The organism is Thioclava dalianensis (genome assembly GCF_000715505.1).
Classification (GTDB): Bacteria; Pseudomonadota; Alphaproteobacteria; order Rhodobacterales; family Rhodobacteraceae; genus Thioclava; species Thioclava dalianensis.
Genome location: NZ_JHEH01000009.1, coordinates 1 through 111,392 on the forward strand (window position 1 = coordinate 1; position 111,392 = coordinate 111,392).

Here is a 111,392-nt window from a genome sequence, read left to right on the forward strand (position 1 = left end):
CCCGACACAAGCCCAACATAGCCGGTTCCAATCACTACAATCCGCATCTCGTTTCCTTATCCGTCAAAGGGGCCGTGTGGTGTCACATAAGTCTTGATGGATTGGTTCTTTAAAGTTTTGGCGAGCATTAGTCCACAATTGTCGGAGCGTGGCTCGCTGACAATTTCGATTTTGCAAGGAGATCTGAGTGGTCCTCAAGGCATCATGATGTCGCTCAAAAAATCTTTTGATGCGTGAATTTACGAATCTCGGTTTTAGGAAAACTTGCCTCTGTAAGCGCTCCTGCACCCATCAGGTGGCGAAATCTCTCTTGAAGAGGGTCTTTATTTTTGAAGTTATGGGTTCGACGTTTGTTCTGCCCCAAGGTGGCAGTATCGACTTATAATTCTGACTTATAATCGCGTTTAATCTATCTTGGCGTGATGAACTAATTTGAAGAGTTTTTCGTGCACGCTCTTGTCTTTCTATTGCGTTAAATTTTTTTGAAAGAAATTTCGCGCCACCTCATCCCTAAGAATTGGGAGATGTTTGCCAAGCTGTGGGAGGATGACCTCTGTTGCTTCGCTATAGTGAATTGGTTGACATTCCCTGACTTTTTCAAAGTCCGAAAAAAACGGTCCGGATCGAATGGTTGTGCCAAGAAAGTCGTGGATAGGAGCGAATCGATCATACATTTCTAAGCGTGCCTTTTCACCAATGAGCTCAATTTGTGAGCTTTTCGGTAATTCTAGAGCGGGTGTGATCAATTCCAAGAAGTTTCGCGCCTTCACAGCGCTCTCAGGTGGTAGATCTTTATTCGCTCTTCGCGCTAGCTCAAATGTCGCTCGATGGTAGCTCGGGTTGGCAATGCTCGGTGGTTTCATGTTGTCCGGATAAATTAATCCAGATTGGACTTTGAAATCTTCGATTGAACCTCCATTCATCATGACGTCAGCATGATTTCGAATTACAAAATTCGCTTCGGGAAATGCATCTATCCAAGGCTTTATCATCCTTTGGTAATTAAAGTGAATTCCGTCGAAATAGGTTTCAAGTCCACCTTGGTCGAGAGGAGCTAATTTATGGCCGAAGCGTAACCTTTGCGAGTGCCAAGACATGAGATACTCGTCGACCCTTCGGATCGTTGCGATGAATTGAAACTCTGCACGAGGGAATTCCTTTTTTAGCCTTTGAAAAAATGAAGAAGTGATGGTGCCGAAGTTTGCCATAACTTCTGAAATAAGTACCACATGATCAGGATTTATCGCATTGATCTGACAACGTATTGCATGAAACATCTGAGAGGTATGAGGAAGGTGCGTATGAAACGGCGGGACGGGGCTATTCCGATGCTCTTCTATCATTTTGAAGGCGAGGGCGTTATGGGCCTCGCGCGCGTTTATGGGCAGGCGCACATCGTCGCTTTCAGGCCTCAATGTTGCACATTTGGCCAACATTAAGGAGAGTCCTTGAAAATCTACCATCGGATAGAGGATTTTTTTATCAAGTAGTGATTGGAAGTTTTTAGAAAAGAAATCCTGAAGTGCCGTTGAGCCTACTTTGTGATGGCCAAAAAAAACTATTATCTTCATGTTGAAACTATCTCCATATTCCGCTGGCCGCTGGCGTGCGCCCAAGGGGTCGTCCCTTTTGATTGCTAGTGCATCGTCCGTCTCTGATCCATAGGAATGATTTTTCTGGCGCGGTCGGACGGTACTTTAGGATGCTGCGCGGCCTGATCGTGTTGTAGTTCATGCGCCAGATCTTGATCAGGATTTTTGGTTCTCTCAGGCGTAGAAGATTTCTCCATTCATCGGCTCGTCGCGGGACCGGGCGTTGAAGCTTTCACGGTATCCGTTCTCCCAGGAGGATCTCGGCTCAATGTAAACAGTCCTGGCAGCCACTGAAGCGTTTCAGTCTTGCACCTTCTGCGCAATAAATAAGGGCCATTGTCGGATCTAATGTATCCGGGTATGCCGCGTGAGGCATTGGCAGGGCCGTCAATGCATCCATCACGTCAGTTGAACTTAGCTTGCGATCCACGCGAATCTTGAGCGCCTCCCTAGTACGCTCGTCGATGATCTTCAGAGTCCGATAGAATAGCCCGATAGCGGTTTGATTTTGGGTGAAATCACAGGACCAGACATGGCTGCGTCGGTCGGGTCGCAGTCGAGCGCACGACCAGCATTTAAGCCAGAGCCGTCCTTTTTCTTTTGCTTCTGGAGCGGGTCGCCTCGTCTACATTTCTCCGAAAACAATACGCTCAAAGCAAGCATCAAGCGCTCGCATCTTGTCAGAGGCAAGCTCTTCGACAAAGCGCGCGGTTTTACTCTCCTTACGCAACTTCTCGGACTGCTCGAGACTAACCTCGCGCGACCATCCACCACCGGGCCCCAAGTTCTTCAGGATCGTACGGTTCGCGGCTTCTTCGTTGTGCAGAAGATAAGTTCGCAATTCTTCACGTTCATAGTTGGGCATCGACACCTTCTGAGCAGCCTCGATGAACTCAAAGCTATTCTCATGCAATGTGGGTGATATTACTCCAAGGTACTCTGGATTGACGATCGCCGAAAAGGTCATCATTGGAAACGCTGAACTGCCATATGAAATCGATGCTATGGATTTGTAAGGTCTTTCGGCGACAAGCGCGGCCGCCTTGGAAATCTCCTCTAAGCCTGACCAAGGAGAGTTTTGAACGTAGATAAAATAGACGTCGCACCTTGCCGTGCTTAAGAGCTTTCTGCGGCGATACCAATGAGGATCCTCCTCAAAAAATACTACGCATTCTTCACTCATGGGGGTGGTAGGGTACGAAAGATTGACAGTTTGAGAAAATTTTTCGATCTTAATAGTCTCGGTTTCAGACATTGCCGTCTTCCTCTCTCAATCTGGCCAACTCCGAAACAAGATAGCCCGGAGACGCTGAATATATTGGGTATTCAATAAGTCTCAATTTTCTTTCCCTAGCTTCTCTCTTTACGTTGTGCCAATGGTCGTCCCATTGCTGGCGCCAAAAATTCTTGACCTCTTCGTCGGACGACATTTGGTGAAAATCCCTAGCCTCTGCAAGGTACTTTCCGCGGCGAAACTTAGACCTGCTATTAATCCAGTCCTCTACAGGTCGATAGTTCAGTAGAAAGATGGATTCTGGAAAGTGCTCAATAATATAGCTGAAATCTAAAAATCCGTCATATACAATCTTTGGGCCCGACACACTGATGTCGCTAATTACCTCATAGTGCGAATACTCATCAAAGGGTTTTGCGCCGGACGCCTTCGCATCATACAGCGCCTTCGCCAAGTGCCCTTCATCCCAATGGCAAAAACTGTATCCAGCGCGAGAAAGCTCTGCACAAATTTCTTTCGATCCCGCACGATTCATTCCGATTTGAAAAACCTTGTCTCTCTCTCGAACAATCGCGCCAGAGGGTTGCGACAAGTGTAAGAAAGCTACTTTCTTTTCGTAGGGCTTTACATGCTCTCTGATCTTCTTTGAGAACTTTAGATCGATATCGATTATTAAATCCATATGCCGAAGCTCGGTCAGCGCGGTATCGCTCAAAACGCTTGTACTGAGAAAGAATGACTGCGCACCTTCTTCTCCGCTCTCTTTCCGGGCTCTGTCGTAGGCAAGGAAAGGCGCTTGTGCCTGTTCCTTTAGACTATCCATGTACTCCTTTGAACTAAGACGTCGCTCGAATTTCTTCCTGAAATCTTCAAAGGAACTAGGAAAGCTGTGCAGGAGAACTGCTTGCTCTTGTGGTACGACGAATGTCGGCACCATCGTGCCGTTGGAGCGGACGAAGTGAACGTTAAAAACTGCCGCTCCGACACTGGAGGCTCTTTGAAAAGATTTTCCGACTTCGTGACCCAAGAATCCTGAGGGGAAGAGCTCTGACATCTCGCGGAAGAGCACCCGCGAAAATTCGGATCGGTTCTTGGCCTTTAGCTTGAAAATTCCATCGCATTGCAAACTGCCCCTCACAGGAGCTGCTTTAAAGATATGCTCGGCTGGGAGCACACGGACCGCATTGAACTCATCGGGCGTGTCGGCGAGCATCTCAGAAATGCTCTGAGCGTTTCGTGGGAACAGGTACTCATCGGTGTCGATATTGGCGAGCCAATCGCTAGTCAGCAAGTTGCGCGCCGCGTAGTTGGCGTTGTAAATTTGTCTTTGGCGATGATCAGATGGTCTGCCGCCCTTTCGAGCCCGCCAATAGGCCTCGTCGCAGGGCACTACCGTCAACCTTGGTACCCGCGATAGGCGCTCTATCGCTAAGTCCGTCGGGTTGTCGAAGAAAAGAAAAATCTCCTTAACCTCGAGAGACAGGTGATGGGCGACGAAACGCTCGATAACAGATTTCGGCTCGGAACAGGTGGTGACTATTGACCAAGTTGGACATTTATCGTTCACGGTTGCCCTCCAACTCGCAATGCATGGCTACTTCCACGTCTCTTCGCGCGGTACGTAAGCATGTCATATCACGTCGCTGAAGTAGTTCCAGTAGCGGTTCGTACGCGAGACAATCCTACACATCCGTTCACGCTCTTCGGCGCAGACTTGAAGATGGGATGGGCTCGCTCGATAGCGCCTGGTTCGCAGGCAAATCCTAAGACCCTTCGATGATCATGTAGCGAGGAAGCGCTTGTCTGATCTATGGCTAGCAACTTGGATCGCGAGCGCGCAGTGAACCTTTACCATTTGTTAACTTACCTTCCCTATTCTGAGCTGAATGGGCGGAGGCTATTCAGATGTGTCGAGCGAACGAAACCAAAAGTCTGGAGGCGATCGTGCTCGACTACATCGAGCGGTTCGGGCTCACCGAGAAAGCCCGCAGACACTTCATTGAGGGCGAGCGAGCTGACTGCGACTATCCGAGCCCCCCACTACAATGCTGCACAGTAAGGCCGCCGCTTTGTTCAAAGGGATCCGAGGCGTTTCGCCTTAGGCCGCAGATCTCAAGAAATTTTCACCCTATTGGGTGGGTGAGAAGTTGTTTCAGTTGGCGCTCGGGTCGCCGATGAAAATTAATTTTTAGACCAGCGTCGCAAAGGGGCGTTTTTCATGAAACTTACAGAATTCGAACTGGATAGCATACGTATAATTCTTGAAAGAGAAAAACCAAACCTCTTAAAATACCTGTCACAGCTATCCGTATCTTCGCGGAAAGACTACGGCGGAAGCAGAGTGATAACATTTTGCGAGATTTGGCCAAACATTGGTCAAGAAACGAATCTTGTCTTGGGAGAAATGTTGTACTGCGAGGTGCAAGGCATGGGATATGGTCTGGGCTTTCTACTCTTTGTTGATGGGGGCGCGCCCGCAGCTTTGGAAATATTTAGTCACTGCAATGAAGCAATTCCTGAACACATCAGCTTTTATGAACATATCTGGAGCTGCTTCCCCAACTGCGCTTCGGTCACTCACGTGATGGGCACGGCGTAGAACTTCGTCGCGAGAAGCATCAGGCATAAGTTAGGGGTGTCGTCGTTTTTCGACGTTGCTACACGTTCGCGCCTGCGGCCCAGCATGAGCCTACGTGACGAATCAAAACCGCCGCGATCGACAAACACTGCAATTTTCAACGATCTCGCAAAAATCCCGCAGAATTAAAATTCTCCTATGAATTTCAAGTTTCTAGCATTCCTTTACTGGGACTCCGAGTTGAAAGCATAGGCGGATCCGAGCGCGCTATCTTTACCCCGGCGCTCCGCCGGGGCTTGGCTTGGCGCGTGCCGCTTATCTCGGCAGGCGGATTGGGGTGTCCTTGGCCAGCCGGTCGAACTCCATAAGGGTCTGCACGAGCTTGGGCATCTGATCGAGCGGGATCATGTTGGGGCCGTCGGAGGGCGCAGTGTCGGGGGCTTCATGCGTCTCGATGAAGACGCCCGCAATCCCGAGGCTGACCGCACAGCGCGCCATCACGGGCGCAAATTCGCGTTGGCCACCCGAGGAGCCGCCCTGACCGCCGGGTTGCTGCACCGAGTGGGTGGCATCCATGATCACCGGATAGCCGGTGCGCGCCATCTCGGGCAGGGCGCGCATATCGGCGACCAGCGTGTTGTAGCCAAATGAGGTGCCCCGCTCCGTCAGGAGAATCTTTTCATTGCCCGTGGAGGCGACCTTGTCGGCGACATTGGGCATGTCCCAAGGTGCCAAGAACTGACCTTTCTTGATGTTCACGACACAGCCGGTCTCGCCCGCGGCCAGCAGCAGATCCGTCTGGCGGCACAGGAAAGCCGGGATCTGGATCACGTCGACGACCGCGCCTGCGATCCGCGCCTGCTCTGCATCGTGGATATCGGTAAGCACGGGACAGCCGATCTCGGCGCGCACTTCCTGCAAGATCGCCAGCCCCTCATCAATGCCAAGGCCGCGCTTGCCCTTGAGGCTCGTGCGGTTGGCCTTGTCATAGCTGGCCTTGAAGATGAACTGGGCGCCGGCCTCATCGCAGGCGCGTGCCATCTTCTCGGCGATCATCATTGCGTGGTCGCGGCTCTCAAGCTGGCAGGGGCCCGCGATCACGCTCAGCGCGCGGTCATTCGAGACGGTCAGCTCACCGATCTGCACATCTTTCATCGTCATCTCCTCAGGCTTTGGGGACGCTCAGCTCGAGACCTGCTCGCGCAGGATCGAGGCGGTGAGCGACAGCATGAGATAGATGCCCGAGAAGATCAGGAAAGCCAACAGCGTGTTCTCGAAGGAGCGCGGATAGGTCGGCTCGTCCGGGGCCACGGGGCGCACACCCATCTCCAGATAGCGCACCTGTTTGTTGGCCTCGATCCGGGCGGTCTCCATCTGCTGGGCGGCTGCCGACATCAGCATCTGGCGGGTCTGCAATTCGCCTTGCGCGATCTGCAACTGCCCCGTCACGGCGGCCAGAGACTCGTTGCCGTTCTTGGTCGTGCTCGTGAGCTGGCTGCGCGTCTTGTCCACCATGTCCTGAAGGCGTTTGATATCGCCCTGAACGCCGGTCACGCGGGCTTGGTTGGGACGCGGGTTGTCGAGCAACTGGCCCAGTTCGAGGCGTTTTTGCTGCAGCTGCGTCTCTAGCGACGAGACCTGCCCCATCACCACGGAGCTTTCGCTGACCGGATCGAGAATGCCGACCTTCTCTTGCAGTTGCTGCACGCGGGCTTGGGCTGCAAAGACCTTTCTTTCGGCGTCCTCGTAGCTCTCGCGGGCGCCTTTCATCTGATCGTCGCGCAGACGCGAGGTCAGCTGGTCCACCTGTTTCTCGGCATAGGAAATCAGCGACTCGGAGAATTTCTGCGACAGCGCTGGCGTCGGGGCAACGACCTCCATTTTCACGATGCCCTCGGAGGGATCGTAGCCGATCTGGACCATTTTTTGATAGAGCTGGTAGGCCTGCTCGTCGCTTGCGTTTTTCGGCAGGCGCTGCAGCGGGTCGATATCGGGGTTCTCGAACACTGTCTTGAAGCCCACATCCCGGTCGAGCCGGAGCATCGCGTCACGCGATTGCAGATAGGACTGAACGGTGACGGAATCCTGGTTGGTGGCAAGCTGGGTGCCCGAAAACAGGCTGCCAAGCCCAGATTGCCCCATGCCTTCAGCCTTCTGGATCACGAAGGCGGATTTCGTCGCATACATCGGCGTGGCCATCGCGTAATAGTAATAGGCCGCGATCAGCGTGGGCAGGAAGACGAAGAAGGCCAGCCGCGTTGCCAGCAGCAAAAGCTTGCGGCGGCGGCGCTTGGCGATATCGGTCTGGATCTGCAAGATCTGCGCTGCCCGATGGTCCGCTTGGGCCAGTTCGGTCGAGGGGACTTGGCCGGGCTTGACGGTCTGGGGCAGCTGGACCCGCGCATCCGCACCCGCGCCATCGGTACGGGCCAAGGCCCGCGAGGTCACTTCAGCGGGGTCTTGGGCCTTCACCATCGCCACGATATTGGAGCGCTCGAACGGGTTGACCCCACGGCGGCGCAGCAACAGCACGGCTTCGAAATCCGAAGTGGCCTCGATCCCGTGTTTCTGCGCCATCCGGCGGGCCAGCCGCAACTGGCGCCCGGTCAGCCCTTCGGCGCGGATCTCGGAAATTTCTTCGTCGAGCGTCTTCTCGCCCTTTGCCAGCACCTTCGTGCCGCCTTGCGCGGTGGCGAATTTCTCGTCGCCAAAGCCGTCATCCTGCGGCTCGAACAGCTGCTCGGGATTTTGCTCGACGCTTTTGGCCACGGTCTGCTCTTGGGCGCGGGGCTGAGCGGCGGCAGGGGCTTTGCGTGTTTGGCCCGCGCTCTGGGCAGCATTGCGCGGGGCAGGCACGATTGCCTTGCCATCGAAGAGAACCGGAGCCTCGCGGCGGATGCGATATTTCTGCGCCTTAGGACTGGTAGTCATACATCCGCTTCGCTTCTTCCAAAGTGTCAAACATGTGGAGCTGCCCATCGCGCAGCACCGCCGCCGTGCGGCAGAACTTCTCCAGCGTGGCAGGCTGGTGCGAGACCACGACGACCGTGGTGTTGCGCAGCCGGTCGCGTAGGATCGAGCCTGCCTTGCGGTTAAACTCCACATCCGTGGTCGAGGGCATCCCCTCGTCGATCAGGTAGATGTCAAATTCGAGCGCAAGCAGCAACGAAAACGTGAATCTTGCGCGCATTCCCGAGCTGTAAGTGCCCACAGGTATGTCGAAATATTCGTCGATCCCCGTGAGCCAGCGGCAAAATGCCTCGACATAGTCGGGATCGAGCCCGTAGAGCCGCGCGATGAAGCGCGCATTCTCGCGCGCCGAATGCTTGCTGACCACGCCGCCCATGAAGCCCAGAGGAAACGAGACCCGGCAGGTCTTGCGGATCTCGCCCTCATCGGGCTTCTCCAACCCGGCCATCATGTTGATAATCGTGGTTTTTCCGGTGCCGTTGGGGGCAAGAATCCCCAGAGAATTGCCCAATTCCACGCGAAAGCTTGCGCGATCAAGGATCACCTTGCGCTGCTTGCCGGTCCAAAAGGACTTTGACACATTCTCAAACTCTAGCATGGTTTCGCGATCCGCCCCTCGGTCTGCGGCCTAGATGAACATGACTCAGTGTGGTTAATAAAGTCATCTAATCGTTCATTTGGGCCTTATTATGTCCGTTTACGAGAGGGTAGGGCAATCACGAACGGTTTGTTGGCGCCAAGGAGACAATGATGCCCAGCGTGCAACAAAAGATCGCGGCCTGTCAGATCTGTGCGCAGCGATTCAGTGCCACCGCCACGCGACACGAGCCGCGTCCCGTGGTGTGGTTCGAGCGCGGTGCGCGGATCTTGATCGTGGGGCAGGCGCCGGGGCTGCGCGTTCATGAATCGGGTCGGCCTTTCACGGATCGCTCCGGGGATCGTTTGCGCGACTGGATGGGGATCGACGCGCAGACTTTCTATGACCGCAAAAGGATCGCCATTACCCCGATGGCGTTTTGCTTTCCGGGCTATGACGGGACGGGCACGGATCTGCCGCCGCCCCCCATTTGTGCGCAGACATGGCATGAGGCCGTGATGGCCGAGATCGGGACGCCCGATCTGACCTTGCTGGTGGGCGGTGCGGCGCAGCGTTGGTATCTGGGCACGCGCAATGTCACACAGACAGTTGCGGGCTGGCGCGCGCATCTCCCGGCCCTCTTGCCCTTGCCACATCCGTCCTGGCGCAATACGGGATGGCTCAAACGCAATCCCTGGTTTGCCGAGGCGCTGCTGCCCGTCCTGCGCGCCCGGGTGAAGGAGCTGACATGACCCCATATGACCGCGCCCATGCGCTGATGCAGGCCGAGCCCGAGAATGACGCGCGCCGTCTGGCTGTCTATGACCGTCTGGCCGATGCGGAACTGTTCTTGTTGCTCGAGCAGGAGCCGACGGACGAGACCATTCGCCCGCAGGTGTTTTCCGCCGAAGAGGGCGATTTCGTGCTCGTCTTCGACACGGAGGAGCGGATGGCCGAGTTTGCCGATGCCGCGCAGGCCTATGCGGCGCTGCCCGGTCGGGTGATCGCGCAGCATCTCGTGGGCGAGGGGATCGGGCTTGGGGTCAATCTGGGCGTGGCCGACTCCGCGATGCTCTTGCCGCCCAATGCGCTGGAATGGCTGACCGAGACGCTGGCTCATCAACCGTCCGAGGGGCAGGGCCGTCCGGTCGGATTCGCGGCCCCTGCGCTGCCGCCCGCGATGCTGGGACTTCTGATGCCCGCTTTCGAGGCCAAGCTCGATCAGCTTTCGGGGCAGGCTCAGGCGGCTGTGCTGGGCGGTGTGACCTATGAAGACGGGCATCGCGGCCATGTCCTGGCGGTGATCGGCGCGCATGAAGGGGTGCGCCCCGGGATTGCCAAGGCGATGGGCGAGGCGCTGACCTTTTCCGGGCTCGATGCCGGAGAGCTGGACGTGACCTTCCTCGACGCGGGAGACCCGGCGGCGGAGATCTTGCTGGAGACCGGGCTGGTTCTGCACATCCCCGAGCATGAGGAAGAAGAGGTCCAGGAGATCACCCCCGGTGCAGGCCCCGGCATGGACCCCAGCAAGCCGCCGATCCTGCGCTGAGGACCGGCGGGCGCTGAGGCGTCTCTGTCTCAGACTTCCAGAATGGTGCAGCCCGTGGTCTCGCGCGCCTCGAGCGCGCGATGCGCATCCGCGACGTCGCGCAGGCCAAAGCGCTGACCGATGGTGATCTTGACGTCGCCTGCCAGCACTTTCTGCGCAAGGTGCTTGGCCATCGCCTGACAGGTCGCGTGATCGCCGATATGGGTGAACAGGGTCGGGCGTGTGATCTTGAGCGAGCCCTTCTTGCCCAGAAGGCCGATGTCGAAGGGCGGAACAGGCCCTGAGGCGTTTCCGAAAGACATCATCATTCCCAGCGGCTTGAGGCAATCGAGCGAGCCTTCGAACGTGTCCTTGCCCACCGAGTCCATCACCGCATCGACGCCTTTGCCATGCGTCAGCTCGCGGACCTGCTTGGCCCAGTCCTGCGTGCGGTAGTTCAGGCAATGTGTGGCGCCATGGGCAAGCGCCAGCTCACATTTCTCATCTGTGCCTGCGGTTCCGATCAGGGTGATCCCTTCCGAGCGCGCCCATTGGCACGCCAGAAGGCCCACGCCGCCTGCGGCCGCGTGAAACAGCACGGTATCGCCCGCTTTCAGGGGCGTGGTGCGATGAAACAGATACTCCACCGTCATCCCCTTGAGCATCATGGCCGCACCTTCCTCAAACGAGATGCCCTCGGGCAGCGGACAGACCTGAGCGGCAGGCATGACGCGCGCCTCGGAATAGGCGCCGGGCGGGTTCGAGGCATAGGCCGCGCGATCCCCGACCTTGAGATGGGTCACGCCTTCGCCGACCGCCTCGATCACGCCTGCGGCCTCCATGCCCATCGCATGGGGCAATTGCATCGGATAGAGCCCGGTGCGCTGATAGACATCGATGAAATTCAGACCGATGGCTTTATGCGCGATGCGCACTTCGCCCTTTGCGGGCGCGCCCACGTCCAGATCCACCAGCTTGAACTGCTCGGGGCCGCCATGGGCTTCCAGAATAGCTGTCAGTGTCATGTCTCGTTCCTTTTCGTAATCGTCCATTTGTGAAACCCGCGCGCAGTCTCCTCTGAGGGGCTGCGCGGTATTGCGGGCTTAGGCAATCTCGGAGGCGCGCACCAAATCGATCATCGCCTGCGTGCCGCGCGCGTCTTCGAGCGTCCAAGGGTAGGGCGCCCCCTCGCGGATGTGGCGCACGAAGTTTTCGACCTGCAAGACATATTGGTTCACGCCCGGAAAGCGCTGCACGAGATCGGGCTGGCCCGCGCGCACAAGCGTCACTTCGGCTTGGCTGAACACATTGGCGTTGAACGGGCAGGTGAGGCGGATCAGCCCTTCCGAGCCCTGAAACACCACCTCCTGACGCGGTTGCAGCCGGGTTGAGGTGATGGCCGAGCAGGTGAAACGACCCGCGGCATTTTCCATCTCGCCGAACGCATGCGCGAACACGTCGACATCGTTTTCGCGCCGGATAATCGAGCGCAGCTGGGCGGGCTCGGCCCGCGCAGCAAAGCGCATGCAGGAATAGGCATAGACCCCGATATCGGGGATCGAGCCGCCGCCGGTTTCGGGCTTGTTGCGGATATTGCCGGGATCTGGATTGTTGAAGCTGAAGACCACATCGGCATGGCGCAATTCGCCGACCCGACCCTGATCGAGCCAATCGCGCGCAAGCTGCCATTGCGGGTGATGCACGATCATATAGCCTTCCGTCGCAAAGCGCCCGGAGGCGTCGCGCGCCGCGATCAGCGTGTCGATTTCCTCCGCCTGCATCGCAATTGGCTTTTCGCACAGGACATGCTTGCCCGCCGCCAGCGCTTTCTTGGTCCATTCGACATGGAGCGTGTTGGGCAGCGGAATATAGACCGCCTCGATCGTGGGATCGGCCAGCAATGACTCGTAGCTGTCATGCACCTCAAGATCGGGGCAAAAGGATTTGAAAGGCTTCGCTTTTTCGGGGGAGGAGGTCGCCAGCGCCGCGAGCCGCGCGCCTGCGGCGGCATGGATCGCGCGCCCCATGTGCTCGTGGGCGAATTTGGCAGCCCCCAGAATGCCCCAATTCATCGCGCTCATCTGAAATCCTCCCAAGCCCTCAGTTCGGGCGAAGGTATCGCATACGCCCGCAAGGGCAACCCCGGGAGGCGCAGATATAAAAAGCGCCGCCTCCCTCTCAGGGGACGCGGCGCGGATACTGATACTCACACAAACGTGGCGCCTGCGATCTGGCGCAGGGCTGTACTATGCCCGGCGCCTTCGACGCGCCGGACCCGCCCGGTGTCATGCGGGCACGGCCATGCCTTTTTCGCGGGCCAGATCCGTCATGCGCTTTTGCAGCTTCTCAAAGGCGCGCACTTCGATCTGGCGGATCCGCTCGCGCGAAACCTCATATTGGCCCGAAAGCTCTTCCAGCGTGACGGGATCGTCGCGCAGGCGGCGTTGCATGAGAATATCTCTCTCACGCTCATTGAGCACATCCATCGCGGCCATCAGCATCTCGCGGCGGGTCTCAAGCTCTTCGCTTTCGGCATAGGCTTCGGCCTGATCGGCATCCTCATCCTCAAGCCAGTCCTGCCACTGCGCAGTTCCCCCTTCGTCGCCTGCGCCGATTTGCGCGTTGAGCGAGGCATCCGAGCCCGACATCCGCCGGTTCATCGAGATCACCTCATCCTCGGTGACGTTGAGATCGGTCGCGATCCGCTTGACGTTCTCGGGGCGCATATCGCCGTCTTCATAGGCGCCGATCTTGGATTTTGCTTTGCGCAGATTGAAGAACAGTTTCTTCTGCGCCGAGGTCGTGCCCAGTTTCACAAGGCTCCACGAGCGCAGGATATATTCCTGAATCGCAGCCCGGATCCACCACATCGCATAGGTCGCAAGCCGGAAACCCTTTTCGGGATCGAAGCGCTTGACCGCCTGCATCAGACCGACATTGGCCTCCGAGATCACTTCGGCCTGCGGCAAACCATAGCCGCGATAGCCCATCGCGATCTTGGCGGCGAGGCGCAGGTGTGAGGTCACCATCTGATGGGCGGCGTCGGTGTCTTGATGATCGGCCCAACGCTTTGCCAGCATGTATTCCTGCTCCGGCTCGAGAAGCGGAAACTTGCGAATTTCCTGCAGATAACGGTTCAGCCCCTGTTCAGGGCTGGGGGCGGGTAGGTTGGTATAGCTGGTCATATCTGTCCCGTTCTCCCTATGGCGGCCATCAACATGGGGCTAGGGGTGCCCCGTTGCAAGTATAACGCATCTCCAAACCGAGTGGTTCACTCAAGAATTCGAGACACCGCGCTGCGACAGCGTTTTACTTGATAATCATACGCTCTAGCATGACCGTTTCCGTCGTTTTCCGGCGAAAAAATTAACAATTCGTAATGTTTCGCGGAAACGGGCGAGATCGCGCCGATCACAGGACGGGGGTCAGGATCGAGATCAGATTGTTGAGCAATCTGCGCGACAGTGACCAATTGGCGACCGCATCGGCATCGACCCGGTACGATTGCGTGATCCAATGGTCCTGCGCTTGCGCAAGATCTGCAGCCAACTGGGCGTCTTCGATCAGTACGCAGGCCTCATAATTCAGTTCAAAGCTGCGCCGGTCCAGATTGGCGGAGCCAAGGATCACCGCCAGATCGTCCACCTGCAAGGTCTTTGCGTGCAAGATGCCGGGGACGTGCTCGTAAATCTCGACGCCTGCGGCCAAGAGCGCGGAATAGTGGCTGCGCGAGGCAAAGGCGACAAAGCGGCTGTCATTCACCCGCGGCACGATCAGGCGGACCCGCACGCCGCGCAGTGCGGCGGCACGCAGCGCATAATCGAGCCCTTCGCCGGGCACGAAATAGGGCGTCGAGATCGTCAGGCTGTGCCGCGCCGCTCCAATCACCGCGCCGAACACGTCAGGCACTCCGCGCGTATCAAGCATCGGCCCGGTCGCGAAGGAAATGGCCGGGCTGCCGTCGGCTTGTTCGGGGGCCGGGTCAAGCGCAAGCATGGTGCCCGAATGCGTCATCCAATCCGAGGCGAAGACATGCGCGTGTTGCGCCACGATCGGCCCTTCGAGCCGCAGCATGATATCGGTCCAAGGGGCGTAGCGGGCTTTGGTGTGAAACTCGGGTGCCGCGATATTGCGGCTGCCGATATAAGAGATGCGGGCGTCGATCACCGCGAGCTTGCGGTGGTTGCGCAGATCGATCCGCGAGCTGGCCAGTTTGAAAAGCGGCCAGCGGAAGGGGAAGGCCACACAGATCTCGACCCCGGCGTCGCGCATCGCCTGCCGGTCCGGCCCGTTGAGAAACTCGCGCGCCCCCAGCCCGTCGACCAGCACACGCACTTGCACACCGCGCTGGGCGGCCTCGATCAGCGCGCAGGCCAGCGCATGGCCCACCGCATCGTCGAGCCAGATATAGCTGATCAGATGCACGGCGCTTTGGGCCTGCGCGATGTCTTCGATCAGCGCGTCGATCTGGGCCTCGGCGGGCACCAGTAGCCGTGTCGGCCCGGCCCGTGTGACGGCGTAGCCGTTCACCGCTGCCGCCCGCGCAAAGGCCGGGTGCAGCGTGGCTGCGGGCAGCGGCGGGGCCACGCCTTGCGCAGGCGGCGGCAGGGCCTTGGAGGTGCGGCGCTGATCGCGCGCGATGCGCTGGTTGAGCCGGGTCTCGCCCACGAGCAGATAGAGCGCCACCCCCGCCACCGGGACGGAAAAGATCAGCACCAGCCAGACCGCGCGGATCGTCGGCTGCTTGTCGGGGCGCGTGAGCACCCGGATCGTCGCGGCGATCTGCACGGCGAAGTGAAACGCGACCGCGAGATTGAAGGTTGTTTGCACCTCTTCGATCATCGCGCCCCCGCGCCGCGCAGGCTCGTGATGAGCCCTTCCATATCGGCGGGCAGGGGGGCCTCGAAGGAAAGTTCCTCTTCGGTGACCGGATGAATGAAGCCCAGCGTGGCCGCATGCAGCGCCTGACGCGGGAAGAGCCGCGCGGCCTCGGCCCCCTCGGCGCCTACGGCTTTCTCGCTCAGCTTGCGCTTGCCGCCATAGGTCTGATCGCCCAGCAGCCCGTGACCGGCATGTGCCATATGCACGCGGATCTGGTGGGTGCGCCCGGTCTCAAGCCAGCAATCAATAAGGGCTGCGGCGCCGTGAAAACCCTCAATCACATGGGTCCGTGTGACTGCGTGCCGCCCGCCGCCTGCGACCACAGCCTGTTTTTGCCGGTCGGTGCGGTGGCGGGCGAGCTGGGTTGCGATCTTGAGGATGCCGCCGTTCTCGAAGCTCACCCCGCGCGTGCCGCGCAGGCGCGGATCGGCCGGGTCGGGAATGCCGTGGCAGATCGCAAGATAGTGCCGATGCACGCTATGGGCCTCGAACTGGGCGGCGAGCCCGTGATGGGCGCGGTCCGATTTCGCCACCACCAGAAGGCCGGAGGTGTCCTTGTCGATGCGGTGGACGATGCCGGGGCGCGCCTCACCGCCGACGCCCGACAGGTTGCCGCCGAAATGATGCAGAAGCGCGTTGACCAAAGTGCCCTCGGGCGTGCCCGGCGCGGGGTGGGTGACCATGCCTGCGGGCTTGTTCACCACGATCAGGTCGGCATCTTCCCACAAGACTTCCAGCGGGATGTCCTGCGCAATCGTCTCAACCGCGCGGGGCGGGTCCAATGCGATCGCATAGATCTCGCCCGCGCTCACCTTGGCTTTCTGATCGGTCACAGCCATCCCGTCGCGGCTCACCGCGCCTTCCGCGATCAACCGCGCAAGACGTGAGCGCGAGAGCGCCGCTTGCTCTGGCACAGCCGCCGCCAGTGCCTTATCAAGGCGCGGACCCATGCCCGGTTCGATCTCGATTTCAAGGATCTGTTTTTCCATGTCCGACTTGTCCGATGATGACGCGCCCGCCGCTCTGCCCCCGGATCTGCGCTTTCTCAAGCTACTGGTCACCGTGCTGGCGGGTGTGATGATTTTGGGCCTTGTAGCGATTGTCACACTGCTTGTCATCCGCTTGAACGCGCCCGCGCCGTTGCCGCAGCTGCCCGATCAGATCACCCTGCCTGCCGGGGCGCAGGTCGAGGCTGTAACCTTTGCGCGCAGCTACACGGTCGTGGTGACCGCGCAGGGGCAGGTGCTGGTCTATGACAAGGCGGGCAAGCAGGTGGCCGATGTGCCGATCGGGGGCGCCGATGGACATTGAGATCGAGATTGAGGACGAACGCTGGGAGGCGCTGGATCTGGACACGCGGGTCGCGCAGGCAGCCGCGCTTGTGTTGGCCGATCTGGGGATCGAGCCCGAGATCTGCACGCTCTCGGTGCTGGCCTGCGATGATGTGCGCATCATGGAACTCAATGCCGATTTCCGCGACAAGCCCACGGCCACCAATGTGCTGAGCTGGCCCGCCGAGGAGCGCGGTGCCGCCCAGCCCGGTGCCACGCCCGCGCCGCCTGGGCCCGATATTTTTGGCGAGATCGCGCTGGGCGATATCGCGATTGCCTGGGAGACCTGCGCGCGGGAGGCCGCCGAACAAGGCAAAGCGATTGAGAATCATGTGACGCATCTGCTCGTTCACGCTATTCTGCATCTGCTCGGCTATGATCACATTCATGACGAAGATGCCGCGCTTATGGAACAAATTGAAATTCGCCTGCTTGAAAGCGAAGGGATTGTTAACCCATATGGGGATTAGATCGGCGCAAATGCCGCAAGTCTTGGAAAGGAACTATGGGACAGGTCACTGACGGAGCGCACTCCGCCAATGCCGAAGGGTCTGATACGTCAGAGCCGGGGCAGTCTTCGGAGCCCGCCTCGCGCGGGCTGCTCAGCCGGATTTTTGGGGGCAATTCCCCGGATGCGGCCCTCCATGAGATCGAACCGCCGCAGGCCCCCGCGCCCGCGCCGCAACCCGGTCTTGGCAATTTGCGCCGCATGCGCGTGCGCGATGTCGCGATCCCCAAGGTCGAGATCGAGGCGGTTCCCGTCACGATCAGCCGCGACGAACTGGTCGAGAAGTTCCGCGAGCACGGCTATTCGCGCATGCCTGTCTTCAAAGAGACCTTGGACACGCCGCTGGGGCTCGTTCACCTTAAGGATCTCGCGCTTGAATACGGGTTCGGATCGGGCAACGGCCGGTTCTCCCTGCGCAAGCTGATCCGTCCGCTGCTCTATGTTCCGCCATCGATGCCGATCGGCGTGTTGTTGCAAAAGATGCAAGTGCAGCGGATCCACATGGCTCTGGTGATCGACGAATATGGCGGGGTCGACGGGCTGTTGACGCTCGAAGACCTGATCGAGCAGGTGATCGGCGAGATCGAAGACGAACACGACGAGGCCGATGATGCGCTCTGGCGCGAGGAAAAGCCCGGCCAATGGGTCGTGAATGCCCGCGCGCCGCTCAGCGAATTCGAAGCCGCAGCCGGGATGCGGCTCGCCGATGAAGAGGCCGAGGACGAGATCGATTCGATGGGCGGGCTTGTGTTCATGCAGATCGGGCGCGTCCCCGCACGTGGCGAGGTGATCGTGGCGGAAAACGGGGTCGAGTTCGAGGTGGTCGATGCCGATCCACGCCGGATCAAGCGGTTGCGCGTGCGTATGCCGGGTGTGGCTGCCGCCGAATGATCAGACGGTTTCGGGCAGGACTTGGCGCGGCGTTTCGCGCGCCGGCGCGGCCGCGCTGGCAAGTGTTGCTGGGGGCGGTTGTTCTTGGCGCGCTGATCGCGGCCGGGCAGGCGCCGCTCGGTCTGTGGTGGATCGCGATGCCTGCTTTGGCGGGCGCGATCTGGCTCGGGGCCGGGCAGGGGCGTGGCGCCTCGGTGGCATGGATCGGATTTGGCACGGGGTTTGGCTATGCGCTGGCCGCGATGTTCTGGATCGTTGAGCCATTCTTGGTCGAGCCCGAAATCTACGGCTGGATGGCACCGTTCGCGCTGGTGCTGATGGCCGCGGGGATGGGCGTGTTCTGGGCGCTGGGCTTTGGGCTTGGCGCGCTCTTGGGGCCACGCCCGGGCTGGATCGCTTTGGGCATCGCGCTTGGCATGGCGGGCTCGGACGCGCTGCGATCCTATGTGTTCACAGGATTCCCGTGGGTTTTGATCGGCCATATCTGGATCGGCGCGCCGGTCGCGCAAGCTGCCGCTTGGGTCGGGCCGCTGGGTCTGAGCCTGATGACCGCGCTGATCGCGGCCGCCCCTGCCATCGCCGCAGGGCTGCGCCACCGGGTTGCGGGCGGGGTGCTGGTCGTCTGTGCGCTCGGCGCGCTGGCTGCGATCTGGAGCGGGGGGCAGATGCGCCTCGATGCGCCCGTGCCACCACGCGCCCAACCGATCGATCTGCGGCTGGTGCAGCCCAATGCGCCGCAAAACCTCAAATGGCTGCCGCAATATCGCATGAAGTTCTTCGACCGGCTGCTCACGCTGACCGAGCAGCCGCCCGCGCCGGGCAAACCCAAACCCGATCTGATCGTGTGGCCGGAAACCTCTGTGCCGTTCTTGCTGGATCGTCCGGGTCAGGGGCTTGAGCTGTCGGCACAGGCGGCGGGCGGGGTGCCACTGGCGCTTGGCATCCAGCGCAGCGAGGGCACACGCTATTACAATTCGCTGGCCGTGATCGGGCCGGATGCCCAGCTGGAGGCGCTTTACGACAAGTCGCATCTGGTGCCCTTTGGCGAATACATGCCCTTTGGTGATGCGCTGGCCAAGATCGGCATCACGGCCTTTGCCGCGCAGGTGGGCAATGGCTATTCGGCGGGGCCGGGAGAGCATCTGCTCGATCTTGGCCCCAAGCTGGGCAAGGTCGCGCCGCTGATTTGCTACGAGGCGATCTTTCCCCAAGACCTGATGCGTTTCGCACAGCGCCCCGACTGGATCTTGCAGGTTACCAATGATGCGTGGTTCGGCACGCTGTCGGGGCCGTGGCAGCATCTGGCGCAGGCGCGGCTGCGTGCGATCGAGCAGGGCCTGCCGCTCGCCCGGGACGCCAATACCGGTGTGAGCGCGCTGATCGATGCCAAGGGGCGGATCGTGGCGCATCTGGGGATGGACAAGGCAGGCGTGCTGGACGTGCAACTGCCGCCATCGCTGCCCAAGACGCTCTACGCCCGCATCGGCGATGTGCCCATCATCGCACTGATCGTGGCTCTGTTCATCATAGCTTTGCTGATCGTGCGTATTTTCGTTGACCGGCGCAGGGTTGCGACCTAGCTAGTTTTCGAACCGTTCCAACGGCTTCCTGACGGAACGGGGTTTTCAACAACGGAGCACGTCCCCATGACACGCGAAAGCTATATTTTTACCTCTGAGTCCGTCTCGGAGGGGCATCCCGATAAGGTCTGTGACCGGATCTCGGATGCGGTTCTTGATACATTTCTGGCAGAAGAGCCCAATGCCCGCGTGGCCTGCGAGACATTTGCCACCACCAATCAGGTCGTCGTCGGCGGTGAGGTTGGCCTGACCGACAAGGCGAAGCTTGCCGAATATATGGAGCGTGTCGACGGCATCGTGCGCGAATGCGTCAAGGATATCGGCTATGAGCAGGATGCCTTCCACTGGGCCACGCTGAAGGTCGCCAATTTCCTGCATCCGCAATCGGCCCATATCTCGCAGGGCGTCGATAAGGACGGGGCGGGCGATCAGGGGATCATGTTCGGTTACGCCACCGACGAGACGCCCGAGCTGATGCCCGCGCCGATCCATTATTCCCACGCCATCCTGCGCCGTCTGGCCGAGGCGCGCAAATCGGGCGCCGAGCCCACGCTGCGCCCGGATGCGAAATCGCAGCTCTCCGTGCGCTACGAGAATGGCGTGCCGGTGGGCGTGACCTCGATCGTGCTCTCGACGCAGCATTCCGATGCGGGCCAAAGCTCGGACGATATTCGTCAGATCGTGGAGCCCTATATCCGCGAAGTGTTGCCCCAAGGCTGGATCTCGCCCGAGACCGAATGGTGGGTGAACCCCACCGGGACCTTCGTGATCGGCGGACCGGATGGCGATGCGGGCCTGACCGGGCGCAAGATCATCGTGGATACCTATGGCGGCTCGGCCCCGCATGGGGGGGGGGCGTTTTCGGGCAAGGATCCGACAAAGGTGGACCGTTCGGCCGCCTATGCCGCGCGCTATCTGGCGAAGAACGTGGTGGCGGCGGGTCTGGCCAAGCGCTGCGTCATTCAGGTGAGCTATGCCATCGGCGTGGCCAAGCCGCTTTCGATCTATGCCGATACGTTCGGCACGGGGCAGGTGCCCGACGAGATGATCGAGAAGGCCGTCGGCGCTGCGATGGATCTGACGCCCAAGGGCATCCGTGACACGCTTCAGCTCAACAAGCCGATCTATTCGCGCACCGCAGCTTATGGCCATTTCGGTCGTGCGCCCGAGGCCGATGGCGGCTTTAGCTGGGAAAAGACCGATCTCGCCGAGGCGCTGAAAAAGGCGCTCTGAGCCCAAGTCGACACACGATTTGAGACGGGCAGAAGGGAAACCTCTGCCCGTTGGCATAAGCACCCTGAGCCGGGCAGTACGTTCCGGATGCACTTGCCGCCGCGATCAGAGGGATTTAATCCTGCCTTATGCGAATTATTGAAAACATCATCAGTGATCGCGGATCAAAATATGCGGTCTCAGGGGGAGCGTGCAACTCCGAGCAGGAGGCGAAAGCTTTTCTCAAGGCGCTGTATCGCAAAAAGAAATTCGCCAAAGCGACCCATAATACATGGGCCTTGCTAAGCGCCGATGCGCCCCTGAAGAACGATGACGGCGAGGCCGGTGCCGGGATGGTGATCTTGCGGATGCTGGAGCGGGAGGCGCTCTTTGACCATATCATCGTGGTGACGCGGTGGTTTGGCGGCAAGCATCTGGGCGGTGATCGGTTCCGGCATGTGCAAGAGGCCGTGCGGATCTATCTTCAGGATCTGCACGCCTCCTGACACGGGGTTACGGTGGGCAAGTACCGGCCAGATTTGCAACACCTGCGCAGGCAGCGCGCGCCTGCGACAAACACCCTGCGACAAACACATTGGGGCACTTGACCCGTCCGCCGGTCCTCCCGTAGGTCCGGGCTGTCGGCGCCGGTCACGGCATCGGCGTCATTTTCAACCGGAGAGAATACATGGTGAGCGATGCATCGGGTCTGAGCCAGCTTGGCCAAAGTGTGGACCTGCCCGCAAGCCCGGAAGCTGCGGTCCTTGAGCGGGTGCCGCAACCGCGCGCGGGCGAGCGCTATCTCGTGCGCTTCACCGCGCCGGAATTTACCTCGCTCTGCCCGCTCACGGCGCAGCCCGATTTCGCTCATATCATGATCGATTACGTGCCGCGTGACTGGCTGGTGGAAAGCAAATCGCTCAAGCTGTTCTTGGGGAGCTTTCGCAATCACGGGGCGTTTCACGAGGATTGCTCGGTGATGATCGGGCAGCGCCTGCGCGACCTGCTAGAGCCGGAATGGCTGCGCATCGGCGCCTATTGGTATCCGCGGGGCGGCATTCCGATTGACGTGTTCTGGCAAACCGGCCCGCAACCCAGCGATCTGTGGATCCCCGATCAGGGCGTGCCGCCCTATCGCGGCCGGGGCTGAGGCGCGCAGCCCAGCGGTTGGGCACGATCCGTTATGTGGGGCATGGCGGCTGACCGCTCAAACGGGCAGCCCGTCGATCTCTTTGAGCGAGGCGAGGGCCTTGTCGCAATGCGCGCGGCTTGACGTTCGCTCAATGAAAAAGCCCCGCCGTGGCGGGGCTTTGGCCTGAGGAGTTAAGCTCTCTGGCCGCTTAGCGCTTGCGGGTGTCGAGGGCGAAGGCCCCTGCGCCCATGGACACGATCATCAGCATGCCGCCTGCGATCGAGATGTTTTTCATGAAGTTGATCATCTGGCCCTGAGCCTCCATCCCGGTGGCGCTGAGCGAGGGGATGTAGTGAAACAGCAGGCCGGTGAGCAGGCTGAACCCTGCCAGCAAGAAGGCGACAAGGCGGGTTTTCCACCCCAACAGCAACAACAGGCCGCCGCCCAGTTCCGTCAGGATGACGAGCGGCAGCAGGAAGCCGGGCACGCCCATTGCTTCCATGTAGCCTTGGGTCGCCGCATATCCGGTGATCTTGTTGAAGCCCGCGATGATGAAGATTTGCGACAGCAAAAGCCGTCCGAGCGGGGCCGCGAGGTCATAAAGCTTGGTCATTGTCAGTCCTTGGGTGTGTCAGGCCCGGTCTTGGGCTTGGTCTAGGACTTACACTGAGAATTTCTGAATTGAATTGGGTGTTTCCTGACAGGTTCTGTGCGCACCCGCGCATAGTGCCAGATCTCGATTGCGCGCCGCTCGTGGCCTTCAGCGGTCGGGGCTGCGGCGGCGGGCATGCTCAGGAGGCTTGAGTTTTGTCGCGCACGCAGCTAGAGGCGCGGCCATGAGCACGCATGATGACACCTCCCGCCCCGATGATGACGCAGCCCCGGACGCCGCGTCCGATGGTGCGCCCTGGCGCAATTTCTACGGGCGTCGCCACGGCAAGACGCTGAACAAGGCGCAGAAAGACTATCTGCGCGAGGATCTGGCGGCGCTCTCGCCGGGCAAGGTCGGCTGGGACGTCAATCCCGACCGGGTGCCGCTTGATCTGGCCGCGCGATTTGGCGGCAAGCCGGTCTGGCTGGAGGTGGGCTTTGGCGGCGGCGAGCATCTCGTGCATATGGCCAAGACCTATCCCGATGTCGCGATCATCGGCTGCGAGCCCTATATCAACGGGGTGGCGATGTTGCTGGGCAAGATCCGCCGCGCGGGGGTGGATAATGTCGCGGTGCATCCGGGCGATGCGCGCGATCTGATGGATGTGCTGCCCGAGGGCAGTATCGAGAAAGCCTTCCTGCTCTATCCCGACCCGTGGCCGAAATCAAAACATCACCGCCGCCGCTTTGTCACCCAAGAGCATCTGGTGCCGCTGCACCGTGCGCTTGTGCCGGGCGCGCCGTTTCGCATCGCCACCGACATTCCCGATTATGTGCGTCAGGCGGTCGAGGAGGTTCCAAAGGCTGGCTTCGAGGCCCGTTTCGACGTGCCCGCCGCCTTCGATCCCGACGATCCGCAGCCGGTCGCGGGCGATTGGGACCGCGCGTGGGACGATTGGCTCTCGACGCGCTATGAGCAAAAGGCCCTGCGGGAGGGGCGCAAGCCGCATTACCTGAGCTATCGGAGGATCTGAGAGCGGGGATGAGGGCTCTGCCCCTGAGGCGCTGCGCGCCTCACCCCGGGATATTTGGATCAAGAGGAAGGGGCGCTGGGGGCTTCCGTCGCGCCGCGTATCGCGCTAACAGCGAGGCAGTTCTGAACAGGAGGCGAGAATGTCCGGCCACGGCACCCCGATCAAGATGACCGCGCGCAAATCCGGGCCTTTGACGGGCGAGGCCGAGGTGCCGGGCGACAAATCGATCAGCCACCGCGCGCTGATCTTTGGTGCGCTGTCCGTGGGCGAGACCAAGATCACCGGGTTGCTTGAGGGCGAGGATGTGCTCGATACCGCCCGCGCGATGCGGGCCTTTGGCGCGGAGGTGACCCAGCACGGGCCGGGCGAGTGGTCGGTGCATGGCGTGGGTGTGGGTGGATTTGCCGAGCCCGAGCAGGTCATCGATTGCGGCAATTCGGGCACCGGGGTGCGGCTGATCATGGGCTGTATGGCCACGAGCCCGATCACGGCGACATTCACAGGCGATGCCAGCCTGCGCAAACGTCCGATGGGGCGCATCACCGATCCGATCGCGCTCTTTGGCGCGCAGGCCTATGGGCGCGCGGGGGGGCGGTTGCCGATGACGGTGGTTGGTGCCGCCGATCCGGTGCCGGTGCGCTATGCGACGCCGATGGCCTCGGCGCAGGTGAAATCGGCGGTGCTGCTGGCGGGGCTCAATGCGCCGGGCCAGACTGTTGTGATCGAGAAAGTGCCGACCCGCGATCACACCGAGCGGATGCTGCGCGGCTTTGGGGCGGATGTGCGCGTCGAGGAGACCTCGGAGGGCCATGTCATCACCTTGCAGGGCCAGCCGGAATTGCGCGCTCAGGAGGTAACCGTGCCGCGCGACCCGAGCTCGGCCGCCTTTCCGGTCTGTGCAGCCCTTCTGGTGCCGGGCTCGGATATCCTTGTGCCGGGCGTCAGCCAGAACCCCACGCGCAACGGCTTGTTCACGACCCTGCGGGAGATGGGCGCCGATATCACGTTTGAGAACCCGCGCGAGGAGGGCGGCGAGCCCGTGGCCGATTTGCGGGTGCGCTATTCCGAGCTGCACGGGATCGAGGTGCCACCCGAGCGCGCCTCCAGCCAGATCGATGAATATCCGGTGCTGTCGGTCGTGGCGGCCAATGCCCGCGGGACCACGGTGATGCGCGGCGTGCATGAGCTGCGCGTCAAGGAAAGCGACCGGATCGATGCGATGGCGCGCGGGCTTGAGGCCTGTGGCGTGCGCATCGAGGAGGATGAGGACACGCTGATCGTGCATGGTATGGGGCCGGGCGGCGTTCCGGGCGGGGCCACCTGCGCCAGCCATCTCGACCACCGGATCGCGATGAGCTTTTTGATCCTCGGGATGGCGGCGCAAAATCCGGTCTCGGTGGATGACGGCACGCCGATTGCCACATCGTTCCCGATTTTCGAGGGGCTGATGCGCGGCTTGGGTGCCAGCCTTGAGCGCGCCAACAGATAAGGGTCGTCCTGCGCGCGGGACGAAACGCCAGACCAGACGAGGGTAGATATGTCATTCACCGTAGCCATCGACGGACCCGCCGCGAGCGGCAAGGGCACGATCAGCCGCGCGGTCGCCGCGCGGTTCGGCTTTGCCCATCTCGACACAGGCGTGCTGTATCGTGCGGTGGGCGTGAAGGGCGGCGATCCGATTGCCGCGGCGCGGGGGCTGAGTGCTCAGGATCTTGCGCGCGACGATCTGCGCACGGGAGAGGCGGGGCAGGCGGCCTCCAAGGTGGCCGCGATCCCGGAGGTGCGCGCAGCGCTGGTACAGTTTCAGCGGGATTTCGCGGCGCGCGCAGAGGGCGCCGTGCTGGACGGGCGCGATATCGGCACCGTGATCTGTCCCGATGCTGAGGTGAAGCTGTTCGTGACCGCCAGCCCCGAGGTGCGCGCGCATCGGCGCTGGCTGGAGCTGGGCGGTGATGCAGGACAAGTGCTGGCCGATGTCCGCGAGCGGGATGACCGCGATATGAACCGGGCCGATGCGCCGCTGCGCCCGGCCCCCGATGCGATCGTGATCGATACTTCCGAGCTGGATGCCGAGGCCGCGATCGCAGCGGCCTGTGCTGCGATTGAGGCACGGCTGGGATAGCACTGGCCCTCGCGCGTTCGCGTCCCATATGTAGAGAATGATACGCCTTCTGCTTGTGATGATCTTGCTGATGACGGGCCCGGCCTTCGCGCGGGAGCGCCCGCAGGGGCTGATGTGGTCGCAGACCGATCTCCCGCGCACTCTGCCTTTGCAGATCAAAAGCCGCGCGGGGCGTGATGTCTATCTTGTGCTGCGCGATGTGCAGAGCGGGCAGGACATTCTGGGCGCTTATCTGCGCGGCGGGTCGTTTTTCCGCCTTCTGGTGCCGCCGGGAGAGTTCGAGCTGATGATGGCCTCGGGGCCTGCCGCGGATTGGGAGGGGCGCGAAAAGCTGTTTGGCCCGCAGACCCGGCGGTTTCGGCTGGATCCTCCGTTGCGCTTCGCAACGACCGGGCTGGCGCGCAAGGGCGGGCATCTGATCGACCTGCGCAATCTAGGCGACATCACTCAAAGCAGCTTTGGGCTTTGTCAGAGCCTCGCGCTCGATCTCGATTCCGTGAGAACTCCTCCGACCTCACGCACGCCTGAGGAGAATCGCGATAACATCATAGATTTCCCCGATTTTCCTGTGCCGCGCTATCGCGACGTCAGCCGAATTTGTGATTAGATTAATTTGATTCTTGAATATACATTCACGGATGTGTGATCTTAGTCTGGCTTTCAACGTATAGTTGCGGACATGTGAAATCGGGGTTGTTGGTGATGTTTGCGCGGATCTGTGGGTTTATGTCGGGCTTCGCGGTCATGATCGGATTGGCGGTGGCCAGCCCGGCAATGCCGCCCAATCTGAGCTTTGATCTGGTCGAAGGTGGGAAGATCGACCTGACCAGCTACGAGGGTAAGGTCATTCTGGTCGTGAATACCGCCTCGAAATGCGGGTATGCGCCGCAATTTACCCAGTTGCAGGATCTGTCGGACCGCTATTGGGATCAGGGTCTGGTGATCCTCACCGTGCCGTCAAATGACTTCAAGCAAGAGCTGAGTACCGCTGAGGCGGCCAAGCAGTATTGCGCGATGACCTTTGGTGCTGAGCTGCCGATGGCGCGGATCACGCAGGTCACCGGCACCGGGGCGCATCCGTTCTATGCGTGGCTGCGCGCAGAGCGCGGCTTTGAGCCGAGCTGGAACTTCAACAAGGTGCTGATCGGACGCGATGGTCGGGTGATCGATACCTATCCCGCCTCAGTCGAGCCTGCCTCGCAATCGTTCACCGGGGCGATTGAAACCGCGTTGGGGCAGGGCCGGGGCTGACGCTTTTTTGGCTTGCCGGGGCGGCATTCCGCCCCATCTGCCCTCGCGAGACTCAAGCGAAGTGGGCGCAAGATCGATATGGGCTTTTTCCTTCCTGTTTTCATTTGGTTGATTTTCGTCGGGCTCGATGCCTCGGTCTCGCTCAGGGCGCGGCGGCTGCGCCCATCCACTCTGGCATTCGTCTATGTGACATGGATCGCCTTTTGGGGCGGGATCTGGCTGATCTGGGCGATGCAGGCAGGCTGGGCCGAGAGCGGTGTGACGTTGGTGATCTCGGTGCTCGCGCCCTACGTGACGCTGCTGGTCTTCGCCTGGGGGCTGGTGCGAGCGATGCCCGATCACGCGGGCTGGGTGATCGCGCTCGGGCTTGTGGCATGGGCGGTGCTGCGCGAGCGGCGCACAGCTTTGAAGGTTCTGGCCACGCTGGCACTGCCGATTGCGCTTTGGACCGGGGCGATTGGCCCGCTTTTGGGCACGGGCGTGCTGATCTTTGCGGGCCGCAAGCCAATGTCTGCGCGCGGTAAGCTGATCGCGGCGCCTGCGGTGTGCCTGCTGGCCTTTGCCCTTGCGATTGGTACGAATTGGGCGCTCTGGCAGGGCGAAATCCGTCTGATTGCGCGCGTGCAAGGCGTTGAGAACGTACAGATTCCGCCGCTGAGCCGTCAGGTGGAGGGGTTTTATCACGCCGAGCTGGGCTGGCTGCTGCCGATCATCGCGGCGCCCGACGGTTCGGTACGCGCACGGGGCACGAAAGCGGGCGTGCCGCAGGTCTGGAGCTATGATCGCCAGTCTTGGACGGCAGAGCCCGCGCCTCAGCCCTGAGCCCGCCGGGGGCCGTCCCAGATGGCCCGAAAGGCTGTAATCTGGGTCGATTTAGGCCAATAAAGACTTGCTGAACAAGGCAAACGCGCCTATATGGGCGCGGTCTGAGATGGGTTGGGCGCTGCCTGACCCTGCCTTTGTTGCGTCTTGGACATATCCAACGAAAGACCGGCGGAGCCAACCGCATGGCCAGTAAATCGACTATGAAAAGGAAACTAAAACCGCATGTGCGCTAAAGCAACCATGGAAGACTTCGAGGCTATGCTCAATGAGAGCCTCGAGATCGATACCCCCCAAGAGGGTTCGGTCGTAAAAGGCAAAGTGATCGCCATCGAGGCCGGTCAAGCCATCATCGACGTCGGCTACAAGATGGAAGGCCGCGTTGAACTCAAGGAATTCGCCAATCCCGGCGAGGCTCCGCAGATCGAAGTTGGCGACGAGGTCGAGGTGTTCCTTGATCGCGTGGAAAACGTCCGCGGCGAAGCCGTGATCTCGCGTGAGAAAGCCCGCCGCGAAGAGGCATGGGACCGTCTTGAGGCCGCTTATGCGAAAGAAGAGCGCGTCGAAGGCGCTATCTTCGGTCGCGTCAAAGGTGGCTTCACGGTCGATCTGGGCGGCGCTGTTGCGTTCCTGCCCGGCAGCCAGGTCGATGTCCGCCCGGTGCGTGACGCAGGCCCGCTGATGGGTCTCAAGCAGCCCTTCCAGATCCTGAAAATGGACCGCCGTCGTGGCAATATCGTGGTGTCGCGTCGTGCGATCCTCGAAGAAAGCCGTGCCGAGCAGCGCGCTGAAGTCATCGCGAACCTCACCGAGGGTCAGGTTGTCGAAGGCGTCGTCAAGAACATCACCGAATACGGCGCATTCGTCGATCTCGGCGGTGTGGACGGTCTGCTGCACGTCACCGACATGGCATGGCGCCGTGTGAACCACCCCTCGGAGATCCTTGCGATCGGCGAAACCGTCAAGGTTCAGGTCGTCAAGATCAACAAGGAAACGCACCGCATCTCGCTTGGCATGAAGCAGCTGCAGTCCGATCCGTGGGATGCCGTGGAAGCCAAATTCCCGATCGCATCCGTGCATACCGGCCGCGTCACCAACATCACCGATTACGGCGCCTTTGTTGAGCTGGAGCCCGGTGTCGAAGGTCTGGTGCACGTCTCCGAGATGTCGTGGACCAAGAAGAACGTTCATCCCGGCAAGATCGTCTCGACCTCGCAAGAGGTGGACGTCATGGTGCTCGAGATCGACACCGCCAAGCGCCGCGTTTCGCTCGGTCTCAAGCAGACCATGCGCAACCCGTGGGAAGTCTTTGCCGAAACCCACCCGGTGGGCACCGTCATCGAAGGCGAAGTCAAGAACATCACCGAATTCGGTCTGTTTGTTGGCCTCGACAACGACATCGACGGCATGGTTCACCTCTCCGACCTGAGCTGGGATCAGCGCGGCGAAGAGGCGATCCAGTCCTTCCGCAAAGGCGACATGGTCAAGGCCGCTGTCACCGAAGTGGATACCGACAAGGAGCGCATCTCGCTCTCGATCAAGGCGCTCGATGCCGACACGTTCTCTGATGCCGTTGACGGCGTGAAGCGTGGCTCGATCATCACCGTCGAAGTGACCGCGATCGAAGATGGCGGCATCGAGGTGGATTACAACGGCATGAAAGCGTTCATCCGCCGTTCGGATCTGGCCCGTGACCGTGCCGACCAGCGCCCCGAGCGTTTCGGCGTTGGCGACAAGGTCGATGTGCGCGTGACCAACGTGGACAGCAAGACCCGCAAGCTGGGCGTGTCGATCAAAGCGCGCGAGATCGCCGAAGAGAAAGAAGCCGTGGAACAGTACGGCTCCTCGGACTCTGGTGCCTCGCTGGGCGACATCCTCGGCGCAGCTCTGAAGGGCGACGAGTAATCTCGTAGCGCCTCTCAGGTGCACCACAAATCTTGCGAAGGCCCCGCCGTTTCGGCGGGGCCTTTTGCACTCTATCGATTCGCTCCAAGGGCCGTGGCACAGCGCGCGGGCGCGCAGTCGGAGCAGGGCTTGCGCATTTGTGAGAGCGGATTTCCGCTTTCAGGGCTTGCCCCGGCCAGAAAATTCCCGGTAATTCCAATCCTTTCTGGTACCGCGCTTTGAGATTTGCTCTTATAGTCGGCAGATTAGCTGTGACGAAACGGGGCCGCGCAGTCGCACAACCCGTGGGGGAGAACGACGATGATCCGATCCGAACTGATCGCGAAAATTTCCGAAGAAAATCCGCATCTCTTCCAGAGGGATGTCGAGAAGATCGTGAACACGATCTTTGATGAGGTCACCGAGGCGCTGGCCAATGGTGACCGGGTCGAGCTGCGCGGCTTTGGCGCCTTCTCCGTGAAGAAGCGCGATGCCCGCGTCGGTCGCAACCCGCGCACCGGCGAGGCTGTCGAAGTGGAAGAGAAACACGTTCCCTTCTTCAAAACCGGCAAGCTGCTGCGGGATCGCCTGAACGGACAAGAGGACTAACACCCGATGATGCGTGCGCTTCGGCTGACATTTCTGGGCCTGTTGGCCATTATCCTGATCGCGCTTGCGCTGGCCAATCGTGACATCGTCACGCTGCGGCTGCTGCCGGCAGGGGCGGGGGATTTCCTCGGCCTGAGCTGGTCGGTTCAGGTGCCGCTGTTTCTCGTGATTCTCGGCGGCGTGCTGCTTGGCCTGCTGATCGGGTTCGTCTGGGAGTGGATCCGCGAGGCGAAGCTGCGCCGGACTGCCAAGCAGGCGACCCGCAAGGCCAGCAAGCTGCAATCCGAGGTGCAGACCCTGCGCCACGAGAAGCACGGGCCGAAAGACGACGTGCTCGCGCTGCTCGATCAGCCCTCCCGCTAAGCGATGGCGACGGTTGCCATAGATCGCGGCGCCCCCGGTGCGCCGCGCGTCAAGATTTGCGGGCTGCGCGATGCCGAAACGCTGAGCGCGGCTGTCGCGGCAGGCGCGCGTTATGTGGGCTTTGTGTTCTTCGCCAAATCCCCCCGCTCCGTCTCGATTGCACAGGCGCGCGACTTGGCGCTTGAGGTGCCGCCGGGGGTCGCGAAAGTCGCGCTCGTGGTGAATCCCGCAGATGAGGACCTGTCTGCGATCTGCGATGCCGTGCCCTTGGATATGCTGCAGCTTCACGGCTCGGAGACGCCCGAGCGCGTGGCCGAGATCCGCGCGCGTTTCGGTCTGCCGGTGATGAAAGCGGTGGGTGTGGCCGGGCCTGAGGATTTGCCCGCGATTGCGCGCTATGAAGAGGTGGCCGATCAGATCCTGCTCGATGCCAAGGCGCCGAAAGGGGCCCCGCTTCCGGGCGGTAACGGTCTGGCCTTTGACTGGCGTCTGATCGCCGGGCGCAACTGGACCAAACCGTGGATGCTGGCGGGCGGGCTCACGCCCGAGAACGTGGCCGAGGCGATCCGTTTGACGGGCGCTCGGCAGGTTGATGTGTCCTCGGGGGTTGAAAGCGCGCCGGGGGTCAAGGATGCCGGACGGATTGCGCGGTTCCTCAATGCGGCGGGTGTGACCGCCTGATCGCGGGCGCGGGCAATCAGATCGCCCGCGCGCCTCGTCTCAATCTCTAGTTCTGGGCTTTGGGCAGCTTGACGCTGAACAGCTTGAACCGGGTCGCTTGATGGCGGTTGAAGTTGTTGTCCGTCGTGGTGAGCATCGTCTGCGCCCCGTCGACGACCGGCCCGAAGGCGATGTCCTCGATATTGTCCACCGTGACACCGTCGAGCCCTGCCTTGAGCGTGAACCACAGCCGCTTTTGCACCGGGGTGATCTTGCTCAGGTCGACTTTCTCTTCGCCGTTCACATTGGTCGCATCCGTCAGATCCGCGATATAGAAGCGGATATTGTTGCCGATGCCCTCGGAATAGTTGCGCTCCACGATCACCAGCCGCCCATCTGGCAGGGTGGCCAGCGCCGAGATCCCGTTATCCGCCGAGCCGCCCTCTTGGAGCGGTTTCGCCGGGATCTCATCCGTCATGTAGATATATTGCGCGGTGGGTTTGCGGGTCTCGGTGTCGATCAGCATGATCCGCGAGGGGCTTTGCTCGGTGAAGCTGGCCTTGGGGCCATCCTGGATCAGCGCGTTCTCTGTGGAGACATAGAGCGTCTTGCCATCCGCGCTCAGATCCAGCCCCTCAAACGAGAGATTGTCGCGCGCGCCCTTGGTGCCCTCCTTATTGGGGATATAGGCCTCGGGCAGGGGCAGTGATGTCGCAAATGCGCCCGTCTGATCGGCAGTGTAGATCGCGGGTACGCCTTTTTCATCACGCTCGGAGGACCAGAAGATCCGTTGCTGTGCGGGATCGACCGCAATGCCTTCGCCATCGGCACCATTCTCGCCAAAGATACCGCCGCCGGGCCTTTGCAGATCATGCTCGCTGGTGATGTCGAGCCCCGCAAAGCGGTCTTTCTTGACGTCGAGCTTGAGCGTGTAGAACCGTGGCGGGCCGAAATCGCCCTTGTCGTCGCTGATTGCGTAGAACTGATCCGTTTTCGGATCGTAGGACAGATCCGACAGGCCGCCAAAGCCCTTGCCCTGAATAGTCAGCCCGGTCGGCAGCACAAACTCACCGATCAGCTTGGGGGCAGGCAGCGGAGGGTCTGTGTCCGGGTTTGAGGCTGTGTCTTGGGCCTGCGCATAGAGCGGCAATGACAGGGCGAGGGCGGTGGAGAGAAGGATCGTACGCATGGTTTGGGGCTCCCTTGAACTGGCGTCAGCCTAAACGGTCTTTTTTAACAGGGGTATGATAAGGATGTGCTGAGAGCGATCACTTTTGCGCATGTATCGGAGTGCGGGGCGGCATTGCGGCCCGACCCGGGGTCTTTTCGCGCGCGCAGGCGGTGTTTGGGGCGCGTGGGCCATGAAAATTCGATTGTATTTCCGTTGTTCCTCCCGCTATTGTCACAAATAGTCGGCAGGTTTGCGACAAGACCCGCGATCCGCCACCGAAATTCGCTGATTTGCAAGCAGCCCGACGCGCTCTCTCGCGCTGGCGCTTTGAGTCAACCGATTGACCGAAAGGTCGCTAGTTTGCCTCCCTCTGCCACAACGGCACGGAGGTTTTGAATGGGGCGCAGAGGGATAACCATGCGCCTGGGAAAGAACCGCGATGATGCGTGTCGAGCTGAGGCAATTGAGCAAGGGCGGGCCAGTGATGGCCGCCGCCGATCGCCTGTGCCGCCCGTCCATCGCCTCATGGACAGATCCAGCCACTTGCACACGGGGCCCATCGGGCGTCAGGGCAGGGGTATGGACAATGGAATTACATGGCAAAGAAGATGCTTATCGATGCCACCCACGCGGAAGAAACCCGCGTCGTGGTGGCAGACGGCAACAAGGTCGAGGAATTTGACTTTGAAACCATCAACAAACGGCAGCTCGCCGGAAATATCTATCTCGCAAAAGTAACCCGGGTGGAGCCGTCGCTCCAGGCGGCTTTTGTCGATTACGGCGGCAATCGCCACGGGTTTCTCGCATTTGCCGAGATCCATCCCGATTATTACCAGATCCCGGTCGCCGACCGCGAGGCTTTGCTCGAGGAAGAGCGCCAGTTGGCCGAGGCCGCGGCTGCCGAGGAAGACAAGCCCAAACCGGCCCGCCGCCGCCGCTCGCGCCGTGGTGCGAAGGCTGAACAGGCCAACACCGATGAGGCTGTTGTCAGCTCGGATGAGATCCCCGGCATGGGCGTGGTCGATGCCGAGGACGACGCAGAGGATGACACCGACGCGGCACCGTCTGCGGATCACGGCTCGGACCACGCGGCAGAGCGTGGCGCCGAGGATAGCGCCGATCACGATGACGATCATGATGAGGGCGATGGCGAGGATGACGCCACCCCCGAAGATCCCAATATCGAATCGGTCGCCGAAGAGGACGTGCACGAAGAGATCCGTCCGCCCCGCAAACCGCGGGCCCGGCGCTACAAGATCCAGGAAGTGATCAAGGTGCGCCAGATCATGCTGGTGCAGGTCGTCAAGGAAGAGCGCGGCAACAAAGGCGCGGCACTCACCACCTATCTCAGCCTTGCCGGTCGCTATTGTGTGCTGATGCCCAATACCGCGCGTGGCGGTGGCATTTCGCGCAAGATCACCAATGCCGCCGACCGCAAGAAGCTCAAGGAAATCGCCGGGGGCTTTGACGTGCCCAAGGGCGCAGGGCTGATCGTTCGGACGGCGGGCGCTCAGCGCACCAAGACCGAGATCAAGCGCGATTACGAATATCTGATGCGCCTGTGGGAGCAGATCCGCGATCTCACGATGAAATCTGTGGCGCCCGCGCCGATCTATGAAGAAGGCGATCTGATCAAGCGCTCGATCCGCGATCTTTACTCCAAAGAGATCGACGAGGTGCTGGTCGAGGGCGAGCGCGGCTATCGCGTGGCCAAGGCCTTCATGAAGATGATCATGCCGAGCCATGCCAAGCACGTTAAGCATTACGCGGAATCGCTGCCGCTTTTCGCCCGCCATCAGGTGGAAAGCTATCTGACAGGCATGTTCAACCCGACCGTTCAGCTCAAATCGGGCGGCTATATCGTGATCGGCGTCACTGAGGCGCTTGTCGCAATCGACGTCAACTCGGGCCGGGCCACCAAGGAAGGCTCGATCGAAGAAACCGCGCTCAAGACCAACTTGGAGGCCGCTGACGAGGTGGCCCGCCAATTGCGCCTGCGCGATCTGGCCGGTCTGATCGTGATCGACTTCATCGACATGGACGAGCGGCGCAACAATACCGCTGTCGAAAAGCGGATGAAGGACAGGCTCAAGACGGATCGCGCCCGCATTCAGGTGGGCCGGATCTCGGGCTTTGGCCTGATGGAGATGAGCCGTCAGCGTCTGCGTCCGGGCATGATCGAAAGCACGACGCAGCCCTGCTCGCATTGCCACGGCACGGGCATCATCCGCTCGGATGACAGCCTTGCGCTCTCGGTTCTGCGCGCGATCGAAGAAGAGGGCACACGCAAACGGTCGCGCGAGGTTCTGGTGCGCGCCCCGGTGGCCGTCGCCAATTACCTGATCAACGCCAAGCGCGAGCATGTCGCAAGCATCGAGGCGCGCTACGGCATGTCCGTGCGCATCGAGGCTGTGCCCGAGCTGGTCTCTCCCGATTTCACCATCGAGAAGTTCAAGACCGCGACCCGCGTGGTCTCCGAGGTTGTCTCGCCGGTGGTCTCTGCCACGGAAAGCCTGATGGCCGAGATCGATCTGGATGATGACGACGATACGGATGAGGACGAGGACGAGGCAGAAGAGGAACAGCGCAACGAGACGCGCGAGCCCTCCAATGCGCCTGAGTCCTCTGACGATGATCAGCCGCGCAAAAAGCGCCGTCGGCGTCGGCGTAAGCGGAAGTCGAATGGCGATGAGAATGGCGGGTCCGATGCCGCGCAAAACGGCAATGATCAGGACGCGCAGGGCCAGAAGGCCAATGAGCCTGCCGAAGCCGCAGATGTGAGCACCGCTGAAACCGCGCAGGCCGCACCCGAGGCGGCTGCGTCTGACGCGCCCGCCGAAGCTGCAGCCGAAGAGCCTGCGCCCAAGCCGCGCCGCACCCGGTCGCGCAGCCGCAAGAAGGTTGAGGAGCCGACCGCAGAGGCCAGCACCGAGACCCCGGCAGAGGCCAGCGCTGAGACGACAGCCGAGGCAGCCCCGGAAGAGGCGCCCAAGCCCAAGCGCCGTTCGCGCGCCCGCAAAAAGCCCGAGGCCGACACTGCCGCGCAGGCAGCCGTTGAGGGCGAGGGCGCTCCGTCGCCTGAGGCGGTCGAAGAGGCTCCCAAGCCGAAGCGTCGCTCGCGGGCTCGCAAGAAGGTCGAGGAACCGGCAGCCGCTGAGGCTGCTGAGGCGTCCGCGCCGCAAGCCGCACCCCCCGAGCCTGAGACGCCCCCGGAGACGCCGCAGCCCGACGCGCCTGTCGAGACGCCGGAGCCGCCTGCAGAGGTGCCCGCCGACGCCCCGCAGGAGACCCCGCCCGCGCCAGCACCCGAAACCCCGGTTGAGCAACCGCCCGAGACGCCGCAACCCGACGCTCCGGTTGAGATCCCGACCGGTCCGGCGGTGGCCGAAAGCGCGGATACCGATGCGGAAACGCTGACGGAGGAGAAACCCGCCAAGCCGCGCAAGCGCGGTTGGTGGAACCGCGGCTAAGCTCTCGCTGAGGGATGAAACACAAAAGGCCGGGCAGTGCGCCCGGCCTTTTTCATGCGTGTTGCCCGATGCGGGCGTAAGGCGAAATCGCTCAGGCGACTTGCTCCATCCGCTCCGTGCAAAGCTGCAACGCAGCCCGCGCCGCCTCGCGCCCTTTCTCGACGAAATGCTTGGCGAAGATCGTGCGGTGATGGTCTGTGTCGTGGAACTGATGCGGTGTGAGTGCCACTGACAGGATCGGAACGCCAGTCTCAAGCCCTGCCTGCATCAACCCCGTCACGACCGATTGCGCCACGAAATCATGCCGGTAAATCCCGCCATCAACGATCAGAGCGGCTGCGGCGATGGCGCTATATCTGCCGCTGCGGGCCAGAGTTTGCGCGCGCAGGGGTAGCTCGAACGCGCCGGGCACGTCGAACACATCGACCTGATCTGCGGGGATGATCTGCAAGAAGCCCTCAAGCGCGCGATCAACGATCTCGGCGTGCCAGTTGGCTTTGATGAAGGCAAATCGGGTGGGTGTCATAGGTAATCTCCTTTGGTTGCGACACGTCACCCAAGGCGATTACAAGATCGAAGACGCCCCCCTTTGCGGGCGGCGTTCGTGTCTTGCTCTCTTTCATCCGGACTATGACCGTCGGCTCAGGCCTCGCACCTGATCTGCTGACCCTTTCGCCCGAAGGGGAAAGGCGCTCGCGGGCTCACGGATCTCCTCCGCATACCGCCGGTGGGGAATTTCGCCCCGCCCTGAGAGTGAGGGGATTTTGCCCGCGACGGCATGGGCTGGCAAGCGCGAAAATGGGGTGCAGGGCTCTGCTTGCGTATCCCCGACCTGTCGCGCCATAGCGCGCATGAGCGCGCCCGCTCAGTCTCCGCTCCAGCCAAACCACGTCATCGGGTGGCCGGTGCGCGGGTGCCGGTCCTCGGACAGCCGGACCAGTCCCTGCGCGCGGTAGAACTGCTGGGCGCGGGCGTTCGTCGTGCTTGTATAGAGCCGGAATCCGTCTGGCATCGCGGCTTTGGCTTGCGCCATCAGCCGACGCCCCAAACCACGCCCGAGCCAGTCGGGATGCACGAATAGCTCGGCCAGGATCGCGGTTTGGGGGCGGATCGCGAGAAAGGCCACGATCTGCGCTTGGGCCTCGCTGTCCGTCTCGGCCACTGTCACGTCCCAGCCCTCGTCCCATTCCTGATCGAGCCGTTCGCGCAGCGCGGCACGGCTGGGCATGACGGGTGGCCCGACGCCGGGCAGGCTTGCGCTGAGATGCCACAGATCGGCGATGGCGTCGCGGTCTTCGGTGCGGGCCGGGCGTAGGGTCAGCTCGCCGGATCGCGCGCCACGGCGCACCAGATAAAGCTTGAGCCCGTCGCGATCCTCAGCCTCAAGCAGCGCGTGCCCGGTCTGGGCGCAAAAATGCGGCACGTCGATCCAGCTTGCGCCGTCGGTTGCGCGCAGCCGCACCAGCGCGCCCGGCGCCAGCCCGTCAAGCACCTTGCGCAGGCGCAGAACGGGCAGGGGGCATAACAGGCCGCGCGCATCGATTTCGGTGATCTGTTCCATGGAAGGCGGATTAGGGCGCATGCGCGGATTTGTCCACGATGTTGTGAGTTCACGACGAGGTGACCGCGCCCGTGCGATAGGCTATGCGTGGATCATGTTTGGAATCGATCTTGCCAGTGCCGCCTTTTTGCCCGCCGCCCTTGTAGCAGGGGTCGCGGGGCTTTTATCCTTCCTGAGCCCCTGTGTGCTGCCGATTGTGCCGCCCTATCTGGCCTATATGGGTGGGGTGAGCATGGGCGATCTGCGCGAGGGCAAACGCTCGGCCGTGGTGCCTGCGGTGTTCTTCGTGCTCGGCCTCTCGACCGTCTTTCTGTTCATGGGCTTCGCGGCCTCGACCTTTGGGCGGTTCTTCCTGACCAATCAGGTCTTGTTCGGCCAGATCGCGGGCGTGGTGATCATCGTGCTGGGGCTGCATTTCATCGGTCTCTTCCGCATCGCCTTCCTTGACCGTGAGGCGCGACTCGATGCGGGCGACCGGGGCGGCTCGAGTTTTGGCGCCTATGTGCTGGGGCTGGCCTTCGCCTTTGGCTGGACGCCCTGCATCGGTCCGCAGCTGGGCGCAATCCTGTCGCTCGCAGCCCAAGGGGGCGATCAGACGCGCGGCACGGCGTTGCTTGCGGTCTACGCGATGGGCCTTGGCATCCCCTTCCTGCTGGCCGCAATCTTCATTCAGCGCGCGATTGGCGTGATGAACCGGCTCAAGCCCTATATGGGCGTGATCGAGAAGGTGATGGGGGGCTTGCTGATCCTCGTCGGGCTTTTGATGCTGACCAACGCTTTCTCGGCGATCAGCTTCTGGCTGCTCGATACCTTCCCATGGCTCGCCCGACTGGGCTGACAGAGCGCGCAGTACCGCATGAAAAAGGGCCGCGTGAGCGGCCCTTTTCTATCAATCTGGCAATGGCCTCAGTCGAGGGCTTTGAAGTTCAGGCTCGCGCCTTCGTCCTTGATGCCCGAGAACCAACGCGCCGTGACCGTCTTGGTCTTGGTGTAGAAGCGGAACGCGTCGGGGCCATACTGGTTGAGATCGCCAAAGGCCGATTTCTTCCAGCCACCGAAGGTGTAGTAGCTCAGCGGAACCGGGATCGGGAAGTTGATGCCGACCATGCCGACATTGACCTTGGAGGCAAAGTCACGGGCCACGTCACCATCCGAGGTGTAGATCGCGGTGCCGTTGCCATAGGGGCTGTCGATCACGAGGTTGAGCGCATCGTCATAGGTCTTTGCGCGCACCATCGACAGAACCGGCCCGAAGATCTCTTCGCGGTAGATATCCATCTCCGGGGTCACGTCGTCAAACAGGCTCGGGCCGACGAAGAAGCCGTCCTCGTAGCCTTGGAGCGAGAAGTCACGCCCATCGACCACCAGTTTCGCACCTTGCTCGACGCCCGAATTGATCAGGCCGTTGATCCGGTCCTGCGCCTGCTTGGTGATGACGGGACCGTAATCCACGTCTTCGCCTGCGGTGTAGGGGCCGACCTTGAGCTTTTCAATCTTCGGGATCAGACGCTCGACCAGCGCATCGGCGGTGCCATCGCCCACCGGAACCGCAACCGAGATCGCCATGCAGCGTTCGCCTGCTGCGCCATAGCCCGCGCCGATCAGCGCGTCAGCGGCTTTGTCCATATCCGCATCGGGCATGATCAGCATGTGGTTCTTGGCGCCGCCGAAGCACTGCGCGCGCTTGCCGTTCGCAGCAGCACGACCGTAGATATATTGCGCGATCGGGGTCGAGCCGACAAAGCCGACGCCTTGGATGGTCTCATTGTCGAGGATCGTATCGACGGCTTCTTTGTCGCCGTTGATCACCTGCAAGACGCCATCGGGAAGGCCTGCTTCCTGAGCCAGCTGAGCCAGCATCAGCGCGGTCGTGGGCGTGCGCTCCGAGGGCTTGAGGATCATCGCGTTGCCAGCCGACAGCGCCGGGCCCATTTTCCACAGCGGGATCATGGCGGGGAAGTTGAACGGCGTGATGCCGGCCACAACGCCCAGCGGCTGACGCATCGAGTAAAGATCGATGCCCGGACCTGCATTGTCGGTATACTCGCCCTTGAGGAAGGACGGCGCGCCCATGCAAACTTCGATCACTTCAAGACCGCGCTGCACGTCGCCGCGTGCATCGGGGAGGGTCTTGCCGTGCTCGCGCGAGAGCGCCTCTGCGAGCTTGTCCATGTCCCGCTCGATGAGCTGACCGAATTTCATCATGACCCGAGCGCGACGCTGCGGGTTCACTTGCATCCACTCAAGCTGGGCTTCGGCGGCATCGTTGATGGCGCTTTCCAGCTCTGCCGGTGAGGCCAGCGCGACTTTCGCCTGCACTTCGCCAGTGGCGGGATTGTAGACATCGCTGAAGCGGCCCGACGTGCCCGCGACGCGCTTGCCGTTAATCCAGTGACCGATTTCTTCCATGATGTCCTCCAAACTGACTTTACGTTTAGCGCTACATTAGTCTTGCGATTTTGCGCTTGAAAGAGGAAGAAACCCAAAAGCGTTTTGCAAATCTGCAAAGGACTATCATGTTTGATTGGGATGATCTGCGTATTTTCTTGGCCGTCGCGCGGACCGAAAGCCTGTCTGGCGCAGGGCGGGGGCTGAAGCTCGACGCGGCCACGGTGGGGCGGCGGATCGCGCGTCTGGAAGAACGGCTCTCGGCCAAGCTGTTCATGAAATCACCGCAGGGCTATGCGCTCTCGGAGGCAGGGGATCGGCTTTTGCCCCATGCCGAGGCCGCCGAGCAGGCGTTCGCGGGCGCCGAGGAGGAGCTTTCGGGCACGGCGGGCCAGCTTACCGGTCAGCTTCGGATCGGCGCGCCCGATGGCTGCGCGAATTACCTTTTGCCGCAGGTCTGCGCGCGGATTTGCGATGCCAATCCCGGGCTTGAGATCCAGATCGTGGCCCTGCCGCGGGTCGTCAATCTCTCCAAGCGCGAGGCCGATATGGCGATTGCCGTCTCGCGCCCGACGGCGGGGCGGCTGACGGTTCAGAAGATCAGCGATTATCACCTGCATCTCGCCGCCCACAGCGATTATCTCGCCAAAGCGTCGCCCGTGCGTGACAAGGCCGATCTGCGCGCGCATCGGATGATCGGCTATATTCCCGACATGATCTTCGACAAAGAGCTGGATTATTTCGCCGAGACCGAAGCGCAGGTGGTTGGGCTCGCCTCCAATTCGGCCTCGGTGCAGATGCATATGATCCAGGCAGGGGCGGGGATCGGGATCGTGCATGACTTCGCCATTCCCTTCGCGCCCGGCGTCGTGCGGGTGTTGCCCGAGACGGTGCGTCTGACCCGCGCCTTCTGGCTGATCCGCCATGTCGATGACCGCCGCTCGGAGCGGCTGACCCGCCTTGCCGAGGCGCTGGGGCAGGGGCTGCGCAACGAGGTGGCGCGGCTTGAGACCCTTGCCGTTGCCGAAACATGGTCGCAACCGTGATCGCCTTTCGGTTGACAGAACAGGAAATGCAGGGGACGCTTGATTATACGCGATGTTTTCAGGGAGGCCGCCATGCAGGTCATGCAAATTCTTAAGGGTAAGGGCCAGAGCGAGGTCATCACCGTCCAGCCCGATACGACACTGGCCGATGTCGTGGCCGTTCTCTCGTCGAAGCGGATCGGGGCGGTGATCGTCTCCACCGATGGGCAAGACGTGAAGGGCATCCTGTCGGAGCGGGACGTGGTGCGCGAAATGGCCCGGCGCGGCATGAGCTGCCTGACGCTGCGCGCCTCCGAGGTGATGACGCGCGACCCCAAATCCTGCGCGCCGATGGACAATACCGATGTCGTGCTGACCCGGATGACGGAAGGGCGGTTTCGCCACATGCCGGTGATGGAGGATGGCAAAATGGTCAGCCTGATCTCGATCGGCGATGTGGTGAAGGCGCGTCTCGACGAGCTGCATATGGAGAAAGAGGCCCTTCAAGGGATGATCATGGGTAACTGATGGCGCCCACTGCATTCTTCGCTCTTGCAATCGCGCACGCAATATAGTTGCGTGCGCCCACCCGGATTGCGGGTGTCAGAGAAAGGGTTTGCATGCGCATCGGTCTCTATCCCGGAACCTTCGATCCGGTCACGCTGGGTCATATCGATATCATCGAACGGGCGCTTGCGCTTGTCGACCGGCTGGTCATCGGGGTTGCGATCAACCGCGACAAAGGCCCGCTTTTCGATCTGGAAACCCGCGTCTCGATGATCGAGGCGGAATGTGCTGCGATCACCGCGCGCTGTGGCGGCGAAATCATGGTGCATCCGTTCGAGAACCTGCTGATCGATTGTGCCCGCGATGTCGGTGCGGGCGTGATCGTGCGCGGCCTGCGCGCGGTTGCCGATTTTGAATATGAATTTCAGATGGTTGGAATGAACCGCCTGCTCGATCCGCAGATCGAGACGGTCTTTCTGATGGCGGATGCGCGGCGTCAGGCGATTGCCTCGAAACTGGTCAAGGAAATCGCGCGCCTCGACGGGGATGTCTCGAAATTCGTCACCCCCGCCGTGCGCGAGGCGCTCATGCGCGCCTATTCCACGAAGGCCTGATCACCCGGCTGTGGCCTTGGCCTGTGCGGTGGTGCTTTGCGCCGCACCTGTCGTGGTCTTGGCCGCGGCGGAGCTTTGCGCCTTGCCCGCCTGCGCTGGCAGATCATTGAGCCCCCATTGGTCGATCACCACGGAATCTTCGATTTTCTTGAGTTCGAGATTGGCCTCATAGAACTTGCCTTTGCCGATCTCGCTCGCAGCCATCTTCAGATCCGCGATAGCCGGTTTGCCCGCGACCAGCGCCGCCGAGATCGACACGTTGATATCCTGCGCCTTGAGCGTATCCGCAGCCCCCTTGCTGTCGCCCGACGCGATCTGCTTATTGGCTTTCGTGACGGCTTTTTGATTGTCCGGGGTGACTTTGAAATCTTCCCCCAGCGCGATCGAACTGTCGAAGGGCAGGTAGGTGAGGGACGGATCGCCGGTTTTCGACTTCACGCCCCATTTGGCTTCGGATTTTTCCGCCGAGGTCATCTTCTCGAGCGCTTTGTTCGTCATCTTATCCGCGATCTTCGGCTGGCCGTCGAACAGCGCGAGCCGGGCGGCGCGCACATCGCGCATCGCGCTATAGGCGTCATCCACCGTCGTCACCAGACCCTTGCTTGTGTTGCTGCTGGCCGTCGTCTGCGCGACCGCATCCTTGTTGGTCTGCATTGTCTTGGTGCTCGCACCGGTGCTGCCCTGATCGGCCAGTGCGGCGACCGGTCCCGCGGCCAGCGCGGTGGTCAAGACGAGTGCGAGCAGATTGCTTTTGCGTTTCATGGATCAAACCCCTTTCCAGAGTGTCATCGTACCATTTGAAAACCGCCATTCCGTGGCTTTCAAATGCGAAACGCGCCTCGATAAAGCTCGGTTCGTTCACTGTGGATCAAGGCTACGGGGCGCGCTGTGTGCGCTCTGCGATCCGTGTTGTCGTGCGATGGGATGAGAGCACGCATGAAAAAACGGGCGCGCCTGAGCCCGCCCGTTCCTGCTTCCTTTTGATCCAAATATCCCGGGGGAGACGATCAAAACCTTTGGTTTTGGCCGTTGGGGGCAGAGCCCCCGCCCGTGTGGGGTCAGATCAGCTTACCCATGGCGACGGCCGTATCGGCCATCCGGTTCGAGAAGCCCCACTCGTTGTCATACCAGCTCAGGATGCGGACCATGCGGCCTTCCATCACCTTGGTCTGATCCATATGGAAGATCGAGCTGTGGGGGTCGTGGTTGAAATCGCTCGAGACGTTGGGGCGGTCGGTATAGCCCAGCACGCCTTTGAGCGGACCGTCAGCGGCCGCACGGATCGCGGCGTTGATCTCTTCGACGGTGGTGTCGCGCGCGGCCTCGAAGACCAGATCCACGACCGAGACATTGGGGGTGGGGACGCGGATCGCCACACCATCGAGCTTGCCCGCCAGCTCCGGCAGCACCAGGCCCACGGCCTTTGCCGCACCGGTCGAGGTCGGGATCATGCTCAGGGCTGCGGCACGGGCGCGATACAGATCCTTATGCATCGTATCGAGCGTCGGCTGATCGCCGGTATAGGAGTGGATCGTGGTCATGAAGCCCTTGGAGATCCCAACCGCATCATTGAGCACCTTGGCCACGGGGCTCAGGCAGTTCGTGGTGCACGACGCGTTCGAGACGACCAGATCCTCGGAGGTCAGCGTGTCGTCATTGACCTTGAACACGATCGTTTTGTCCGCGCCGCTTGCGGGCGCAGAGACCAGCACGCGCTTGGAGCCGTTCTCGAGGTGATAGGCTGCCTTGTCGCGCGCGGTGAAGATGCCCGTGCATTCCAACGCGATATCGACATCGCCCCAGGGCAGTTCCTTGGGGTCGCGGATCGCTGTGACCTTGATCGGCCCGCGCCCGGCATCGATCGTGTCTTCGGTGGTTTTCACCTCGACCGGGAAGCGGCCATGGACGCTATCAAATTGCAAAAGATGGGCGTTGGTTTCGACCGGACCCAGATCGTTGATCGCGATCACCTCGATATCGGTGCGACCCGATTCGATGATCCCGCGCAGCACATTGCGCCCGATCCGTCCAAATCCGTTGATGGCTACCTTGACCGTCATGTCAATTCTCCTTTGGCTGCCAGCCCGGCAAGGTCTGCGCGGGCTGTATTCCCGTTACCGCTAACAAACGCTTTTGTGGCGAAAGGTCAACCTTCGAGAATAGGCCGCTAGCGCCAGAAGGCGATATATTGAACAAGATCGAGGATTTTTTTGCTCAAAAAAAGCAAAACCCGGCCGTCATCCAGAAAGATGTCGGCCAGGGCAAGCAGGACGATTGTGGCTGCCAGCCAGAGCGCAATGCGATTGGTCACTCGACCTCCTTCTCGCGCGCCCCGGGGGTGGACGCGTCAGTGCACAAGGCGCCCCATAGCACCGGCCACGTCGGCCATGCGGCAGGAAAAGCCCCATTCGTTATCGTACCAAGCCAGCACGCGGACAAGCTTGCCCACGACTTTGGTCTGGTCCGGCGCGAAGATAGAGGATTGCTGCGTGTGATTGAAGTCAATCGAAACTTTCGGCTCCGGGTCGTAACCCAGCACCATGCCCATATAGCCCGCCGCGGCCTCGCGCACGATCTCGTTCACCTCGTCGCGGGTGACGGTGCGGCGCGCTTCAAAGGTCAGATCGACTGCCGAGACATTGGGTGTGGGCACGCGCAGCGAGGTGCCATCAAGGCGTCCGCGCAGCTCGGGCAGCACCTCTCCCAGTGCTTTGGCAGCCCCCGTCGAGGTCGGGATCATGGCCAAAGCCGCAGCCCGCGCGCGGTAAAGATCCTTGTGGCGGCGATCGAGCGTCGGCTGGTCGCCGGTATAAGAGTGGATCGTGGTCATCACGCCGGCTTCGATGCCGATCGTGTCATTGAGCACCTTGGCCAGCGGGGCAAGGCAGTTGGTGGTGCACGAGCCGTTCGAGACCACGTGATGATCCGGGGTCAGATCGCGGTGGTTGACGCCATAGACCACGGTTTTGTCGACCTCGGTGGCGGGGGCGGAGATCAGCACCCGCTTGGCCCCGCGGCCCAGATGAACCGCTGCCTTGTCGCGGGCGTTGAACTTGCCGGTGCATTCGAGCACGACATCGACGCCCTCCCAGTCCAGCTCTTGCGGATTGTAGCTCGACATCACTTCGATCGGGCCACGGCCCAGATCGAGCGTCTTGCCGTTGACCGAGACATTGCCGCCGAAGCGCCCATGCACGCTGTCATATTTGAGCAGATGGGCGTTTGTCTCGATCGGGCCGGTGGCGTTGATCTTGACGACCTGCACATCATTGCGCGCGGCTTCGGCAATATGGGCCAGCGTGCAGCGCCCGATGCGCCCAAAGCCGTTAATTCCGACGGTGACGGTCATGGTGAAATCCCCTGCGCAATGATCCGTGGTGTTTCGGGGATACCATCGTATGCAAGTGCAGAAAAGATTTTAGATCAATGTGTTATCGCAAACATGCCATGTTTTCGCTAACATGAGGGTGCCGGGCTTGGTGGCGTTGCGCGCATTATTCTTCGTCTTCGGCCACAAGGAAAATCTCGCCCGCCGCTTCAAGTTCGCGGATTGCCGCCACAATCTCGCCCATCGCCTCTTCGGCCTCCTTCTCCTTGACCTTGCCCAATGCTTCCATCTCATCGCGCAGGCTTTGCGCCATGCGTTGGGACATGTTGGTCAGAATGAACTCTGCCGAGGGCGCGAGCGCGCCCGTGGCACCGGCCAGCGCGATCACGAGGCGCGGCTGATCCACGCTGCGCAGCACTTTGGGAATGTCGCGCGGATCGATGCGGGCGGGGATGTTGGCGAAGGTGAAGATCGCTTTTTTCACTTGATCGGCGAAGACCTCATCGTCCTCCTCCAGCCCTTTGAGCACGGCATCGCGGGTGCTCGCGGCGGAATAGTTCAGGATCGCGCCCACACGCTCCACCGGGCCGGTGTCAAAGGCTTTGGCGGGGGTGGCGTCAAGCTGTGTGGCCAGCGCCCGACCGATCCGCTGCACCGTGTCGGGGGCGACATTGCCGGTCAGCGACACGGCATAGGCGATGCGCCGGGCCTTGTCGCCGGGCAGCTTGCCCAGAAGATCCGCCGCCTTCGCAACCGAGAGTTTGGAGAGCATCACCGCCCCGATCTCGGTGCTTTCCTCTTCGAGCACGGGCAGCAGCACCTCGCTCGACAGGCCCGAGATCCGTTCCCACGGGTCGGCACGTGACGCGCTTGAGGCCAAGCGCCGCAGCCGCGTCGAGGTGGCGGCCGAAATCTGACCGTCCAGCAGGCTCAGTGCGCCGTCCAGCCCGCCGGGGAAGGCCAGACCGACGGCCTCCAGCTCATCGCAAAACTCGGCCACAACCGTCGCCAGCGTGTCGCGATCAATCAGCCGCAGCTGACCGATGGCTTGGGTCAGCTGGCTTTGTTGATCTTCGCTCAGCTCTGACAGGGGCAGCTTGAGCCCCTCGGCGGCCATCAGCCGCACCACAATCGCCGCCTTTTGCTTGCGCGAAAGGACAGATGGCGACGTGCCGGATATGCCTCCAGCGCCAGCCATGGCGCCGGAGCGGTTCATCTGCGTGAGAGCGTTCACCGAAGCCTCCGATTCCCAGAAGTCAAAAGGGATCTTGGCACGGTGCGCGTTAAGACAAGCTTAGCGCTGCCACTCAGCTCGACTGAAGAACGCAGTTTTTCGCGTCTTTGTCCCATGTCTGGCCCTGAGGGCAGGACATGGAGGCCTGATGGTTGCCCATGCATTCTGCGCTGGCGCTCAGCGGTGCGAGGACGAGCAGGGCGGTAGCAAGGATCGTTCTGGTCATGTGAGATCTCCCTTGGCTTGGATGACCCAGCGTAAACCGAATCATCCTTTCAAGCCAGTTTCAATTCACATCACCAGCAGCCGCAGGCGGTCACGCGCCAAAGACGCGCTTGAAGATCGTGTCGACATGTTTGGTGTGATAGCTCATGTCGAACTTGGCATTGATCTCATCCACGCCAAGCGCGTTGACCACATCTTCATCGGCCAGCAGCTGCTCGCGGAAATCGACGCGCTCTTCCCAGACCTTGAGCGCATTGCGCTGCACCATCGCATAGGCCTCCTCGCGCGACACGCCCGCTTGGGTCAGCGCCAGCAGCACGCGCTGGGACATCACCAGACCCGGGAACTTGTTCATATTGTCGAGCATGTTCTGCGGGTAGATGATCATCTTGTCGACGACGCCAGCGAGACGGTTGAGCGCGAAATCGAGCGTCACGGTCGCATCCGGGCCGATGGCACGCTCGACCGAGCTGTGCGAGATGTCGCGTTCATGCCAGAGCGCCACGTTCTCCATCGCGGGGATCACGGTCATACGCACAAGACGGGCGAGGCCGGTGAGGTTCTCGGTCAGCACCGGGTTCTTCTTATGCGGCATGGCCGAAGAGCCCTTCTGGCCCATCGAGAAGAACTCCGCGCCCTCCAAGACTTCGGTGCGCTGCATGTGGCGGATCTCGATCGCGATATTTTCGATCGAGGAGGCCACGACGCCCAGCGTTGCGAAAAACATCGCGTGGCGGTCGCGCGGGATCACTTGGGTCGAGATCGGCTCGGGGCGCAGGCCCAGTTTCTCGCAGACATGCTCTTCGACGAAAGGATCGATATTGGCAAATGTGCCGACCGCGCCCGAAATTGCGCCGGTGGCCACTTCCCATTTCGCCTTTTCAAGACGGTTCTTGTTGCGATCCATCTCGGCATAGAAGCGCGCGAAGGTCAGGCCCATCGTGGTGGGTTCGGCATGGATGCCGTGGCTGCGGCCGACCCGCACCGTGTCCTTATGCTCAAGCGCGCGCTTTTTCAGCGCCGCGAGCAGCTTGTCCATATCGGCCAGCAGAATATCTGCGGCGCGCACGAGCTGGACATTGAGGCAGGTGTCGAGCACGTCCGAGCTGGTCATGCCCTGATGGACAAACCGCGCCTCATCCGAGCCCACATGCTCGGCCAGATGGGTCAGGAACGCGATCACGTCATGCTTGGTCACGGCTTCGATCTCGTCAATGCGGGCGACGTCGAACTCGACATCTTTCGCCTTCCAGACGGCCTGTGCGTTTTCCTTGGGGATCACGCCCAGCTCGGCCATTGCGTCACAGGCATGCGCCTCGATCTCGTACCAGATCTTGAATTTGGTGGCGGGTTCCCAGATGTCGACCATCTCTTTACGGGCATAGCGCGGGATCATGGGCGGAGCCTTTCGATTGCAGGAGGTTCGGCTGGCTTGTTAGACTGCACCTGCCTTTGGGGCAAGGAGAGGCGTGAATGGAATTGTCGGATTTTCTGGGAGATTGGGACCTTACCCGCACGATTTCCCACGCAGATGGCACGCATGCGCAATTCTCCGGGCAGGCGGTCTTCACGCCGCAATCCCCGGGGCTTCTTTATTGCGAGACCGGGGTGCTGGTCTTGCCAGGTGGCTATACGATGCAGGCCGAGCGTCGCTATCGCTGGCATGCCGAGGCGGGCGGGATCGCGGTGAGCTTCGAAGATGGCCGACCGTTCCATCGGTTTGATCTCGCAACGCCCCGGGCCGCTCACTGGTGCGACCCTGACAGCTATACAGTGGACTATGATTTCTCGGATTGGCCTGCGTGGCGTGCACAATGGCAGGTGCGCGGCCCGCGCAAGGACTACGTGATGCACTCGGCGTTCACGCGCGCGTAATCCAGAGTTGATCAACTTCAGGTGGAATCTTCTTGGGCCGCTTCTGAGCGTAAGCGCTGCGCCGATTGGGTCTGCACCCTGCGAGGCCATTTTTCGGTCACTCTCCCCCTAATTGATCTACATTGTTGATTTATGTCCTGTTTGTGGCGAGCTGCCTTTAACTGGACGTTTTTCTTGACGATTTTGAACGCGAATAAGCCCCGGGAATAGACCGGTTTGGTCACGGAAACGGACGAATTCATTAGCATTAACGATCCCTGAAGGGCGGGAGGAGAACGCCCACCGAAGGCAGATTTCGAGGGATCACGAAATGACCGAGTTCACGACCAACATCACTTTGGACACGCCCGCCGGGGCCCCCGTCTCGCAGGTCGCGCCCTACCGGGCGGCGGGCAAGCGTCTGTTTGATATTCTCGTGGTTCTGGCGGTGATGCCGATCCTGCTGCCGATCATCGCGCTGCTGGCCTGTCTGGTGCGGCTCGATGGCGGGCCTGCCTTCTTCTTTCAAGACCGGATCGGGCGCGACGGGCGGGTCTTCCGGATGTGGAAGCTGCGCACGATGGTGGTTGATGCCGAGGAGGCGCTGGCGCGTCTGCTGGAGAGCTGCCCTGAGACGGCGCGCGAATGGGAGGTCAACCAGAAGCTTGCCCATGATCCCCGCGTGACCCGGCTGGGGGCTTTCCTGCGCCGCTCGAGCCTCGATGAGCTGCCGCAATTCTTCAACGTGCTCTTTGGCTCGATGAGCATCGTGGGGCCGCGCCCCTTCCTGCTGGGCCAAGAAGACAGCTACCGCGGGGCGATGGGGCATGCCTATTACCGGATGCGTCCGGGGATCACCGGGCTGTGGCAGGTGCTGGGACGCTCCTCGACCGCCTTTGTGGACCGGGTCCGCTTCGATGAGCGCTACTACGCCCGGATGTCGCTGCTGACCGATATCGCGCTGTGCTTCATGACTGTGGCGGTGGTGTTCCGGCAAACCGGCAAGTGAAACCCACCTTGTCGCCATCGCGCAAGATGCCCCCTTCTCGAACGACAAAGCGCCCCTGACTGGGGCGCTTTTCCTCATTGCAGGGAGGGGCGTTTGCATCGCCCGGATCGGATGCCGGTGGCAGAGGCACCTAGCCGCGAATGGTAAGGAATTTCAGCCCGTTGCGGTCGAACCATGCGGCCGACAGACGACCGCTTTTATACGCGCCCGTGTCAATCGCGATCCGACCGTGATCGACAAAGGGCTCGGCCACGACCCAGTGGCCATGGGCGACCCAGATCCCGTCGCGCCGCGAGGCTGTGCCAAAGCGCGGGTGCCCCCAAAGCAGCGCATCGGGATTTTGCCGCTCGATGGGATGGAACGGATCGGCCCCGGCATGGGTGACGGCCAGATCGGCCTCGCTCCAGATCAGCGGCCGTGTGTCGACCCAGTTCAGCAGGTCAGGGCCAATCGCATTGGCCAGCTGCATGCGCAGCGCGTCGAGCTGCTCGGCGTTCAGCTCCAGCGTCTCGGGCGGCGCAATCCCAAAGCTGCGCAGCGTGGCAGCCCCGCCGACCTTGAGCCAGCGCAGCGTATGGGCATTCGGGTCGATCAGGAAATCGAGCATCATCCGCTCGTGATTGCCCAACAGGCAGATCATCTGCTCGGGATAGGCGTGCTGGGCTGACTGCAGGGTCTGCAAGACCCGTGCGCTGTCGGGGCCACGATCAACCATGTCGCCCACGGTGATCACCCGGCAATGCTCGGCCTCTGGCTCGGCACCGATCCGCTCGAGCATGCTCTCAAGCAGGTCCGCGCGGCCATGCACGTCCCCGATCACGCAGACCGGAGAGAGCGGGCGCGGAATGCGCGGCCCGGCGGGCGGCGCGTCAGGGCGGGTCAACTTGTTGATCAGCGTACGAAACATATGAGGCTGGATCCGTTTTGCCGGGCTGGATTCCCGCGTCTTTTGGCGACATAACCGTGACAGGAACAAAGCGGAAGGGGGTCGGCGCAGGCTGGGCAACAAACCGCTGCAACGGATGGGGCGGATGTGATGAACAGGTCGATACTTATTGTGGTGGAAAATCTGCCTGTTCCGCTTGATCGGCGGGTCTGGCTGGAGGCCACGACGCTGGCCTCCGCAGGCTATCAGGTTTCGGTGATCTGTCCGATGGGACGGGGATGGGATGCGCCCTATGAGGAGATCGAGGGCATCCATATCTATCGCCATCCCGCACCGCCCGAGGCGCATTCGGGCGCGGTGGCCTATGCGCGCGAATATGCCCATGCGATCCGGCACTGGTTCCGACTGGCCGCGGTGGTGCGGCGCGAGCGCGGATTTGACGTGATCCAAGGCTGCAATCCGCCCGATCTGATCTGGCTGTTGGCGCTGCGCTACCGTCTCGCGGGCGTGCGCTACATGTTTGATCATCACGATGTCTGCCCCGAGCTGTTCGAGGCGAAATTCGGCAAGAAGGGGCTCCTTTGGGGCGTGATGCGACTTTGGGAGCGGATCACCTTCGCCTGCGCCTCGGTCTCAATGGCCACCAATGAGAGCTTTCGGCGCATCGCGGTTTCCCGGGGGGGCATGGCACCCGAGGATGTCTTCGTCGTGCGTTCGGCTCCGCGGGTCGAGAGCTTTCTGCCCGGTCCGGGCGATCCCGGCTATCGGCGCGGCGCGCGCACCGTGCTGGGCTATATCGGGGTGATCGGCCAGCAAGAGGGGATGGATCTGCTGGTCGAGGCGTTGCGCTGTCTCGTGCTCGATCTGGGTCATCGCGATGTGCATCTGGTGATCGTGGGCTTCGGTCCCGAAGTGCCGGTGGTCAAGGCCGATGTGACGGCCAAGGGGTTGGACGATCACGTCACCTTCACCGGCGCGCTTTACGGCGAGGATATGCTGGCGGCGATGAACGCGATTGATATCGGCGTCGCGCCCGATCCGAAAAACGCGATGAATGACATCTCCACGATGAACAAGGTGATGGAATACATGACCTTGGAGAAGCCGTTGGTGCAGTTCGACCTCACCGAAGGCCGCGCCTCTGCCGGGGAGGCCGCGCGCTATGCCACGCCCAATGATCCGCGCGATTTCGCAAAACAGATCGCGGCTTTGATCGAGGCACCTGAAGTGGCGCGCGAGATGGGGCTCAAGGGGCGTGCGCGGGTGCTGGATGCGCTGGCTTGGGATTACTCTTCGGCGCAGCTTCTGGCGGCCTATGAGCGGCTGTTTTCCAAGATGGGGCGCTAATCCAGGCTGGTTGCTGCGGATTGTTTCCGCATTTGCGACGATTTAACCAAATTAAAACGCATTTGCAGTTGTATGCGGCCTCAATTGCGCCACAAATGGAGCGGCGACGTCTTGACGGTTCAAGGCGGCCCGATCCGGCTTGGGGGCTGGCATGGCGATGTTTGGAAAAATCATGCAGGCGGCGAGTGCTTATACGCTCTCGGTGGCACTGGCGGGGCCGGTGCTTGCCGGGGATCTACGCGAGTTGCCCCCCGTCGATCCGCAGATTGGCGCGCAACAGGCGGTGAGCACCTATGATCCAAGCCCCTATGATCCGGTGGCGCATGCGCTGGCCATTGGGCTTACGCCCGCGCGCGCCGATGCAATGATTGATCGTGCGATGCGGCAGGCGCAAAGCTGTCCGATGGTGTTCGATACGCGCTACGCGATCCCGCATTGCTGGGAGGGGACGCTGCAGGTCGGCTCGTGATCTGAGCGGTCAGTCCGGGATATAGGGGCGCAGCCGGGGCAGACTTTGGCTGATGAATCGGGTCAGTCTGGCATCTGCGGTGGCGATCTTTTCGTTGGGATCAATCGGCGTGACATAGCGCACCAAGGCCCCGTCGCTGCGTCCGCGCATCACACTATCCACGATCACCGAGAGTTTTGCGCGCCAGTCGCTTGTCATGGGGGTGCCGCGCTCATCGAACCAGTAATAGACGAGCTGACGGCTCAGGCCCTTGCTGATCACCGCGCGATTGACCTCAAAGGCTGTGCGGTCGGGCAGGGCGAGGCGATGCTGGCCGAACTGGCTCACCTCCCAGCCGCCCATCGGCAGGCAGACCTCTGGGGAATGGATGCCCGCGCCGCCCGTCTGATCGGCATACCACGCCACGAACAAGTTCACCGCCGGCGCGCCACCGGGCGTGCTGTAGACGGCGTTGAGGTAGTCGCTGGCATCGAGCACGGCGGCCGTCTCGGGGTCGAGGGTAAGAAACCGGGCCTGTCGGCCGTCGATCTCTTTTGGGAATTGGGCAAAGCTCTGCCGCTCGGGTAGGGATGCGCCGTTATGCGGGAGCGCCAGATAGACCGCGCTGGCAAGCCCGCAAAGACCGAGCGCCAGCACCATGGCCCGCGAGGGTGCGATGCGTCCAAGCCGCTGCAGCTCCGGCACAAAGCGCCGATAATCGAGATCAAGCGCCTCGGCCAGCGGCTTGGGATCGGGGGTCAGGCGTTGCAGGGCAATGGCGGTGAGGCTCAAAAGCGCGATGGCCACGCCGAAAATCACCCAGCCCTCGAAGACATGCAAGAACCCTTCGGCCTGCGAAATCCCGTAGCTGTTCACCAAGAGCGCCACCACGCCGATGCGCAGCGAGTTGAGCGCGATGGTCAGCGGGGCTGCCATCGCAAACAGCACCACCTTATGCCAGAACGGTCCGCGATAGAGGATGCCGAACAGATAGGAAAAGCTCAGGATCGGGAAGAGGTAGCGCAGCCCAGAGCAGGCCTCGGCCACTTGCAGTTTGTAGACGCCCAGATCGATCACATTGCCATCCAGAAAGACCGGGATGTCAAAGGCGCGCACCAGCGCCACGCCCAGCTGCGACGAGATCAGCTGAAGCGCGATGGTGAGCTTCCAGTAGAGGATCTGCGGAAGCGGCAGCATGAAGATGAGGTGCAGCACCGGCTTCCAGTGCCGCGCGCCCGCCTGCCAGCCCATCACCAGCAAGACCAGCCCCATGATCCAGATGATCAGCGCATAGGTGACGATATCAGGGATCGCGGCAACAGATCCAAACGCTGCCAGCGCTAACGCGCCCAGCACCAATGCAAGGCCCGGCCAGCGCCGTGCGGGCGCGGCTGGGAGGGGCGGGGCGTGGCGCAGCTCTCGGGCGAAAAGGTAAAGCGATATCAGCGGGATAATCGGGCCGTGGCTATATTCCGGCGTGGACCATGCGGCGGCCAGGCTGTCGAGCCCCATGGTGAAGAATGGCAGGCATACCAGCACCAAGGCCACAAGCCCGACCGGGCCCAGCGGCAGCCCGCGCGTGGCGCGCAGATTGGTGCTTGCACTACTCATCACGGCTCTCACATCTGGGCCATCTGGCGTGGCGTGTGACGTCAACATTACCCTGCAACCGATTTGCTCCAAAGGGAAAACCCGGATCTTACGGGGATAGGTGCTCTTCCTGTGGCCTATTGTCCTCGTGTCTTGGCCGCAAGGGCCTCCCGGCGGGCCTTGGCGTCGGTCATGCCCTCGGGCAGCGCATTGCCCGCCAAGGCAATCGCATGATCGAGCGCCTTGGTCGCCCCCGGCAGATCGCCCGTGGCCTCAAGCGCCAGCGCGTAGTGATATTGCGCGACCGGATTATCGGGCAGCCCGGCTGCGGCGGCCGCCAGCAGGGGCAGGGCGCTGTCGTAATTGCCAAGCCGATATTCGGCCCAGCCATAGGTGTCCTTGAAGGCAGGCTCGGGGCTTTCGCGGAAACGCTGCGCGATGCTCTCGGCGCGCTTGAGGCTCGCGGTATCATCGCGATGCTGGGCCAGCAGGCTTGCGAGATTATTGGCCAGCACGGGATTGTCTGAGTTGCGCTGATAGAGCGTCTCATAGGTCGCGATGGCCCCGTCGATATCGCCTGACCTTTCCTGCGAGCGGGCCTTGTAGAGCATCAAGAGAGGGTCCGGCGTGGCGCCTTGGGCGGCCAGCGTCTTGTCGGCGACCTCACGGGCTGCGGCATCGTCGCCGCTGGCGGCCAGCAGGCGGTAGAGCTGGCGGGCAGGGGCGCTTTGAGCGGGCTGCTCGCTCCAAAGCGCGCGCAGCTCGTCGCGCGCGGTCTGCGTGTCGCCATTGAGCGCTGCGAGATTGGCCGATAGCAGGCGCAGCCCGCGATCCTGCGGGGTGGCTGCAAGCTTTTGCGCAAGATAGCTGCGCGCGGCATCGGGATTGCCCGCGGCAAGTTGGGCCTGCACGACCGCAGCGATGGCCCGGGTATCGCGCGAGGTATCGGCGAGCGATTTGAGCGTGTCGATGGCCGCATCGCTTTGGCCTCGACCCAGCAGGATCGCGGCGCGAATGCCCTGTGCGAGCCCATGCGCTTCGGGCTGCGGCAGCGTCTCAAGATGGTTGGCGATGCGCTGGGCCTGCACCCAGTCATTCTCGGCCAGCGCCAGATCGGCCTGACGGTGCAGGAGGCCCGGATCGTCCGGATTATGCTGAATCGCGTTGGCCAGCAGCGCGCGGGCGGCGCTTTTGCGGTCATGCTCCATCAGGAAATCGACATAGCTGCGGGCCTGCATCGGGCCGTGATTGGACGCTTCATAGGCCTGCGACAGGCGGTTTGCCGCCAGATCAGGAGCGCCCTGACGCAGATCGGCTTGGGCCATCAGGCTCAGCGCCTCTGGATCTTGCGGGGCCTGTTGCAAGGCGCGGCGCAAGGCCACGAGGGCCGCATCCGGCTCATCCTGCTCGATCAGCCATTTTGCGTGAAGCCGGAGCGCAGGCACCAGATCGGGATCGGAGGCGAGCGCGGCATCAAGCTGGCTCTGCGCGGCCTTGCGCTGGCCCGCGCCGTCGAGCATCCGGGCATAGCTCACGCGCAGGCGGTCGGTCTGCTCGCCTGCGGGGGCGTCCTGCAAAAGGGCCTTCATCCGCGCTATCGCCTCGGCAACGCGGCCCGCGTTGAAATCGAGATCGGCCCGCATCGCGCCAAACATCCGCCCCTCATGCGTGCCCGGGTTCTGCGCGATCAGCGCATCCAGCTCGCGGGCGGCGGCCGCCGGGCCCTGATGCTCGGCCAGCATCTGGACCAGCTCGACATAGCCCTGTGCGTCCTTGTTCTGCTCGGCCGAAAGGCTTTGCAGATAGCGCGTGGCTCCGTCCGGGTCGTCGCGCAGCACGTACCATGCGACCAAGGCGCTGCGGGTCTTCTCGTCATCGGGGAACAGCTTTTGCATCACCTTGAGCTGCGCGCCGATCTCATCTTGCTTGCCAAGCGCGCTGAGCAGGTTCAGCCGCATCACCTGAAGGCGGTACTGCACGGGGTTCTGTGCCAGCGCGGCGTCGATGGCGTCGAGCGCCTGCGGCTTTTGGTCCTGCGCGTTGAGCGCATCGATCAGAACATGCCAGCCGGTCGGGATGCCCGGATCGCTTGTCACCAGCGCGCGGGCTTTTTGCGCAATCGGGCCATAGGCAGATGCGTCCCCGCGCGCGAGTGCTTCGTGCAAGCGCAAGGCCAGCCCGATGGCCTGCGCGCCCGGATCGCCGGGCTTGAGTTCGAGCGTGTCGTTCATCTGGCGGCGCGCCGCCTCAAGATTGCCCGAGCGCAGCGAGAGTTCGGCCAGAATGCGATGCGGGGCTACGAGGTCGGGATATTGCTCGGAGAGGCGCAGATATTGGCTATAAGCTTCTTGAATGCGCCCAGAGGCCAGCAAAAGATCGGCATATTCGCGCCGCGCCGCCTGATGCGCGCCGTCATATTCGAAGACATTGCGCAGCTCGACCATCGCGCGCGGCACATCGCCCTTGGCCACAAGTGCCATGGCGGAGGTGTAATATTCCTCGGCTTTCTCTTCTTTGGATTTGCATCCTGCCAGTGCGATCCCGACGCAGAGCGCCAGCATCACAGGTTTCATCCCAAGTTGTCGTGGCATCTGCCCCTCGCCTCGATTCCGTCATGTCACGCTCTGCACGGCGTTTGCGACACTTTAGACACAGGGGTGCCGCTCAATGAAGGCATTCTCGTGGCAAAGGCTGGGCTGCTTGATGTTGGTGGCGCGCTGTTGCGTAAAAAACGCGACCAAAACGCCGCATGTCGCGCGCGATGCGCAGGGATTTGTTGCGAAAACGGAGATAGTGCGGTTCAGTGGGGGCGACAAAGAACGAGGCCAAAGGCCCGGATACAGGCATGGATGAGATTTACACCGACTTTTTCGGATTGAGCGGGCGGCCCTTTGCGCTGCTGCCGGATCCTGATTTTATCTACTGGTCGCCCGAGCATAAGCACGCGGCGACGATGCTCGAATACGGGCTGTTCTCGCGCGCGCCGATCACTTTGATCACAGGCGAGGTCGGGGCGGGCAAGACGACTTTGCTGCGCCATCTGATGGCCACGATGACCGAGAACGTCACGATTGCGCTTGTGTCCAATGCGCGCGGCTCGCGCGAGGATCTGATCCGCTGGATCATGCTGGCACTGGGGGAGCGCGTCGTGCCGGGCGAGGATTACGTCACGATCTATGACCGGTTTCAGCAATTGCTGATCGCGGAATATGCCGCCGGGCGGCGTGTCGTGGTGGTGATCGACGAGGCGCAAAACCTCGACGCGGGCGTGCTCGAAGAGCTGCGCATGATCACGAACATCAATGCTGATAAGGATGAGCTGGTGCAGCTTGTGCTTATGGGGCAGCCCGAGCTGCGCGATCTGATCTCCCAGCCGCATCTGCGCCAATTCGCGCAAAGGGTGGGGGCAGGGTTCCATCTTGGCCCGATCGGGCCGGATTGCGCCGAGCCCTATATCGCGCGGCGGCTGGAAGTGGCGGGGGCGAGCTGCCCGATCTTCACGCCCGAGGCTGCGCGCAAGGTGCATGGCTATACTGGTGGCATCCCGCGCCTGATGAACCAGCTCTGCGATCTGGGGCTCGTCTATGCCTATTCTGCCGGATCTCAGGAAGTGACGGGTGAAATTATCGAAAAAGTGATTGAAGACAACGTGTTCTACCTTCCTGTTGAGACGCAGGGGCGACCGCGTGCGGTCGCGGCAGAGGGCGCGTTCCGATCTGGTCGTGCGGGAGGGGCGTGATGCGCAACCTGCAATATTACGGCGGGATCTTAATGCAGCGCCTGCACTGGCTGATCTTTCTGACCTTCCTTGGGGCTGCGGCGGGGCTTTTGATCGGGCGTACGATGACGCCGATCTACAAGGCCGATGCGCTTTTGGTGGTGGAGGGTGACAGCATCCCCGACCAGCTTGCCTCAAGCACGGTGCAGACCGATACCAACGCCAAATTGCAGGTGATCCGCAAGCGGGTGCTCTCGCGCGATAGCCTGCTGGATATGGCCAAGCGGATGTCGCTGTATCCGACTTTGCGCCTGCCCTCGGGCGCGCGCGATGCCGATGCGGTCTATACTGCGCTCACCCATGATATCGACATCACGATCTCGAGCCAGAAAACCAGCAGCAACCGCGACAAAGAGGCGATCTTTCTCAACATCTCCTTTCTTGCAGGACAGCCCGACCAAGCCGCGCAGGTTGCCAATGAACTGGTGACGCGCGTGCTGAAAGAAGACAGCGACATTCGCACGAAGGCGGCGCGCGATACGCTCGATTTCTTCTCGCGTGAGGTCGACCGGCTTTCGGATCAGCTCTCGAAATCAGCCGCCGCGATCTTGCGTTTCAAGCAGGAAAACGGCGCGGCGCTGCCCGAGCGCTTGTCGCTGCTGCGCGATCAGGCGGACCGGCTGCAGGACGAACAGGCACAGCTCGCCGCGAAGGTCTCGGATCTTGAGGGGCAGCGCGACCGGTTGATCCGGCGTCATGAAGTGTCGGGCGCGAAGGTGGATCTCGATGCGATCTATCCGCCGCCGCTGCGCGAGCTGGCGCGGCTGAAGGCACAGCGCGCTGCCTTGCAGGCTGTGGTGCCGGAGGAAGATGCCAAGCTCGCCGCGCTGAGCGCCCAGATCGAGAGTGCAACCAAGGCGCTTAAGGTGAAGATGCCTGCGGGCGCGGATGCGTTTGATCAGCGGCTGCGTCAGATTGAAGACGAGATTTTCGAGGCCGAAGCGCAAACCATGGCCACGAAGGAAAAGGTCGAACAGATCCATCTCGACCTGTCGCGCATCCCTGCCAATGCTGCTTCGCTCGATGCGATGCAGCGCGATCAGGACAACCTGCGCGAGCAATATGATCGGGCGATCAAATCTCGCGCTGTGGCTCAAACTGGTGATACGATCGAGTCGCTCTCCAAGGGGGAACGTCTCACCGTGATCGAGCAAGCTGTGGCGCCCAATGAGCCAGTGAAGCCCAATCGCAAGACGATTGCAGTGGCGGGGCTCGGGGCGGGCTTTGTGCTGGGGCTGGTGCTGATCTTGGTGCGCGAACTGCTCAAGCCGGGCCTGCGCCGCCCCGAGGATTTGACGGCTAAACTGGGGATCACGCCCTTCGCGACGCTGCCTTATGTCTATACCGCGGCCGACAAGGCGCAGCGGCGGCGGCAGAGGCTGATGTCGTCGGGGGCTGTGGTGGTCGTTGTGTTTGTCTTCGTGATTTTGCTGGGCGTGTTGTACATGCCCATTGATCTGATCTTCTAAAGGGAGGCTCTGCCATGGTGGAGAGATTGCGCAATGCGATTGCTCAGGCGCGTGCCAGCCGCGAGGGCCGCAGCCTGCCCGGCACCCGCGGGCCCAGTGTGGATGCGATATCCCCGCGCTCGGGCTTCTCGGGGGCCGCTTGGCAAGCTCTGACCCCTTGGGTGCCTGCGCAGCGCCAGCTTGAAGCCGTGCGCGTCGTGACCACCGATCTGCGCGCCGATGCCGCGCCCTTCGATCTGATGCGCACCAAGATCTTGCAGCAGATGCGGGCCAATGGCTGGCGGCGTCTGGCCGTCACCTCGCCCTCGGCGTCGTGCGGGAAATCGACGGTGGCGCTGAATCTTGCTTTCTCACTGGGGCGTCAGGAAGAGCTGTTCACCATTCTGATCGGTAGCGATATGCGCCGCCCCTCGCTGTATAAAATGCTGCAATTCGAAGACCAAATGCAGGTCAGCGAAGTGCTGGCGGGACGCGCCGAGTTAAGCGATCACGCGCGCCGCTATGGCAATAACCTTGCAATTGCGACCAATTGCCGACATGTGGCCAATCCCTCAGAGTTGATCCAATCCCATACCACACCGCAGGCGCTGGATCGGATCGAAGCGCTCTATCAGCCCGATCTGATCGTGTTTGACACAGCGCCGGTGCTGGTCAGCGATGACACGCTGGCCTTGGCCTCCCATGTCGATTGCATGCTGATCATCGTTGCCGCTGAAGAGACGCCGATCAAGGAGATCGATCTGTGCGAGCGTGAGCTGGCCGAGCGCACCAATGTGATGGGCGTCGTCGTCAACAAGGCCCGGTTCTCCAGCACGGAATATGGCTACGGCTATGGGTACGGACCCGCTGCGGGCGGGGCAGAGAGGGGCTGAGCCCGAGGATCAACGGGGCGCTAATCTGGCTTAAAGGGCGCTTTCGAACAGACCCATCCGGGCCAGTGCGCGGGACATATCCTCGGCGGTATAAGGCTTGTTCAACATGATCCCGCTCGGGAAATCGGCAATCGCCCCCTCGACCGCGTCATAGCCGGTCGAATAGATGATCGGCACCTGCAGTTTGGACAGAACAAGAGCGGCCTCAAGCGAGGTCTCTCCACCCAGATCGATGTCGAGTAGCGCCACCGAGGGGATAAGCCCACCGTCAAGAAGCGCCAGAGATTCGGCCAAGGTGCCGCAGATCTCGACCTTCGAGATCCCCATTTCCGAAAGCATCGCGGCGGCATCATAGGCCACGATCAAGGCATCTTCGAGGACCAGCGCTGTCCCCTCAAGGCGCGCAACCTGTGCGGAAGGCGTGTTGGGGTCGCATCTTCCCATCTATACACCTCTCGATGCTGGAGAGCACCGGTCGACAAGTCCGAAGAGTGGCGTCGAAACGCAGGAACGCAGCATTCCATTTCCCCCAAAAGCAGCAAAGCGCAGGTCCAATCGACGCCACGTCTTTATACTAAACTGCCGATCGCACAGCCACTGTCATTTAACTATGACATGCCCGGGCCCGGAAAGTCATTTAATCGATCACGACATTGAGAGATTGCGATATTCCGCTCATTGCATTTTGCAACCTGGAGGAGAATCGAGCTTTTCGCGGCGGAACTGCCTCGTTTTTAGGCAGGGAACCCGCTCCTCGCGGCTGGCGTTGGTGAATTGACGTAATGTGAGGATGAGACATGGCGCGTAGATGCGACATTTGCCCCTTTTCGGAAAGTGACGGCTTCACGCCGTCGACGCAGGACGAGCGCGATGTCGTGAAGCTGCATCGTGTCGGCGAATTGCAGGTCGATGCCGGGCGCACGATTCTTGACGAGGGGACGAACCCTCAGCGCTTCTTCACGTTGCTGGAAGGGCAGGCGCTGCGCTACAAGACGCTGGAGGACGGGCGCAGGCAGGTGCTCAACTTCCTGTTTCCGGGCGATCTGATCGGGCTGGAGCCGATCATGCTGGGCGAGACGGCCCATACGGTCGAAACCCTCAGCCCAGTGACGCTGTGCGTCTTTGATCGCAACCAGATCTGGCAGATGTTCTCGCAAATGCCCGAGCGCGCTTTCATGCTGACCTGGCAGGTTGCGCGCGAGGAGCATTTTCTTGGCGAGGCTCTGGTGGCCGTGGGCCAGCGCTCGGCGCGTGAGAGCTTGGCTTGGGCTTTCGTCTCGCTTTGGGATCGCGGTGCGCAGTCGGGGCTGGTACGTGACGGATTCATGCCGTTCCCGGTACGCCAGCAGGATCTTGCGGATGCGCTGGGGCTGTCGCTCGTGCATACCAACAAGACCTTGTCGCGTCTGCGCACGGAAAACCTTGTGATCTGGCGTGACGGACTTTTGTCCCTGCCGGACCGCGCGGCACTGGCGAAAGTAGGGCTCGTCGATGAGACCCACATCCGCAAGCGGATCTACCTGTAGCTGTGTCTGACGGAATGGATTTCCGCTAATCGAGGCGGAAATTTCGGAAAAAAGCGACATGGTTTAGTCTATGACGTAGCGCGGTTTTGCGCTTTGCGGTTCATCTGCCCCAATCCGAAATGAAAAAACGGTTAACGGCAGAGTGAGAAACTTCGAGCAGCGGCCCGATCTGAGTTATTTGACCAGTATTATCACGCATGAACAGTCGTTCTCGTCCGGTGCGACCGTGACGTGTTCGAGAGAATCAGCGGCGCTGTCACTGGTCTCCAAAGGCATCGGGCTGCGATATTGCCTGCTGGAGAACGGACGGCGCCAGATTGAGGGGCTGATCTATCCGGGCGACGTGCTGGGGCTTGGGGCAGGGCTGTCTTTCGCGCGCCAGAGCGTTGCCGAGGCCGCCACTCCGATGCGTCTGGGGCATCTCGATGCCGAGCGGATGGAAGATCGCCGCACGCGCGAGGACATGATGTGGCTGCTGGCCTATGAGAACGACCTGCTGGCGCAATGGCTGGCCACGACCGGTCAGCGCAATGCCATCGAGGGGATCTCGTGGTTCGTGCATCACGCCTATCAGCGCGCATTGCAGGCAGATTTGCTGACGCGCGGTGCGGCGCCGTTCCCATTTCCTCAGCAGGTCCTCGCCGATGCGCTGGGGCTCTCACTCGTTCACACCAACAAGACGCTAAGACGGCTGCGCGATCGCAAGCTGTTTCGGATCGAACGCGGCTTCGTCCATATCCCGTCGCTGCCACAATTGCGCGCGGTCGCAGGGCTTTGAGCCCATGCCCTCGCCAGATATGACACGAGACTCGGAACCCGGGTCTCGCGTTTCACTATGTCAAAAGACATCTTACGACCCGTCCGCCATCACGCGGCGTTCACGTGCTGTTCACAAGACAGAGAGAAGATGTGAAATCCCCTGTATTCTCGGCGCTCCTTACAAGGGGTCGTGACTGAATTTGTTGACATTTTTTCGTGCTGTCGCGATCACGTGATCGGATTTTTTCTGTCTTTTCATCGGGTTCCGGCGATAGCTGCGACAATTTGGCACTTTCGTTTGACCTCCAAGACGCTGCACTAGGTGGCGTCATATCGCGCGCGGGCCTTTTGGTCCCGTCGCGCAGCAGGATTGGGGATAGAAAGGTATTCCGTAGTGTTTGAAAAAGTGTATCAGCGGTCTCGCCGCATGGCGCTTCCCGCGAGTTTCGCGGTTGCTGCCCTGTGGCTGTCGGGCTGCGCTGAAAACGGGGTCATGACGCCAAGCGGCCCGATCGCCGCGGCTGAAAAGTCGCATATGATCTGGTTCTTCCTGTGGATGCTTCCGGTGTGTCTGCCGATCCTGATCGGCCTGCCGTGGATCTGCATCAAGTATCGCCGCAAGGGTGGGAAGGGGGCATATCGCCCGAACTGGTCGCACTCGACGATGGCCGAGACGTTGATCTGGGGCGGCTCCACACTCACGGTTATCTTGCTCGGCGTTCTTATCTGGATCAACACGATCGGCGAAGATCCCTATAAGCATACCGGGGCGAACCCGATCAAAGTGCAGGTGGTCGGTTCCGAGTGGAAATGGATGTTCATTTATCCCGGCAAGATGGCCACGGTGAACAAGGTCGTTCTGCCGCAGCATACCCCGGTTGAGTTCGACATCACGGCTGCGGGCGCAATGCAGAGCTTCTGGATCCCGCGTCTGGCCGGTCAGATCTACGCAATGCCCGGTATGCAAACCAAAATGAACATGACGACCGGCGATCTGGCGAAGCTTGAAGGCTTTAACAGCCAGTTCAACGGTGCGGCCTTCCCGCTCGACAAGTTCGAAGTCGATGTCGTGAGCAAGCAGGATTACGAATCCTTCCTGCAATCGCCGCGTCAGCCCTGGAACGACCTTCTGACCGAGTTCAAGAAAGTCGCGACCTGGAACGGACCGCAGATTTTTGATGCGCCGCCCAAAGGCTGGTGGGACAAGGCGTCGATGGACCCCTCGATGGTCACGAATGGCGGGGCTGCGATCCTCGACGACCACGACCCCGAGCAGAAATCGATCGATGAAGCCATCCACAGCGAGCTGCATCTTTCACAAAATAAACCCCAAGGGGATGCGCAATGAGTATTCTTGGTAGTCTCAACTGGGACGATATCTTTATCGTTCCGTGGTTCAAGGAACCATCGACGTCGACGGCCATTGCGGCTGGCGCAGGCGGGATCGTCGTGCTTGGCGCGCTCGCAGTGCTGGTGCTGCTCACCGTCAAAGGCTGGTGGAAGCCGCTCTACAAAGAGTGGATCACCTCGCTCGACCACAAGAAAATCGGTGTGATCTACATCGTTCTGGCCGCGATCATGCTGATCCGTGGCGTCCTCGAAGCTGTTGTGATGCGCGCCCAACAGGTCGCGCCCGCACCGGGCTTCCTGTCTGTCGAACACCATGCCGAGCTGTTCTCGACCCACGGCACGATCATGATCTTCTTCGTCGCGATGCCGCTGCTGATCGGTCTGATCAACGTCGTCATGCCGCTCCAGATCGGGGCGCGCGACATGGAGTTCCCCTTCATGAACGCGATCTCGCTGTGGCTTTCGGTCGGTGGTGCGGCGCTTGTGATGGCCTCGCTGGTGATCGGCAAGTTCGAGACCGGTGGCTGGACGGCCTATCCGCCCTATACCGGCGCGCAGCTATCGCCCAATGAAGGTGTGGATTACTGGATCTGGTCGCTGATGCTGACCGGTATCGGCACCACGCTGTCGGGCATCAACTTCGCCGTCACGATCTACAAGCAACGTGCCCCGGGCATGACGCTGATGAAGATGCCGATCTTTGCATGGACTACCCTGTGCACGGCGATCCTGATGATCTTCGCGATGATGCCGCTTGCGGTCTGCTCGCTGATGCTGGCGCTCGACCGCCATGCGGGCTTCCACTTCTTCACCGCCGATGCCGGCGGCAACATGATGAACTTCGCCAACCTGTTCTGGCTGTTCGGTCACCCGGAAGTCTACATCCTGATCCTGCCGGCTTTCGGTGTGTTCAGCCACGTGATCCCGACGTTCTCGGGCAAGAAGCTCTATGGCTACACCTCGCTCGTCTGGGCCACCATCGCGATTGCGGTGCTGTCCTTCACGGTTTGGGTGCACCACTTCTTCACGATGGGTCAGACGGCGCATCTCAACGCGATCTTCGGGATTGCCACGATTACGATCGGCGTGCCCACGGGCGTGAAGGTTTATAACTGGATGCTCACGATGTGGCGCGGCAAGCTGCGCTTCTCGACGGCGATGCTGTTCTCGGCGGGCTTCATGTTCACCTTCGTGATCGGTGGTATCACCGGTGTGATGCTGGCCAACCCGGTGATCTCGTTTGCCGCCCATAACTCGCTGTTCCTCGTGGCACACTTCCACAACATGCTGATCCCCGGTCTGCTGTTTGGGATGTTCGCGGGCATCAACTACTGGTTCCCGCTCTGCTTCGGCTTCCGTCTCGACGAGAAATGGGGCGTGCGCAGCTTCTGGTGCTGGATGATCGGGTTCTACCTGACCTTCATGCCGCTCTACGCAATCGGCCTGATGGGCGCCCCGCGCCGGATGGCCTTCTTCACCGACCCCGCCTATATGCCTTGGCTGATCATCTCGATGATCGGGGCGCTGACGGTGCTGGCTGGTCTGACCTGCCAAGTCATCCAGATGTATGTCTCGGTGAAAAACCGCGAAGACCTGATGGTTCCGGCGGGCGATCCCTGGGATGGCCGTGGCCTCGAATGGTCGCTGGGCTGCCCGGTGCCCGAGCATGACTTCACCACGATCCCGCACATCACCTCGCGTGAGCCCTGGGTCGACGCAAAGGCCAGTGGCCTGCGGGTGATGGAACCCACCGAGTTCGTCGATATCGAACTGCCGAAGAACACCGGTATGGGGTTCTGGGTCGCGATGGTCGCAACGGTCGGCGCGTTCGGGATGATCTTCCAAATGTGGTGGCTGGCAGCGCTGTGCTGGGTCGGCATGTGGGTGCTCGTGCTCGTGCGCTCCTACAACACCGATTGGGAGCATCATATCTCGGCGCAGGAACTGCGTGCCGATTATGAGCGTCATAAACATGTGGTCGAGACGACCCCGAAGGTCAGCCTTGATGACGAATTTACGTCTAAGAACCGTGGCTTGATCATGGACATGGAGGAAGCAGTATGAGTGCGACCGCAACCAATCTGGGGGCAGCAGCCCCCAGCGACCACGGGGCAGGTTCGTCCCACGGTCACGACAAAACGGGGACGGTGATCTTCGGCTTCTGGATCTTCCTGATGTCCGACCTCATCGCCTTCTCGCTGTTCCTCGCAACCTATGCCGATGCCGAATGGCATGGTATCGCGAACGGTCCCAGCCCGCATGAGCTGTTCTCGCTCGGGCTGCCGACCATCGAGACAATGTCGCTGCTGATCTCGACCTTCACCTTCGGGATCTGCACGCTGGGCATGAAATACGGCGCCTCGATGGAGCGCACGATCAAGTGGCTGGTAATCACGCTGATCTTCGGCGCGATCTTCCTCGGCATCGAACTCTACGAATTCCACGAATTCTGGAGCGAGGGGAACACGCCGCAAGTCTCGGGCTTCCTGACTGCCTATTACTCGCTGGTGGGTCTGCACGGCCTGCACGTGACCTCGGGCATCATCTGGGGCATCTTGCTGATCGTTCAGATGAAGACCATGGGCTATAGCGATTTGGTCAAGTCGCGCCTGATGCGCCTGGGCCTGTTCTGGCACATGCTGGATATCGTCTGGATCGCCCTGTTCACGAAAATCTACCTGATGGGGGTGCTGTCATGAGTGCGGTTTCGTCTAACCTCGGTATGGATAGCGCCGAGTACAAACAGGACATGGCCCGCTATGTCTGGGGGTTTGCCCTTTCGGTCGTGCTGACGCTGATCAGCGTCGTCGTGGTCGCCGGTGGTCTGTTTCCGGGCATCGCCTGGAGCACGATCGGCATCCTCGGCATCGCGCAGGTCGTGACCCAGTTCTGGGCCTTCATGCACCTCGATCTCTCGCGTGAGGCACGTCCTGACCTCTATCTGGTGCTCTTCACCTTCCTGATCATCGTCTTGATGGCGGCCGGGACGGTCTGGGTGCTCGCCAATCTGGCCAGCCGGATGGGCATGGGCGACATGTCGCATCAGTCGATGCATATGACCGACGACATGGGCAACGCGGCAACCTCAATGCCCGGCATGAAGGGCATGGACGGCTCGAACTGAGCTCCAACTCTCACAGCACAGATCAAAGGGCGGCCCTCGGGTCGCCCTTTTTCATGATCAGAGTTCGGGGGCTCTGCCCCCTCGGCCTGCGGTCTCACCCCCGGGATATTTGGATCAAGAGGAAGCCCAGCTCTTTCATCTTGGGGCAAATACCTCGGGGGGCGCGCGGCACGCGCGGGGGGCAGAGCCCCCGCTTTTGCGCGGCCTCACAGACCCAGCGCGTCGCGCGCCACAGAGACGGTCTTGATCATCGCGTAGCAGTTCAGCCCCGGTCGCAGATCGAGCGCTGTGGCCGAGCGGCTGGTCACCCGGGCGAGAAAGCGGTCCTCACCCATGGCAAGCTGGACGAAGCGGCCCGGGCCTTGTGCGGGTCCAATCCGGGCGATGGAGACCCGCAGGATATTGAGCGCCGAGACCTGCTGGGGCGGGGCGAGGGCCAGGGTGACATCGCTGGCCGTCAGGCGCAGGCGCAAGCTTTGCCCGACCGCGACATCGGGAGCCTGCACATAGAGCGGGCCGCCCGCCGTGTCGATCCGGGCCAGCCCGTCGCTTTCCTGCGCGCTCAGGTGCCCCGAGATCAGCGCACCTGCGGCATCGCCACCGAAATGCCCGGCCACCGCGGGATCGGTCAGGACGTCATCGGCCGGGCCGAAGGCGCGGAGCCGCCCGGCCTCGATCAAGGCCACGGAATTGGCCAGACGCGCGATCTCGGCGGGGGCGTGGCTGACATAGAGGATGGGCAGTTTGACCGCGTCGCGCAGCATTTCGAAATAGGGCAGGATCTCGGCTTTGCGCGCCGCATCGAGGGCCGCCAGCGGCTCGTCGAGCAAGAGCAGGCGCGGTTTGCTCAGCAGCGCGCGCCCCAGCGCCACCCGTGCCGCCTCACCGCCTGAGAGCGCTGCGGGGCTGCGCTCCAGCAGCGCACCCAGCCCGAGCATGGCGACCGCATCGTCAAAGCTGATCGCACCGGGGCCGTGCGGGGCAAAGCGCGTCCCATAGGTCAGGTTGGCGCGCACGTTGAGATGGGGAAAGAGGCGCGCATCTTGAAAGACATAGCCGATGCGGCGGCGATGCGGGGGCAGGGCCGTGCGCGCTGCGGCATCGAACAGCACCGTCCCGTCGACTGCGATGCGGCCTTGATCGGGGCGCAGCAGCCCAGCCACTGCATTGACCACCGTGCTTTTGCCTGCGCCCGAGGGGCCGAACAGCGCCGTGATGCCGCCCGGCGCGCGGATCTCGAGATCCAGCGTAAAGCCCGCAAAGGCGTGTTTGAGCGCGATTTCCAGCATCACGCCTCCCGCCCGGCGATCCGGGCCGCGACCCGTCGCGCCAGCGCCTCCGACAGAAGGAGCGCGCCGATTGCGAGTGTCACCGAGATCACCACGAGCCGGATCGCGGCGGTCTCGCCGCCGGGCACCTGTAGCTCGCTATAGATCGCGAGCGGCAGGGTCTGGGTCTGACCGGGAATGTTGGAGACAAAGGTGATCGTCGCGCCAAACTCCCCCATCGCCTTGGCGAAAGCGGTGATGGTGCCTGCCAGAATGCCCGGCACGATCAGCGGCAGGGTCACGGTCACGAAAACCCATGGGCGCGAGGCGCCAAGCGTGCTTGCGGCGGCTTCAAGCTTTGGGTCCACGGCTTCGATCGCAAGCCGGATCGCGCGCACCATCAGCGGGAAGGCCATGACGGCTGCGGCCAGGGCGGCGCCTTTCCAGTCAAAGGCGAGCCGAATGCCGATCCGCGCGAGCACCGCGCCCAAGGGGCCGTTTGGCGCGAAGGCCATCAGCAACAGATAGCCCGTCACCACCGGCGGCAGGATCAGCGGAACATGGACCAGCGCGTTGAGCCATTGCTTGCCCGGAAACTGCGCGCGCGCCAGCACATAGGCAATCGCGATCCCGAAGGGCAGCGACAGCGCGGTCGCAAGCCCCGCGACCTTCAGCGACAGCGCGACCGCTTGCCAATCTGACGGGGAGAGCCAGTTCATTGCAGCGGCTTGAACCCTTGGGCCTTGAAGATCCGGGTGGCCTCCGGGCTGCGCAGCTCTGCAAAGAAGGCTTTTGCGGTGGGGGTCTGTGTCAAAAGGGCTGCGGGATAGCGGATTGGCGGGTGGCTGTCGGGGGCGAACTTTGCCACGACATGGACGCGCGGCTCGGCCACCGCATCGCTTGCATAGGTGATCCCGTAAGGGGCCGCGCCAAGCGCCACGAGCTGCAGGGTCGCGCGCACGTTATCGGCCTGCGCGACATCGGGTTCGATCCCGCGCCACAAGCCGTAATGGCTCAGCGCCGCCTTGCCATATTCGCCCGCCGGGACGGAGTTGACGAGCGCCATCGCCAGCTTGCCGCCCTTGAGCAGCCCCTTGAGATCCAAGTGATCCGAGATCTCGACCGGTCCGGCCTTGGGATCATGCGCGATCAGCACGAGCGAATTGGCCAGAAGATCGGTCTGCTGCTTGATCTGCCCGGTCTTGGCGACGCTTTCCATCCAGCCGGGATTGGCCGAAATAAAGATATCGGCGGGCGCGCCTGCCGTGATCTGGCGCGCCAGCGCCCCGGAGCCTGCATAGGAGACATGGGCCACATCCCCGGTGCGCGCCTGCCAGATCTGCGCGATCTGATCGAGCGCGGTCTTCATCGAGGCTGCAGCAAAGATGGTGACCTCGCCTGCGCGGGCGGGCAGGGCGAGGGTGAGCGAGAGTGCCAGCAAGGCGGCAAGCCGGAGAAAGCGCATCTGGGGTCCAATTCGATATGTCTGAACGAACATATTGGTTGGAAAGACGATCCGGCAAGCGCGTTTTGCGATCAGGCTTCGGTGAGCGCGGTTGGAGCGCGCTCAGTTGGGCCGGAGCAGGGGGCGGATCTTGAGCTTGGTCAGGCGGTTATCCTTGCGCGCTGCGACCTCGAAGCGGAACCCGTGGAAGGAGAAAACCTGCCCCTCGGTGGGAATGGTCTGCGCCTCGTGGATCACCAGCCCCGCGACGGTATTGGCCTCTTCATCGGGCAGCGACCAGTCGGTTTCGCGGTTGAGATCGCGGATCGTCATCGCGCCATCGACGATGTAATCGCCGCCCTCGGTGGGCTTGAGGCTGCGCTCGGCCTTGGGGTCGAACTCGTCGGTGATCTCGCCCACGATCTCTTCGAGGATGTCCTCAAGGGTCAACAGCCCGCGCAGGTCGCCATATTCGTCGACCACCAGTGCGAAATGGGTGCGGCGCTTGAGAAACTCCTGCATCTGCTCGTCGAGCGGGGTCGTTTCGGGCACGAAATAGGGCTTCATCATCACCTTGGCGATGTCGAGATCCGAGATGCTCTCCAGCGTGCCGTCACCGCCGCGCATCACTTTCTCGACCGCGCGCAGCAGATCCTTGGAATGGATGATGCCGACGACATTCTCGCGCTCTTCGCGGTAGAGCGGCAGGCGGGTATGGGGCGAAGACAGAACCGCCGAGAGAATACTGTCGGGATCGTCGGCAATGTCGATCATCTCGATCTGGCTGCGATGGAGCATGATCTCTTCGACCGTCCGGTTACCCAGATCAAGCGCGCCCAGCAGCCGGTTGCGGTCTTCCTTGTCGACCTTGCCTTCGGATTGCCCGATGGCGAGAGCGCCCGCGATTTCCTCATGGACCGAGAACATGTGCTGGTTTTTATCGGTGCGCATGCCAAAGGCGTACAGCATCCCGCGCACGATCATCCGCACCACCGTCACGATGGGCGAGAGCAGGACTGTCACCACCTTGATCGGACGTGCGACCTTGGAGGCGACCTTTTCGGGCAGGGTGATCGCGTAGGTCTTGGGCAGAACCTCCGCGAAGATCAGCACCAGCAATGTCATAACGACCGTGGCCAGCGCGACGCCGGTCTGGCCAAACATCTTGGTCATCAAAGCCGTCGCAAGCGAGGCCGAGAGGATGTTGACGACATTGTTGCCCAGCAAGATCGCGCCGATCAGCCGCTCGCTGTCTTCGGTGACCTCAAGGGCGGTTTGCGCGCCGTTCTCGCCCCTGTCGGCCTGCGATTTCAGCTTGGACCGGCTGGCCGCCGTCAGCGCCGTCTCGGAGCCCGAGAAAAAGGCTGACAAGCCAAGCAGAACCATGATCCCGGCGGCGGTCATCCAGAAGGTAAAATCGAGTGTGCTATCCATGGCTCAGGTTATGGGGTGCGTCGGGGCGCAGATCAAGGACCCATCATGCGGGCGGCGTGCGTTTGGCGAGCGGATGATGCGAGAGCACCAGTTCTTTGAGCCGTTCATCGAGCACATGGGTGTAGATCTCGGTCGTGGACAGATCGGCATGGCCCAGCAACATCTGGATCGCGCGCAGATCCGCGCCGCCTTGCAGCAGATGGGTGGCAAAGGCGTGGCGCAGCACATGGGGCGTGACCTTGGCGGGAGAAATCCCCGCACTGACGGCGATATCCTTGAGAAGCTTGTGAAAGCCCTGTCGCGTGAGATGCCCCTCTTTGCCAGAGGAGGGAAAGAGAAAGCGCGAGGCGGGTGTGGAGGTGCCCGGGCGCCCGGCGCGGGCTTCCTCAAGGGCGGTATCGCGGGCCACGAGCCAGGCAGCCAGCGCCTCGCGGGCAGGGGGCGAGAGCGGCACCATGCGCTCCTTGTTGCCCTTGCCGGTGATCAGCAGCATCCGTGGATCGCCACGCGCGGCCGCAACCGGCAGGCCCACCAGCTCGCTCACCCGCATGCCCGTGGCATAAAGCAGCTCCATCAGCGCGCGGTTGCGGATCTGCTCGCGCGGATTGCGACCCTGATCGCGCGCGGCCTCCAGCAGCGCCTCGACCTCCTCAAGGCTCAGCGTCTTGGGCAGGCGCTGTGCCCGTCCGGGCCCCGCGATGCGGATCGCCGGATCATCGCTGCGCCAGCCTTCCTCATAGGCGAAGCGAAACAGCTGCCGGATCGCCGAGAGCCTGCGCGCGCGGGTCGATTTCGCCAGCCCTTCGGCCTCGCAACGGATCAGATAGGTCTCGATATCGCCGCGCTCCAGCGTGGCCAGCGACAGGTTTTTCGCATGAAGAAAGGCAAGGAAGCTATTGAGATCACGGGCATAACTTAGAATCGTGTTGCGTGCGGCCCCGGCTTCGGCGGCCTGCGCTTCGAGAAAGCTTGGCAGCCAGTGCGGATCGGGTGGCGGCTCGGGCGTCAGGGGCGTCATCCGCGCCGCTCCAGCACGACCAGCTCAATCGCAGCCCGCCGTGCGGTCGATTCGAGACCGGCCAGACGCAGCATCTTCATCCCATCGACCAAGCGGGGATGATCGCCGCGCGCGCCTTGGGCCACGTCATCAATAGCGTGCAAAAGGGCTGCGCCCAACTGATCGGGCAGCTCTCCGGAATAGCGCTCGGGCACGGCGGTGGGCGGTGCGTCAAAGACCCGCTTGAGCGCGCGCGTCAGGTCGTCTTGCGCTGCGATCCCCGCGGTGTCGCCCTTGGCAAACCCGGCCAGAAGGGCCGCATTCGGTCCCAGCCCGCCGCGTTGCGCGACCTCTTCGTAATCTGGCGATAGCAGGCCGAGCTTTTTCGCGATGACGCCCGCATTGCCCTCAAGATCCATCCGTGCGAGCCGCGAGCCGTAAAGGGCGGCGAGCGTCGGCTCAAGATCTTGGCGCGACATCACGTTCCAGGCGCGCGGCAGGGTGCGCGCCACGGCGCTTGTGTCTTTATCAGTGACCGCGCGCTCAAGCGCCGAGACCGCGCTGACCCGATCCCAGAGCGCGCCCGAGGCTGCCGCCCGACGCTCGGTGTAAAGCCCGAGCAGACGGTTGGGGTCGAGCACGCCCGCGCGCGCCAGCCGCTCTGCGGCCTCTAGCTGCCCTTTCCAGCCGTTATTCTCGGTCAGATCCGCATGGGCGAAGGCCAAGGGCAGCATTGATGTCGCCAAGGGCTGGCCGATCGCCTCCATCATCTTGAAGGCCAGCGGCGTGACCGGATCGGGCGGGGTCAGCTCTTCGGCGCCATCGGCCAGAGCGGGATCGAGAAAGCGCTCGATCAGCTCGGCCTGATCGTCGGGGATCTGCCCAAGCGCGCGGCCCGTGCCATAGGTCAGCTCTGCCGTGTCCCAGTGGCCAGTGCGCGCGAGGCAAAAGATCTGCGCGGGGTAAGAGGGGGCAATCGCGGGCGTGCGCTGCATGACCCGGCAGGCCCCGGTCTCATTGCCCAAAAGCAGCGCCACATCGAATCGGCGCCGGAACACCCGCGGATCGGTCGGATCGGCCTGTTGCAGCAGCGCATTGGCCTGCTCAAGCGCGCCGAGATCCAGCAGCCGGTCGATGCGCGCCAGAAACAGCTTGCCGCGCTGCGAGGCGTTCGAGATCTGCGGCGGGTCGAGCTCTGCCAGCAAGATCGTCATCAAAAGCTCGTGCAGCGCGGGTAAGTTGTCGTCGGGCACATCATGCAGCGCCTGCGCCAGTTGCGGCTCAGGTGTCGCCCCCCACAGCGTGCGCGGCAAGCCGGTGCGCGCCGCAGGCAGCAGCCCCAGCGTGTCGGCAGAGGGGGCGTCGAGCGAGAGCACCGAGATATCCTCGATCCCGCCTGCGCCCCGCACCGGCGGATCTGGCTTCACGATGGCCGGGGTGACGACCGAACGCGACAGCCAGTTGATCGCCGAGAGCGGTTCACCTTGCTTGGAAGATTGCGCCCAAGCCGCGCCGCTTAGCCCACCTGTGAGGCCAAGCGCGAGAATCGAAGTCGTCTTGAAAAACGTCTTAATTGCCACCCGCGTCCCCGCCGCCACCGATGCCGCCCGGCAACGTGACATCGATGCGCTGTTCTTTCGCATCGGGTTTCATATCGCCCAGATAGGCATAGCCGATGATCCCGATCGCGCCGAGCACCAGAAGGATCACGACGAGCTTGAAGATACGCCCCATAGTCTCACTTTCAGCCGGTTGCGGCCCGTCCCAAAGCGGCGGACCGTTCTTAGTTGCGGTTTCACGTTGATCATATATGGCATTTCAGGGAAGTTCACGCCATTCAAGAGGGTGCTTTTCACGATTGTGCAAGGCTCCGCCGATGACGCCCGGATCAAGGAGAGACGGGATTGACACAAGGACGCGGCAGTGACGCGAGACGCGCAGAGCATGGGGATAACCTTGACGCGACCCATTGTGCTTGTGGGCATGATGGGGTCGGGCAAGACGGCGGTGGGGACCGCGCTGTCACGTCTTTTGGGCGTGGCATTCCTAGACAGTGATCACGAAATCGAGCGCGCCGCGCAGATGTCGGTGGCCGAGATTTTCGCCCGCGATGGTGAGTCGTTTTTCCGGGCGCGCGAATCAGAGGTGCTCGGGCGACTGCTTACGGGGCATCCGTGCGTGATCTCGACGGGGGGCGGGGCCTTTCTGTCCGAGGCCAATCGCGAGATGATCTCGCAGCTTGGCGTGTCGGTCTGGCTCAAGGCCGATCTGGAGTTGCTGTGGAACCGCGTGCGTCACAAGGCCACGCGGCCCTTGTTGCGCACGCCCGATCCCAAAGCCACGCTGGCCGAGCTGCTTGCCGCGCGCGCGCCGGTCTATGCCAAGGCCCGGATCGCCGTGGAGGCCGAGCCGGGGCTGTCGATCAATAACATGGCCTGCAAGGTGGCGCGCAGGCTGGAACAGGTCGAGGGCCTGATCGAGGAGATTAAAGATGCGTGAAATCGTCCCCGTCCAACTGGGCGCGCGCTCCTATGAGGTGCGCATCGGCACCGGGCTTTTAGCCAATGCAGGGGCCGAGATCGCGCCGTTGCTGCAGCGCCCGCGTGTGGCGGTTGTCGCCGATGAGACCGTCGCCGATCTGCATCTGGAGCCCCTGCGCGCAGGGCTCGGCGAGATCGAGATGGTCGTGCTGCGACTGCCGCCCGGCGAGGCTACGAAAAGCTGGCCGCATTTCACCCGGACCGTCGAGTGGTTGCTGGACCAAAAGGTCGAGCGGCGCGACGTGGTGGTGGCCTTGGGCGGCGGTGTGATCGGCGATCTGGTCGGGTTCGCCGCTTCGGTGCTGCGTCGCGGCGTGCGATTCGTGCAGATCCCCACGAGCCTTCTGGCGCAGGTCGACAGCTCGGTGGGCGGCAAGACCGGGATCAACGCACCGCAGGGCAAGAACCTGATCGGGGCGTTTCACCAGCCAAGCCTCGTGCTGGCCGATCTTGAGGTTCTGGGCACGCTCAAGCCGCGCGATTTTCTCACAGGTTACGGCGAGGTCGTGAAATACGGCCTGCTGGGCGATGCGGCGTTTTTCGACTGGCTCGAAGCCCATGCGCCCGCCATGGCCGCGGGCGATATCGAGGGCCGGATGCATGCGGTGAAGCGTTCGATCGAGATGAAAGCCGAGATCGTGGCGCGCGACGAAACCGAGCAGGGGGACCGCGCGCTGCTCAATCTCGGGCACACGTTCTGCCACGCGCTTGAGGCGGCGACGGGCTATTCGGACCGGCTGCTGCATGGCGAGGGGGTGGCGATCGGCTGCGCGCTGGCCTTCGAGTTGAGCCAACGTCTGGGCCTTTGTGCGCAAGAGGCGCCGAGCCGCGTGCGCGCGCATTTGCGTGCGATGGGGATGAAGGTGGATCTGGGCGATATCGAAGGCGATCTGCCGGGCACCGAGGCGCTGATCGCGCTGATGGCGCAGGACAAGAAGGTCGAGGAGGGCAAGCTGCGCTTCATCCTTGCGCGCGGCATCGGGCAGGCCTTTGTGACATCGCAGGTGCCCCATGAGGTCCTTGCAGGCGTGCTTGACGACGCGCTGGCCACCCGGCGCGCCTGATTGGCCTCGCGCGGTGCGATGGGGCGCGATTTATCGTTGCGGCCCGCGCCCGGCTCGACTATATCCCGCCTCAGGCACCCATAGCTCAGCTGGATAGAGCGCTGCCCTCCGAAGGCAGAGGCCTCAGGTTCGAATCCTGATGGGTGCGCCACCTTCCATCGATTGCCTTCCCTGCTACGCATGCGCCGCCGAAACTGCGCCGGTATCGGGCACGCGAAACAGTCTGCGGATGGAGAAGCGCAGCAACGCTGGCTTTTGGCGGCAGAAAAGTTTGAATCTTTCCGGCCCTTTCTCGTCTTTCGGATCAGGAAGATTGGGCCAAGTTCCATCCAACTGTCAGACCAGTGTCAGGGCGCCAAGGCGCGCAGAATCCTGTTTCTTCCACTCCGGGACGTTTCACACACGGAGGCGATGATGATGCCGGGCCGACATTGCGAGACGTGCCGGCATCCATTGTGTCATGCCGTCTCTTCTGGCGCGGCTGCCGGGGTCAGGTGTGTCAGTTCGCACAACCGGCGCCTGTTCCTCGGCGGTCATGCTCCGGTCTCCTCATTCCAACGCCGTTGCATTTCCTGAGGTGAGACCGCCTCGATCGTCTGAGACAGCATCCAGCGATGACCAAAAGGATCGAGTACCAGCGCGCTGCGCTCTCCGAAACTCTGGTCGGTGGCTGCGCGCAACACGGTCGCACCTTGCGCGGCGGCCCGCGCCACGTCCGCATCGACGGCCTTTGTGGACAAATGCAATGAGACGGGCGACCCCCCGACCGTATCCGGGCTGACCGCGCCGAAATCGGGATATTCATCGCTGAGCATGACGACGCTCTCGCCGAAGCGCAGTTCGGCATGGCCGATGCGTCCATCGGAAGGGTCGGTCATTCGGAAGATTTCCTCGGCACCAAAGGCGGCCTTGTAGAAAGCGATGGCGGCTTCACCACCGCGCACCACGATATAGGGCGATACCGACGTAAGGGATGACATGAGCGCTCCTTGCACGAAACTTATGTTTACGATGCGTATCGTAATCAAATGGGTCAACATCGATCACTCTCGCCACGTCCGCGTGGCCGGGCACCTAGCGCGGCGGCGCGCAACAAGGCGTTGCAGGCAGCGCGCGAGATCCTGTCGGGCGAGGGGTTCGGCCGGCTAAGCATTGACGCCGTCGCCGCGACATCCGGGGTCAGCAAGCCTACAATTTATCGCAACTGGGCAAATGCTGGCGAACCGGCGATGGCGACGCTCATGGCCGATCCGGATTCGCAGGCGGGCGAGGGCAGAGCAGGGCGGCCTGGCAGGATCGCTAAGCGCCCAGATGCGCGCCCTTGTTCTATCGGTTGCTCGTCGGCCATCTGCCGCTCGACCTTCCTTTCGCCGACGGCTTGGTGAGCTGGGCACTCGCTTTGCTTGCCTGCTCCGATGATCCTGCAGGAATAGGTTAAAATGAGCCGTGCGGCATCGCGGCACTCCAACGTCTCCTAAGGGAGGGCTATAGCGTAGACATAGTTTTCGTATTCACCCGGCGCGGCGCGCCATTTTTTCACTTCTGACGCCGATCTCTGACCGGCGCGGGCAATGCCGCGCGTCGCAGATGAAATCTGGTCGCGCGTCGGGCCTGAAGTGCCAGGCTGCCGTTGCGGATCGGGACTGACGCTTTATGCTTTTCAGCGTCGGTACATGGTGGCACGCAATGGTGAGACAGATCTCGTCCCTGCTTTTATTCGGGCTCGCAGTCATTTGCGGGTATTTATGTTACGTCGAGCACTATAGATGGCGCAATTGTTTCAATGAATTAGGCCGCTGTTTTGATAAGGAGACGGGGGTCGTTTATTCTGAGCAATCCGGGACCGTGTGGCTCATGCTCACGGTTCTGGCGCTGGGGGGCGGGCTCTTCAATGCGCTGCGTCTGCGCAAATCCAAACGGTGATCCGGGGGCCTCGGCATCAGCCCGGGGGCTTGCATTCCAGTGGCGTTTCGCGGGATACGGCGGCCCAATGCCTTGCCCCAAGACGTCGCGTGAAAGTCGAAACGCTCAATGTCCCAGACCGACCGTCTCAAGACCGATTGTTCGAAATGCGCGGCGCTTTGCTGCGTCATGCTTGCCTTCGACAAGGGGGAGGATTTCGCATTCGACAAGAACCCCTGCGAGCCCTGCCGCAACCTTTCGGGGCATAAATGCTCGATCCATGACCGGTTGACGCAGGAGGGTTTTCCCGGCTGCGTCGCCTATGATTGCCTGGGCTCGGGCAACCGCGTCATCCAAGAGGTTTTTGGCGGCCAATCCTGGCAAGACGAGCCGCGCCTGACGCCCGTAATGATGGAGGCGTTTTCGGCCATGCGGGAGGTCCATAAGCGGATCGATCTGCTGCGCGCTGCCGAATTTCTGTCATTGGAGCCGGGCGCCGATCAGAAACGCCGGGACTATCTGGACTATCTTGAGAAACACGCATGGAGCGCGCCTGAGCTGAACGAATTCGAGTTTGGATTGGCGCTGGAGATCGACTTGTTTTTCCATGAGATCGGCATGTAGACGGGGCGGCTGCGACGCTTTCGCTCAAGCTTGAAGGCCGCGTTCCGTCAGGCGGCGCGGCGCAGCTCGCTGATCTCGTCGGCCAAATCCTGCGCCAGACGCTGCATCGCGTCCGGGTCCGTTTCGCGTTGCGCCTGAATCTTCAGGCCAAAAATATAGGTCTGCATCCGTCGGGCCAGACGGGCCGGGTCGGCATCGGCGGGGATTTCACCTGCCGCGCGGGCCTTGGAGAAGCCGTCCTCCAGCAGCCGACGGATCGTGTCCAGATGATCGAGCACAGCGCCGCGCAGCTCCGGATGGTCGGTCTGAATTTCGAGCAGGGATTTCACCAGCATGCAGGCGGTCGAGGGCTTGTTGCACGCATCCAACCCGCCCAGCGACAGCAGATAGCCGCGCAAGGCGCTCAGCGCGGAGGGCGCGTCCTGAATCATCGCACCCAGTTCCGCCTCCATCCGCTCGGCATAAAGGTCCAAGGTGGCGCGAAACAGGGCCTCTTTGCTTTGGAAGGCCGCATAGATCGAGCCGGGCCGCATCTTCAGCGCCTGCTCCAGATCCTTAAGCGATGTCGCGGTGTAGCCTTTGACCCAGAACAGGGCCATTGCGGCATCAAGGGCCGCATCGCGGTTATATGATGGCTCACGGGGCATAGGTTCCAAATACACCTTTGAGCGCGCGTCAGATAGTCCGAAAGTCATGCCTGACTTATTTTTGAGCGATCACTCACTTATGACTTGAGTGATCGCTCAAATATCACCATGTTTCCCCGATACCAGCCTCGCTGCATGTGTTTGAAAAGGAGACACCCATGTCCACGCTCGACCGCCTTGACGAAACCAACGCCCCTGAGAAGTCGATTCCGCTGATCGAGAAATCCAAGGCGAGCTTCGGGCGTCTGCCGGGGCTGCACTCTGTGCTGGCAGCCTCGCCCGCCGCGTTCGAGGGCTATCAGTCGCTGCACAGCCTGTTCGCTGAAGAGACCGCGTTCAATGCGGAAGAAAAAACCGTGATCTGGCAGACCATCAATGTCGAGCATCGGTGCCATTACTGCGTGCCCGCCCATACCGGCATCGCCAAGGCGATGAAGGTCAGCGACGAGATCTCGAACGCGCTGCGCGACGAGACGCCGCTCCCGACCGCCAAGCTTGAGGCGCTGCGGAGCTTCACGCTCGCCATGCTGCGCGAGCGGGGCAATGTCGATGACGCCACGCTTCAGGCTTTCTATGACGCAGGCTATGAGCAGCGTCATGTGCTGGAGGTTATCCTCGGCCTCGCGCAGAAGGTGATGAGCAATTATACCAATCACATCGCCAACACGCCGGTGGATGCGCCGATGCAGAAATTCGCCTGGGTGTCCAAGGCGGACCGCTAAGCTTTGTTGCCCCGGCGGTCATCGATCGCCGGGAGCTTGCCCTTTAACAACTGTCGGAGGCGCGGGGCGAGCCGGGTACCAGATCGCGCAGGGCGGCGCTGATCAGAGAGCGCAGCCAGTCGATATCGGGCCGTCTTTGTCGCGTCTCGCCAGAAATCAGCCGCACGTCGAAGCGCGGGCTGTCAAAGGGCAGGGGGAAGGACCGGATCGCGTGGTTGGCCGTGAATTCGCGCGCGACCCGCGAGGGGACGATAGAAATCAGATCGCTTTTCGCGACGATCTCGCCCAGCCCGAAGAAATGCGGGATGCGCATCACGACGTGGCGCTTCGTCTCGGTCTCGGAACAAAAATCTGGCCCTTGCCAATGGCCGCTGCGCTCCGACACAAGAATATGCGAGCCTGCAAAATACGCAGCCCGGCTCAGAGCCGCGCCGATCTCTCGATGCGCTGTGCTGGCGATTGCGACGTAATGCTCTTGAAACAATGTGTCCGAGCGTGTCGATTTTGCCTCGAGCGTCAGGTTGCCGAGAGCCGCATCGACACGGCCAACCGCCAACCATTCCTCGATCTTTTCGACGTCAAGTGCATGGATCTCGATCTTTGCAAAAGGTGCCTGCTGCCGGAAATGCGGCATCACGCGATGCACATAGGTCATCTCGCCAAGATCCGAGACAGCGATGCGGAAGGTCCGGCGCGATTGCGTCGGATCGAAGTGATCGGCCCGTTGCATCGCGGTTTCGATCTTGCGGATGGCGGGGCGCACATCCCCCACGATCTGGCGACACATCTCGGTCGGGATCATGCCCTGACGTGAGCGCACGAAGAGCGGATCGTCGAGGATCACGCGCAGTCGTGACAGCGCGCGAGAGACCGTCGGCTGCGACTGGTTCAACAGCTCCGCCGTGCGGCTGACACTACGGGTTTCGAAAATCGCGACGAGAACCGGGATGAGATTGAGATCGGACATAGGCTACCAATATGCACGATCTGAATAATGGAAAAGAAAAAACAATCATTGGATTTATAATTGCTCGGCTCGCATCATTGCGCTCAAACTGAGGGCGCATGCGCCTTGCACGGTCCTGTCTTGGGGCCGGCGAGCGGATGCGCAACTGCGCGCGTTTCAAGGCAACAGCATTGGACGGGCGCGCAGAACATCCGGGAGGGGTGGTTTATGAAGGTTGCGGTACTTGGTGCGGGGGCCATGGGCTCTGTCTATGGCGCACGACTGGCGCGGGCGGGCGCGGATGTGACGCTGCTCGATGTCAACGCGGCCCATGTCGATGCGGTCAATCGCGACGGCTTGCACATTGCGCTCGACGAGGGCGCGGCTGTTTTGCCGATGCGCGCCATGGCTCCCAAGGCCTTCACCGGGCCGGTCGATCTGATCTTGTTGTTTACGAAGGTGTTTCACACCGATGCCGCGCTGTCGGCGATTGCGGATCAGATCGGCGATGCGTGGATTTTGAGCCTGCAAAACGGTGTGGGTAATGCCGACCGGATTGCGGCGCATGTGGACCGCGCGAAGATCATGATCGGGATGACGATGACGCCCGCCGAATTTCTCGGGCCCGGGCGCGTGGCCTCGCACGGGGCTGCGACGACCGATTTCTACACTGCGGAGGGGCAGGCCGATCCGATGCTGGAGCAGGTGGCCAATCTGCTGCAGGCCGGGGGCGTCACCGCGCGGATCACGCCCGAGATTCACGCAGCGATCTGGGAAAAAGCGACCTTCAACTGCGCGCTCAACCCGCTTTGCGCGTTAAGCAACGGCACGCCGGGCGGGGTTGGGGCCTCTCCGGAGGGGCGCGTGCTCGCCGATGCGGTGGTGCGTGAGGCGATTGCGGTCGCACACGCCTGCGGGGTTGCGGCCTCGCGCGCGCATGTCGATGAATTGCTTGCGCATGCCTATGCCCATCACCTGATGCACGAGCCCTCGATGCTGCAAGACCTCAACGCCCGGCGGCGCACCGAGATCGACGCGTTGAACGGCGCGGTGGTGGCGCTGGCCGAGCGCCATGCGATCCCGGTCCCGACCAACCAGATGATCGTCCGGTTGATCTCTCTGGCAGAGGCGAATGCGCGCTTTCGTGCCGCCCATGAAACTCACGCCTGAAGGGGCCCGCGATGACCGATCAGACCAAGACCATGACCGCAGGTGCGGCGCTGCTCTCGCGGATGGCAACGCTGGGCGTGGATTACATCTTTGCCAATTCCGGCACCGATTTCCCCCCCGTGATCGAAGGCCTGTCCGAGGCCGAGGCAGGCGGCATTCCGCTGCCCAAAACGGTGACAGTGCCCTTCGAGAGCGCGGCGGTGGCGATGGCGCATGGCTACACGCTGGCCACGGGGCGTCCGCAGGCGGTGATGGTGCACACCAATGTCGGTCTTGCCAATGCGGCGATGGGGGCGATCAACGCGGCCTGCGACAATATTCCGATGCTGATGATGTCGGGGCGCACCCCCACGCTGGAGCAGGGGCGGCGGGGCGCGCGCACGGTGCCCATCGGCTGGGGGCAGGAGATGCTTGATCAGTCCAGCCTGATCCGCGAGGCCTGCAAATGGGATTATGAGCTGCGCTTTCCCGAGCAGATCTTCGATGTGATGGATCGCGCCCATGGCATCGCGTCCTCGACGCCCAAGGGGCCGGTCTATGTCAGTCTCCCGCGCGAAGTGCTGAGCGAGACGATCTCGGCCAAAGGCGCCGCGCGCCGTCCGCAGATGGCGGGGGTTCCGGTCGATCCGGGGGCTACACAGATGGCGCAGGTGGCGCAATTGCTGGCCGAGGCCGCCCATCCGGTGATCTTTGCGCAGCACGGGGCGGGCAGCGCCGAGGCGTTCGATGCGTTGTCGCGCCTGAGTGAGCGCTGGGGCATCCCTGTGTGCCAATATTGGGCGGTCGAGCTGGCTGTGCCGACGACGCATTCGATGGCGGCAGGGCCCGATCCGCGCGCGTTGCTGGCGCGCGCGGATGTGATTGTCTGCCTTGACGCGCTCGCCCCTTGGGCGCCAGCGCAGATCGAGCCGCTTGAGGAGACGACGGTCGTTCAGATCGGGCCGCGCCCGCTGCAGGAGCGTTCGGGCGTGCGCAATTTCCGCTGTGATCTGGGCGTGACGACCGAGGTCGCTCCTGCAATCCTCGCGCTGGAGCGCGCCTTGGAGCCGCATTGGCCCGCCAGATCGCGCGTGGCCGAGGCGCGCCGCGCGGCTTTGGCGAAGGACCATCACGCCGAGCAGGCGCAGCGCTTCGATGCGGCGCGCGCCGCGCGCAAAAGTGCCGCGCTGACGAAAAGCTGGGTCAGTCTCACGCTGTCGGAGGCGCTGGCTGCGCGCGATGCGGCGGTGTTCTCGGAATTGGGCTGTCAATTGCCCTCAATGCGCCTGATCCGGCATCAAAGCTGGTTTGATGGTCCCCATGCGGGCGGGCTTGGCTGGGGCTTTCCGGCGGCGATGGGCTTTGCGCTGGCGCAGCCTGAAAAGACGGTGATCGCGACAATGGGGGACGGCTCCTACATGTTTGCCAACCCGGTCGCTTGCCACCAGATCGCCGAGGCGCTGGGGCTGTCTTTGGTCGTGATCGTGTTGAACAATGCCGAATGGGGCGCGGTGCGCAGCTCGGTCGTGGATATCTATCCTGATGGCTATGCCGCGCGTGCCAATGCGGTGCCGCTCACCGATCTGTCGCCTAGCCCCGATTTCGTGAAAGTGGCCGAGGCGAGCCGTGCTTGGGCGCGCCATGTCTCGGATGCTGAGGGGTTCGAGGCGGCGCTTGAGGATGCGCTGTGCCATGTCGAGGCGCGGCGCGGTCTGGCCTTGATCGAAGTGGCGATTGGGAAAGGTTAGAGACGCGCTCTGAGGCGGACGGGCTCGCCTCAGCCGCGCAGCTCGGGGTCCTGAAACAAGTCGCAGATCACTTCGCGCAGCCAGATGCAGGCCGGGTCGGCGTCGGAATTGACGTGCCAGACCATCAGCACTTTTTGCCGCCCGCGCGGCAAAACGATATCGAGTAGCGTGGCCTGATTGGCTGCGGCAAGGCGGCGGGCGAACTGTCCCGGCACGATTGCAAGCGTATCAATCGTGCTGAGCAGTTCCGGCAAAACGCCGAAATGGCGCATCCGCAGATAGATGTTATCCGCCAGCCCATGCTCGGCCACGACCTGCTCGATATCATCCGCGAAAGTCGCGCTGGGCACCACAAGGATCAGCCGTGAGCGCTTCAGATCCAGCGTTGCGACCTGCTCTTGAGTGAGCGAGGGCGGGGCAATGACGCGGTAATCCTCGTTGAAGAGATGCGTCTGACGCAGATGGCGGCCCTGTTGCGGCAAGAGCCCGAGGGCCACATCGGCATGGCGCTGGGTGAGGGTGCGGTTGAGATCGTCGAAGGGCGAGGAGACATTACTGAGCCGCACGCCCGGGGCCAAGGAAAACACCCGCTCGGCCAGCGGGGCCAAGAAAATCTGCTCGCCCAAACCCGACAAAGCGGTCCGAAAGACCCTTTGGCTGGTGTTGGGATCAAACACCGTGGGCAGGGTCAGCGCATCCGAGAGCCCCTCCAGATGCAGGCGGATCTCGGGCACGATTCGGGCGGTCAGCGCTGTCGGCTCCATGCCGCCGGGCCCACGCACGAACAGCTTGTCATTCAGCGCCAACCGCAGCCGACCCAACGCGTTCGAGGTGGCAGGCTGGCTCAACCCCAGCGCCTGTCCCGCCGCCGAAACCGAGCCGGTATCGTGCACCGTGATCAGCAGCGACAGCAGATTGAGGTCGATCCGGCGCAGGTTTATCATGAATCTGAATATTCTTTATCATGTATATTACTTTGACTTTAACCCGAACTCCGCCAATCATCTAGCCAATCTTTTTGGAGGGAGAAGGTGTCACGGCATTTGTCGGGCAGTTCCGAAAAGGACAGGAGGAAAGTTATGAACAGACGCGAGATGATCGGGACGATGGCGGCTGCGGCGTCCACATTGGCGATGCCGGGCATCGCTCGGGCGCAGGCGCCGGAATTCACGTTCCGGCTGCACCATTTCCTTGGCCAGCAGGCTCCGGCCCAGACCAAGATGCTCGAGCCCTGGGCCGCATCGGTGGCAGAAAAATCCGGCGGTCGGGTGAAGATCGAGATCTTCCCGGCGATGACGCTGGGCGGGCGCCCGCCAGAGCTGGTGCAGCAGGCGCGTGACGGGATCGTGGATCTGATCTGGACCGCGAATGGCTACACGGCGGGTCTGTTCCCGCGCACCGAGGTGATGGAGCTGCCGACCGTTTACAAGAACGATCCGGCGGCGACCAATCTGGCGATGTACGATATGTTTGAGACGGATCTGAAGCCCGATTATCTCGGGCTTGAGGTGATGTTCTTGCACGTCCATGCCGGGCAGGCGTTTCAGATGCGCGATTCCGATGTGCATTCGCCAGCCGATCTGGTGGGCAAGAAGCTGCGGATTCCGACCCGCACCGGCGCTTGGGTGATCGAGGCCTTGGGCGCCTCGCCGATCGCGATGCCGGTGCCCGAGCTGCCGCCCGCGCTGCAAAAAGGCGTGGTCGATGGCGCGCTGATCCCGTGGGAAATCATCCCGCCGCTGAAGATCCAGCAGCAGACCAAATATCAGATCGAGGGCTACCAGAAGGAGCGTTTCGGCAACACGACCTTCCAGGTCTCGATGAATGCCGCGCGTTGGGCGGGCCTGCCCGACGATATCAAGCAGGCGTTCCGGGAGGCGTCTTCGCGCGAATGGTGGGCCGAGGTCGGCGCGATCTGGCGGGCCTCCGATGAGTTTGGCATCAAGGTCGCAACGGATGCAGGCAACACCCACACCGTGCTGAGCGAGCCGGAGACGGCGGTGTTCCGCGACGCGATGACGCCGGTCGTCGAGAAATGGGTTGAGGAAGTGAACGGGCAGGGCCTTGACGGCGCGGGTCTGGTCGAGCGCGCGCGCAGCCTGATTGCCTCCAACGCGACGCCAACCTGATGGCGGCCGATGCAATGCCTGCCGTCCCACCGCGGGCCGGTCTGGCGTCCACCCTGATCACAGGGTGGGCGCTGCTGGGCGGGGCGGTCTTGCTGGCAGTGGTCGCGATCAACGTGATCTCGGTTCTTGGCGCGATGTTCGATGCGCCCTTTCCGGGGGATTTCGAGCTGACCGAGATGGGTGTGGCCAATGCGGCCTTCGCCTTTCTGCCTTACTGCCAGTTGACGCGCTCGAATGTCACAGCCGACATCTTCACCCAGAAGGGCGGGCCTCGGATGCTGGCCTTCCTGCGGCTCTTGTCATCACTCGTGGCGCTGCTGTTCAGCCTGCTGCTGCTGTGGCGGATGTATGCGGGGCTGCTTGATCAGAAGCAGTACAATTACGAGACCTCGATCTTGCAAGTGCCGATCTGGCTCGCCTACGTGCCGGTCCTCGTTTCACTCGCTCTGCTGGCTGTGGCCGCAGGGATCACCCTTGCGCAGGATCTGCGCGAATTGTCCCGAAAGGGCTGACATGCTCGACCCAATTACCCTAGGCATCCTCGCGCTCGTCGCGCTGGTGGGCCTTATCGCGATCCGCATGCCGATTGCCTATGCGATGATCCTTGTCGGCGGCATCGGGATCGCGCTGGTCAATGGCGTGGCGCCAGTGTTCAACCAGCTCAAGACGCTCGCCTATGGCCAGTTCTCGGTCTACGATCTCTCGGTCGTGCCGATGTTCATCCTGATGGGGGCGCTTGCCGCGAAAGCCGGGCTCTCTCAGGCCCTGTTTCGAGGCGCGAATGCGTGGCTTGGCGGTATGCGCGGCGGCACGGCTATGGCGTCCATCGCGGGCTGTGCGGGCTTTGGCGCGGTCTGTGGCTCGTCGCTTGCCACCGCATCGACGATGGGCCGCGTCGCCTTGCCTGAACTCGCGCGCTACAAATATTCCGGCGCTCTGGCCACCGGCACGCTGGCCGCAGGCGGCGTGTTGGGAATCTTGATCCCGCCTTCGGTCGTGCTGATCATCTATGCCATCATCGTCGAGGCCAATATCGTCTCGATGTTCGCAGCCGCCCTCTTGCCCGGGCTTCTCGCGGTGGTGTTGTTCATCCTGACGATTGCGATCTATGTGCGCGTCAAGCCCGGCAGCGGGCCTGCCCATGGCGGTGTTGACCGCGCAGAGTTCCGCGCCGCCACTGTCGGGCTGATTCCGGTGCTTGCGATCTTTGGTGTCGTGCTGGGCGGGATCTATGGCGGGTTCTACAATCCGACGCCTGCCGCAGCAATCGGTGTGGCGCTGGTCTGGATTTACGGCGCTGCGACCCGGCAGATCCGGTTTGCCGATATTGTCGATGCGCTGAAGGAAACCGCCTCGAGCACCGGGATGATCTACCTGATCCTTCTGGGCGCGGAGCTGATGAAGATCTTCATGTCGCGCATCGGCCTGCCGCAGGCCACGGCGGAGTGGATCCTTGCCTCTGGCATGGCGCCGATGCTGGTCTTGGTCTTGCTGTTGGTCGCATTGATCTTGCTGGGATGTCTGATGGACAGCCTGTCGATGATCCTTCTGGTAATCCCGTTTTTCTGGCCCGTTCTGGTCGAGCTGAATGGCGGTCTCTACATGGGCGCGGACGGGGCGGGCTTTGGGATGAGCACCGAAAATCTCAAGATCTGGTTTGGTATTCTCGCGCTGATCGTGGTGGAGCTTGGGCTGATCACGCCGCCCGTTGGCATGAATGTCTTCGTCATTTCATCGATGGCCAAGGACGTGCCGATGTCGGAGACCTTCAAGGGCGTCATGCCGTTCTTCGGGGCCGAGATGCTGCGGGTCGTGCTGATCCTGAGCTTTCCGGCGCTCGCCCTGTGGCTGCCGCAAGTGATGGCGGGCTGGTAGGGCGCGCAGGGACGCGCCCCGCCCGAAACCGTCTCCCGAGACGTGTTTTTCTCTCCCTTGGCGCGGGAGTCCGCAATTTTGGCGGTCTAGCCCAAGACGAAGTTCGACTTGTGTCTTTCTATTGTGAACAAATGTGAGCCCCACCCAAGAGGGCCGCGTCAAATAGGGAGAAGAGACTATGGTCGCCTCGGACGTGCTGTCGAAGCCTGAAACCACTTGCCCCGTAGGGCACTTCACCGTGAACAATCCGTCAAACGGTGCAGTTGCGGGCTACGCCCCGAATGCGAATGCGGGCGATCTTGATCAGGCCGTACGCGCGGCGCAGGCAGCATTTGAGAGCTGGTCGCAGCAAAGCGACGAGGCGCTCGAAGCCGCATGTGTCAAACTGGCCGATCTCCTTGAGGCCCATGCCGAGGAGTTGGCGCAGCTTGTGACGCAAGAGCAGGGCAAACCGCTCAACGGTCTTGGCTCGCGCTGGGAATTGGGCGGGGCGCAAGCCTGGGCGCGCTACACCGCCGGGTTGCGCCTGCAAGACAAGCTGCTGCAAGACGGCAATGAAGGGCGCGTCGAGCTGCACCGCAAACCCTTGGGAGTGGTGGGTTCGATCACGCCGTGGAATTTCCCGGTGATGATCGCGATCTGGCACATCCTGCCCGCGCTGCGCACCGGAAATACGGTCGTGATCAAGCCCTCGCCCTATACCCCGCTTGCCACGCTGAAAATGGTTGAGCTGTTCAACGAGGTTCTGCCCGCAGGCGTTCTGAATATCGTCACCGGTGACGACAAAAGCGTCAATCTTGGCGCCGAGATGTCCGCCCATCCGGGGATCCGCAAGATCGTCTTTACCGGCTCTTGCGCGACCGGGCAGAAGGTCATGCAATCGGCCGCCGAGACGATGAAGCGGCTGACACTGGAGCTTGGTGGCAATGATGCGGGCATCGTGCTGCCCGATGTCGATCCGGCGGAGATCGCCGAGGGGCTGTTCTGGGGTGCCTTCATCAATAACGGGCAGACCTGCGCGGCGATGAAGCGCCTCTATGTGCATGAGAGTGTACATGACGCGGTCTGCGAGGCGCTGGTCAATTACGCCCGCCAGATCAAGGTGGGCGATGGGTTGGATGAGGCGAGCGTCCTTGGACCGATCCAGAACCATATGCAATTCGACAAGGTCAACCGATTGGTCGAGGACGCAAAGATCCGTGGTGACGTGCTCATCGGCGGTTCGGCAGGCGAGGGCTTGTTCTTCGAGCCGACCCTGATTGCGGGCCTTAAAAACGGCGATCCTCTGGTCGATGAGGAACAGTTTGGCCCGGTGCTCCCGATCATCAAGTATTCCGATCTCGACGCGGTTATCGCTGCGGCCAATGACAGCCCCAACGGCTTGGGCGGGTCGATCTGGACCAAGGATATCGAACGCGCCCGTGACTTGGCCAAGCGTCTCGAATGCGGGTCTGTCTGGATCAACAAACATGGCGCGATCCAGCCGAATGCACCCTTTGGCGGGGTGAAATCCTCGGGCATCGGCGTGGAATTCGGCGAGGAAGGCCTCAACGAATACACCGATATTCAGGTCGTCTTCAGCTAGGCGGCTCACGAGCGGATCGTGACGAGACTGCGGTCGCGCAATCTGCGCGCCCGAGCGTCGTCTCGATCTCTCACAGTGCTCACTCACGTTTTCAAGTTCTTCAGGAGGTTCCCCATGAAGCTCAGCCCCGTTCTTGCCGCTTTGCTGCTCTGCGCAGCCGCTCCGGGCGCGTTCGCCCAAGACACGTCGATCAAGCCCGAGAAACTGACCATTCGCCCCCATATCTCGGATGGGCCCCACCTTTTCGTTCTGGATTTCGGGATGAACGGGTCGAGCCCGATCTATGTCTACGATACGAAGGATTTTAAGCTCGAAGGGAGCATCGGGACCGGCAGTTTCGGCCAGATGCTGATGAGCCCGGATAAGAAAACCCTCTACACGGCCTCGGATTATCTCAGCCGCTATACCTATGGGACGGTCGAGGCCGTCATCCACGAATGGGATGCCTATACGCTTGAGAAAAAGCGCGAATTCACGATTTCTCCCAAGATGGCGCAAACGATCAGCCAGACCTCGGTGCTCAATCTCACGAGCGATGGCGACTTCCTTCTGGTCCAGAACGCGACGCCTGCGACCTCGATCAATGTGGTCGATCTGAAAGCCGGAAAAGATCTGGTCGAGATTCCGACGCCCGGCTGCTGGGGCGATTATCCCACGCTCAAAGGCAATGCTTTCACCACTATCTGCGGCGACGGCAAGATCGTGAAATACAGCTTCACGGCAGACGGCAAGGTGGCCGATCCCGCCAAATCCGCACAGATCTTCGATCCGGATAAGGACCCGATCTTCACCCATGGCGCGCGCGCGGGCAAAGACATGATCTATGTCAGCTATTCCGGGCATCTCTATGCCGTGGATGGCGCGGGCGATGCGCCTGTTGTGACCAAGGATTTCGCCTTCGGAGAGGCGGGCTGGGCGCCTTCGGGCAATGCGCTTTTGGCCTATGATCCCGCAGCGAAACTCCTGTTTGTTCAGATGCATTCCAACCCCTCTGATGGGTCGCATAAGAACCCGGCGGAAGAGATTTGGGCGGTCAATCTGGAGACCGAGAAAGTCGTCGGTCGCTCCAAGGCCAATGGCGAGACCGGGATTTTCCTGTCGGGTGGCGACACGCCCGAGCTGTTCGGGATCGACTATATGGGCGGCGCGCATCGCTATGAGATTGCGAATGATGGCACGGGCAAGCTCACTCTGAAGAACTCCAGCGAGCATGTCGCGATCTTCCCGACAATCGCTGCGACAGATTTCTGAGATGGCTATGGTCCTGTCACTTCTCGCCGGATCCCTGACCTGCCTGATCGCTGTCATCGTGATGCGGGCCGCGTGGCACAAATTCGAGCATTTCCTTGAAACGGTCGGATTTGCGCAAGGCTATGATGTCGTCCCCGAAGCTTGGGCGGCCCCGATCGTGCGGGCCTTGGCGATCGCCGAGGTGGTCATCACAGCCGGTCTGGTCCTGCCTTGGCTGCATGATTGGGCGGCCGCAGCAGCGGCAATGCTCTTTGCCGGATATGCCGCGCTGATGCTGTATGCGCTTTGGCAGGGCAAACGCGAAATCGAGTGCGGATGCGGAGGGGCGGCTCAGCCTGTGTCCTATGCCACGGTGGCGCGCAATCTGGCGCTCTGTGCCACAGCGCTTGCCATTGCCCTCTTGCCGCGGGTGCCGGTCGGGCTTTTCGGCGCGGTGCTGGCTGTGCTGGGCGGGCTCGTTCTCATGGTGATTTACATCATCGGGGAGAAGCTTGCCTCGCATCGCCCGCATATTCGCCAAACGATCTAACGACGGAGAATGAGATGAGTTACCTCGTATTTTCGAACATCCTGCTTTGGGTCGTGGTGCTGGTGCAGATCGTCATCATCTTCGCGCTGGCCCGTCAGGTTGGTATCCTTTTCGAACGTGTCTCCCCCGTGGGGGCCATGGTGTCGGATGCAGGCCCCGCCTTGGGAGATCGCGCGCCCAAGCTTCGGCTGCCCAATCTCAACGGGCCCGAGTTCGATCTGGGCAATGCCGATGGCCGCGCGCAGTTGGTGTTCTTCCTGTCCACGAGCTGCCCGATCTGCAAGGCGCTGCTGCCCGCGCTCAAATCCATCAAGTCGGATGAGGGGAAATGGCTTGATGTCGTGCTTGCCTCGGATGGCCGGGAAAGCCTGCACCAGCGCTTGATCGAGAGCGAGAGCCTGCAAGGGTTTCCCTATGTGCTCTCGTCGGAACTCGGGATGAGTTTCCGGGTCTCGAAACTGCCCTTCGCCGTGCTGATTGGCGCGGATGGAACGATCAAAGCCAAGGGCTTGGTCAATAGCCGCGAACAGCTCGAGAGCCTGTTCAACGCGTTCGAAACCAAGATCCCATCCTATCAAGCCGCCCTCACCGGGGTGAGTGGCTAAGCTCCAAATCAACATAAGGAACTCGAATATGACACGCATTTTCGACAGGTTTATCAAGCGCCTCGAAGGGGCCTCCGAGAAGCATTTGCGCGTATCGGCCCGCAAGCTCGGGCGCCGCTCCTTCATCGCGCAGGCGGGCACAGTCTTGATGGGAAGCGCCGTGGCTCTGCCGGTTCTGCCGTTTGATCGGCGCGCCCATGCGGCGGGCACCGATGAAGGCAGCGATCCGTGCACCTATTGGCGGCATTGCGCGATCGATGGATTCCTGTGCGAGGAATCCGGGGGCTCCCTCACAAGCTGCCCGCCCGGATCGAGCGTGTCCGCCGTGTCCTGGGTGGGCACCTGCAACAACCCCGAGGACGGCAAGGACTACCTCATCAGCTACAACGATTGCTGCGGCAAGCCTTTGGTTCCCACCGCAAGCTATTGCTACATGAATAAGGGCGAGCGTCCCGGCTACCGCATGGGGCTTTATAACGATGTGAACTGGTGCATGGCCAATACCGACAAGGGCTATCACTGCACGGTTTCCGTCGTGATGGGGCTGGCGGACTGATGCAAAGACTGATGATGATCGCCGCGCTCTCGCTGATTGCCGGGCAGGTGCAGGCGCAGACCGATACGGAGAAAGGGAGCGCGACGTTCGAGGCGCATTGTTCGGCCTGCCATAATCAGGGCGGGATCGGCACGCCGGGCTTGGCCCCTCCGCTCAACCGCCCGAAATTCTGGCAAGGGCTGGGGAAATCGGCACCGGATTACATCACGCATGTTGTCTCGCATGGCCTCAATCTGAAGCTCAAGGTCAACGGGCAGACCTATATGGGTATGTTCATGCCTCCGGTCACCAGCGGGTCTGACGAAGAACTGGCCGCGGCTGCAACCTGGGTGCTGCAAAGCTTGGGTGAGATGGACTATTCGGTGAGCGCCGAAGACATCAAATCGGCTGCGGCCCAAGAGATCAGCAAGCAGGATCTGGCCGAGATGCGCAAGCCCGGGGCGGAGGCGGAGCAATGATGCGCCGCGCGCTTTTGGCCGTGGTGTTCTGTCCGACACTGGCAATCAGCGCGCAGGCCGAAGCGCTTTCGGCGCATAACAACTATCTGCTGCGCTGCTCTGGCTGTCATGGGCGGACGGGCGCTGGCTCGCAAGAGGGCGGGATTCCGGAGTTCCGGAATTCCGTCAGCCATATCGCGGCAACGGATCTCGGGCGCACCTATCTGATGCATGTGCCGGGCGTGGTCAGCACAGGCCTTGATGATGCCGAGATATCGAAAGTGATGAACTATGTGCTCGATACATGGGGCGATGGGACGCATCACTTCAGCTCAGACGAGGTGCATCGCCGCCGCGCGCTGCCGGTCGCGGATGTCGTCGAGTTGCGCAAACAGCTTGCCGCTGAGCTGAGCGAGAAGGGGATCGCGCTCGCCGCGTATCCTTGGCCCTGAAACGCGCCCCTTGATCCGCTCTCGCGTCGCACAGAGCTTGCATGTCCGGGCTTTGAGACTGTGATCGCACGCGATGAGGATCGCGGGCGGCTGCCATATCTGACTGCTCTGCCCCTGTTTGCTTGATTGCAAACTGCGACATTGTGTCGTAGCGTTCGTCGAACGCTCGGTCGGGTTTTGGAGGGCGCGCCTGCGCGTTGGTCTTCAATACGTTTTGACCAAAGCAGATAGGGGGAATGTGATGCTCGAGTTCTATGACGTGAGCCGTCGTCCTTTGGTCCAGCCAAACGTCGTTCACGTGGAAGAGTTTGCAGAACATCTGCGCGACATATGTGGCGGGTTTGACGTTGTGCCCTTCGATCGTAAGACGGCGCAACTGACCGGCGATGTGAAGCAAACCTCTGTCGCGGGATTTGAGGCCGCACTCGTCGGGCTGAATGCGAAAAATGTCCAGCGGGATCGCAGGCATCTCCGCGACACCCCCGGGGAACATCTCTTTCTTCTGTTCCAGCTGCAGGGTGATTGCCAAGTCGCTCAGGGCGAGGGGGTTACGCAGTTGCGACCGGGCGGGATGTATCTCGTCGATTCCACCTTGCCGTCGAATTTCATCTATAACGGATGCCATTCGCAGCAATTGTCGGTCCATATCCCGCGCCAAGACGGGCGAGTGTTGTTCGGCGAAAGCTGCTTTGGCGGCGTCGAGTTTCGCGCCCAAGACCCGATCGTCTGCGCAATCACTGCCGTTTTACAAAAGCTTCTGAACGAAGGTCTGGAGCCCAATCCGATGCTGAGCAAAGCCTTCATCGATCTGATCGGCTCTTATCTCTACATCCCCAAAGCGCAAGCGGGCTCAACGCAATATGCAGCGATGGATCTGTTGGAGCGCGCCAAAACGCTGATCCAGAAAAATGCCAGCGATCCGAAGTTCAACACCGAGATGCTGGCCCAGGCTTTGGGGGTGTCCTCGCGCACCTTGCAGCGCCATTTTGAGAGCATTGGCGAGACGATTACGGGCAGCATTCGCGATGCGCGGCTGGACAATGTCTATGAGATCTTGATCCGGGATCGCACGAAAGGATCGCGCCAGAAAATCGGCGATGTCGCCTATAAATGCGGATTTGGCGATTTGTCCTATTTCAATCGTTCATTCCGTCAGAGATTTGGATGCACGCCGAAGGCGATGAGCCAGACTCAATAGCAGCGGCTCATTGGAGGCAGGGTGCCCTGTTCAGGGGCGCGCGGGCTTTAGCGCACGCCCTTGATGCCTTCGAGGATCAAGGTCGTGGCCACCTCGGCGTAATCCTCGCGCGAGATCGGGCCGCCTTCCTTGAACCACATATAGACCCAGTTCATCATCCCAAAGAGCGACATCGTGACGGGCATCACCAGCGGGCGCTCGGGACGGTCCAGCTCGGGATGCATCGTGCGGATGACGTTTGAGAAATACTCAACGATCTTGCGCTCGAGCTTGGTCAGCTCTGCCTTTTGCGCATCCGACAGCGCCGGTCCCGCATTGAGCTGAACCTTGTGCTGATCATCTGCGCCGCGATAGGCGGTCAGCACCACCATCACCAAAGCCTTGAGCTGCGCGCGCGGAGGCAGGCTCGTATCCGTCGCCTCTGCCAGGGCAGCATTGAGGTCTTCCAGATGCGCCTCGATGATCGCGAAAATTAGCGCGTCTTTCGATGGGTAGTAGTGATAGAGCAGCGATTTCGACACGCCCGCCTCGCGCGCAATCTGCGACATCGAGGCTTTCTCCATCCCCTGAGAGGCAAAGACGCGCGCCGCATCGAGCAACAGATTATGACGCTTCTCTTCAAAATCATTGGCGCGTGTTCTGGCCATGGGGCTGTCTCCTGATGGACCCAAATGCGGAAGGGGGCACATTTGCCCCCTATAGACTAGTGCGTAACGAATTGACCAGTCGGTCGGGCTATTCTTTGGGCCGATTGTCCACGACACGCTTGGCTTTGCCCTCCGAGCGCGCGATCTGATCGGGGTCGTGCACTTCGATCTTGGAGGATACGCCGACTACGGATTTGATGTGATGGGCAAGATCCTTGGCGGCCGCAGCGCGAGCCTCGGCGGAGGCACGCTCGGGTGTCGCCTCGACATGCACGATCATCGCATCCATCCGGCCTGCGCGCGCCAGTTCGATCTGGAAATGCGGGGCGAGCCCTTTCACTTTCAGGATCTGCTCTTCGATCTGGGTCGGGAACACGTTGACGCCGCGCAGGATGATCATGTCATCGCAGCGCCCGGTGATCTTTTCGATCCGCCGCATCGAGCGGGCGGTGCCCGGCAAGAGCCGCGTCAGATCGCGGGTCCGGTAGCGCACCATCGGAAGGCCCTCTTTGGTGAGCGTGGTGAAAACCAGCTCTCCCGTCTCGCCATCGGGCAGGACCTCGCCTGTCACGGGGTCGATGATCTCGGGGTAGAAGTGATCCTCCCAGACATGAAGACCGTCCTTTGTCTCCACGCATTCATTCGCAACGCCCGGACCCATCACCTCGGAGAGGCCATAGATATCAACGGCATGCATGTCGAATGCCTGCTCGATCTCTTCGCGCATCTTGTTGGTCCAAGGCTCGGCGCCGAAGATGCCGACCTTGAGCGAGCTTTCGCGCGGATCGATCCCCTGACGGCGGAACTCGTCCAGAATCGAGAGCATATAGGATGGGGTCACCATGATGATGTCGGGCTTGAAATCCTGCATCAGGGTGACTTGGCGTTCGGTCATCCCGCCGGAAATCGGCACGACTGTGCAGCCCAGACGCTCGGCGCCGTAATGGGCCCCAAGTCCGCCGGTGAACAGCCCGTAGCCATAGGAGATGTGGCAGATATCGCCGGGACGCCCGCCCGAGGCCCGGATCGAGCGGGCAACCATGTCGGCCCAGACATCGATATCGTTCTTGGTATAGCCCACGACCGTCGGTTTGCCGGTCGTGCCGGATGAGGCATGGATGCGCACCAAGTCCTTGCGCGGGACGGCGAACATGTCGAACGGGTAGTTGTCGCGCAGGTCCTGTTTGTAGGTGAAGGGGAATTTCGCAAGATCGGAGAGCGATTTGAGATCTTCGGGATGCGCGCCGTGCGCGTCGAAGCGTTTGCGGTAGAAGGGCGAGTTCTCATAGGCATGGGTCAGCGACCGTCGCATCCGGTGAAATTGCAGCGCCGAGATTTCGTCGCGCGAGGCGGTCTCGATCGGATCGAGGCTGTCTTTAGTAGGCTTTAGGTTGATCATCTGGTTTCCTCCCGAAATCATGCGTCTTGTGTCGGTGTGTCATCCGACAGATGCGGCGTGCCCAAGCTGCGGGAATGGCCGCGGAATTCTGCGATCAGGGTGCCGTCCGCGCGTGTTATGCGCACGTCATAGATGCCCGAGCGTCCGCGCCGCGATACCTCCCGCGCGGTGGCGATCAGCTGATCGCCCTTTGCGCCCGGCGCGACATAGGTGATCGAGCAATGCTGCGCGACGGTGACCTGATTGTAGGTGTTGCAGGCGAAGGCAAAGGCGCTATCGGCCAGCGTGAAGATATAGCCGCCATGGGCCGAGCCATGGCCGTTGGTCATCGCCGTGGTGATTGTCATCGCCAAAGTGGCAGCACCCGGTGCGATCTCGCGCAGCTCCATATCAAGGCGCTGCGAGGCGGAATCGTCGTTCCACATCGCGGTGGCGCAGGCCTCGGCAAGCTCTTGCGGGGTCATATCCACCAGCGGTTTGCGATCTTTGTCCATGCTCAGCGCCCCGTGAAATTTGCAGACCGTTTTTCCAAAAAGGCGGTGACGCCTTCGGCATAATCATCGGTGAAGCCCGCTGCGCGCTGGCAATCGCGCTCGCGATCCAAATGGGTTTCAAGATCGTTGGTCGCGGCCTCTTGAATGAGGCGTTTGGTCAGGCCCAATCCCGTGGTCGGACCGGCTGCGAGTTTTTGCGCAATGGCCAGAGCCTCAGACTCGAGCGCCTCATCCGCCACGGCGCGCCAGATCAGCCCCCAATCGGCGGCCATCTGTGCGGGCAGGGGCTCGGCCAGAAGGGTGAGGGCCTTGGCGCGCGGCTCGCCCAGAATGCGCGCCAGAGACCAGCTTCCCCCGGCATCCGGGATCAGCCCGATCTTTGAGAAAGCCTGAATGAACTTCGCCGATTGCGCGGCCAGAACGATGTCGCAGGCAAAGGCGATATTCGCACCGGCCCCCGCTGCCACGCCGTTGACGGCGCAGATGACAGGTTTCTCAAGGTCACGGATCAGACGCAGGAGCGGGTTGTAGAATGTCTCAATGGTGGTCCCGAGATCAGGCTTGGGGCCACCCTTGCGCGGATCGCGATCGCCCAGATCCTGGCCTGCGCAAAACCCCCGTCCGGCACCGGTCAAAAGGACGGCGCGAATCGCGTCCTCCTCGTGGGCGCGTTCCAGTTCTGCGCGCAGCGCGAGATGCATCTCTTCGTTAAAAGAGTTCAATTTTTCTGGGCGGTTGAGCGTCAATTTCAGGACGCCAGATTCCTGAAAGGAAAGCAAAGTTTGTGATGATGTCATGTCTGTCTCCCCGGCTCTTTCTCGAGCCCCTCAAACAATTAGTTGCATAAACCGTCCGGTCGGTCAATGATACGAATCAAGTTATGGGAGGAGACATGACGAATTTTTTCGAGCGCCATCGCGACTTGTTGGAACGTGCCGTCCAGGCGTGGCGGACGCGCGAATTCTGGACGCCTTTTCCGGAAACGCCTAGCACAAAACTCTACGGGGCCGATGCGCGCCGGGACGGTCATGCGGCCTATGAGGCGCTGCTTGGCGCGGCCTTCGCTCTGCCCGGTCACCCCGAGGCTGCGCGCCTTGGGTCCGAGCGCTCCCCGTGGGGGCAGGACTTGGCGATCCGCTACCCGGTGGCCCCGCCAGAGGCACTGATCGCGGCATCGCAGGCGGCAGGTGCGACTTGGGGCCAAGCTCCGATGCAGGCGCGTGTGGGCGCATTGATCGAAGCTCTGATCCGCTTGAACCGGATGTCTTTCCTGATCGGGGAGGCCACCATGCACGCCACAGGGCAGGCTTTCCCGATGGCGTTTCAGGCCGGAGGGCCGCATGCGCAAGATCGTGGGCTGGAGGCCATCGCTGCCGCTTGGATCGAGATGACGGCGACCGCGCAGATGGCGCTTTGGGAGAAGCCTCAGGGCAAATCCGATCCGCTGGTGATCGAAAAGCAGTGGCATCTGGTGCCGCGCGGCGTGGCTCTGGCGATTGGCTGCAATACCTTTCCGACATGGAATAGCTATCCGGGGCTGTTTGCCAGTCTCGCGACAGGCAACACGGTGATGGTGAAGCCGCATCCGCAGGCGATCTTGCCGCTGGCGCTGACGGTCAAGGTCTTGCGCGAGGTCTTCGCGGAGGCGGGGCTGCCACAAGATGCGGTGCTGCTGGCGGTTGATGCGCCGGGGGACGAGATCACCAAGCCGCTCGCGCGCGATCCGGCTGTGGCGATCATCGATTATACGGGGTCTTCGGGTTTCGCGGATTGGCTGCGCGAACATGCCACGCAGGCGATTGTTTTCACGGAAGAAACCGGCGTGAACCCGGTCACGATCACTGGCACGGATGATTTCGAGGGGATGTGCGCTAATCTGGCGTTCTCGCTGTCGCTTTATTCGGGACAGATGTGCACCTCGCCGCAGAATATCTACATTCCGCGGGCGGGGATTGCGACCGATGAGGGGCACAAAAGCTTTGACGCGGTGGTCGCGGGGATCGTCGCGGCCATCGATTGTCTGTTGGCCGATCCTCAAGCGGCGGCGGCGATCTGCGGTACCATCGTGAACCCCGCGACGCTCGAGCATGTCGCGGCGGCGCGGCACGCGGGGCAGGTGGTGCGCCAGAGCGGTGAGACGGGGGCGGGGCGTTCGGCCACGCCGCTTGTGGTGGTGATCGAGGGCGATGGGCCGGGGCCGCAAGACGATGAGTGCTTCGGCCCGGTGAGTTTTGTCATCCCCTGCGAGGATGCGCAGGACGCGATTGCCCGCGCCTCGGGGATCGCTGCGCGCAAAGGGGCGATCACGGCTGCGCTTTACACGCAGGGCCCGGAGCTGATTGCTCCCGCCGCGCAGGCCTTTGCAGTGGCCGGGGTCAATCTGTCGGTCAATCTGACCGGCAATATCTACGTCAATCAGTCGGCGGCTTTTTCCGATTTCCATGTCACCGGAGCCAATCCGGCGGGAAATGCCAGCCTGACGGACACTGCTTTCGTCGCGCCCCGGTTCCGGCGCGTGATGATCCGGTGGCCGAAAGCGGCGTGAGGGAGATGCCGACGGCCAATCTTGGTTTTGGAGAGTATGGGAGGACTATCTATGAAACTGTTTATGACAACGGCTGTAAGCGCATTGACGGTGCTGGGAGGCACTGCGGCAATGGCAGATATCAAGCTCGGCGCCAGCGTTTCGGCCTCGGGCCCCGCCGCCTTTCTGGGGGATCCAGAGGCCAAGACCATCGAGATGATGGTCGATCAGATCAACGAAGAGGGCGGGATCAACGGCGAGAAGATTGATCTCGTGCTTTATGACGATGGCGGCGACCCGAACAAGGCGCGCACCTTTGCCACGCGTCTGGTCGAGGATGACGAGGTCGTGGCGATCATCGGTGGCTCGACCACCGGTACGACGATGTCGATCCTGTCGGTGGCCGAAGATGCCGAGGTTCCGTTTATCTCGCTCGCAGGTGCCATTCAGATCATCGATCCAGTGCATAAATGGGTGTTCAAGACACCCCACACGGATCGCATGGCCTGCGAAAAGATCTTCAGCGATATGCAGAAGAAAGGGATCACCAAGATCGGTATGATCTCGGGGACGGATGGGTTTGGCGCCTCGATGCAGGCGCAATGCAAGGATGTCGCGCCCAAATATGCCATCGAGATCCTCTCGGATGAGACCTACGGGCCGCAAGATGCCGACATGACCCCGCAACTCACCAAGATCCGCAATACGCAAGGGGTGCAGGCCATCCTCAATCCCGGCTTCGGTCAGGGTCCGGCGATTGTGACGCGCAACAAGGCGCAGCTTGGCATCGATCTGCCGCTTTACGAGAGCCACGGGGTGGCCTCGGATGGGTTCATCGAGCTTGCGGGAGCAGCGGCGGCAGAAGGCGTGCGCCTGCCGGGCACGGCGCTGCTGGTCGCCTCGATCCTGCCCGAGAGCGATCCGCAAAAGCCGGTCGTGACGGCCTACAAGGCTGCCTATGAAGCGAAATACGGTGAGACGGTTTCGACCTTTGGCGGCTATGCCCATGATGCGGTCGATCTGATGAGCCATGCGATGAAGACGGGCGGCAACGACCCGGCGGCCATTCGTGACGCGCTTGAGGCCACCCAAGGCTATGTCGGCACCACCGGCATCTACAGCTTCTCGCCCGAGGATCACCTCGGTCTGGATCTGTCGGCCTTCAAGATGCTCGAGATCCACGACGGCGGCTGGACGCTGATCGACTAACTCCCGGCCCAAAGGTCTGACATCCGGGGCGGTTTTGTGATCGCCCCGGCGCAGGCCAGATTTCATCGGAGACGTTCATGGACGCCTTGTTGCAATTTCTGCTGTCCGGCGTGACGGTCGGCGCGGTCTACGCGCTCGTCGCGCTGGGGTTCACGATCATCTACAACGCCTCTGACGTGGTGAATTTCGCCCAAGGCGAATTCGTCATGCTGGGCGGGATGATCACGGTTTTCACCTATCAGGCGGGGCTGCCCCTGCCGCTTGCGGCGGTGCTTGCGATTGCGATCACGTCGCTGGTCGGGGTCGCGCTTAACAAGCTCGCGCTGGAGCCCGCGCGCGGCGCACCCGTGGTGTCGCTGATCATCATCACCATCGGGGCGTCGATCTTCATCCGCGGCGCGGCGCAGCTGATCTTTGACAAGCAGCTTCACCGGTTCCCGTCCTTTTCCGGCGATCAACCGATCCACATCCTTGGCGCGACACTCGTGCCGCAAAGCCTTTGGGTGATTGGCGGGGCGGTGCTGGTCTTTATCGGGTTGTGGCTGTTCTTCACCAAGACGCTGACGGGCAAAGCGGTGCTGGCCACCGCGAATAATCGCCTCGCCGCACAGCTTGTGGGCATCAATACCGGCTGGATCATGACGCTGTCTTTCGCATTGTCGGCGGCCATCGGAGCGCTGGCGGGCGTACTGGTCACGCCGATCACTCTGGTGGGCTATGATGTGGGGGTCGGCCTTGCGCTCAAGGGTTTTGCCGCCGCCATGCTGGGCGGCATGGGCAATCCCAAGGGTGCGCTGGTGGGCGGCATCGCGCTGGGCCTGCTCGAGGCGCTGACCGCAGGCTATCTCAGCTCGCAATATAAAGACGCGGTGGCCTTCATCGTGATCCTCGCGGTGCTGTTCGTGATGCCTCAGGGCCTCTTTGGCAAAAGCACGACGGAGAGGGTCTGAGCGATGAAACTGTCTTCGAAATGGGTACAATTGGCCGCCCTTGCTGTGCTGGTCGCGGTGCTCCCGCTGTTCTTTCCCTCGGGCTATTACTACCGGGTCGGCGCGCTGATCTTCGTGAATGGTCTGGCGGTGACGGGACTGGTGATCCTGATCGGCTATGCCGGGCAGATCAGCCTTGGCCATGCCGGGTTTGCCGGGATCGGAGGCTATGCCTGCGCGCTGGCGCCTGAGCATCTGGGCCTGCCGCCATCGCTGTCGATCCTTCTGGGGGCCGCGATCTCGGCCCTGCTGGCGGTGCTGATCGGCAAGCCGATCCTACGGCTGCGCGGCTATTATCTGGCGGTGGCGACACTGGGCTTTGGCATCTTGGTCAGCATGGTGCTGACCAATGAGCGCGCCTTGACCGGCGGCCCCGACGGGATGGCGGTGCAGGGGCTCGCGCTGCGCAAGATCCTGCGCGGCTGGGGCTGGAGACTGAGCAGCGGTGAGTTCTGGTATGTGATGAGCGCGCTTGCGATGCTGCTCGGTGTCTGGATCGCGCTCAACCTGTTTCAAAGTGCGACCGGGCGTGCGATGCGCGCACTGCATGGCTCGGAAGTGGCGGCGCGCACTGTGGGCATCGATGTGGCCCGCCTCAAGCTGCAGGCCTTTGTGATCTCGGCTGTCTATGCCTCGGTTTCGGGCTCGCTTCTGGCGCTGCAAAACAAATTCGTCACCCCCGATATCGCAGGCTTCATGCATTCGATCGAGCTGGTGACGATGGCCGTGCTTGGCGGGGTCGGCTCGGTTGTGGGCGCGGTGACGGGCGGCGCCATTCTGACACTTCTGCCGCAGGTGCTGACGGTCTTTGCCGAATATGAACAGCTCGTGCTTGGGCTGGTGATGATCCTCGTGATGATTTTCCTGCCCCGTGGGCTCTTGCCCTCGATCGCGGCCAAGATGAAGGGGAGGGGCGAATGAGCTTGCTGGATGTATCGGGCCTTGGCATCGGCTTTGGCGGCTTGCGCGCGGTCGACAATGTCGGGTTCTCCGCCGAGCCGGGCGAGATCGTGTCGATCATCGGCCCCAATGGCGCGGGAAAGACGACCCTGTTCAACATGATATCGGGTGTCTATCTGCCCGATAGCGGCCATGTGCGCTTGGATGGGCGCGATGTCACCGGGGCCGCACCGCATCGCCTCGCGCGGATGGGGCTGACCCGCACCTTCCAGAACCTGCAGATCTTTCAGGACATGACGGTTTTGGAGAATGTGATCGTCGGTTTTCACCAAAGCGAAAGCGGCGCGCTGCTGAGCGATCTCTTGGCACTGCCCGCCGCGCGTAAGCGCTCTGAGATAGCGCGCATGCAGGCCCGAGAACTGTTGCGCCGCGTGCGTCTGGACAAGGCCGCGGAAGAGTTGGCGGGCAATCTGTCTTATGGTGCGCTCAAGCGGCTTGAGATCGTGCGCGCACTGGCGATGCAGCCACGTGTCTTGCTGCTCGATGAGCCCGCCGCTGGCTGCAATGCGGTCGAGACCGAAGAGATCGACCACCTGATCGTGGAGCTTGCGCAATCGGGCATCGCGATCTTGCTGGTCGAGCATGACATGAAAATGGTCATGCGGATCTCGAACCATGTCGTCGTGCTCGATCATGGTGAAAAGATCGCCGAGGGCAGCCCCGAGAGCGTGTCGAAAAATCCCGATGTGATCGCGGCTTACTTGGGCGCAGGAGATGAGGAGAGCGTTGATGCTGACAGTTGAGGGCCTGCGCTCGGCCTATGGGCCGATTGAGGTGCTGCACGGGGTGGATCTTGAGGTCCGCTCGGGCGAGATCGTGACCGTCGTGGGCGCGAATGGGGCCGGCAAGACCACGCTGCTGCACTGCCTGTCGGGCACCCAGCCGATCAGCGCGGGACGCATCCAGTTTCGCGGCGACGAGCTGACGACGGTGCCCGCCTATCGCCGCCTGCGGCGCGGATTGGCGCAATCGCCCGAGGGGCGGCAGATTTTCACCAATCTCTCGGTTGAGGAAAACCTGCGGCTGGGCGCGTTTCTCTATACCGACGAGCGGGTCGAGCGCGATATGCAAGACGCATTCGCAATGTTCCCGATCCTGCGCGAAAAGCGCAATCTGGTGGCGGGCGGATTGTCGGGCGGGCAGCAGCAGATGCTGGCAATCGCGCGCGCCTTGATGGGGCGACCGCATTGCTTGCTGCTCGATGAGCCCTCAATGGGGCTTGCACCTCTGATCGTGGCGCAGATTTTCGAGGTGGTGGAAAGCCTGCGCGCGCGCGATGTCACGATCTTGCTGGTTGAACAGAACGCCTATGGCGCGCTCAAGATCGCAGATCGGGGCTATGTCATGGAAACCGGTCGGATCTCGATGACCGGCCCCGCCGCCGAGTTGATTGCGGATCCGCGCATCCGTGAAGCCTATCTGGGAATTTGAAGAGGCCAATATGAACACTCCCGTTTCGATCCGCTCGCAGGGCGATATCGCCATCGTCACGCTCGACAACCCGCCGGTCAATGCGATCTCGGCGGCGGTGCGCAAGGCGCTCTGGCAGGCGGTCGAAGAGATCGATGCCGACCCCAACCTGCGCGCCGCGATCCTGATCTGTCAGGGTCGCACCTTCATCGCGGGGGCGGATGTGCGCGAGTTCGGCCAGACGCCGGAGCCGCCGCATCTGCCCGATCTGGTGGATCATCTCGAAGCCGCGCGCGTGCCCTGGATCGCAGCAATCCACGGGACCGCTTTGGGCGGCGGGTTCGAGATCGCGATGGGCTGCCGGTTTCGCGTGGCCCCGCCGCAGGCGAAGATCGGGCTGCCAGAGGTCACGCTGGGCATCATCCCGGGCGCGTCGGGCACCGTGCGCACGCCGCGTCTCGCAGGGGTCGAGGTGGCCGTGGATCTCGTGACGACGGGCAAGCCGATGGCTGCGCCCAAAGCGCATGCGCTCGGGCTGATCGATGCCGTGATCGAGGGCGATCTGGAAGCGGGCGCGATGGCCTTTGCCACCGAGGCTCTGAGCAAGGCTCTGCCCGCCCCGATCTCCGCGCGTCCGGTCTCGACGATGGGTGAGGCGTTCTGGGAGGCCCAGCGAACCCGTGCTGCAAAGCCGGGCCACCGCGCGCCGCTTGAGGCGCTGACCGCGATCCGCCGCGCAACCGAGCTGCCTTTCGCACAGGCCATGGCCGCAGAGCGCGAGAGCTTTCTCGCGCTGCGCGCCTCGGATGAGGCGGCGGCCCTGCGCGCGGTCTTTTTTGCCGAGCGCGCCGCCCCCCGTCCCGAGGCGCTGCGCGATGTGACGCCGCGCAAGCTGGCACAGGTCGGCGTCGTCGGCGGCGGCACGATGGGGGCGGGGATTGCGGCTGCCCTGCGCAATGCCGGGCTGCCGGTCGTGCTGATCGAGCGCGACGCGGACGCGCTCGAGCGCGGGATCGACACGCTGCGCCGGACCTTTGAGGGCGCGATCAAGCGCGGCAAGCTCACTGAGGCTGCACGCGATGCGCTGATGGCCGGGGTGACCGGGGTCACCGATTACGCGGCGCTGTCAGACTGTGATCTGGTGATCGAGGCGGTCTTCGAGAAGCTCTCCGTCAAGCGCGAGGTGTTCGAGCGACTGGTTGCGCAGTGTCGCCCGGATGCGATCTTGGCCACGAACACCTCCTATATCGATCCGCGCGAGATTTTCGAAGGCCTGCCGGGGGCTGAGCGCTGTATCGGTCTGCATTTCTTCAGCCCTGCGCAGATCATGAAGCTGCTTGAAATCGTGCCCTTGCCCGAGACCTCGACCGAGGTGCTCGCCACCGCCTTTGCGCTGGCCAAACAGCTGAGCAAAGTCCCGGTTCGTGCTGGCATTTGCGAGGGCTTCATCGGCAACCGCATTCTCAAGCGCTACCGCTCGGAGGCAGAATCCCTCCTGCGCGCAGGTGTGCCAATTGCCGATGTCGATGCCGCGATGCGCGGATATGGCTTTCGGATGGGGCCTTTTGAGGCGCAGGATTTGGGCGGGCTCGACATCGCCTATCTGCAACGCGAGGGCGCGCGCGCGGCTGGACAGGATGTGCCCGAGACTCTGGGCGATATTCTGGTCGGGGCCGGGCGCAAGGGGCAGAAAACGGGCGGTGGCTGGTATGATTACAGCCAAGGCGATCGTTCGCCGCGACCCTCGGAGCAGGTGGCCGAGCTGCTTGCCCCGCATCTCTCGAAGGGCGCGCCCATGGCTGAGGCTGAGATCGCAGAGCATCTGGTGGGAGCCCTTGCGGATGAGGGGCGCGCGATCCTGGCCGAGGGCATTGCCGATCGCGCCTCCGATATCGACCTGGTCGAAATTCATGGCTACGGCTTTCCCCGCTGGAAAGGCGGGCCGATGTTTGCCTCCGGGCATCGCGACTGAGCGGGCGCATCGCATCTGAGCCATGAGGGCGCAAGCGGCGGGGATCTTCGGCATCCTTGCCAATGCAGCACGCAACTATCCAAAAATATGTGTTTTGCGTGACATGTTTGCGAAGATCGCTTATGCTGGCGATATCCAGCAAAGATTTAGGTCCCCTCAGGAGCGCGCGATGAACAAGGCATTGGGGCAGTTTTCTGACCAAGCGGCACCGGCGGATGCGCCGCGCGCGCCCGCATTCCTCGTGACGCTTTACGGCGATGTGGTAGAGCCGCGCGGCGGCACGCTCTGGATGGGGTCTTTGATCGAATGCTGTGCCATGCACGGCCTAAGCGAAAGCCTTGTGCGCACCGCCGTGTCGCGGCTTGTCGGGGCGGGGCGGCTTGAGGGGATGCGGATCGGGCGCAAAAGCTATTACCGCCTGTCGGACGCCGCCCGAGACGAGTTTCGCGAGGCCTCGCGCCTGTTATTCTTGCCGCCCCCGATCACCGAGGATTGGCTGTTTTGCCTGACGGAAACCCCACAGGAGGCGGATCTGCCCGCCCCTTGGGTGCGCCTCTCGCCGAATGTCGCTATCGCCCCGAACAGAGAGGATGTTGCGCCGATTGACGGCGTGATGATGCGGGCCAGGCAGCTTGACGGGTGCGGGGATCTGCGCTCACTGGCGTGGGAAAAATGGGGCTTGGACAAGGTTTCGCAGATCTATGAGATGTTTCTGGAGCGCCATCGCGGCTTGCAGGAGCGTCTTGATGGCGATGTGGTCCTTTCCCCCGAAGAGGCCTTGGCGTTTCGGCTGCGGCTGGTTCATGATTACCGTCATGCGGCGCTTGGCGATCCGCGCCTGCCGCTGGAATGCTATCCGCCCGAATGGCCCGCGGAGCAGGCGCGGCGCCTTTTCGTGACGATCTATGTGGGTCTCTCGGATCTGGCAGATACCTGCGTCGGCCAGAGTTTTCTTAATGATGACGGGGCTTTGTTGGCGCACAACGTCGAGACGGAGCGGCGAGTTTTCCAGCTCAAGCGAGAGATCGCGGCGTGGGATGAGTATCGGCTTCTAACGAAACATTACACGTTTTAGAAATATTCCTATTAACACGTGCTGCATTGCGTGCTATATCGGTGACCGAACGGTCGGTCTTTGATGGCGGACCCTGAGTCGCAAGGGAGGAGTTCTGCATGGGCGAGGCATTCATCTGTGACGCGGTGCGCACCCCGATCGGTCGCTACGGCGGCGCGCTGTCATCCGTGCGCGCGGATGATCTTGCAGCTTTGCCGCTTGCGGCGCTGCTGTCGCGCAATGCGTCGGTCGATTGGGCGGGCGTCGATGACATCATCCTTGGCTGCGCGAACCAAGCGGGGGAGGACAACCGCAATGTCGCGCGGATGGCCGGGCTGCTGGCAGGCCTGCCGGTCGAAGTGCCCGGCACCACGGTTAATCGGCTTTGCGGCTCGGGGATGGACGCGATTGGCCTTGCCGCGCGCACGATCCGGGCAGGCGATGGCGATTTGCTACTGGCGGGCGGTGTCGAGAGCATGAGCCGCGCGCCGTTCGTCGTTGCCAAGGCCGTTTCGGCCTTTTCCCGCAATGCCGAGATGTATGACACGACCATCGGCTGGCGCTTCAAAAACCCCAAGCTCGACAAGGCTTTCGGCACCCATTCGATGCCCGAGACCGCCGATAACGTGGCCGAGGATTACGGGATCAGCCGCGCCGATCAGGACGCTTTCGCGGCCCGCTCGCAAGCGCGTTGGGAGGCGGCACAGAAGGCGGGCCACTTTGCCGAGGAGATCATCCCCGTGACGATCCCGCAGCGTAAGGGCGAGCCGAAGGTGATCGACACGGATGAGCATCCGCGTCCGGGCACCAGCGTTGCCGATCTTGCGCGGTTGCGCGGCGTGAACGGTGCTGATCTGACGGTGACCGCGGGCAATGCCTCGGGCGTGAATGACGGGGCGGCGGCGGCAATCATCGCCTCTGAGGCTGCCGCGCAAAAGAACGGCCTGACCCCGCAGGCGCGGATCGTCGCGATGGCGGCAGCGGGTGTTGCGCCAAGGGTGATGGGCATCGGTCCGATCTCTGCCACAAGAAAGGTTCTCGCACGCGCCGGTCTGACGCTCGATCAGATGGATGTCATCGAGCTGAACGAGGCCTTCGCGGCTCAGGGACTCGCCGTTATGCGCGAGCTGGGCGTGCCCGACGACGCGCCGCATGTGAACGCCAATGGCGGCGCGATCGCCATGGGCCATCCGCTTGGCATGTCGGGCGCGCGTCTGGTTCTGACCGCCACCCGGCAGCTTCATCGCAGCGGCGGACGCTATGCGCTTTGCACCATGTGTGTGGGCGTGGGGCAGGGGATCGCGATGATCCTCGAGCGGGTCTAATCTGTCTTCAGGAGGAACGAACATGTACGCACAGATGGTTAAATCGGAAGGCATGAAGTCTCTGGAGGAGATGAGCCCCGAGGAGCGCGCCTTTCAGGAGCGGGTCGACCGGAATGAAAAGATCGAGCCCAAGGAATGGATGCCCGAGGGCTATCGCAAGACGCTGATCCGCCAGATCGGCCAGCACGCCCATTCTGAGATCGTGGGGCAGCTGCCCGAGGCCAACTGGATCACCCGCGCCCCCACGCTGGAGCGCAAGGCGATCCTGCTGGCCAAGGTTCAGGACGAGGCGGGCCATGGGCTTTATCTCTATTCCGCCGCCGAGACGCTGGGCATCAGCCGCGATCAGCTGACCGAAAAGCTGCTGTCGGGCGATATGAAATACTCGTCGATCTTCAACTACCCCACGCTGACCTGGGCCGATATGGGCGCGGTTGGCTGGCTGGTCGATGGGGCCGCGATCATGAATCAGGTGCCGCTCCAGCGGACCTCTTACGGGCCCTATTCCCGCGCGATGATCCGCATCTGCAAGGAAGAGAGCTTTCACCAGCGGCAGGGCTACGCGGTCATGATGAAGATGGCGCAAGGCACGCCCGAGCAAAAGGAAATGGCGCAGGATGCGCTCAACCGCTTTTGGTTCCCGGCGCTGATGATGTTCGGCCCGTCGGACAAGGATTCGGTGCATTCCGCGCAGTCGATGGCGTGGAAGATCAAGATGAACACCAATGACGAGCTGCGCCAGAAATTCGTCGATGAGACGGTGCCGCAGGCCGAATTTCTGGGCCTGACCGTGCCCGATGAGACGCTGCGCTGGAACGAGGAAAAGGGCGGCTACGATTTCGCCGAGCCCGATTGGGCCGAGTTCTTCGAGGTGATCAAGGGCAATGGCCCGTGCAACGAAGAGCGCCTCGGCGCCCGGCGCGAGGCTTGGGACAACGGCGCGTGGTTCCGCGAGGGGCTGACCGCCTATGCCGACAAGGCCGCCGCACGCCGCGCGGCATCGAATATGGCCGCCGAATAAGCGCGCATTGAGGAGGATGTGACATGACCAAGAAAGAATGGCCGCTCTGGGAGATTTTCATCCGGGGCCAGCACGGGCTGAACCACCGCCATGTGGGCTCTTTGCACGCGCCGGATGCCGAGATGGCGATCCGCAATGCGCGCGACGTCTATACCCGCCGCAAGGAAGGGGTCTCGATCTGGGCCGTGCCGTCTGCGGCGATCACCGCGTCGAGCCCGTCCGAGAAGGGGCCGATGTTTGACCCCGCAGAGAGCAAGGTCTATCGCCACCCGACCTTCTTCGACATTCCCGATGAAGTGGGGCATATGTGATGCCGTCGCTTCCCGATGCCGCAATGCCCGATGCCGCCGCGCTGGCTCAGCGCGCCGCAGCCGAGCAAGCCCACGATCCGCATCTCGCCGACGTGGCGCTGAAACCCGCTTTCTTCGATTGGCTCTGCCGGATGGGGGACAATTCGCTGATCCTTGGTCACCGCATCTCGGAATGGTGCGGCCATGGCCCGGCGCTTGAAGAGGATATCGCGCAGGCCAATACCGCGCTTGATCTGATCGGCCAGACACAGATGTGGCTGGGATTGGCGGCCGAGGTTGAGGATGCGGGGCGCAGTGCCGATGATCTGGCCTATCTGCGCGACGCGATGAAGTTCCGCAATCTCAAGCTGCTGGAGCTGCCCAACGGCGATCTGGCGGTGACGCTGATGCGCCAGTTCCTGTTCGACGCGTTCCATTTTGAATTGCTGACGGCGCTGTGCCGGTCGTCGAGTCCGCGCGTGGCCGAGATCGCAGCCAAGGCGCTCAAGGAAGTCTCCTACCATCTCGAGCGGTCCTCCGATCTCGTGGTGCGGCTGGGCGATGGCACCGAGGAAAGCCATGCCCGGATGCAGGCGGCGCTCGACAAGGTCTGGCCCTATACGGGCGAGATGTTTGCAGCCGACGGTGTGGATGAGGCGGTGGCCAAGGCCGGGATCGCGCCTGAGCTGTCCGAGCTGCTGCCGCTTTGGCAGCGCACGGTCGCGCAGGTTCTGAGCGAGGCGACTTTGAGCCAGCCCGACCGCGATTTCGCCGCGCAAAAGGGCGGCAAGCAGGGGCGCCATACCGAGCATCTGGGCTATATCCTGGCCGAGATGCAGTTCTTGCAGCGCGCCTATCCCGGCGCGAGCTGGTAATCGTCATGGCAACGGTTCTGCCATCGGTCGATGAGGTCTGGGCGTGGCTGGGCGAAGTGCCTGACCCTGAGATCCCCGTGGTCTCTGTCACGGATCTTGGCATCGTGCGCGAGGTGCGCTGGGACGGGGACACGTTGGTAGTGGCGGTGACGCCCACCTATTCCGGCTGTCCCGCCACGGGCGTCATCGACCTGATGATCGAGACCCATTTGCGCGGCAAGGGCATCGCGGATCTGCGGCTGGAACGTCGCCTCTCGCCGCCCTGGACCACCGATTGGGTGACCGAGGCGGCGCGCGACAAGTTGCGAGCCTATGGCATCGCGCCGCCCGTGGATGGCACCGCCTCGGATGGCATGACCGCGAGCCGCGCGGCCCGGCTGTCGGGGCGCTCGAACCTCGTGATCGCCTGTCCGCGCTGCGGGTCGAGCGATACCGAGCGGGTCAGCCAGTTCGGCTCGACGCCCTGCAAAGCCAGCTACCGCTGCCGCGCCTGCCTTGAGCCCTTCGATTACTTCAAGTGCCACTGAATTCATCGGTGCCCCGCCGGGCACCGCCCCCGATTACGTCCCTGTCCAGACAGGAGGAGGTCCGACATGCCCCGTTTTCATTCCCTCGAAGTGACCGACATTCGCCGTGAGACCCGCGATGCTGTCGTGCTCACGCTCAAGCCGCAGGACGAGGATGCGGCGAATTTCGACTTCACCCAAGGCCAGTATCTGACCTTCCGGCGTGACTTCGATGGCGAGGAGCTGCGCCGCTCCTATTCGATCTGCGCGGGCAAAGATGAGAACTGCCTGAAGGTCGGCATCAAGCGCGTCGAGGGCGGTGCCTTCTCGACCTGGGCCAATGAAGAGCTCAAGCCCGGCGACACGCTGGAGGCGATGGTGCCGCAGGGCCGCTTCTTCACCCAGATCGACCCGTCCAGCGCCAAAACCTATCTCGGCTTTGCGGGCGGCTCGGGCATCACGCCGTTGCTCTCGATCATCAAGACGACGCTGGCACGCGAGCCAAATGCCACGTTCACGCTGGTCTATGCCAATCGTCAGGTCGGCTCGATCATGTTCCGCGAAGAGCTGGAGGATCTGAAGAACACCTATCTCGGGCGGTTCTCGGTGGTCCATATCCTTGAGCGCGAGGGGCAGGAGATTGACCTCTTCACCGGGCGCATCGATGCCGAAAAAATGGAGATGCTGTTCCGTCTCTGGATCGATGCCGAGGCCGTCGACACGGCCTTTA

General features: G+C 61.9%; 112 protein-coding genes, 1 tRNA gene, 1 pseudogene and 2 riboswitches (1 of these 116 running past the window's edge). Of the genes and pseudogenes, 71 read left to right on the plus strand and 43 right to left on the minus strand.

Annotation, left to right across the window (positions count from 1 at the left end):
* Positions 1-464 precede the first annotated feature (464 nt).
* The 4 genes and pseudogenes from DL1_RS09155 to DL1_RS20845 all read right to left on the minus strand — a co-directional run bounded on the left by DL1_RS09155 (position 465) and on the right by DL1_RS20845 (position 4,393).
* Positions 465-1,616, minus strand: a complete 1,152-nt coding sequence (locus tag DL1_RS09155; protein ID WP_162178741.1) for a hypothetical protein — start codon at positions 1,614-1,616, stop codon at positions 465-467.
* A 20-nt stretch (positions 1,617-1,636) separates the two neighbouring features.
* Positions 1,637-2,190 (minus strand): annotated as a pseudogene (locus DL1_RS22050) (integrase core domain-containing protein); the annotation flags it as partial.
* A gap of 27 nt (positions 2,191-2,217) precedes the next feature.
* The gene (locus tag DL1_RS09160; protein WP_038065222.1) at positions 2,218-2,847 is read right to left on the minus strand and encodes a hypothetical protein; all 630 of its coding nucleotides are present in this window, start codon (positions 2,845-2,847) and stop codon (positions 2,218-2,220) included.
* A complete protein-coding gene (locus DL1_RS20845; RefSeq protein WP_051693440.1) occupies positions 2,840-4,393 on the minus strand; it encodes a glycosyltransferase family 2 protein in 1,554 nt (517 codons plus the stop codon). The genes DL1_RS09160 and DL1_RS20845 overlap by 8 nt, the downstream gene beginning before the upstream one ends.
* Before the next feature lie 651 nt (positions 4,394-5,044).
* Between DL1_RS20845 and DL1_RS21570 the strand changes: the two genes are divergently transcribed.
* Positions 5,045-5,425, plus strand: a complete 381-nt coding sequence (locus tag DL1_RS21570; protein ID WP_143081656.1) for a hypothetical protein — start codon at positions 5,045-5,047, stop codon at positions 5,423-5,425.
* A gap of 294 nt (positions 5,426-5,719) precedes the next feature.
* Here the strand turns inward: DL1_RS21570 and kdsA are convergent, their stop codons facing one another.
* From kdsA to DL1_RS09185, 3 genes are read right to left on the minus strand one after another with little or no spacing between them, the layout of a single operon-like run.
* Positions 5,720-6,559, minus strand: coding sequence for a 3-deoxy-8-phosphooctulonate synthase (gene kdsA / locus DL1_RS09175; protein WP_038065228.1), 840 nt, complete (start codon positions 6,557-6,559; stop codon positions 5,720-5,722).
* Positions 6,560-6,586: 27 nt separating this feature from the next.
* Positions 6,587-8,335: a KpsE/RkpR family capsule polysaccharide export protein gene (locus DL1_RS09180; RefSeq protein ID WP_038065231.1), complete on the minus strand. Its 1,749-nt coding sequence runs from the start codon at positions 8,333-8,335 to the stop codon at positions 6,587-6,589.
* A complete protein-coding gene (locus tag DL1_RS09185) occupies positions 8,319-8,972 on the minus strand; it encodes an ABC transporter ATP-binding protein (protein ID WP_038065234.1) in 654 nt (217 codons plus the stop codon). The genes DL1_RS09180 and DL1_RS09185 overlap by 17 nt, the downstream gene beginning before the upstream one ends.
* 152 nt (positions 8,973-9,124) lie before the next feature.
* On the opposite strand from DL1_RS09185, the gene DL1_RS09190 reads away from it, so the two are divergent.
* Together DL1_RS09190 and DL1_RS09195 are read left to right on the plus strand one after the other, a co-directional pair.
* Entirely contained in the window at positions 9,125-9,703 is a 579-nt protein-coding gene (locus tag DL1_RS09190) for a uracil-DNA glycosylase family protein (protein WP_038065237.1), read from the plus strand.
* Positions 9,700-10,500 (plus strand): SseB family protein, encoded by an 801-nt coding sequence (locus DL1_RS09195; protein WP_038065240.1) that lies wholly within the window; start codon positions 9,700-9,702, stop codon positions 10,498-10,500. The genes DL1_RS09190 and DL1_RS09195 overlap by 4 nt, the downstream gene beginning before the upstream one ends.
* A gap of 29 nt (positions 10,501-10,529) precedes the next feature.
* Here DL1_RS09195 and DL1_RS09200 read toward each other — a convergent pair whose 3' ends face one another.
* From DL1_RS09200 to DL1_RS09220, 5 genes are all read right to left on the minus strand, one after another.
* Entirely contained in the window at positions 10,530-11,504 is a 975-nt protein-coding gene (locus DL1_RS09200) for a quinone oxidoreductase family protein (RefSeq protein ID WP_038065441.1), read from the minus strand.
* A gap of 78 nt (positions 11,505-11,582) precedes the next feature.
* Positions 11,583-12,560, minus strand: coding sequence for a Gfo/Idh/MocA family protein (locus DL1_RS09205; RefSeq protein ID WP_038065243.1), 978 nt, complete (start codon positions 12,558-12,560; stop codon positions 11,583-11,585).
* A 204-nt stretch (positions 12,561-12,764) separates the two neighbouring features.
* Complete coding sequence (gene rpoH, locus DL1_RS09210) at positions 12,765-13,664, minus strand: RNA polymerase sigma factor RpoH (protein ID WP_038065246.1); 900 nt, start codon at positions 13,662-13,664, stop codon at positions 12,765-12,767.
* A 226-nt stretch (positions 13,665-13,890) separates the two neighbouring features.
* On the minus strand, positions 13,891-15,321 hold the full coding sequence (gene cls, locus DL1_RS09215) for a cardiolipin synthase (RefSeq protein ID WP_038065249.1): 1,431 nt from the start codon (positions 15,319-15,321) through the stop codon (positions 13,891-13,893).
* Positions 15,318-16,349 carry an RluA family pseudouridine synthase gene (locus tag DL1_RS09220; RefSeq protein WP_038065252.1) on the minus strand — a complete coding sequence of 344 codons (1,032 nt, stop codon included), beginning with the start codon at positions 16,347-16,349 and terminating at the stop codon, positions 15,318-15,320. Before DL1_RS09220 ends, cls begins: the two co-directional genes overlap by 4 nt.
* On the opposite strand from DL1_RS09220, the gene DL1_RS09225 reads away from it, so the two are divergent.
* The 7 genes from DL1_RS09225 (at position 16,348) to queF (ending at position 22,032) form a co-directional block, all read left to right on the plus strand.
* Positions 16,348-16,671 (plus strand): DUF6476 family protein, encoded by a 324-nt coding sequence (locus DL1_RS09225; RefSeq protein WP_038065255.1) that lies wholly within the window; start codon positions 16,348-16,350, stop codon positions 16,669-16,671. The genes DL1_RS09220 and DL1_RS09225 overlap by 2 nt on opposite strands.
* Positions 16,661-17,161, plus strand: a complete 501-nt coding sequence (gene ybeY, locus DL1_RS09230) for an rRNA maturation RNase YbeY (protein ID WP_038065259.1) — start codon at positions 16,661-16,663, stop codon at positions 17,159-17,161. Before DL1_RS09225 ends, ybeY begins: the two co-directional genes overlap by 11 nt.
* 35 nt (positions 17,162-17,196) lie before the next feature.
* The gene (locus DL1_RS09235; RefSeq protein ID WP_038065260.1) at positions 17,197-18,090 is read left to right on the plus strand and encodes a hemolysin family protein; all 894 of its coding nucleotides are present in this window, start codon (positions 17,197-17,199) and stop codon (positions 18,088-18,090) included.
* Positions 18,087-19,670 (plus strand): apolipoprotein N-acyltransferase, encoded by a 1,584-nt coding sequence (gene lnt / locus DL1_RS09240; protein WP_051693441.1) that lies wholly within the window; start codon positions 18,087-18,089, stop codon positions 19,668-19,670. Before DL1_RS09235 ends, lnt begins: the two co-directional genes overlap by 4 nt.
* A gap of 9 nt (positions 19,671-19,679) precedes the next feature.
* Positions 19,680-19,729, plus strand: a riboswitch (SAM-SAH riboswitch).
* Positions 19,730-19,736: 7 nt separating this feature from the next.
* Positions 19,737-20,903 carry a methionine adenosyltransferase gene (gene metK, locus DL1_RS09245; RefSeq protein WP_038065261.1) on the plus strand — a complete coding sequence of 389 codons (1,167 nt, stop codon included), beginning with the start codon at positions 19,737-19,739 and terminating at the stop codon, positions 20,901-20,903.
* 128 nt (positions 20,904-21,031) lie between these two features.
* Positions 21,032-21,388, plus strand: a complete 357-nt coding sequence (locus DL1_RS09250; RefSeq protein WP_038065263.1) for a YigZ family protein — start codon at positions 21,032-21,034, stop codon at positions 21,386-21,388.
* Positions 21,389-21,570: 182 nt separating this feature from the next.
* On the plus strand, positions 21,571-22,032 hold the full coding sequence (gene queF, locus DL1_RS09255; RefSeq protein ID WP_038065265.1) for a preQ(1) synthase: 462 nt from the start codon (positions 21,571-21,573) through the stop codon (positions 22,030-22,032).
* 190 nt (positions 22,033-22,222) lie between these two features.
* Here the strand turns inward: queF and DL1_RS09260 are convergent, their stop codons facing one another.
* Positions 22,223-22,627 carry a DoxX family protein gene (locus DL1_RS09260; protein WP_038065268.1) on the minus strand — a complete coding sequence of 135 codons (405 nt, stop codon included), beginning with the start codon at positions 22,625-22,627 and terminating at the stop codon, positions 22,223-22,225.
* Positions 22,628-22,850: 223 nt separating this feature from the next.
* Here DL1_RS09260 and trmB point away from each other — a divergent pair, with 223 nt between their 5' ends.
* The 10 genes from trmB (at position 22,851) to DL1_RS09310 (ending at position 31,371) form a co-directional block, all read left to right on the plus strand.
* Positions 22,851-23,639 carry a tRNA (guanine(46)-N(7))-methyltransferase TrmB gene (gene trmB / locus DL1_RS09265; protein WP_038065269.1) on the plus strand — a complete coding sequence of 263 codons (789 nt, stop codon included), beginning with the start codon at positions 22,851-22,853 and terminating at the stop codon, positions 23,637-23,639.
* 139 nt (positions 23,640-23,778) lie between these two features.
* Positions 23,779-25,128, plus strand: coding sequence for a 3-phosphoshikimate 1-carboxyvinyltransferase (gene aroA / locus DL1_RS09270; RefSeq protein WP_038065270.1), 1,350 nt, complete (start codon positions 23,779-23,781; stop codon positions 25,126-25,128).
* A gap of 48 nt (positions 25,129-25,176) precedes the next feature.
* A complete protein-coding gene (locus tag DL1_RS09275) occupies positions 25,177-25,761 on the plus strand; it encodes a (d)CMP kinase (protein ID WP_038065271.1) in 585 nt (194 codons plus the stop codon).
* A gap of 37 nt (positions 25,762-25,798) precedes the next feature.
* Positions 25,799-26,368 carry a hypothetical protein gene (locus DL1_RS09280; protein ID WP_051693442.1) on the plus strand — a complete coding sequence of 190 codons (570 nt, stop codon included), beginning with the start codon at positions 25,799-25,801 and terminating at the stop codon, positions 26,366-26,368.
* Between the two features lie 95 nt (positions 26,369-26,463).
* Positions 26,464-27,012 (plus strand): glutathione peroxidase, encoded by a 549-nt coding sequence (locus DL1_RS09285; protein ID WP_051693460.1) that lies wholly within the window; start codon positions 26,464-26,466, stop codon positions 27,010-27,012.
* A gap of 78 nt (positions 27,013-27,090) precedes the next feature.
* The gene (locus DL1_RS09290; RefSeq protein ID WP_038065272.1) at positions 27,091-27,834 is read left to right on the plus strand and encodes a hypothetical protein; all 744 of its coding nucleotides are present in this window, start codon (positions 27,091-27,093) and stop codon (positions 27,832-27,834) included.
* A gap of 225 nt (positions 27,835-28,059) precedes the next feature.
* Positions 28,060-29,739 carry a 30S ribosomal protein S1 gene (gene rpsA, locus DL1_RS09295; protein WP_038065273.1) on the plus strand — a complete coding sequence of 560 codons (1,680 nt, stop codon included), beginning with the start codon at positions 28,060-28,062 and terminating at the stop codon, positions 29,737-29,739.
* Positions 29,740-30,039: 300 nt separating this feature from the next.
* Positions 30,040-30,327 (plus strand): integration host factor subunit beta, encoded by a 288-nt coding sequence (ihfB, locus tag DL1_RS09300; protein ID WP_038065274.1) that lies wholly within the window; start codon positions 30,040-30,042, stop codon positions 30,325-30,327.
* 6 nt (positions 30,328-30,333) lie between these two features.
* Positions 30,334-30,690, plus strand: a complete 357-nt coding sequence (locus DL1_RS09305) for a lipopolysaccharide assembly protein LapA domain-containing protein (protein WP_342726606.1) — start codon at positions 30,334-30,336, stop codon at positions 30,688-30,690.
* A 3-nt stretch (positions 30,691-30,693) separates the two neighbouring features.
* Entirely contained in the window at positions 30,694-31,371 is a 678-nt protein-coding gene (locus DL1_RS09310) for a phosphoribosylanthranilate isomerase (protein WP_051693443.1), read from the plus strand.
* A gap of 46 nt (positions 31,372-31,417) precedes the next feature.
* Here DL1_RS09310 and DL1_RS09315 read toward each other — a convergent pair whose 3' ends face one another.
* Positions 31,418-32,539, minus strand: coding sequence for an esterase-like activity of phytase family protein (locus DL1_RS09315; protein WP_038065275.1), 1,122 nt, complete (start codon positions 32,537-32,539; stop codon positions 31,418-31,420).
* 578 nt (positions 32,540-33,117) lie between these two features.
* Between DL1_RS09315 and DL1_RS09320 the strand changes: the two genes are divergently transcribed.
* Positions 33,118-35,991: an Rne/Rng family ribonuclease gene (locus tag DL1_RS09320; RefSeq protein ID WP_038065276.1), complete on the plus strand. Its 2,874-nt coding sequence runs from the start codon at positions 33,118-33,120 to the stop codon at positions 35,989-35,991.
* Between the two features lie 91 nt (positions 35,992-36,082).
* Here DL1_RS09320 and DL1_RS09325 read toward each other — a convergent pair whose 3' ends face one another.
* Positions 36,083-36,517 carry a 6,7-dimethyl-8-ribityllumazine synthase gene (locus DL1_RS09325; RefSeq protein WP_038065277.1) on the minus strand — a complete coding sequence of 145 codons (435 nt, stop codon included), beginning with the start codon at positions 36,515-36,517 and terminating at the stop codon, positions 36,083-36,085.
* A gap of 81 nt (positions 36,518-36,598) precedes the next feature.
* Positions 36,599-36,750, minus strand: a riboswitch (FMN riboswitch).
* Between the two features lie 106 nt (positions 36,751-36,856).
* Entirely contained in the window at positions 36,857-37,552 is a 696-nt protein-coding gene (locus DL1_RS22300) for a GNAT family N-acetyltransferase (RefSeq protein WP_081856307.1), read from the minus strand.
* 94 nt (positions 37,553-37,646) lie between these two features.
* Here DL1_RS22300 and DL1_RS09335 point away from each other — a divergent pair, with 94 nt between their 5' ends.
* Positions 37,647-38,390: a cytochrome c biogenesis CcdA family protein gene (locus tag DL1_RS09335; protein ID WP_038065278.1), complete on the plus strand. Its 744-nt coding sequence runs from the start codon at positions 37,647-37,649 to the stop codon at positions 38,388-38,390.
* 68 nt (positions 38,391-38,458) lie between these two features.
* Here DL1_RS09335 and DL1_RS09340 read toward each other — a convergent pair whose 3' ends face one another.
* Entirely contained in the window at positions 38,459-39,961 is a 1,503-nt protein-coding gene (locus DL1_RS09340; protein ID WP_038065281.1) for a CoA-acylating methylmalonate-semialdehyde dehydrogenase, read from the minus strand.
* A gap of 107 nt (positions 39,962-40,068) precedes the next feature.
* Here DL1_RS09340 and DL1_RS09345 point away from each other — a divergent pair, with 107 nt between their 5' ends.
* From DL1_RS09345 to coaD, 3 genes are all read left to right on the plus strand, one after another.
* Positions 40,069-40,986, plus strand: coding sequence for a LysR family transcriptional regulator (locus DL1_RS09345; protein WP_038065461.1), 918 nt, complete (start codon positions 40,069-40,071; stop codon positions 40,984-40,986).
* Between the two features lie 72 nt (positions 40,987-41,058).
* Positions 41,059-41,493, plus strand: coding sequence for a CBS domain-containing protein (locus DL1_RS09350; protein WP_038065283.1), 435 nt, complete (start codon positions 41,059-41,061; stop codon positions 41,491-41,493).
* A gap of 92 nt (positions 41,494-41,585) precedes the next feature.
* Positions 41,586-42,086 (plus strand): pantetheine-phosphate adenylyltransferase, encoded by a 501-nt coding sequence (coaD, locus tag DL1_RS09355; RefSeq protein WP_038065284.1) that lies wholly within the window; start codon positions 41,586-41,588, stop codon positions 42,084-42,086.
* Here coaD and DL1_RS20850 read toward each other — a convergent pair whose 3' ends face one another.
* The 7 genes from DL1_RS20850 to purB all read right to left on the minus strand — a co-directional run bounded on the left by DL1_RS20850 (position 42,087) and on the right by purB (position 48,269).
* Positions 42,087-42,848 (minus strand): YfdX family protein, encoded by a 762-nt coding sequence (locus DL1_RS20850; protein WP_051693444.1) that lies wholly within the window; start codon positions 42,846-42,848, stop codon positions 42,087-42,089.
* A gap of 296 nt (positions 42,849-43,144) precedes the next feature.
* Complete coding sequence (gene gap, locus DL1_RS09365) at positions 43,145-44,146, minus strand: type I glyceraldehyde-3-phosphate dehydrogenase (protein ID WP_038065285.1); 1,002 nt, start codon at positions 44,144-44,146, stop codon at positions 43,145-43,147.
* A 107-nt stretch (positions 44,147-44,253) separates the two neighbouring features.
* Positions 44,254-44,397: a hypothetical protein gene (locus DL1_RS21885; RefSeq protein WP_038065287.1), complete on the minus strand. Its 144-nt coding sequence runs from the start codon at positions 44,395-44,397 to the stop codon at positions 44,254-44,256.
* A gap of 36 nt (positions 44,398-44,433) precedes the next feature.
* Positions 44,434-45,435 carry a type I glyceraldehyde-3-phosphate dehydrogenase gene (gene gap, locus DL1_RS09375; protein WP_038065289.1) on the minus strand — a complete coding sequence of 334 codons (1,002 nt, stop codon included), beginning with the start codon at positions 45,433-45,435 and terminating at the stop codon, positions 44,434-44,436.
* Between the two features lie 145 nt (positions 45,436-45,580).
* On the minus strand, positions 45,581-46,630 hold the full coding sequence (locus DL1_RS09380; RefSeq protein WP_038065465.1) for a flagellar motor switch protein FliG: 1,050 nt from the start codon (positions 46,628-46,630) through the stop codon (positions 45,581-45,583).
* A gap of 91 nt (positions 46,631-46,721) precedes the next feature.
* Positions 46,722-46,874 carry a chitin-binding domain-containing protein gene (locus DL1_RS21575; RefSeq protein ID WP_156022727.1) on the minus strand — a complete coding sequence of 51 codons (153 nt, stop codon included), beginning with the start codon at positions 46,872-46,874 and terminating at the stop codon, positions 46,722-46,724.
* Positions 46,875-46,964: 90 nt separating this feature from the next.
* The gene (purB, locus tag DL1_RS09385; protein ID WP_038065292.1) at positions 46,965-48,269 is read right to left on the minus strand and encodes an adenylosuccinate lyase; all 1,305 of its coding nucleotides are present in this window, start codon (positions 48,267-48,269) and stop codon (positions 46,965-46,967) included.
* A 77-nt stretch (positions 48,270-48,346) separates the two neighbouring features.
* Between purB and DL1_RS09390 the strand changes: the two genes are divergently transcribed.
* Entirely contained in the window at positions 48,347-48,748 is a 402-nt protein-coding gene (locus DL1_RS09390; RefSeq protein ID WP_038065294.1) for a DUF6314 family protein, read from the plus strand.
* 310 nt (positions 48,749-49,058) lie between these two features.
* Positions 49,059-49,736 carry a sugar transferase gene (locus tag DL1_RS09395; protein ID WP_074854889.1) on the plus strand — a complete coding sequence of 226 codons (678 nt, stop codon included), beginning with the start codon at positions 49,059-49,061 and terminating at the stop codon, positions 49,734-49,736.
* A 130-nt stretch (positions 49,737-49,866) separates the two neighbouring features.
* On the opposite strand, the gene DL1_RS09400 is transcribed toward DL1_RS09395, so the two are convergent.
* Positions 49,867-50,643, minus strand: coding sequence for a metallophosphoesterase family protein (locus DL1_RS09400; RefSeq protein ID WP_038065297.1), 777 nt, complete (start codon positions 50,641-50,643; stop codon positions 49,867-49,869).
* A 129-nt stretch (positions 50,644-50,772) separates the two neighbouring features.
* Here DL1_RS09400 and DL1_RS09405 point away from each other — a divergent pair, with 129 nt between their 5' ends.
* Entirely contained in the window at positions 50,773-51,969 is a 1,197-nt protein-coding gene (locus DL1_RS09405; RefSeq protein WP_038065300.1) for a glycosyltransferase family 4 protein, read from the plus strand.
* Positions 51,970-52,120: 151 nt separating this feature from the next.
* Entirely contained in the window at positions 52,121-52,438 is a 318-nt protein-coding gene (locus tag DL1_RS09410; RefSeq protein ID WP_038065306.1) for a hypothetical protein, read from the plus strand.
* Positions 52,439-52,447: 9 nt separating this feature from the next.
* Here DL1_RS09410 and xrtD read toward each other — a convergent pair whose 3' ends face one another.
* Both xrtD and DL1_RS09420 read right to left on the minus strand, forming a co-directional pair.
* Positions 52,448-54,028 carry a VPLPA-CTERM-specific exosortase XrtD gene (xrtD, locus tag DL1_RS09415; protein ID WP_038065308.1) on the minus strand — a complete coding sequence of 527 codons (1,581 nt, stop codon included), beginning with the start codon at positions 54,026-54,028 and terminating at the stop codon, positions 52,448-52,450.
* Positions 54,029-54,144: 116 nt separating this feature from the next.
* Positions 54,145-56,598, minus strand: a complete 2,454-nt coding sequence (locus tag DL1_RS09420; RefSeq protein ID WP_143081657.1) for a tetratricopeptide repeat protein — start codon at positions 56,596-56,598, stop codon at positions 54,145-54,147.
* 254 nt (positions 56,599-56,852) lie between these two features.
* Here DL1_RS09420 and DL1_RS09425 point away from each other — a divergent pair, with 254 nt between their 5' ends.
* The 3 genes from DL1_RS09425 to DL1_RS09435 are packed head-to-tail and all read left to right on the plus strand — an operon-like array spanning position 56,853 to position 60,126.
* Positions 56,853-57,746, plus strand: coding sequence for an ExeA family protein (locus DL1_RS09425; protein ID WP_038065312.1), 894 nt, complete (start codon positions 56,853-56,855; stop codon positions 57,744-57,746).
* Positions 57,746-59,254 (plus strand): GumC family protein, encoded by a 1,509-nt coding sequence (locus DL1_RS09430; RefSeq protein WP_038065315.1) that lies wholly within the window; start codon positions 57,746-57,748, stop codon positions 59,252-59,254. Before DL1_RS09425 ends, DL1_RS09430 begins: the two co-directional genes overlap by 1 nt.
* A gap of 14 nt (positions 59,255-59,268) precedes the next feature.
* Positions 59,269-60,126 (plus strand): CpsD/CapB family tyrosine-protein kinase, encoded by an 858-nt coding sequence (locus DL1_RS09435; protein WP_051693445.1) that lies wholly within the window; start codon positions 59,269-59,271, stop codon positions 60,124-60,126.
* Positions 60,127-60,156: 30 nt separating this feature from the next.
* Here the strand turns inward: DL1_RS09435 and DL1_RS09440 are convergent, their stop codons facing one another.
* Positions 60,157-60,570: a response regulator gene (locus DL1_RS09440; protein ID WP_038065319.1), complete on the minus strand. Its 414-nt coding sequence runs from the start codon at positions 60,568-60,570 to the stop codon at positions 60,157-60,159.
* 353 nt (positions 60,571-60,923) lie between these two features.
* On the opposite strand from DL1_RS09440, the gene DL1_RS09445 reads away from it, so the two are divergent.
* The 6 genes from DL1_RS09445 (at position 60,924) to DL1_RS09470 (ending at position 66,885) form a co-directional block, all read left to right on the plus strand.
* Positions 60,924-61,652, plus strand: a complete 729-nt coding sequence (locus DL1_RS09445; RefSeq protein WP_038065321.1) for a Crp/Fnr family transcriptional regulator — start codon at positions 60,924-60,926, stop codon at positions 61,650-61,652.
* 178 nt (positions 61,653-61,830) lie between these two features.
* Entirely contained in the window at positions 61,831-62,430 is a 600-nt protein-coding gene (locus DL1_RS09450; RefSeq protein WP_156022728.1) for a Crp/Fnr family transcriptional regulator, read from the plus strand.
* A gap of 408 nt (positions 62,431-62,838) precedes the next feature.
* Positions 62,839-63,759: a cytochrome ubiquinol oxidase subunit II family protein gene (locus DL1_RS09455; protein WP_051693447.1), complete on the plus strand. Its 921-nt coding sequence runs from the start codon at positions 62,839-62,841 to the stop codon at positions 63,757-63,759.
* A complete protein-coding gene (locus DL1_RS09460) occupies positions 63,756-65,825 on the plus strand; it encodes a cbb3-type cytochrome c oxidase subunit I (protein ID WP_074854891.1) in 2,070 nt (689 codons plus the stop codon). Before DL1_RS09455 ends, DL1_RS09460 begins: the two co-directional genes overlap by 4 nt.
* On the plus strand, positions 65,822-66,460 hold the full coding sequence (locus DL1_RS09465) for a cytochrome c oxidase subunit 3 (RefSeq protein ID WP_074854893.1): 639 nt from the start codon (positions 65,822-65,824) through the stop codon (positions 66,458-66,460). Before DL1_RS09460 ends, DL1_RS09465 begins: the two co-directional genes overlap by 4 nt.
* A complete protein-coding gene (locus DL1_RS09470; protein ID WP_081856308.1) occupies positions 66,457-66,885 on the plus strand; it encodes a cytochrome o ubiquinol oxidase subunit IV in 429 nt (142 codons plus the stop codon). The genes DL1_RS09465 and DL1_RS09470 overlap by 4 nt, the downstream gene beginning before the upstream one ends.
* 206 nt (positions 66,886-67,091) lie before the next feature.
* On the opposite strand, the gene modC is transcribed toward DL1_RS09470, so the two are convergent.
* The 7 genes from modC to DL1_RS21890 form a co-directional block, all read right to left on the minus strand.
* Positions 67,092-68,177 (minus strand): molybdenum ABC transporter ATP-binding protein, encoded by a 1,086-nt coding sequence (modC, locus tag DL1_RS09475; RefSeq protein ID WP_038065323.1) that lies wholly within the window; start codon positions 68,175-68,177, stop codon positions 67,092-67,094.
* Positions 68,174-68,872: a molybdate ABC transporter permease subunit gene (gene modB, locus DL1_RS09480; protein ID WP_038065326.1), complete on the minus strand. Its 699-nt coding sequence runs from the start codon at positions 68,870-68,872 to the stop codon at positions 68,174-68,176. Before modB ends, modC begins: the two co-directional genes overlap by 4 nt.
* Positions 68,869-69,618, minus strand: coding sequence for a molybdate ABC transporter substrate-binding protein (modA, locus tag DL1_RS09485; RefSeq protein ID WP_038065328.1), 750 nt, complete (start codon positions 69,616-69,618; stop codon positions 68,869-68,871). Before modA ends, modB begins: the two co-directional genes overlap by 4 nt.
* Before the next feature lie 102 nt (positions 69,619-69,720).
* Positions 69,721-71,031 carry an HlyC/CorC family transporter gene (locus DL1_RS09490; protein ID WP_038065330.1) on the minus strand — a complete coding sequence of 437 codons (1,311 nt, stop codon included), beginning with the start codon at positions 71,029-71,031 and terminating at the stop codon, positions 69,721-69,723.
* 43 nt (positions 71,032-71,074) lie between these two features.
* Complete coding sequence (locus tag DL1_RS09495; RefSeq protein WP_051693449.1) at positions 71,075-72,049, minus strand: site-specific tyrosine recombinase XerD; 975 nt, start codon at positions 72,047-72,049, stop codon at positions 71,075-71,077.
* On the minus strand, positions 72,046-73,608 hold the full coding sequence (locus DL1_RS09500) for a hypothetical protein (protein WP_143081659.1): 1,563 nt from the start codon (positions 73,606-73,608) through the stop codon (positions 72,046-72,048). Before DL1_RS09500 ends, DL1_RS09495 begins: the two co-directional genes overlap by 4 nt.
* Complete coding sequence (locus tag DL1_RS21890; protein ID WP_169740909.1) at positions 73,598-73,762, minus strand: hypothetical protein; 165 nt, start codon at positions 73,760-73,762, stop codon at positions 73,598-73,600. Before DL1_RS21890 ends, DL1_RS09500 begins: the two co-directional genes overlap by 11 nt.
* Before the next feature lie 210 nt (positions 73,763-73,972).
* Between DL1_RS21890 and DL1_RS09505 the strand changes: the two genes are divergently transcribed.
* The 3 genes from DL1_RS09505 (at position 73,973) to DL1_RS09515 (ending at position 75,783) form a co-directional block, all read left to right on the plus strand.
* On the plus strand, positions 73,973-74,527 hold the full coding sequence (locus tag DL1_RS09505) for a shikimate kinase (protein ID WP_051693451.1): 555 nt from the start codon (positions 73,973-73,975) through the stop codon (positions 74,525-74,527).
* A complete protein-coding gene (gene aroB, locus DL1_RS09510) occupies positions 74,520-75,632 on the plus strand; it encodes a 3-dehydroquinate synthase (protein ID WP_038065333.1) in 1,113 nt (370 codons plus the stop codon). Before DL1_RS09505 ends, aroB begins: the two co-directional genes overlap by 8 nt.
* 74 nt (positions 75,633-75,706) lie before the next feature.
* Positions 75,707-75,783, plus strand: a tRNA-Arg gene (locus DL1_RS09515).
* A gap of 382 nt (positions 75,784-76,165) precedes the next feature.
* On the opposite strand, the gene DL1_RS09520 is transcribed toward DL1_RS09515, so the two are convergent.
* Positions 76,166-76,612, minus strand: coding sequence for a VOC family protein (locus DL1_RS09520; RefSeq protein ID WP_038065337.1), 447 nt, complete (start codon positions 76,610-76,612; stop codon positions 76,166-76,168).
* Between the two features lie 48 nt (positions 76,613-76,660).
* On the opposite strand from DL1_RS09520, the gene DL1_RS21200 reads away from it, so the two are divergent.
* Positions 76,661-77,017: a TetR/AcrR family transcriptional regulator gene (locus DL1_RS21200; RefSeq protein ID WP_074854895.1), complete on the plus strand. Its 357-nt coding sequence runs from the start codon at positions 76,661-76,663 to the stop codon at positions 77,015-77,017.
* Positions 77,018-77,663: 646 nt separating this feature from the next.
* On the plus strand, positions 77,664-78,158 hold the full coding sequence (locus DL1_RS09530; protein WP_038065342.1) for a hypothetical protein: 495 nt from the start codon (positions 77,664-77,666) through the stop codon (positions 78,156-78,158).
* Positions 78,159-78,205: 47 nt separating this feature from the next.
* Here the strand turns inward: DL1_RS09530 and DL1_RS09535 are convergent, their stop codons facing one another.
* Positions 78,206-78,757, minus strand: a complete 552-nt coding sequence (locus DL1_RS09535; RefSeq protein WP_245739586.1) for a TetR/AcrR family transcriptional regulator — start codon at positions 78,755-78,757, stop codon at positions 78,206-78,208.
* Positions 78,758-78,963: 206 nt separating this feature from the next.
* On the opposite strand from DL1_RS09535, the gene DL1_RS09540 reads away from it, so the two are divergent.
* The gene (locus DL1_RS09540; RefSeq protein ID WP_038065346.1) at positions 78,964-79,527 is read left to right on the plus strand and encodes a carboxymuconolactone decarboxylase family protein; all 564 of its coding nucleotides are present in this window, start codon (positions 78,964-78,966) and stop codon (positions 79,525-79,527) included.
* A 43-nt stretch (positions 79,528-79,570) separates the two neighbouring features.
* Here DL1_RS09540 and DL1_RS09545 read toward each other — a convergent pair whose 3' ends face one another.
* Positions 79,571-80,494, minus strand: a complete 924-nt coding sequence (locus tag DL1_RS09545) for a LysR family transcriptional regulator (RefSeq protein WP_051693452.1) — start codon at positions 80,492-80,494, stop codon at positions 79,571-79,573.
* A gap of 207 nt (positions 80,495-80,701) precedes the next feature.
* Here DL1_RS09545 and DL1_RS09550 point away from each other — a divergent pair, with 207 nt between their 5' ends.
* Positions 80,702-81,643 (plus strand): ketopantoate reductase family protein, encoded by a 942-nt coding sequence (locus DL1_RS09550; RefSeq protein ID WP_038065348.1) that lies wholly within the window; start codon positions 80,702-80,704, stop codon positions 81,641-81,643.
* An 11-nt stretch (positions 81,644-81,654) separates the two neighbouring features.
* Positions 81,655-83,370 (plus strand): thiamine pyrophosphate-requiring protein, encoded by a 1,716-nt coding sequence (locus DL1_RS09555; RefSeq protein ID WP_038065350.1) that lies wholly within the window; start codon positions 81,655-81,657, stop codon positions 83,368-83,370.
* 29 nt (positions 83,371-83,399) lie between these two features.
* On the opposite strand, the gene DL1_RS09560 is transcribed toward DL1_RS09555, so the two are convergent.
* Positions 83,400-84,314, minus strand: a complete 915-nt coding sequence (locus tag DL1_RS09560) for a LysR family transcriptional regulator (RefSeq protein WP_051693453.1) — start codon at positions 84,312-84,314, stop codon at positions 83,400-83,402.
* A 135-nt stretch (positions 84,315-84,449) separates the two neighbouring features.
* On the opposite strand from DL1_RS09560, the gene DL1_RS09565 reads away from it, so the two are divergent.
* From DL1_RS09565 to DL1_RS09615, 11 genes are all read left to right on the plus strand, one after another.
* Complete coding sequence (locus DL1_RS09565; RefSeq protein ID WP_245739587.1) at positions 84,450-85,499, plus strand: TRAP transporter substrate-binding protein; 1,050 nt, start codon at positions 84,450-84,452, stop codon at positions 85,497-85,499.
* The gene (locus tag DL1_RS09570) at positions 85,499-86,011 is read left to right on the plus strand and encodes a TRAP transporter small permease (RefSeq protein ID WP_143081660.1); all 513 of its coding nucleotides are present in this window, start codon (positions 85,499-85,501) and stop codon (positions 86,009-86,011) included. The genes DL1_RS09565 and DL1_RS09570 overlap by 1 nt, the downstream gene beginning before the upstream one ends.
* Position 86,012: 1 nt before the next feature.
* Complete coding sequence (locus DL1_RS09575; RefSeq protein WP_038065353.1) at positions 86,013-87,374, plus strand: TRAP transporter large permease; 1,362 nt, start codon at positions 86,013-86,015, stop codon at positions 87,372-87,374.
* Between the two features lie 178 nt (positions 87,375-87,552).
* On the plus strand, positions 87,553-88,959 hold the full coding sequence (locus DL1_RS09580; RefSeq protein ID WP_038065357.1) for an aldehyde dehydrogenase family protein: 1,407 nt from the start codon (positions 87,553-87,555) through the stop codon (positions 88,957-88,959).
* A 114-nt stretch (positions 88,960-89,073) separates the two neighbouring features.
* Positions 89,074-90,210, plus strand: a complete 1,137-nt coding sequence (locus DL1_RS09585) for an amine dehydrogenase large subunit (protein ID WP_038065360.1) — start codon at positions 89,074-89,076, stop codon at positions 90,208-90,210.
* A 7-nt stretch (positions 90,211-90,217) separates the two neighbouring features.
* Positions 90,218-90,739 (plus strand): MauE/DoxX family redox-associated membrane protein, encoded by a 522-nt coding sequence (locus tag DL1_RS09590; RefSeq protein WP_038065361.1) that lies wholly within the window; start codon positions 90,218-90,220, stop codon positions 90,737-90,739.
* A gap of 14 nt (positions 90,740-90,753) precedes the next feature.
* Positions 90,754-91,344: a redoxin domain-containing protein gene (locus DL1_RS09595; protein WP_038065364.1), complete on the plus strand. Its 591-nt coding sequence runs from the start codon at positions 90,754-90,756 to the stop codon at positions 91,342-91,344.
* A gap of 28 nt (positions 91,345-91,372) precedes the next feature.
* Positions 91,373-91,900, plus strand: coding sequence for a methylamine dehydrogenase light chain (locus DL1_RS09600; protein ID WP_038065367.1), 528 nt, complete (start codon positions 91,373-91,375; stop codon positions 91,898-91,900).
* A complete protein-coding gene (locus tag DL1_RS20855) occupies positions 91,900-92,358 on the plus strand; it encodes a c-type cytochrome (RefSeq protein ID WP_051693454.1) in 459 nt (152 codons plus the stop codon). The genes DL1_RS09600 and DL1_RS20855 overlap by 1 nt, the downstream gene beginning before the upstream one ends.
* Positions 92,355-92,789 carry a c-type cytochrome gene (locus DL1_RS20860; protein ID WP_051693455.1) on the plus strand — a complete coding sequence of 145 codons (435 nt, stop codon included), beginning with the start codon at positions 92,355-92,357 and terminating at the stop codon, positions 92,787-92,789. The genes DL1_RS20855 and DL1_RS20860 overlap by 4 nt, the downstream gene beginning before the upstream one ends.
* A 241-nt stretch (positions 92,790-93,030) precedes the next feature.
* Positions 93,031-93,987: a helix-turn-helix domain-containing protein gene (locus DL1_RS09615; RefSeq protein ID WP_038065369.1), complete on the plus strand. Its 957-nt coding sequence runs from the start codon at positions 93,031-93,033 to the stop codon at positions 93,985-93,987.
* 47 nt (positions 93,988-94,034) lie between these two features.
* Here DL1_RS09615 and DL1_RS09620 read toward each other — a convergent pair whose 3' ends face one another.
* The 4 genes from DL1_RS09620 to paaG all read right to left on the minus strand — a co-directional run bounded on the left by DL1_RS09620 (position 94,035) and on the right by paaG (position 97,324).
* The gene (locus DL1_RS09620; protein ID WP_038065372.1) at positions 94,035-94,634 is read right to left on the minus strand and encodes a TetR/AcrR family transcriptional regulator; all 600 of its coding nucleotides are present in this window, start codon (positions 94,632-94,634) and stop codon (positions 94,035-94,037) included.
* An 88-nt stretch (positions 94,635-94,722) separates the two neighbouring features.
* The gene (gene paaK, locus DL1_RS09625; protein WP_038065375.1) at positions 94,723-96,033 is read right to left on the minus strand and encodes a phenylacetate--CoA ligase PaaK; all 1,311 of its coding nucleotides are present in this window, start codon (positions 96,031-96,033) and stop codon (positions 94,723-94,725) included.
* Between the two features lie 17 nt (positions 96,034-96,050).
* Positions 96,051-96,497, minus strand: coding sequence for a hydroxyphenylacetyl-CoA thioesterase PaaI (paaI, locus tag DL1_RS09630; protein ID WP_038065507.1), 447 nt, complete (start codon positions 96,495-96,497; stop codon positions 96,051-96,053).
* Between the two features lie 32 nt (positions 96,498-96,529).
* Positions 96,530-97,324, minus strand: a complete 795-nt coding sequence (gene paaG, locus DL1_RS09635; protein WP_038065379.1) for a 2-(1,2-epoxy-1,2-dihydrophenyl)acetyl-CoA isomerase PaaG — start codon at positions 97,322-97,324, stop codon at positions 96,530-96,532.
* Between the two features lie 95 nt (positions 97,325-97,419).
* Between paaG and paaN the strand changes: the two genes are divergently transcribed.
* The 14 genes from paaN to paaE form a co-directional block, all read left to right on the plus strand.
* A complete protein-coding gene (gene paaN / locus DL1_RS09640) occupies positions 97,420-99,072 on the plus strand; it encodes a phenylacetic acid degradation protein PaaN (protein ID WP_038065382.1) in 1,653 nt (550 codons plus the stop codon).
* A 51-nt stretch (positions 99,073-99,123) separates the two neighbouring features.
* Entirely contained in the window at positions 99,124-100,260 is a 1,137-nt protein-coding gene (locus tag DL1_RS09645; RefSeq protein WP_038065384.1) for an ABC transporter substrate-binding protein, read from the plus strand.
* Positions 100,261-100,337: 77 nt separating this feature from the next.
* On the plus strand, positions 100,338-101,210 hold the full coding sequence (locus DL1_RS09650; protein ID WP_038065386.1) for a branched-chain amino acid ABC transporter permease: 873 nt from the start codon (positions 100,338-100,340) through the stop codon (positions 101,208-101,210).
* A 3-nt stretch (positions 101,211-101,213) separates the two neighbouring features.
* A complete protein-coding gene (locus tag DL1_RS09655) occupies positions 101,214-102,170 on the plus strand; it encodes a branched-chain amino acid ABC transporter permease (RefSeq protein ID WP_038065388.1) in 957 nt (318 codons plus the stop codon).
* Positions 102,167-102,952 carry an ABC transporter ATP-binding protein gene (locus DL1_RS09660; RefSeq protein WP_038065390.1) on the plus strand — a complete coding sequence of 262 codons (786 nt, stop codon included), beginning with the start codon at positions 102,167-102,169 and terminating at the stop codon, positions 102,950-102,952. The genes DL1_RS09655 and DL1_RS09660 overlap by 4 nt, the downstream gene beginning before the upstream one ends.
* Positions 102,939-103,640 carry an ABC transporter ATP-binding protein gene (locus tag DL1_RS09665; RefSeq protein ID WP_038065392.1) on the plus strand — a complete coding sequence of 234 codons (702 nt, stop codon included), beginning with the start codon at positions 102,939-102,941 and terminating at the stop codon, positions 103,638-103,640. Before DL1_RS09660 ends, DL1_RS09665 begins: the two co-directional genes overlap by 14 nt.
* Before the next feature lie 10 nt (positions 103,641-103,650).
* The gene (locus tag DL1_RS09670; RefSeq protein ID WP_038065395.1) at positions 103,651-105,591 is read left to right on the plus strand and encodes a 3-hydroxyacyl-CoA dehydrogenase NAD-binding domain-containing protein; all 1,941 of its coding nucleotides are present in this window, start codon (positions 103,651-103,653) and stop codon (positions 105,589-105,591) included.
* Positions 105,592-105,760: 169 nt separating this feature from the next.
* The gene (locus tag DL1_RS09675) at positions 105,761-106,666 is read left to right on the plus strand and encodes a PaaX family transcriptional regulator C-terminal domain-containing protein (RefSeq protein ID WP_051693456.1); all 906 of its coding nucleotides are present in this window, start codon (positions 105,761-105,763) and stop codon (positions 106,664-106,666) included.
* A gap of 98 nt (positions 106,667-106,764) precedes the next feature.
* On the plus strand, positions 106,765-107,970 hold the full coding sequence (pcaF, locus tag DL1_RS09680; RefSeq protein WP_038065397.1) for a 3-oxoadipyl-CoA thiolase: 1,206 nt from the start codon (positions 106,765-106,767) through the stop codon (positions 107,968-107,970).
* A gap of 22 nt (positions 107,971-107,992) precedes the next feature.
* Positions 107,993-108,991, plus strand: coding sequence for a 1,2-phenylacetyl-CoA epoxidase subunit PaaA (paaA, locus tag DL1_RS09685; protein WP_038065398.1), 999 nt, complete (start codon positions 107,993-107,995; stop codon positions 108,989-108,991).
* Between the two features lie 23 nt (positions 108,992-109,014).
* Complete coding sequence (gene paaB / locus DL1_RS09690) at positions 109,015-109,302, plus strand: 1,2-phenylacetyl-CoA epoxidase subunit PaaB (RefSeq protein ID WP_038065400.1); 288 nt, start codon at positions 109,015-109,017, stop codon at positions 109,300-109,302.
* The gene (paaC, locus tag DL1_RS09695; RefSeq protein WP_038065401.1) at positions 109,302-110,156 is read left to right on the plus strand and encodes a 1,2-phenylacetyl-CoA epoxidase subunit PaaC; all 855 of its coding nucleotides are present in this window, start codon (positions 109,302-109,304) and stop codon (positions 110,154-110,156) included. The genes paaB and paaC overlap by 1 nt, the downstream gene beginning before the upstream one ends.
* 5 nt (positions 110,157-110,161) lie before the next feature.
* A complete protein-coding gene (gene paaD / locus DL1_RS09700; protein ID WP_038065402.1) occupies positions 110,162-110,683 on the plus strand; it encodes a 1,2-phenylacetyl-CoA epoxidase subunit PaaD in 522 nt (173 codons plus the stop codon).
* A 66-nt stretch (positions 110,684-110,749) separates the two neighbouring features.
* A protein-coding gene (gene paaE, locus DL1_RS09705; RefSeq protein WP_038065404.1) for a 1,2-phenylacetyl-CoA epoxidase subunit PaaE crosses the window boundary here: on the plus strand, positions 110,750-111,392 show its 5' portion. Its footprint extends 434 nt past the window's final position; the window shows 643 of its 1,077 coding nt (coding positions 1-643); it begins with the start codon at positions 110,750-110,752; the stop codon falls past the right edge of the window.

Excerpts from the sequence above, each read along its gene's own strand:
- DL1_RS09160 (WP_038065222.1), bottom strand. The coding sequence starts at position 2,847 with ATGTCTGAAACCGAGACTATTAAGATCGAAAAATTTTCTCAAACTGTC.
- DL1_RS21570 (WP_143081656.1), top strand. The coding sequence starts at position 5,045 with ATGAAACTTACAGAATTCGAACTGGATAGCATACGTATAATTCTTGAA.
- kdsA (WP_038065228.1), bottom strand. The coding sequence starts at position 6,559 with ATGAAAGATGTGCAGATCGGTGAGCTGACCGTCTCGAATGACCGCGCG.
- DL1_RS09180 (WP_038065231.1), bottom strand. The coding sequence starts at position 8,335 with ATGACTACCAGTCCTAAGGCGCAGAAATATCGCATCCGCCGCGAGGCT.
- DL1_RS09185 (WP_038065234.1), bottom strand. The coding sequence starts at position 8,972 with ATGCTAGAGTTTGAGAATGTGTCAAAGTCCTTTTGGACCGGCAAGCAG.
- DL1_RS09190 (WP_038065237.1), top strand. The coding sequence starts at position 9,125 with ATGCCCAGCGTGCAACAAAAGATCGCGGCCTGTCAGATCTGTGCGCAG.
- DL1_RS09195 (WP_038065240.1), top strand. The coding sequence starts at position 9,700 with ATGACCCCATATGACCGCGCCCATGCGCTGATGCAGGCCGAGCCCGAG.
- DL1_RS09200 (WP_038065441.1), bottom strand. The coding sequence starts at position 11,504 with ATGACACTGACAGCTATTCTGGAAGCCCATGGCGGCCCCGAGCAGTTC.
- DL1_RS09205 (WP_038065243.1), bottom strand. The coding sequence starts at position 12,560 with ATGAGCGCGATGAATTGGGGCATTCTGGGGGCTGCCAAATTCGCCCAC.
- rpoH (WP_038065246.1), bottom strand. The coding sequence starts at position 13,664 with ATGACCAGCTATACCAACCTACCCGCCCCCAGCCCTGAACAGGGGCTG.
- cls (WP_038065249.1), bottom strand. The coding sequence starts at position 15,321 with ATGATCGAAGAGGTGCAAACAACCTTCAATCTCGCGGTCGCGTTTCAC.
- DL1_RS09225 (WP_038065255.1), top strand. The coding sequence starts at position 16,348 with ATGTCCGACTTGTCCGATGATGACGCGCCCGCCGCTCTGCCCCCGGAT.
- DL1_RS09220 (WP_038065252.1), bottom strand. The coding sequence starts at position 16,349 with ATGGAAAAACAGATCCTTGAAATCGAGATCGAACCGGGCATGGGTCCG.
- ybeY (WP_038065259.1), top strand. The coding sequence starts at position 16,661 with ATGGACATTGAGATCGAGATTGAGGACGAACGCTGGGAGGCGCTGGAT.
- DL1_RS09235 (WP_038065260.1), top strand. The coding sequence starts at position 17,197 with ATGGGACAGGTCACTGACGGAGCGCACTCCGCCAATGCCGAAGGGTCT.
- lnt (WP_051693441.1), top strand. The coding sequence starts at position 18,087 with ATGATCAGACGGTTTCGGGCAGGACTTGGCGCGGCGTTTCGCGCGCCG.
- metK (WP_038065261.1), top strand. The coding sequence starts at position 19,737 with ATGACACGCGAAAGCTATATTTTTACCTCTGAGTCCGTCTCGGAGGGG.
- DL1_RS09250 (WP_038065263.1), top strand. The coding sequence starts at position 21,032 with ATGCGAATTATTGAAAACATCATCAGTGATCGCGGATCAAAATATGCG.
- queF (WP_038065265.1), top strand. The coding sequence starts at position 21,571 with ATGGTGAGCGATGCATCGGGTCTGAGCCAGCTTGGCCAAAGTGTGGAC.
- DL1_RS09260 (WP_038065268.1), bottom strand. The coding sequence starts at position 22,627 with ATGACCAAGCTTTATGACCTCGCGGCCCCGCTCGGACGGCTTTTGCTG.
- trmB (WP_038065269.1), top strand. The coding sequence starts at position 22,851 with ATGAGCACGCATGATGACACCTCCCGCCCCGATGATGACGCAGCCCCG.
- aroA (WP_038065270.1), top strand. The coding sequence starts at position 23,779 with ATGTCCGGCCACGGCACCCCGATCAAGATGACCGCGCGCAAATCCGGG.
- DL1_RS09275 (WP_038065271.1), top strand. The coding sequence starts at position 25,177 with ATGTCATTCACCGTAGCCATCGACGGACCCGCCGCGAGCGGCAAGGGC.
- DL1_RS09280 (WP_051693442.1), top strand. The coding sequence starts at position 25,799 with ATGATACGCCTTCTGCTTGTGATGATCTTGCTGATGACGGGCCCGGCC.
- DL1_RS09285 (WP_051693460.1), top strand. The coding sequence starts at position 26,464 with ATGTTTGCGCGGATCTGTGGGTTTATGTCGGGCTTCGCGGTCATGATC.
- DL1_RS09290 (WP_038065272.1), top strand. The coding sequence starts at position 27,091 with ATGGGCTTTTTCCTTCCTGTTTTCATTTGGTTGATTTTCGTCGGGCTC.
- rpsA (WP_038065273.1), top strand. The coding sequence starts at position 28,060 with ATGTGCGCTAAAGCAACCATGGAAGACTTCGAGGCTATGCTCAATGAG.
- ihfB (WP_038065274.1), top strand. The coding sequence starts at position 30,040 with ATGATCCGATCCGAACTGATCGCGAAAATTTCCGAAGAAAATCCGCAT.
- DL1_RS09305 (WP_342726606.1), top strand. The coding sequence starts at position 30,334 with ATGATGCGTGCGCTTCGGCTGACATTTCTGGGCCTGTTGGCCATTATC.
- DL1_RS09310 (WP_051693443.1), top strand. The coding sequence starts at position 30,694 with ATGGCGACGGTTGCCATAGATCGCGGCGCCCCCGGTGCGCCGCGCGTC.
- DL1_RS09315 (WP_038065275.1), bottom strand. The coding sequence starts at position 32,539 with ATGCGTACGATCCTTCTCTCCACCGCCCTCGCCCTGTCATTGCCGCTC.
- DL1_RS09320 (WP_038065276.1), top strand. The coding sequence starts at position 33,118 with ATGGCAAAGAAGATGCTTATCGATGCCACCCACGCGGAAGAAACCCGC.
- DL1_RS09325 (WP_038065277.1), bottom strand. The coding sequence starts at position 36,517 with ATGACACCCACCCGATTTGCCTTCATCAAAGCCAACTGGCACGCCGAG.
- DL1_RS22300 (WP_081856307.1), bottom strand. The coding sequence starts at position 37,552 with ATGGAACAGATCACCGAAATCGATGCGCGCGGCCTGTTATGCCCCCTG.
- DL1_RS09335 (WP_038065278.1), top strand. The coding sequence starts at position 37,647 with ATGTTTGGAATCGATCTTGCCAGTGCCGCCTTTTTGCCCGCCGCCCTT.
- DL1_RS09340 (WP_038065281.1), bottom strand. The coding sequence starts at position 39,961 with ATGGAAGAAATCGGTCACTGGATTAACGGCAAGCGCGTCGCGGGCACG.
- DL1_RS09345 (WP_038065461.1), top strand. The coding sequence starts at position 40,069 with ATGTTTGATTGGGATGATCTGCGTATTTTCTTGGCCGTCGCGCGGACC.
- DL1_RS09350 (WP_038065283.1), top strand. The coding sequence starts at position 41,059 with ATGCAGGTCATGCAAATTCTTAAGGGTAAGGGCCAGAGCGAGGTCATC.
- coaD (WP_038065284.1), top strand. The coding sequence starts at position 41,586 with ATGCGCATCGGTCTCTATCCCGGAACCTTCGATCCGGTCACGCTGGGT.
- DL1_RS20850 (WP_051693444.1), bottom strand. The coding sequence starts at position 42,848 with ATGAAACGCAAAAGCAATCTGCTCGCACTCGTCTTGACCACCGCGCTG.
- gap (WP_038065285.1), bottom strand. The coding sequence starts at position 44,146 with ATGACGGTCAAGGTAGCCATCAACGGATTTGGACGGATCGGGCGCAAT.
- gap (WP_038065289.1), bottom strand. The coding sequence starts at position 45,435 with ATGACCGTCACCGTCGGAATTAACGGCTTTGGGCGCATCGGGCGCTGC.
- DL1_RS09380 (WP_038065465.1), bottom strand. The coding sequence starts at position 46,630 with ATGAACCGCTCCGGCGCCATGGCTGGCGCTGGAGGCATATCCGGCACG.
- DL1_RS21575 (WP_156022727.1), bottom strand. The coding sequence starts at position 46,874 with ATGACCAGAACGATCCTTGCTACCGCCCTGCTCGTCCTCGCACCGCTG.
- purB (WP_038065292.1), bottom strand. The coding sequence starts at position 48,269 with ATGATCCCGCGCTATGCCCGTAAAGAGATGGTCGACATCTGGGAACCC.
- DL1_RS09390 (WP_038065294.1), top strand. The coding sequence starts at position 48,347 with ATGGAATTGTCGGATTTTCTGGGAGATTGGGACCTTACCCGCACGATT.
- DL1_RS09395 (WP_074854889.1), top strand. The coding sequence starts at position 49,059 with ATGACCGAGTTCACGACCAACATCACTTTGGACACGCCCGCCGGGGCC.
- DL1_RS09400 (WP_038065297.1), bottom strand. The coding sequence starts at position 50,643 with ATGTTTCGTACGCTGATCAACAAGTTGACCCGCCCTGACGCGCCGCCC.
- DL1_RS09405 (WP_038065300.1), top strand. The coding sequence starts at position 50,773 with ATGAACAGGTCGATACTTATTGTGGTGGAAAATCTGCCTGTTCCGCTT.
- DL1_RS09410 (WP_038065306.1), top strand. The coding sequence starts at position 52,121 with ATGGCGATGTTTGGAAAAATCATGCAGGCGGCGAGTGCTTATACGCTC.
- xrtD (WP_038065308.1), bottom strand. The coding sequence starts at position 54,028 with ATGAGTAGTGCAAGCACCAATCTGCGCGCCACGCGCGGGCTGCCGCTG.
- DL1_RS09420 (WP_143081657.1), bottom strand. The coding sequence starts at position 56,598 with ATGCCACGACAACTTGGGATGAAACCTGTGATGCTGGCGCTCTGCGTC.
- DL1_RS09425 (WP_038065312.1), top strand. The coding sequence starts at position 56,853 with ATGGATGAGATTTACACCGACTTTTTCGGATTGAGCGGGCGGCCCTTT.
- DL1_RS09430 (WP_038065315.1), top strand. The coding sequence starts at position 57,746 with ATGCGCAACCTGCAATATTACGGCGGGATCTTAATGCAGCGCCTGCAC.
- DL1_RS09435 (WP_051693445.1), top strand. The coding sequence starts at position 59,269 with ATGGTGGAGAGATTGCGCAATGCGATTGCTCAGGCGCGTGCCAGCCGC.
- DL1_RS09440 (WP_038065319.1), bottom strand. The coding sequence starts at position 60,570 with ATGGGAAGATGCGACCCCAACACGCCTTCCGCACAGGTTGCGCGCCTT.
- DL1_RS09445 (WP_038065321.1), top strand. The coding sequence starts at position 60,924 with ATGGCGCGTAGATGCGACATTTGCCCCTTTTCGGAAAGTGACGGCTTC.
- DL1_RS09455 (WP_051693447.1), top strand. The coding sequence starts at position 62,839 with ATGGCGCTTCCCGCGAGTTTCGCGGTTGCTGCCCTGTGGCTGTCGGGC.
- DL1_RS09460 (WP_074854891.1), top strand. The coding sequence starts at position 63,756 with ATGAGTATTCTTGGTAGTCTCAACTGGGACGATATCTTTATCGTTCCG.
- DL1_RS09465 (WP_074854893.1), top strand. The coding sequence starts at position 65,822 with ATGAGTGCGACCGCAACCAATCTGGGGGCAGCAGCCCCCAGCGACCAC.
- DL1_RS09470 (WP_081856308.1), top strand. The coding sequence starts at position 66,457 with ATGAGTGCGGTTTCGTCTAACCTCGGTATGGATAGCGCCGAGTACAAA.
- modB (WP_038065326.1), bottom strand. The coding sequence starts at position 68,872 with ATGAACTGGCTCTCCCCGTCAGATTGGCAAGCGGTCGCGCTGTCGCTG.
- modA (WP_038065328.1), bottom strand. The coding sequence starts at position 69,618 with ATGCGCTTTCTCCGGCTTGCCGCCTTGCTGGCACTCTCGCTCACCCTC.
- DL1_RS09490 (WP_038065330.1), bottom strand. The coding sequence starts at position 71,031 with ATGGATAGCACACTCGATTTTACCTTCTGGATGACCGCCGCCGGGATC.
- DL1_RS09495 (WP_051693449.1), bottom strand. The coding sequence starts at position 72,049 with ATGACGCCCCTGACGCCCGAGCCGCCACCCGATCCGCACTGGCTGCCA.
- DL1_RS21890 (WP_169740909.1), bottom strand. The coding sequence starts at position 73,762 with ATGGGGCGTATCTTCAAGCTCGTCGTGATCCTTCTGGTGCTCGGCGCG.
- DL1_RS09505 (WP_051693451.1), top strand. The coding sequence starts at position 73,973 with ATGGGGATAACCTTGACGCGACCCATTGTGCTTGTGGGCATGATGGGG.
- aroB (WP_038065333.1), top strand. The coding sequence starts at position 74,520 with ATGCGTGAAATCGTCCCCGTCCAACTGGGCGCGCGCTCCTATGAGGTG.
- DL1_RS09520 (WP_038065337.1), bottom strand. The coding sequence starts at position 76,612 with ATGTCATCCCTTACGTCGGTATCGCCCTATATCGTGGTGCGCGGTGGT.
- DL1_RS21200 (WP_074854895.1), top strand. The coding sequence starts at position 76,661 with ATGGGTCAACATCGATCACTCTCGCCACGTCCGCGTGGCCGGGCACCT.
- DL1_RS09530 (WP_038065342.1), top strand. The coding sequence starts at position 77,664 with ATGTCCCAGACCGACCGTCTCAAGACCGATTGTTCGAAATGCGCGGCG.
- DL1_RS09535 (WP_245739586.1), bottom strand. The coding sequence starts at position 78,757 with ATGGCCCTGTTCTGGGTCAAAGGCTACACCGCGACATCGCTTAAGGAT.
- DL1_RS09540 (WP_038065346.1), top strand. The coding sequence starts at position 78,964 with ATGTCCACGCTCGACCGCCTTGACGAAACCAACGCCCCTGAGAAGTCG.
- DL1_RS09545 (WP_051693452.1), bottom strand. The coding sequence starts at position 80,494 with ATGTCCGATCTCAATCTCATCCCGGTTCTCGTCGCGATTTTCGAAACC.
- DL1_RS09550 (WP_038065348.1), top strand. The coding sequence starts at position 80,702 with ATGAAGGTTGCGGTACTTGGTGCGGGGGCCATGGGCTCTGTCTATGGC.
- DL1_RS09555 (WP_038065350.1), top strand. The coding sequence starts at position 81,655 with ATGACCGATCAGACCAAGACCATGACCGCAGGTGCGGCGCTGCTCTCG.
- DL1_RS09560 (WP_051693453.1), bottom strand. The coding sequence starts at position 84,314 with ATGATAAACCTGCGCCGGATCGACCTCAATCTGCTGTCGCTGCTGATC.
- DL1_RS09565 (WP_245739587.1), top strand. The coding sequence starts at position 84,450 with ATGAACAGACGCGAGATGATCGGGACGATGGCGGCTGCGGCGTCCACA.
- DL1_RS09570 (WP_143081660.1), top strand. The coding sequence starts at position 85,499 with ATGGCGGCCGATGCAATGCCTGCCGTCCCACCGCGGGCCGGTCTGGCG.
- DL1_RS09575 (WP_038065353.1), top strand. The coding sequence starts at position 86,013 with ATGCTCGACCCAATTACCCTAGGCATCCTCGCGCTCGTCGCGCTGGTG.
- DL1_RS09580 (WP_038065357.1), top strand. The coding sequence starts at position 87,553 with ATGGTCGCCTCGGACGTGCTGTCGAAGCCTGAAACCACTTGCCCCGTA.
- DL1_RS09585 (WP_038065360.1), top strand. The coding sequence starts at position 89,074 with ATGAAGCTCAGCCCCGTTCTTGCCGCTTTGCTGCTCTGCGCAGCCGCT.
- DL1_RS09590 (WP_038065361.1), top strand. The coding sequence starts at position 90,218 with ATGGTCCTGTCACTTCTCGCCGGATCCCTGACCTGCCTGATCGCTGTC.
- DL1_RS09595 (WP_038065364.1), top strand. The coding sequence starts at position 90,754 with ATGAGTTACCTCGTATTTTCGAACATCCTGCTTTGGGTCGTGGTGCTG.
- DL1_RS09600 (WP_038065367.1), top strand. The coding sequence starts at position 91,373 with ATGACACGCATTTTCGACAGGTTTATCAAGCGCCTCGAAGGGGCCTCC.
- DL1_RS20855 (WP_051693454.1), top strand. The coding sequence starts at position 91,900 with ATGCAAAGACTGATGATGATCGCCGCGCTCTCGCTGATTGCCGGGCAG.
- DL1_RS20860 (WP_051693455.1), top strand. The coding sequence starts at position 92,355 with ATGATGCGCCGCGCGCTTTTGGCCGTGGTGTTCTGTCCGACACTGGCA.
- DL1_RS09615 (WP_038065369.1), top strand. The coding sequence starts at position 93,031 with ATGCTCGAGTTCTATGACGTGAGCCGTCGTCCTTTGGTCCAGCCAAAC.
- DL1_RS09620 (WP_038065372.1), bottom strand. The coding sequence starts at position 94,634 with ATGGCCAGAACACGCGCCAATGATTTTGAAGAGAAGCGTCATAATCTG.
- paaK (WP_038065375.1), bottom strand. The coding sequence starts at position 96,033 with ATGATCAACCTAAAGCCTACTAAAGACAGCCTCGATCCGATCGAGACC.
- paaI (WP_038065507.1), bottom strand. The coding sequence starts at position 96,497 with ATGACCCCGCAAGAGCTTGCCGAGGCCTGCGCCACCGCGATGTGGAAC.
- paaG (WP_038065379.1), bottom strand. The coding sequence starts at position 97,324 with ATGACATCATCACAAACTTTGCTTTCCTTTCAGGAATCTGGCGTCCTG.
- paaN (WP_038065382.1), top strand. The coding sequence starts at position 97,420 with ATGACGAATTTTTTCGAGCGCCATCGCGACTTGTTGGAACGTGCCGTC.
- DL1_RS09645 (WP_038065384.1), top strand. The coding sequence starts at position 99,124 with ATGAAACTGTTTATGACAACGGCTGTAAGCGCATTGACGGTGCTGGGA.
- DL1_RS09650 (WP_038065386.1), top strand. The coding sequence starts at position 100,338 with ATGGACGCCTTGTTGCAATTTCTGCTGTCCGGCGTGACGGTCGGCGCG.
- DL1_RS09655 (WP_038065388.1), top strand. The coding sequence starts at position 101,214 with ATGAAACTGTCTTCGAAATGGGTACAATTGGCCGCCCTTGCTGTGCTG.
- DL1_RS09660 (WP_038065390.1), top strand. The coding sequence starts at position 102,167 with ATGAGCTTGCTGGATGTATCGGGCCTTGGCATCGGCTTTGGCGGCTTG.
- DL1_RS09665 (WP_038065392.1), top strand. The coding sequence starts at position 102,939 with ATGCTGACAGTTGAGGGCCTGCGCTCGGCCTATGGGCCGATTGAGGTG.
- DL1_RS09670 (WP_038065395.1), top strand. The coding sequence starts at position 103,651 with ATGAACACTCCCGTTTCGATCCGCTCGCAGGGCGATATCGCCATCGTC.
- DL1_RS09675 (WP_051693456.1), top strand. The coding sequence starts at position 105,761 with ATGAACAAGGCATTGGGGCAGTTTTCTGACCAAGCGGCACCGGCGGAT.
- pcaF (WP_038065397.1), top strand. The coding sequence starts at position 106,765 with ATGGGCGAGGCATTCATCTGTGACGCGGTGCGCACCCCGATCGGTCGC.
- paaA (WP_038065398.1), top strand. The coding sequence starts at position 107,993 with ATGTACGCACAGATGGTTAAATCGGAAGGCATGAAGTCTCTGGAGGAG.
- paaB (WP_038065400.1), top strand. The coding sequence starts at position 109,015 with ATGACCAAGAAAGAATGGCCGCTCTGGGAGATTTTCATCCGGGGCCAG.
- paaC (WP_038065401.1), top strand. The coding sequence starts at position 109,302 with ATGCCGTCGCTTCCCGATGCCGCAATGCCCGATGCCGCCGCGCTGGCT.
- paaD (WP_038065402.1), top strand. The coding sequence starts at position 110,162 with ATGGCAACGGTTCTGCCATCGGTCGATGAGGTCTGGGCGTGGCTGGGC.